108 protein-coding genes and 1 pseudogene (2 of these 109 cut by a window edge) are annotated in these 115,343 nt (G+C 37.5%); 74 read left to right on the top strand and 35 right to left on the bottom strand.

Annotation, left to right across the window (positions count from 1 at the left end):
• The 14 genes and pseudogenes from ACQKII_RS05380 to ACQKII_RS05315 form a co-directional block, all read left to right on the top strand.
• Positions 1-193 carry the end of a DUF4179 domain-containing protein gene (locus ACQKII_RS05380; RefSeq protein ID WP_427457066.1) on the top strand. The gene continues 674 nt to the left of window position 1, outside the view, so only the last 193 of its 867 coding nucleotides appear in the window; its start codon lies beyond the left edge, outside the window; its stop codon occupies positions 191-193.
• A 119-nt stretch (positions 194-312) separates the two neighbouring features.
• Positions 313-1,482, top strand: coding sequence for a chromate efflux transporter (gene chrA, locus ACQKII_RS05375; protein ID WP_427457064.1), 1,170 nt, complete (start codon positions 313-315; stop codon positions 1,480-1,482).
• Between the two features lie 235 nt (positions 1,483-1,717).
• Positions 1,718-2,863: a radical SAM family heme chaperone HemW gene (gene hemW, locus ACQKII_RS05370; RefSeq protein WP_427457062.1), complete on the top strand. Its 1,146-nt coding sequence runs from the start codon at positions 1,718-1,720 to the stop codon at positions 2,861-2,863.
• 89 nt (positions 2,864-2,952) lie between these two features.
• Positions 2,953-3,984: a heat-inducible transcriptional repressor HrcA gene (hrcA, locus tag ACQKII_RS05365; protein WP_427457060.1), complete on the top strand. Its 1,032-nt coding sequence runs from the start codon at positions 2,953-2,955 to the stop codon at positions 3,982-3,984.
• 11 nt (positions 3,985-3,995) lie between these two features.
• The gene (grpE, locus tag ACQKII_RS05360; RefSeq protein WP_427457058.1) at positions 3,996-4,577 is read left to right on the top strand and encodes a nucleotide exchange factor GrpE; all 582 of its coding nucleotides are present in this window, start codon (positions 3,996-3,998) and stop codon (positions 4,575-4,577) included.
• 76 nt (positions 4,578-4,653) lie between these two features.
• Positions 4,654-6,495: a molecular chaperone DnaK gene (gene dnaK, locus ACQKII_RS05355; protein WP_427457056.1), complete on the top strand. Its 1,842-nt coding sequence runs from the start codon at positions 4,654-4,656 to the stop codon at positions 6,493-6,495.
• Between the two features lie 241 nt (positions 6,496-6,736).
• Positions 6,737-7,849, top strand: coding sequence for a molecular chaperone DnaJ (gene dnaJ, locus ACQKII_RS05350; protein ID WP_427457054.1), 1,113 nt, complete (start codon positions 6,737-6,739; stop codon positions 7,847-7,849).
• Positions 7,850-7,870: 21 nt separating this feature from the next.
• Positions 7,871-8,812, top strand: coding sequence for a 50S ribosomal protein L11 methyltransferase (gene prmA / locus ACQKII_RS05345; protein WP_427457052.1), 942 nt, complete (start codon positions 7,871-7,873; stop codon positions 8,810-8,812).
• A 74-nt stretch (positions 8,813-8,886) separates the two neighbouring features.
• Complete coding sequence (locus ACQKII_RS05340) at positions 8,887-9,624, top strand: 16S rRNA (uracil(1498)-N(3))-methyltransferase (RefSeq protein ID WP_427457050.1); 738 nt, start codon at positions 8,887-8,889, stop codon at positions 9,622-9,624.
• A gap of 243 nt (positions 9,625-9,867) precedes the next feature.
• Positions 9,868-10,231 (top strand): annotated as a pseudogene (locus tag ACQKII_RS05335) (DDE-type integrase/transposase/recombinase); the annotation flags it as partial.
• Positions 10,232-10,431: 200 nt separating this feature from the next.
• Positions 10,432-11,223, top strand: a complete 792-nt coding sequence (locus ACQKII_RS05330; RefSeq protein ID WP_427457048.1) for a CsxC family protein — start codon at positions 10,432-10,434, stop codon at positions 11,221-11,223.
• A gap of 933 nt (positions 11,224-12,156) precedes the next feature.
• Complete coding sequence (locus tag ACQKII_RS05325; RefSeq protein WP_427457046.1) at positions 12,157-13,356, top strand: BC_2427 family protein; 1,200 nt, start codon at positions 12,157-12,159, stop codon at positions 13,354-13,356.
• Positions 13,357-13,498: 142 nt separating this feature from the next.
• Entirely contained in the window at positions 13,499-14,293 is a 795-nt protein-coding gene (locus tag ACQKII_RS05320; protein ID WP_427457044.1) for a CsxC family protein, read from the top strand.
• Positions 14,294-14,692: 399 nt separating this feature from the next.
• Positions 14,693-14,836 carry a hypothetical protein gene (locus tag ACQKII_RS05315; protein WP_427457043.1) on the top strand — a complete coding sequence of 48 codons (144 nt, stop codon included), beginning with the start codon at positions 14,693-14,695 and terminating at the stop codon, positions 14,834-14,836.
• Positions 14,837-15,052: 216 nt separating this feature from the next.
• Here the strand turns inward: ACQKII_RS05315 and ACQKII_RS05310 are convergent, their stop codons facing one another.
• Positions 15,053-15,367, bottom strand: coding sequence for a hypothetical protein (locus ACQKII_RS05310; protein ID WP_427457041.1), 315 nt, complete (start codon positions 15,365-15,367; stop codon positions 15,053-15,055).
• Between the two features lie 508 nt (positions 15,368-15,875).
• On the opposite strand from ACQKII_RS05310, the gene ACQKII_RS05305 reads away from it, so the two are divergent.
• From ACQKII_RS05305 to ACQKII_RS05295, 3 genes are all read left to right on the top strand, one after another.
• Entirely contained in the window at positions 15,876-16,976 is a 1,101-nt protein-coding gene (locus ACQKII_RS05305; protein WP_427457039.1) for a tyrosine-type recombinase/integrase, read from the top strand.
• Positions 16,977-16,979: 3 nt separating this feature from the next.
• Positions 16,980-17,906 (top strand): hypothetical protein, encoded by a 927-nt coding sequence (locus ACQKII_RS05300; RefSeq protein WP_427457037.1) that lies wholly within the window; start codon positions 16,980-16,982, stop codon positions 17,904-17,906.
• 559 nt (positions 17,907-18,465) lie between these two features.
• On the top strand, positions 18,466-18,615 hold the full coding sequence (locus ACQKII_RS05295; protein WP_427457459.1) for a zinc ribbon domain-containing protein: 150 nt from the start codon (positions 18,466-18,468) through the stop codon (positions 18,613-18,615).
• 71 nt (positions 18,616-18,686) lie between these two features.
• Here ACQKII_RS05295 and ACQKII_RS05290 read toward each other — a convergent pair whose 3' ends face one another.
• The 3 genes from ACQKII_RS05290 to ACQKII_RS05280 all read right to left on the bottom strand — a co-directional run bounded on the left by ACQKII_RS05290 (position 18,687) and on the right by ACQKII_RS05280 (position 22,711).
• Positions 18,687-20,474, bottom strand: coding sequence for a response regulator (locus ACQKII_RS05290; RefSeq protein WP_427457035.1), 1,788 nt, complete (start codon positions 20,472-20,474; stop codon positions 18,687-18,689).
• A gap of 114 nt (positions 20,475-20,588) precedes the next feature.
• A complete protein-coding gene (locus ACQKII_RS05285; protein ID WP_427457033.1) occupies positions 20,589-21,167 on the bottom strand; it encodes a sensor domain-containing protein in 579 nt (192 codons plus the stop codon).
• A 203-nt stretch (positions 21,168-21,370) separates the two neighbouring features.
• Positions 21,371-22,711, bottom strand: coding sequence for an erythromycin esterase family protein (locus tag ACQKII_RS05280; RefSeq protein WP_427457031.1), 1,341 nt, complete (start codon positions 22,709-22,711; stop codon positions 21,371-21,373).
• A gap of 360 nt (positions 22,712-23,071) precedes the next feature.
• Here ACQKII_RS05280 and ACQKII_RS05275 point away from each other — a divergent pair, with 360 nt between their 5' ends.
• The 3 genes from ACQKII_RS05275 to ACQKII_RS05265 all read left to right on the top strand — a co-directional run bounded on the left by ACQKII_RS05275 (position 23,072) and on the right by ACQKII_RS05265 (position 25,049).
• A complete protein-coding gene (locus ACQKII_RS05275; protein WP_142510004.1) occupies positions 23,072-23,950 on the top strand; it encodes a CPBP family intramembrane glutamic endopeptidase in 879 nt (292 codons plus the stop codon).
• A 743-nt stretch (positions 23,951-24,693) separates the two neighbouring features.
• The gene (locus tag ACQKII_RS05270; RefSeq protein WP_427457029.1) at positions 24,694-24,915 is read left to right on the top strand and encodes a transcriptional regulator; all 222 of its coding nucleotides are present in this window, start codon (positions 24,694-24,696) and stop codon (positions 24,913-24,915) included.
• Positions 24,912-25,049 carry a hypothetical protein gene (locus tag ACQKII_RS05265; RefSeq protein ID WP_427457027.1) on the top strand — a complete coding sequence of 46 codons (138 nt, stop codon included), beginning with the start codon at positions 24,912-24,914 and terminating at the stop codon, positions 25,047-25,049. Before ACQKII_RS05270 ends, ACQKII_RS05265 begins: the two co-directional genes overlap by 4 nt.
• Before the next feature lie 398 nt (positions 25,050-25,447).
• On the opposite strand, the gene ACQKII_RS05260 is transcribed toward ACQKII_RS05265, so the two are convergent.
• Positions 25,448-25,612 (bottom strand): hypothetical protein, encoded by a 165-nt coding sequence (locus ACQKII_RS05260; RefSeq protein ID WP_427457025.1) that lies wholly within the window; start codon positions 25,610-25,612, stop codon positions 25,448-25,450.
• Positions 25,613-26,448: 836 nt separating this feature from the next.
• Positions 26,449-27,066 carry an exosporium glycoprotein BclB-related protein gene (locus ACQKII_RS05255; RefSeq protein ID WP_427457023.1) on the bottom strand — a complete coding sequence of 206 codons (618 nt, stop codon included), beginning with the start codon at positions 27,064-27,066 and terminating at the stop codon, positions 26,449-26,451.
• A 609-nt stretch (positions 27,067-27,675) separates the two neighbouring features.
• Here ACQKII_RS05255 and mtaB point away from each other — a divergent pair.
• The 15 genes from mtaB to recO all read left to right on the top strand — a co-directional run bounded on the left by mtaB (position 27,676) and on the right by recO (position 41,970).
• On the top strand, positions 27,676-29,025 hold the full coding sequence (mtaB, locus tag ACQKII_RS05250) for a tRNA (N(6)-L-threonylcarbamoyladenosine(37)-C(2))-methylthiotransferase MtaB (RefSeq protein ID WP_427457021.1): 1,350 nt from the start codon (positions 27,676-27,678) through the stop codon (positions 29,023-29,025).
• A 192-nt stretch (positions 29,026-29,217) separates the two neighbouring features.
• On the top strand, positions 29,218-29,889 hold the full coding sequence (gene deoC, locus ACQKII_RS05245; protein ID WP_427457019.1) for a deoxyribose-phosphate aldolase: 672 nt from the start codon (positions 29,218-29,220) through the stop codon (positions 29,887-29,889).
• 489 nt (positions 29,890-30,378) lie between these two features.
• Positions 30,379-30,552, top strand: coding sequence for a 30S ribosomal protein S21 (gene rpsU / locus ACQKII_RS05240; RefSeq protein WP_004227078.1), 174 nt, complete (start codon positions 30,379-30,381; stop codon positions 30,550-30,552).
• A gap of 405 nt (positions 30,553-30,957) precedes the next feature.
• On the top strand, positions 30,958-32,295 hold the full coding sequence (locus ACQKII_RS05235; RefSeq protein WP_427457017.1) for an NfeD family protein: 1,338 nt from the start codon (positions 30,958-30,960) through the stop codon (positions 32,293-32,295).
• The gene (floA, locus tag ACQKII_RS05230; protein ID WP_427457015.1) at positions 32,296-33,300 is read left to right on the top strand and encodes a flotillin-like protein FloA; all 1,005 of its coding nucleotides are present in this window, start codon (positions 32,296-32,298) and stop codon (positions 33,298-33,300) included.
• Positions 33,301-33,325: 25 nt separating this feature from the next.
• Positions 33,326-33,832 (top strand): hypothetical protein, encoded by a 507-nt coding sequence (locus tag ACQKII_RS05225; RefSeq protein WP_427457013.1) that lies wholly within the window; start codon positions 33,326-33,328, stop codon positions 33,830-33,832.
• A 54-nt stretch (positions 33,833-33,886) separates the two neighbouring features.
• Complete coding sequence (locus ACQKII_RS05220; RefSeq protein WP_143995388.1) at positions 33,887-34,147, top strand: hypothetical protein; 261 nt, start codon at positions 33,887-33,889, stop codon at positions 34,145-34,147.
• Positions 34,137-35,249, top strand: a complete 1,113-nt coding sequence (locus ACQKII_RS05215) for a sporulation protein YqfD (RefSeq protein ID WP_427457011.1) — start codon at positions 34,137-34,139, stop codon at positions 35,247-35,249. Before ACQKII_RS05220 ends, ACQKII_RS05215 begins: the two co-directional genes overlap by 11 nt.
• A gap of 2 nt (positions 35,250-35,251) precedes the next feature.
• The gene (locus tag ACQKII_RS05210) at positions 35,252-36,208 is read left to right on the top strand and encodes a PhoH family protein (protein ID WP_427457009.1); all 957 of its coding nucleotides are present in this window, start codon (positions 35,252-35,254) and stop codon (positions 36,206-36,208) included.
• Positions 36,209-36,467: 259 nt separating this feature from the next.
• On the top strand, positions 36,468-38,588 hold the full coding sequence (locus ACQKII_RS05205) for an HD family phosphohydrolase (RefSeq protein ID WP_427457007.1): 2,121 nt from the start codon (positions 36,468-36,470) through the stop codon (positions 38,586-38,588).
• Between the two features lie 8 nt (positions 38,589-38,596).
• Positions 38,597-39,070 (top strand): rRNA maturation RNase YbeY, encoded by a 474-nt coding sequence (ybeY, locus tag ACQKII_RS05200; protein ID WP_427457005.1) that lies wholly within the window; start codon positions 38,597-38,599, stop codon positions 39,068-39,070.
• On the top strand, positions 39,071-39,421 hold the full coding sequence (locus ACQKII_RS05195) for a diacylglycerol kinase family protein (RefSeq protein WP_427457003.1): 351 nt from the start codon (positions 39,071-39,073) through the stop codon (positions 39,419-39,421).
• Positions 39,422-39,699: 278 nt separating this feature from the next.
• The gene (locus ACQKII_RS05190; RefSeq protein ID WP_427457001.1) at positions 39,700-40,113 is read left to right on the top strand and encodes a cytidine deaminase; all 414 of its coding nucleotides are present in this window, start codon (positions 39,700-39,702) and stop codon (positions 40,111-40,113) included.
• Positions 40,100-41,017 carry a GTPase Era gene (gene era, locus ACQKII_RS05185; protein WP_427456999.1) on the top strand — a complete coding sequence of 306 codons (918 nt, stop codon included), beginning with the start codon at positions 40,100-40,102 and terminating at the stop codon, positions 41,015-41,017. The genes ACQKII_RS05190 and era overlap by 14 nt, the downstream gene beginning before the upstream one ends.
• 158 nt (positions 41,018-41,175) lie before the next feature.
• Positions 41,176-41,970, top strand: coding sequence for a DNA repair protein RecO (recO, locus tag ACQKII_RS05180; RefSeq protein WP_427456997.1), 795 nt, complete (start codon positions 41,176-41,178; stop codon positions 41,968-41,970).
• Positions 41,971-42,004: 34 nt separating this feature from the next.
• On the opposite strand, the gene ACQKII_RS05175 is transcribed toward recO, so the two are convergent.
• Complete coding sequence (locus ACQKII_RS05175) at positions 42,005-43,432, bottom strand: S-layer homology domain-containing protein (RefSeq protein ID WP_427456995.1); 1,428 nt, start codon at positions 43,430-43,432, stop codon at positions 42,005-42,007.
• A gap of 764 nt (positions 43,433-44,196) precedes the next feature.
• Here ACQKII_RS05175 and ACQKII_RS05170 point away from each other — a divergent pair.
• The gene (locus ACQKII_RS05170; protein WP_427456993.1) at positions 44,197-45,915 is read left to right on the top strand and encodes an HD-GYP domain-containing protein; all 1,719 of its coding nucleotides are present in this window, start codon (positions 44,197-44,199) and stop codon (positions 45,913-45,915) included.
• A gap of 118 nt (positions 45,916-46,033) precedes the next feature.
• Here the strand turns inward: ACQKII_RS05170 and ACQKII_RS05165 are convergent, their stop codons facing one another.
• Positions 46,034-47,419 (bottom strand): glycine--tRNA ligase, encoded by a 1,386-nt coding sequence (locus ACQKII_RS05165; RefSeq protein ID WP_427456991.1) that lies wholly within the window; start codon positions 47,417-47,419, stop codon positions 46,034-46,036.
• Positions 47,420-47,938: 519 nt separating this feature from the next.
• On the opposite strand from ACQKII_RS05165, the gene ACQKII_RS05160 reads away from it, so the two are divergent.
• The 11 genes from ACQKII_RS05160 to ACQKII_RS05110 all read left to right on the top strand — a co-directional run bounded on the left by ACQKII_RS05160 (position 47,939) and on the right by ACQKII_RS05110 (position 57,815).
• Entirely contained in the window at positions 47,939-48,571 is a 633-nt protein-coding gene (locus tag ACQKII_RS05160; RefSeq protein WP_427456989.1) for a helix-turn-helix transcriptional regulator, read from the top strand.
• 16 nt (positions 48,572-48,587) lie between these two features.
• Positions 48,588-49,397, top strand: coding sequence for a pyruvate, water dikinase regulatory protein (locus tag ACQKII_RS05155; protein WP_427456987.1), 810 nt, complete (start codon positions 48,588-48,590; stop codon positions 49,395-49,397).
• Positions 49,398-49,608: 211 nt separating this feature from the next.
• Positions 49,609-51,441: a DNA primase gene (gene dnaG, locus ACQKII_RS05150; protein ID WP_427456985.1), complete on the top strand. Its 1,833-nt coding sequence runs from the start codon at positions 49,609-49,611 to the stop codon at positions 51,439-51,441.
• Positions 51,442-51,473: 32 nt separating this feature from the next.
• Positions 51,474-52,601, top strand: coding sequence for an RNA polymerase sigma factor RpoD (gene rpoD, locus ACQKII_RS05145; protein WP_143995374.1), 1,128 nt, complete (start codon positions 51,474-51,476; stop codon positions 52,599-52,601).
• A 350-nt stretch (positions 52,602-52,951) separates the two neighbouring features.
• Entirely contained in the window at positions 52,952-53,515 is a 564-nt protein-coding gene (locus ACQKII_RS05140) for a hypothetical protein (RefSeq protein WP_427456983.1), read from the top strand.
• Positions 53,516-53,978: 463 nt separating this feature from the next.
• Positions 53,979-54,329 carry a c-type cytochrome gene (locus tag ACQKII_RS05135; RefSeq protein WP_427456981.1) on the top strand — a complete coding sequence of 117 codons (351 nt, stop codon included), beginning with the start codon at positions 53,979-53,981 and terminating at the stop codon, positions 54,327-54,329.
• A 153-nt stretch (positions 54,330-54,482) separates the two neighbouring features.
• Positions 54,483-55,175, top strand: a complete 693-nt coding sequence (locus ACQKII_RS05130; RefSeq protein WP_427456979.1) for a tRNA (adenine(22)-N(1))-methyltransferase — start codon at positions 54,483-54,485, stop codon at positions 55,173-55,175.
• Between the two features lies 1 nt (position 55,176).
• A complete protein-coding gene (locus tag ACQKII_RS05125) occupies positions 55,177-56,298 on the top strand; it encodes a Nif3-like dinuclear metal center hexameric protein (RefSeq protein WP_427456977.1) in 1,122 nt (373 codons plus the stop codon).
• A 14-nt stretch (positions 56,299-56,312) separates the two neighbouring features.
• Complete coding sequence (locus tag ACQKII_RS05120) at positions 56,313-56,537, top strand: hypothetical protein (RefSeq protein WP_427456975.1); 225 nt, start codon at positions 56,313-56,315, stop codon at positions 56,535-56,537.
• Between the two features lie 111 nt (positions 56,538-56,648).
• A complete protein-coding gene (locus tag ACQKII_RS05115; protein ID WP_427456973.1) occupies positions 56,649-56,897 on the top strand; it encodes a DUF2164 domain-containing protein in 249 nt (82 codons plus the stop codon).
• 318 nt (positions 56,898-57,215) lie between these two features.
• Positions 57,216-57,815, top strand: a complete 600-nt coding sequence (locus tag ACQKII_RS05110) for an NADPH-dependent FMN reductase (RefSeq protein ID WP_427456971.1) — start codon at positions 57,216-57,218, stop codon at positions 57,813-57,815.
• Positions 57,816-58,016: 201 nt separating this feature from the next.
• Here ACQKII_RS05110 and ACQKII_RS05105 read toward each other — a convergent pair whose 3' ends face one another.
• The 5 genes from ACQKII_RS05105 to ACQKII_RS05085 form a co-directional block, all read right to left on the bottom strand.
• Positions 58,017-58,196, bottom strand: coding sequence for a hypothetical protein (locus ACQKII_RS05105; protein WP_427456969.1), 180 nt, complete (start codon positions 58,194-58,196; stop codon positions 58,017-58,019).
• Positions 58,197-58,386: 190 nt separating this feature from the next.
• On the bottom strand, positions 58,387-58,584 hold the full coding sequence (locus ACQKII_RS05100) for a YwbE family protein (protein ID WP_427456967.1): 198 nt from the start codon (positions 58,582-58,584) through the stop codon (positions 58,387-58,389).
• Positions 58,585-58,635: 51 nt separating this feature from the next.
• Positions 58,636-59,172 carry a tubby C-terminal domain-like protein gene (locus tag ACQKII_RS05095; RefSeq protein ID WP_427456965.1) on the bottom strand — a complete coding sequence of 179 codons (537 nt, stop codon included), beginning with the start codon at positions 59,170-59,172 and terminating at the stop codon, positions 58,636-58,638.
• A 177-nt stretch (positions 59,173-59,349) separates the two neighbouring features.
• A complete protein-coding gene (locus tag ACQKII_RS05090; protein ID WP_427456963.1) occupies positions 59,350-60,612 on the bottom strand; it encodes a dicarboxylate/amino acid:cation symporter in 1,263 nt (420 codons plus the stop codon).
• Positions 60,613-60,881: 269 nt separating this feature from the next.
• A complete protein-coding gene (locus ACQKII_RS05085) occupies positions 60,882-61,931 on the bottom strand; it encodes a TRAP transporter substrate-binding protein (protein WP_427456961.1) in 1,050 nt (349 codons plus the stop codon).
• Positions 61,932-62,043: 112 nt separating this feature from the next.
• Here ACQKII_RS05085 and ACQKII_RS05080 point away from each other — a divergent pair, with 112 nt between their 5' ends.
• Together ACQKII_RS05080 and ACQKII_RS05075 are read left to right on the top strand one after the other, a co-directional pair.
• Positions 62,044-63,624, top strand: a complete 1,581-nt coding sequence (locus tag ACQKII_RS05080; protein WP_427457457.1) for an ATP-binding protein — start codon at positions 62,044-62,046, stop codon at positions 63,622-63,624.
• Positions 63,625-63,685: 61 nt separating this feature from the next.
• Positions 63,686-64,387 carry a response regulator gene (locus ACQKII_RS05075; RefSeq protein ID WP_427456959.1) on the top strand — a complete coding sequence of 234 codons (702 nt, stop codon included), beginning with the start codon at positions 63,686-63,688 and terminating at the stop codon, positions 64,385-64,387.
• 171 nt (positions 64,388-64,558) lie between these two features.
• Here ACQKII_RS05075 and ACQKII_RS05070 read toward each other — a convergent pair whose 3' ends face one another.
• Positions 64,559-65,527 (bottom strand): 4-hydroxy-3-methylbut-2-enyl diphosphate reductase, encoded by a 969-nt coding sequence (locus ACQKII_RS05070; RefSeq protein ID WP_427456957.1) that lies wholly within the window; start codon positions 65,525-65,527, stop codon positions 64,559-64,561.
• 196 nt (positions 65,528-65,723) lie between these two features.
• Complete coding sequence (gene vrrA, locus ACQKII_RS05065) at positions 65,724-66,296, bottom strand: VrrA/YqfQ family protein (protein WP_427456955.1); 573 nt, start codon at positions 66,294-66,296, stop codon at positions 65,724-65,726.
• Between the two features lie 446 nt (positions 66,297-66,742).
• Between vrrA and ACQKII_RS05060 the strand changes: the two genes are divergently transcribed.
• Positions 66,743-68,431, top strand: a complete 1,689-nt coding sequence (locus ACQKII_RS05060; protein ID WP_427456953.1) for a methyl-accepting chemotaxis protein — start codon at positions 66,743-66,745, stop codon at positions 68,429-68,431.
• Positions 68,432-68,495: 64 nt separating this feature from the next.
• On the opposite strand, the gene ACQKII_RS05055 is transcribed toward ACQKII_RS05060, so the two are convergent.
• Both ACQKII_RS05055 and ACQKII_RS05050 read right to left on the bottom strand, forming a co-directional pair.
• Entirely contained in the window at positions 68,496-69,200 is a 705-nt protein-coding gene (locus ACQKII_RS05055; RefSeq protein ID WP_427456951.1) for a response regulator transcription factor, read from the bottom strand.
• A complete protein-coding gene (locus tag ACQKII_RS05050) occupies positions 69,193-71,898 on the bottom strand; it encodes a DUF4118 domain-containing protein (protein WP_427456949.1) in 2,706 nt (901 codons plus the stop codon). The genes ACQKII_RS05055 and ACQKII_RS05050 overlap by 8 nt, the downstream gene beginning before the upstream one ends.
• A gap of 372 nt (positions 71,899-72,270) precedes the next feature.
• Between ACQKII_RS05050 and kdpA the strand changes: the two genes are divergently transcribed.
• Genes kdpA through kdpC form a run of 3 tightly spaced genes read left to right on the top strand, consistent with a single transcriptional unit; the run spans position 72,271 to position 76,698 of the window.
• Positions 72,271-73,965: a potassium-transporting ATPase subunit KdpA gene (gene kdpA, locus ACQKII_RS05045; RefSeq protein ID WP_427456947.1), complete on the top strand. Its 1,695-nt coding sequence runs from the start codon at positions 72,271-72,273 to the stop codon at positions 73,963-73,965.
• A 15-nt stretch (positions 73,966-73,980) separates the two neighbouring features.
• Positions 73,981-76,044 carry a potassium-transporting ATPase subunit KdpB gene (gene kdpB, locus ACQKII_RS05040; protein ID WP_427456945.1) on the top strand — a complete coding sequence of 688 codons (2,064 nt, stop codon included), beginning with the start codon at positions 73,981-73,983 and terminating at the stop codon, positions 76,042-76,044.
• Between the two features lie 12 nt (positions 76,045-76,056).
• Positions 76,057-76,698 (top strand): potassium-transporting ATPase subunit KdpC, encoded by a 642-nt coding sequence (kdpC, locus tag ACQKII_RS05035; RefSeq protein ID WP_427456943.1) that lies wholly within the window; start codon positions 76,057-76,059, stop codon positions 76,696-76,698.
• Positions 76,699-76,798: 100 nt separating this feature from the next.
• On the opposite strand, the gene ACQKII_RS05030 is transcribed toward kdpC, so the two are convergent.
• Positions 76,799-77,854, bottom strand: coding sequence for a 2,3-butanediol dehydrogenase (locus ACQKII_RS05030; protein WP_427457455.1), 1,056 nt, complete (start codon positions 77,852-77,854; stop codon positions 76,799-76,801).
• Between the two features lie 299 nt (positions 77,855-78,153).
• Between ACQKII_RS05030 and ACQKII_RS05025 the strand changes: the two genes are divergently transcribed.
• Both ACQKII_RS05025 and ACQKII_RS05020 read left to right on the top strand, forming a co-directional pair.
• Positions 78,154-79,455 carry a DEAD/DEAH box helicase gene (locus ACQKII_RS05025; protein ID WP_427456941.1) on the top strand — a complete coding sequence of 434 codons (1,302 nt, stop codon included), beginning with the start codon at positions 78,154-78,156 and terminating at the stop codon, positions 79,453-79,455.
• Positions 79,456-79,467: 12 nt separating this feature from the next.
• Positions 79,468-80,361, top strand: a complete 894-nt coding sequence (locus ACQKII_RS05020) for a deoxyribonuclease IV (protein ID WP_427456939.1) — start codon at positions 79,468-79,470, stop codon at positions 80,359-80,361.
• 78 nt (positions 80,362-80,439) lie between these two features.
• Here ACQKII_RS05020 and ACQKII_RS05015 read toward each other — a convergent pair whose 3' ends face one another.
• Complete coding sequence (locus ACQKII_RS05015) at positions 80,440-80,676, bottom strand: Nif11 family protein (RefSeq protein ID WP_427456937.1); 237 nt, start codon at positions 80,674-80,676, stop codon at positions 80,440-80,442.
• Positions 80,677-80,782: 106 nt separating this feature from the next.
• On the opposite strand from ACQKII_RS05015, the gene ACQKII_RS05010 reads away from it, so the two are divergent.
• Genes ACQKII_RS05010 through ACQKII_RS05000 form a run of 3 tightly spaced genes read left to right on the top strand, consistent with a single transcriptional unit; the run spans position 80,783 to position 82,831 of the window.
• Positions 80,783-81,529 carry a metal ABC transporter ATP-binding protein gene (locus ACQKII_RS05010; protein WP_427456935.1) on the top strand — a complete coding sequence of 249 codons (747 nt, stop codon included), beginning with the start codon at positions 80,783-80,785 and terminating at the stop codon, positions 81,527-81,529.
• A gap of 13 nt (positions 81,530-81,542) precedes the next feature.
• Positions 81,543-82,406 carry a metal ABC transporter permease gene (locus ACQKII_RS05005; RefSeq protein ID WP_427456933.1) on the top strand — a complete coding sequence of 288 codons (864 nt, stop codon included), beginning with the start codon at positions 81,543-81,545 and terminating at the stop codon, positions 82,404-82,406.
• Complete coding sequence (locus ACQKII_RS05000) at positions 82,403-82,831, top strand: Fur family transcriptional regulator (protein ID WP_427456931.1); 429 nt, start codon at positions 82,403-82,405, stop codon at positions 82,829-82,831. Before ACQKII_RS05005 ends, ACQKII_RS05000 begins: the two co-directional genes overlap by 4 nt.
• Before the next feature lie 258 nt (positions 82,832-83,089).
• Here the strand turns inward: ACQKII_RS05000 and ACQKII_RS04995 are convergent, their stop codons facing one another.
• Together ACQKII_RS04995 and serC are read right to left on the bottom strand one after the other, a co-directional pair.
• Positions 83,090-83,458 carry a hypothetical protein gene (locus ACQKII_RS04995; RefSeq protein ID WP_427456929.1) on the bottom strand — a complete coding sequence of 123 codons (369 nt, stop codon included), beginning with the start codon at positions 83,456-83,458 and terminating at the stop codon, positions 83,090-83,092.
• A gap of 440 nt (positions 83,459-83,898) precedes the next feature.
• Positions 83,899-84,987: a 3-phosphoserine/phosphohydroxythreonine transaminase gene (gene serC / locus ACQKII_RS04990; RefSeq protein ID WP_427456927.1), complete on the bottom strand. Its 1,089-nt coding sequence runs from the start codon at positions 84,985-84,987 to the stop codon at positions 83,899-83,901.
• Positions 84,988-85,226: 239 nt separating this feature from the next.
• On the opposite strand from serC, the gene ACQKII_RS04985 reads away from it, so the two are divergent.
• A complete protein-coding gene (locus ACQKII_RS04985; protein ID WP_427456925.1) occupies positions 85,227-85,946 on the top strand; it encodes a YwaF family protein in 720 nt (239 codons plus the stop codon).
• A 544-nt stretch (positions 85,947-86,490) separates the two neighbouring features.
• Positions 86,491-87,027, top strand: a complete 537-nt coding sequence (locus tag ACQKII_RS04980) for an isochorismatase family protein (protein ID WP_427456923.1) — start codon at positions 86,491-86,493, stop codon at positions 87,025-87,027.
• Between the two features lie 37 nt (positions 87,028-87,064).
• On the opposite strand, the gene ACQKII_RS04975 is transcribed toward ACQKII_RS04980, so the two are convergent.
• Entirely contained in the window at positions 87,065-87,577 is a 513-nt protein-coding gene (locus ACQKII_RS04975; protein ID WP_427456921.1) for a PCYCGC motif-containing (lipo)protein, read from the bottom strand.
• 80 nt (positions 87,578-87,657) lie between these two features.
• On the bottom strand, positions 87,658-89,970 hold the full coding sequence (locus ACQKII_RS04970; protein ID WP_427456919.1) for a YhgE/Pip family protein: 2,313 nt from the start codon (positions 89,968-89,970) through the stop codon (positions 87,658-87,660).
• 196 nt (positions 89,971-90,166) lie between these two features.
• On the opposite strand from ACQKII_RS04970, the gene ACQKII_RS04965 reads away from it, so the two are divergent.
• The 6 genes from ACQKII_RS04965 to ACQKII_RS04940 all read left to right on the top strand — a co-directional run bounded on the left by ACQKII_RS04965 (position 90,167) and on the right by ACQKII_RS04940 (position 97,105).
• Positions 90,167-90,643 (top strand): thioredoxin family protein, encoded by a 477-nt coding sequence (locus tag ACQKII_RS04965; RefSeq protein WP_427456917.1) that lies wholly within the window; start codon positions 90,167-90,169, stop codon positions 90,641-90,643.
• 288 nt (positions 90,644-90,931) lie between these two features.
• Positions 90,932-91,633, top strand: coding sequence for an O-linked GlcNAc transferase (locus tag ACQKII_RS04960; RefSeq protein WP_427456915.1), 702 nt, complete (start codon positions 90,932-90,934; stop codon positions 91,631-91,633).
• Positions 91,634-91,902: 269 nt separating this feature from the next.
• On the top strand, positions 91,903-94,080 hold the full coding sequence (locus tag ACQKII_RS04955) for a bifunctional diguanylate cyclase/phosphodiesterase (RefSeq protein WP_427456913.1): 2,178 nt from the start codon (positions 91,903-91,905) through the stop codon (positions 94,078-94,080).
• 330 nt (positions 94,081-94,410) lie between these two features.
• Positions 94,411-95,610 carry an NAD(P)-dependent malic enzyme gene (locus ACQKII_RS04950; RefSeq protein ID WP_427456911.1) on the top strand — a complete coding sequence of 400 codons (1,200 nt, stop codon included), beginning with the start codon at positions 94,411-94,413 and terminating at the stop codon, positions 95,608-95,610.
• Between the two features lie 82 nt (positions 95,611-95,692).
• Positions 95,693-96,250, top strand: a complete 558-nt coding sequence (locus ACQKII_RS04945; protein WP_427456909.1) for a hypothetical protein — start codon at positions 95,693-95,695, stop codon at positions 96,248-96,250.
• A 201-nt stretch (positions 96,251-96,451) separates the two neighbouring features.
• Positions 96,452-97,105: an alpha/beta hydrolase gene (locus ACQKII_RS04940; protein ID WP_427456907.1), complete on the top strand. Its 654-nt coding sequence runs from the start codon at positions 96,452-96,454 to the stop codon at positions 97,103-97,105.
• A gap of 198 nt (positions 97,106-97,303) precedes the next feature.
• On the opposite strand, the gene proC is transcribed toward ACQKII_RS04940, so the two are convergent.
• Complete coding sequence (gene proC, locus ACQKII_RS04935; RefSeq protein ID WP_427456905.1) at positions 97,304-98,104, bottom strand: pyrroline-5-carboxylate reductase; 801 nt, start codon at positions 98,102-98,104, stop codon at positions 97,304-97,306.
• Between the two features lie 308 nt (positions 98,105-98,412).
• Here proC and cyoE point away from each other — a divergent pair, with 308 nt between their 5' ends.
• Positions 98,413-99,363, top strand: a complete 951-nt coding sequence (cyoE, locus tag ACQKII_RS04930) for a heme o synthase (RefSeq protein WP_427456903.1) — start codon at positions 98,413-98,415, stop codon at positions 99,361-99,363.
• Positions 99,364-99,390: 27 nt separating this feature from the next.
• On the opposite strand, the gene ACQKII_RS04925 is transcribed toward cyoE, so the two are convergent.
• The gene (locus tag ACQKII_RS04925) at positions 99,391-100,125 is read right to left on the bottom strand and encodes a metallophosphoesterase (RefSeq protein ID WP_427456901.1); all 735 of its coding nucleotides are present in this window, start codon (positions 100,123-100,125) and stop codon (positions 99,391-99,393) included.
• A gap of 284 nt (positions 100,126-100,409) precedes the next feature.
• Between ACQKII_RS04925 and ACQKII_RS04920 the strand changes: the two genes are divergently transcribed.
• Together ACQKII_RS04920 and ACQKII_RS04915 are read left to right on the top strand one after the other, a co-directional pair.
• Complete coding sequence (locus tag ACQKII_RS04920) at positions 100,410-100,919, top strand: RNA polymerase sigma factor (RefSeq protein WP_427456900.1); 510 nt, start codon at positions 100,410-100,412, stop codon at positions 100,917-100,919.
• Positions 100,912-101,874: a hypothetical protein gene (locus tag ACQKII_RS04915; RefSeq protein ID WP_427456898.1), complete on the top strand. Its 963-nt coding sequence runs from the start codon at positions 100,912-100,914 to the stop codon at positions 101,872-101,874. The genes ACQKII_RS04920 and ACQKII_RS04915 overlap by 8 nt, the downstream gene beginning before the upstream one ends.
• Before the next feature lie 62 nt (positions 101,875-101,936).
• On the opposite strand, the gene ACQKII_RS04910 is transcribed toward ACQKII_RS04915, so the two are convergent.
• From ACQKII_RS04910 to ACQKII_RS04885, 6 genes are all read right to left on the bottom strand, one after another.
• Positions 101,937-102,380, bottom strand: a complete 444-nt coding sequence (locus ACQKII_RS04910) for a helix-turn-helix transcriptional regulator (protein ID WP_427456896.1) — start codon at positions 102,378-102,380, stop codon at positions 101,937-101,939.
• Between the two features lie 180 nt (positions 102,381-102,560).
• Positions 102,561-102,965, bottom strand: a complete 405-nt coding sequence (locus tag ACQKII_RS04905; RefSeq protein WP_427456894.1) for a hypothetical protein — start codon at positions 102,963-102,965, stop codon at positions 102,561-102,563.
• A 145-nt stretch (positions 102,966-103,110) separates the two neighbouring features.
• Positions 103,111-104,442 carry a hemolysin family protein gene (locus ACQKII_RS04900; protein ID WP_427456893.1) on the bottom strand — a complete coding sequence of 444 codons (1,332 nt, stop codon included), beginning with the start codon at positions 104,440-104,442 and terminating at the stop codon, positions 103,111-103,113.
• Positions 104,443-104,474: 32 nt separating this feature from the next.
• Entirely contained in the window at positions 104,475-104,816 is a 342-nt protein-coding gene (locus ACQKII_RS04895; protein WP_427457453.1) for a MerR family transcriptional regulator, read from the bottom strand.
• A 267-nt stretch (positions 104,817-105,083) separates the two neighbouring features.
• Positions 105,084-106,274 (bottom strand): YbfB/YjiJ family MFS transporter, encoded by a 1,191-nt coding sequence (locus ACQKII_RS04890; protein WP_427456891.1) that lies wholly within the window; start codon positions 106,272-106,274, stop codon positions 105,084-105,086.
• A 152-nt stretch (positions 106,275-106,426) separates the two neighbouring features.
• Positions 106,427-106,921: a hypothetical protein gene (locus ACQKII_RS04885; RefSeq protein ID WP_427456889.1), complete on the bottom strand. Its 495-nt coding sequence runs from the start codon at positions 106,919-106,921 to the stop codon at positions 106,427-106,429.
• 196 nt (positions 106,922-107,117) lie between these two features.
• Here ACQKII_RS04885 and ACQKII_RS04880 point away from each other — a divergent pair, with 196 nt between their 5' ends.
• Entirely contained in the window at positions 107,118-107,246 is a 129-nt protein-coding gene (locus tag ACQKII_RS04880; RefSeq protein ID WP_268807922.1) for a hypothetical protein, read from the top strand.
• 229 nt (positions 107,247-107,475) lie between these two features.
• On the opposite strand, the gene ACQKII_RS04875 is transcribed toward ACQKII_RS04880, so the two are convergent.
• From ACQKII_RS04875 to ACQKII_RS04860, 4 genes are all read right to left on the bottom strand, one after another.
• The gene (locus ACQKII_RS04875) at positions 107,476-108,060 is read right to left on the bottom strand and encodes a 5' nucleotidase, NT5C type (RefSeq protein WP_427456887.1); all 585 of its coding nucleotides are present in this window, start codon (positions 108,058-108,060) and stop codon (positions 107,476-107,478) included.
• Positions 108,061-108,072: 12 nt separating this feature from the next.
• Positions 108,073-109,188, bottom strand: coding sequence for a flavodoxin-dependent (E)-4-hydroxy-3-methylbut-2-enyl-diphosphate synthase (ispG, locus tag ACQKII_RS04870; RefSeq protein WP_427456885.1), 1,116 nt, complete (start codon positions 109,186-109,188; stop codon positions 108,073-108,075).
• Positions 109,189-109,284: 96 nt separating this feature from the next.
• Positions 109,285-109,629 carry a hypothetical protein gene (locus tag ACQKII_RS04865; protein WP_427456883.1) on the bottom strand — a complete coding sequence of 115 codons (345 nt, stop codon included), beginning with the start codon at positions 109,627-109,629 and terminating at the stop codon, positions 109,285-109,287.
• A 52-nt stretch (positions 109,630-109,681) separates the two neighbouring features.
• Positions 109,682-110,191 carry a DUF1189 family protein gene (locus ACQKII_RS04860; RefSeq protein ID WP_427456881.1) on the bottom strand — a complete coding sequence of 170 codons (510 nt, stop codon included), beginning with the start codon at positions 110,189-110,191 and terminating at the stop codon, positions 109,682-109,684.
• A gap of 194 nt (positions 110,192-110,385) precedes the next feature.
• Here ACQKII_RS04860 and ACQKII_RS04855 point away from each other — a divergent pair, with 194 nt between their 5' ends.
• The 4 genes from ACQKII_RS04855 to ACQKII_RS04840 all read left to right on the top strand — a co-directional run.
• Positions 110,386-112,017, top strand: a complete 1,632-nt coding sequence (locus tag ACQKII_RS04855) for a Na/Pi cotransporter family protein (protein ID WP_427456879.1) — start codon at positions 110,386-110,388, stop codon at positions 112,015-112,017.
• A 67-nt stretch (positions 112,018-112,084) separates the two neighbouring features.
• A complete protein-coding gene (locus ACQKII_RS04850; protein ID WP_427456877.1) occupies positions 112,085-112,564 on the top strand; it encodes a DUF456 domain-containing protein in 480 nt (159 codons plus the stop codon).
• A gap of 232 nt (positions 112,565-112,796) precedes the next feature.
• Positions 112,797-113,402 (top strand): superoxide dismutase, encoded by a 606-nt coding sequence (locus ACQKII_RS04845; protein ID WP_107950185.1) that lies wholly within the window; start codon positions 112,797-112,799, stop codon positions 113,400-113,402.
• Positions 113,403-113,649: 247 nt separating this feature from the next.
• On the top strand, positions 113,650-115,343 hold the 5' portion of the coding sequence (locus ACQKII_RS04840; RefSeq protein WP_427456875.1) for a peptidoglycan D,D-transpeptidase FtsI family protein. 511 nt of this gene lie beyond the right edge of the window; the window shows 1,694 of its 2,205 coding nt (coding positions 1-1,694); it begins with the start codon at positions 113,650-113,652; its stop codon lies off the right edge, out of view.

Genomic DNA, 115,343 nt, shown 5'->3' with positions numbered 1-115,343 from the left:
TATCGTATTTAAAATTCTAACGGAGTCTGGAAAAACAAGGCGTTTAGATTCTTCTTATACATTAAATGAGGAGCATACAATGTGGGGAATTCGCTTCGATGCGCTGTATTTAAAGGATGAAATGTATGAGTTGATACCTGTTGATGCAGGTGATAGAGAACTTGGCCCAGCAATTCAAGTCGGCGAGAAATGAACTATGAGAATTTTCGTTTAACTGGGGTGTCGTGATCTAGAAAGAAAAAATTTAACAATATCTTAATCTAAAATAATGAATATTCCATGTAATATTACTGTATATGACATGGAAAGTAGTTGAAGAGTTTGCGAAAGATATTGGAGATTTTTCTCGTTTCCTTTAAATTAGGATGTACTTCCTTTGGTGGACCTACAGCACATTTAGGCTATTTTCAAAATGAATATGTTCAAAATCGAAAATGGTTAACTGACAAAGAATTTAGTAATTTAGTTGCGTTGAGCCAATTTCTACCTGGACCTGCATCGAGTCAGCTAGGGATGGGAATAGGTCTACTACGGGGTGGGGTGTTAGGAAGTATTGCTTCTTTTATTGGTTTTACTTTGCCTTCTGTTCTGCTATTAATAGGATTTGCCTATTTTTACGGACACACAAAAATGGAGCTGAACTGGATCCATGGCTTAAAATTAGTGGCTGTTGCAATTGTTGCTCAAGCAATTTGGGAAATGTCAAAAAAGCTAATCCCTAGTATACGACATTTTTTAATCGCCTTATCGGCTCTTATAGTATTGCTTTTATGGATTCATCCATTTGCTCAAATGGTTGTTATTATCGTGGCAACTTTAGCGGGCTTTACATTCTTTAAAGAAAGCACTACAACCAGAGACTCTGAGGGCATCATCCTGCCTATTTCGAAAACAACTGGGATGACTTTATTGTTATTATTTATAATTTTACTCATCGGATTACCTGTAGCCAGTTCACTTTTTCAACTTGAATGGCTCACGATAATAGAAAAATTTTATGTCTCTGGCGCATTAGTTTTTGGTGGGGGTCATGTAGTATTTCCACTACTAGAAACACAGTTTGTTCAAAGTGGCTTACTAAGTGCATCTGACTTTATAACAGGCTATGGGGTTACACAGGCTGTACCTGGGCCGTTATTTACATTTGCCTCTTATATAGGCATGAGTATTGGTGGAATCCCTGGAGCCATTGGTGCCACAATTGCCATTTTTCTTCCGGCATTTTTACTGATAATCGGCGTCCTACCGTTTTGGTTTACAATTAGTCGTACTGCTGGATTGAAAGGTGCAATGGCTGGTGCCAACGCAGCGGTAGTTGGCATTTTAGCGGCTGCTTTTATTTATCCAATCATTACGCAAACAATTCAGGGTGGCTTGGATGTACTTATTGCATTCGTATTTTTAGTGCTCTTGATTCGATGGAAAGTCCAACCGTATTTACTAGTACTATTAGGGTTTGGAGTCGGCATTGTTTTTTATTAAGGTATTTTATAGGGGCATTTTCATTAGACTTCTTTTTACAGAAATCAAAGCCATTATATTTCTAATGGTTTTGATTTTTTTTGCGTACAGTGCAATTCATGAAAATATAATGATGATGTTGTATTTTGAGATGTATCGCTCGTTATTCTAATCTAGATGGATTCATAGCGTTCTTCTTAACGATTGTTTATAATGAGGAAATGGAAAAAGACTCAACAAGAAAGAAGGGATAGTTATGGCACGGGGTGTTTACATTCATATTCCTTTTTGTCATCAAATCTGCAATTATTGCGATTTCAATAAATTTTACTTTAAAAATCAACCGGTAGATGAATATATAGAAGCGCTTGGGAAGGAGATGGCCCTTGCGACTAAAAAGCATCCTAGCAGGTTCAAACAAATAGAAACGATTTTTCTAGGAGGTGGGACACCTACTGCATTGTCCCCTGAACAATTGGAGCGACTTCTCGAACTTATTCGCACGTATATTCCGATGCGTAGTGTGACAGAATTTACATCAGAGGCCAATCCCGATGAACTGTCTGAGGCAAAAATGCGCGCACTATTTGATGGTGGTGTTAATCGATTGAGTATGGGGGTGCAGTCATTTGATCAAGATTTGCTAAAGAAAATTGGCCGCACACATAGTAATGTACACGTATATGAAACGATCGCTTTGGCTAGAAAGGTTGGGTTTGAAAATATTAGCATCGATTTAATGTACGGTTTGCCTGGTCAAACGATGGCGCAATGGACGGACTCATTAGAAAAAGCATTTGCGCTCGACTTACCACATTTTTCAGCGTACTCACTTATAGTGGAACCAAAAACGATTTTTTATAACCAGTATGCGAAAGGTAAGCTGAAATTACCGACTGAAGATTTAGAAGCGGATATGTACGATGTGCTTATGCATGAGATGGATGCCCATGGTCTTCAGCAATATGAAATTAGTAATTTCGCGCGTTGTGATTTTGCTTCAACGCATAACAAAATTTATTGGGAAAACGACGAATATGCAGGATTTGGTGCAGGAGCACATGGATATTTGGGTGGTATTCGTTATTCAAATCATGGACCGTTAAAAAAATATATGGATGCATTAGCTGCTGGAGAATTACCGATTACGCATGAGCATGTAGTAACGGAGGCTGAAAAACGGGAAGAGCAAATGTTTTTAGGGTTACGAAAAACGGAAGGCGTTTCTCATAGTATATATGAAGAGAAATTTAAAGATTCTATGCAAATGCATTATGGACATGTCATTGATAAGTTAGTTTTAGAAGATTTATTGCAACATGATAATAACGGTATTCGTCTTACACGAAAAGGCCGTTTTGTAGGAAATGAAGTTTTTCAAGAATTTTTACTAGAAGATTGAGCGATTTCATTGACAGAAAATGTGGGATTTGATAACTTAATAATAGTATTAGCACTCCTCTTAGTCGAGTGCTAACAGAGGTGGTAATCATGCTTACGAATCGGCAATTACAGATATTACAAGTCATCGTAGACGACTTTATTACGTTTGCACAGCCGGTAGGTTCTCGCCAAATCTCAAAAAAACAAGAGATTACATTTAGTCCAGCCACAATTCGCAACGAAATGGCGGATTTAGAGGAATTAGGTTTTTTAGAGAAAACTCACACATCCTCTGGTCGAGTGCCTTCGGAAAAGGGGTATAGATTTTATGTAGATCATTTGTTGAATCCACAAGGTATTAACTCTAAGGATATTCAACAAATTCAATCAATTTTCAAAGACCGTTTAGTAGAAGTAGAGCATATTATCCGAAAATCTGCCAATATTTTATCAGAGCTGACATCGTATACGTCGATACTATTAGGACCTGATGTTCAAAGACATCGAGTGAAACGCTTTTCCATTGTACCACTTTCGAGTGATACAGCAGTAGCGATTATCGTGACGAATAACGGGCATGTTGAAAATCGCATGTTTAATTTACCGCCTAATATTACCGCTTCTGAGCTTGAGAAGATGGTTAACATCTTAAATGAGCGCTTAGTGGGCGTGTCATTAGATGAAATCCAGAAAAAAATCGAGGTTGAAGTATTTGCTGTACTACAGCAACATATACAATCAGCGGATGATTTTATACATTCCCTTGTATCAGCAACGATGCATAATTCGGAAAGTAAAATTTTTTATGGTGGTAAAACAAATATGTTCAACCAACCGGAATTCCACGATTTAAATAAGGTCCGCATGATTCTGGACTTAATGGAGACGAATAGCCAAGTGCAATCGCTCTTCCATCCAAATGAATCAGGTATTCACATACGTATAGGCTCAGAAAATAAGCAGTTAGAGATGGAGAACTGTAGTGTCATTACGACCACTTATACAATTGGTGAAGAACAACAGGGGGCCATCGCGATCATTGGTCCAACACGAATGGATTATAAGCGTGTAGTTGCTTTGCTAGACGTAATTCGCATGGATTTATCACAGGCCTTTACGAAGAATCGTAATGATTATTAAGGAGGATTCAAGTGACTGGAAAAACCGAAAATCAAAATCTTGTACAGGAAGATGTACAAGCTGAAAACGCATCAACAGTAGTAGAAACAGAAGCTCAAGAAGTAGTAGAAGAGCAGGTAGAACTAACGATTGAAGAGCAGTACGAAGCGAAGCTAGCAGAATTGCAAGCAAAGCTAGATGACGAAGAGAATCGTCATATACGTCTGCGTGCAGACTTTGACAATATACGTCGTCGTCAACAACTTGAACGTGAGGCGGCTGAAAAGTACCGTGCACAAAATTTATTAACAGATTTATTGCCGGTATTAGATAATTTTGAACGTGCTTTACAAATTGAAGCTACTTCTGATGAAGCGGCATCAATTGTGAAAGGCATTGAAATGGTGTACCGTTCGCTTATAGAAGCAACTGAAAAAGAAGGCTTACAGGTCATTAATGCAGAGGGTGAGCAGTTTGACCCGAACATCCACCAAGCTGTCATGCAAGAGCAGGATAGTGAAAAAGAGACGGGTGTAGTCGTACGTGAACTTCAAAAAGGTTATATCTTGAAAGATCGTGTATTACGCCCATCAATGGTATCTGTTAACGAATAGTCATAGCACTATTTAGTAAATTAAATTTAGTGAACAAACGCACCAATGCGTTTAAATATTAGGAGGAAATTTTACTATGAGCAAAATTATCGGTATTGACTTAGGAACAACGAACTCTTGTGTATCTGTACTTGAAGGTGGAGAACCAAAAGTAATTCCAAATCCAGAAGGTAACCGTACAACACCATCTGTCGTTGCATTTAAAAACGGTGAACGCCAAGTTGGTGAAGTAGCTAAACGACAATCAGTAACAAACCCTAACACGATTATTTCTATTAAATCTAAAATGGGTACTGCTGAAAAAGTAAAAGTGGAAGATACTGAGTATACACCACAGGAAGTATCTGCAATGATTCTTCAATACTTAAAAGGTTATGCTGAAGATTACTTAGGTGAAAAAGTAACAAAAGCGGTTATTACTGTTCCTGCATACTTTAACGATGCACAACGTCAAGCAACAAAAGACGCTGGTAAAATCGCTGGTCTTGAAGTAGAACGTATTATCAACGAACCAACAGCTGCTGCACTGGCATATGGTTTAGATAAACAAGACCAAGACCAAAAAGTATTAGTATTTGACCTTGGTGGTGGTACATTTGACGTATCGATCCTTGAATTAGGTGATGGCGTATTCGAGGTACTAGCAACTGCTGGAGACAACAAGCTTGGTGGGGATGATTTCGATGACGCAGTTATCGAGTACCTAGTAGCTGAATTCAAAAAAGATAACGGTATTGACCTTTCTAAAGATAAAATGGCAATGCAACGTCTGAAAGATGCAGCTGAAAAAGCGAAAAAAGATTTATCAGGCGTAACTTCAACACAAATTTCATTACCATTCATCACAGCTGGTGCTGAAGGTCCACTTCACTTGGAAGTATCTTTAACGCGTGCTAAATTCGATGAAATTACGTTAAGCTTAGTAAACCGTACAGTTGGTCCAGTACGCCAAGCTTTATCTGACGCTGGTCTTTCTGCTTCAGAACTTGACCAAGTAATCCTTGTTGGTGGTTCTACTCGTATTCCTGCAGTACAAGAAGCAGTACGTAAAGAAACTGGTAAAGAGCCTCACCGTGGTGTAAACCCTGATGAAGTAGTAGCAATGGGTGCAGCGGTACAAGGTGGCGTATTAACTGGTGACGTAAAAGACGTAGTACTTCTAGACGTAACACCACTTTCACTTGGTATTGAAACTATGGGCGGCGTGTTCACAAAATTAATCGACCGTAACACAACGATTCCAACGTCTAAATCACAAGTATTCTCAACTGCAGCTGATAATCAACCAGCCGTAGATATTCACGTATTACAAGGTGAGCGCTCAATGGCAGCGGATAACAAAACATTAGGTCGCTTCCAATTAGCGGATATTCCACCAGCACCACGTGGTATTCCACAAATCGAAGTTACATTTGACATTGACAAAAACGGTATCGTTTCTGTTAAAGCGAAAGACCTTGGAACAAATAAAGAACAAACAATTGTCATCCAATCTGATTCAGGTTTATCAGAGGACGAAATTGAACGCATGGTAAAAGATGCTGAAGCAAACGCTGAGGCTGATACAAAACGTAAAGAAGAAGCAGATCTTCGTAATGAAGCAGATCAATTAGTATTCCAAGTGGATAAAACAATCACAGACTTAGGTGAACAAATCACAGAAGACGAGAAAAAATCTGTAGAAGATGCTCGTGATGAATTGAAAAAGGCACTTGAGGCTGGTGAATTAGAAGGCATTAAAACTGCTAAAGAAAAATTAGAAGGCGTATTACAACCATTAGTAATGAAAGTATACGAACAAGCTGCTGCAGCTGCACAAGCTGCTCAAGGTGGCGAAGCAGGTCCAGATGCTGGCGATGATAAAAAAGCTGAAGATATCGTAGATGCTGACTTCGAAGAAGTAAAAGACGATAAATAATTTCAAGTAACATAGTAAAGTGAAGAAGCCAAAGACCGCTTGCGGCTTTGGCTTTTCTCTTTACAAAGTATAAAATTAGTGTCAAGGCATTTAGGCCATTGTTTCAGGTCGCTTCTGGCCCACTAATGCTTGAAGCGTGCGGAGCGGCACGAATTAGCTTTTCATATGATGAAAAAAGAGAGGCAGTTTTTTTAACTGCATGTTACAATAGATTTTATGCAAAAAGAGCGGAGTGTGAATCATGGAGAAACGCGATTACTACGAGGTGCTTGGTTTAACAAAATCGGCTTCTAAAGATGACATTAAAAAAGCATATCGTAAACTATCAAAGCAATACCATCCTGATATTAACAAAGAACCAGGTGCAGATGAAAAATTCAAAGAAATCGCTGAAGCTTATGAAATTCTAAGTGACGAACAAAAGAAAGCGCGCTATGACCAATTTGGTCATGAAGATCCAAATGCAGGCTTTGGTGGCGGTGGTGGCGGCTTTGGCGGCTTCGAGGATATTTTCAGCTCATTCTTTGGCGGCGGCGGCCGTCGTCAAGACCCGAATGCACCACGCAAAGGGGATGACCTGCAATATCGCATGAACATTAAATTTGAGGAAGCAATTTTTGGTAAGGAAACTGATATTGAAATCCCAAAAGATGAAACATGCGACACATGTCATGGTTCTGGCGCTAAACCAGGTACAAAACCTGACACATGTTCAACATGTAATGGAGCAGGGCAAGTAAATCAAGCAGTAGACACACCTTTTGGTCGTATGATGAATCGTCGTGCTTGTTCGACATGTCATGGTACGGGTAAAATCATCAAAGAAAAATGTTCAACTTGTCGTGGAGAAGGAAAAGTCCAACAACGTAAAAAAATCAAAGTTACAATCCCAGCAGGTGTTGATGATGGGCAACAAATTCGTGTTTCAGGGCAAGGTGAACCTGGTATCAACGGTGGTCCAGCGGGCGACTTGTATATTATGTTCCGCGTACAGGGGCACAATGAATTTGAACGTGATGGCGACGATATTTATTACGATTTAAAATTAACATTCCCACAAGCAGCTCTTGGTGATGAAATTGAGGTACCGACTGTACATGGTAAAGTGAAATTACGTATTCCAGCTGGTACACAATCAGGTGCACAATTCCGCCTAAAAGACAAAGGCGTGAAAAATGTACATGGCTACGGCACAGGTAACCAATATGTTACTGTCAAAGTTATCACGCCAGAAAAATTAACAGAAAAACAAAAGCAATTACTACGTGAATTTGCAGAAATTAGTGGCGATATTCCTGAAGAACAAGGAAGCTCACTGTTTGATAAAATCAAGAAAAAATTCCAAGGTGAATAATTAGAGGAGCTGAAGAGCTACGTGAAGTGGTCAGAATTATCCATTCATACAAAAAATGAAGCGGTGGAAGCAATTTCAAATATTTTGCATGAAGCAGGGGCTAGTGGTGTTGTAATTGAAGATTCTGCTGAATATGCGAAGCCACGCGAAGATCAATTTGGTGAAATTTATGCGCTAAATAAGGATGATTTTCCAAAAGATGGTGTGATCGTTAAGGCTTACTTATCGGAGTCTAGTTTTTTAAATGAAACAGTCGAAGAAATTAAAGCGGCTATTACAAATTTAACAAATTTCAATATCGATATTGGTCAAAATGTTGTATCCATTGTTGAAGTGAACGAGGAAGACTGGGCGACAGCGTGGAAGCAATACTATCACCCTGTAAAAATTTCTGAACGCTTTACAATTGTACCAACATGGGAAGACTATACGCCTGTTTCAACAGATGAATTGATTATTGAATTAGACCCTGGGATGGCATTTGGAACAGGCACACATCCCACGACTGTCATGTGTTTACAAGGACTTGAAAAGGTCGTAAAAGAAGGCGATAAGGTAGTCGATATCGGTACAGGTTCTGGCGTTCTTTCAATTGGCGCAGCAATGCTTGGTGCTAAAAGCGTTCATGCGCTTGATTTAGACGAAGTAGCTGTACGTTCAGCAAAAGAAAATGTGGCGTTAAACCATGTAGACGATAAAGTAACTGTCTTCCATGGCAACTTGCTTGATACCGTGAAAGAACCTGCCGATGTCGTAGTAGCCAATATTTTGGCAGAAATTATTATGTCCTTTACAGACGATGCATTCACAATTGTTAAACCAGGTGGAATATATGTCACTTCAGGCATCATTGGCGCTAAACGTGATGATGTGAAAGCAGCGCTCGAAGCTTCTGGCTTTGTGATTGAAGAAGTATTACTAATGGAAGATTGGGTAGCCATTATCGCCCGTCGTCCACAATAAATTGACGGAGGAAGCGCCAAATCGTGAGCCGAGTGCTTGTGGTTGGGCGTTTTCTTTATGAAGGAGGGAATAATATGCAACGTTATTTCATCGAGACGGGTATTGAAGCTGCGCGTATTATTGGAGAAGATGCACGCCATATTGCACGTGTGATGCGTATGAAGGAAGGCGAGGAAATCGTCGTTGTTGCTGAAAATAAGGCGCATATTTGTACAATTACAGCCTTCGAAAGTGATGAAGTGCTTGTTCAACCGACTGACCGTACAATCCCTTCTCCAGAGTTGCCTGTCCATGTAACGGTGGCTTGTGGCTTACCTAAGGGAGATAAGCTTGAACTCATAACACAAAAAGCGACAGAGCTTGGCATGTATGCACTATTACCATTTGAAGCCGAACGTTCCATTGTAAAATGGGACACAAAAAAGGGAGCGAAAAAGCAGGAACGTTTGCAAAAAATTGCGAAAGAAGCTGCGGAACAGTCACATCGTACCCATATACCTGTCATTCACGAACCAATTAGTTTTAAGCAATTAGTCGCAAATGTACACAAATTTGACGCGATTTTTATCGCAGATGAAGAGGATGCGAAGGCTGGAAAACGCACAAGGTTTGCGGAGAAACTAAAAAACGTGTATGATAAGGAGTCGAAATCAATACTGATCATCTTCGGTCCAGAGGGTGGCATTGCACGTAAAGAAGCACAAGTACTGCTCGAAGCAGGCGCACAAACAATGTCTCTTGGACCAAGAATTTTACGAGCAGAAACAGCGCCACTTTATGCACTGTCTGCAATATCTTATGAATTTGAATGAACGAGGTGTTTAGCTTTGTCGAAAGAGGCTTTTCACACTTTTGGCTGTGCGTGAGTAAATGACATGATGATGCGTACAAACTCAATAACGACAAAGCTTGGGCAAAAACCACTTAAAATGAACTGCACCTAAATTGTTAGACACTAACTAACAATTGGGGGTGCAGTTTTTATATGGATAAAATTACACTAGAAGATAAAATAAATGAGATTGATCTTTATTTATTAGGAAAAGAAAGTTATAGTACAACGTCTTATGAAAAAAATGGGTTTGAAATCACTTGTCCGAATGAAAAAATTTTGCTCATACAAAGGAAATGTCGGGAAGATTGCGTCAAATATTTTAAAACGTGATTTCGTGGCGATAAAACCAAACCAAAAGTGGGTAACGGATGTGACCGAATTCCATTTATTTGGAGAGAAATTTTATCTAGCACCGGTACTAGATTTGTTTAATGGAGGAATTAATGCGTATAACCTTGAAAAACGTCCTATCTTCGACTCGTTTCAAAGCTGTTAGAACAAGCCATCACTCACTTATCTAGAACGCATTAAAAGAACATGGCATTACACAAAGTATGTCTCCTAAAGGGAACTGCCTCGATAATATATGGAACACTACAATCACTAAAAGTTACGATAGCCGAGGGACTAGCGGATAATTAAAAACCTATCTCTCAGCTCAAAAATCCCTTTTATTAAAATGAATAAAAGAACTAGTAAAACGTCCATGCATAGATTTGATTGCTTCATATTCTAGTTATATAGAGCGCTCTCTAATACTATAAAATGAAATGAGGGAATTTTTTTGAGTGATCAATTAGATAATCAGTTTCTACCTTGTCCTGTATCATCAATGGAACAAATACCATTAAATAGTGCGAATACTCCAGTAGTCTCTACACCGATTTCGACTCCAATTGTTAAAATTCCGGTTGTACTTTCAGAACCAACACTTCAAATAGTTGTGGAGTCGGATATTACGCTTAGTCCTGCAGCAACTGAAATCAAAAGAGTGAAAAAAAATGTATTCCTGAATCAAGTTAAACTGGTACCAGTTAGATTTACACGTATTGATGGCACTGACTTTTTTAGGGTAACAAGAGCTAAATTATTTGTAGCAGGACATATTCGTAAAAATATAGAATATGCTTCAGCAGAGTGTAATGGGGCACTTCGAGATAGAATTGCCGATGTTCCGTTTTCTGGTTTTGCAGACCTTACTTTCCCACAAGTAGCTGGAGGTCCTACTCCGATCTTAGGAATTTCAGAGTTTGCAGAAGCGAACTTCCTTAATGAACGTACCCAACTGGATGCTCGATTGGATAAGGCTTTCTTCCAAAATCTTGTCAAATACAATGAACAACCATTTGGCGAGTTAGTAGCTGCAAACTTCTTTGAACTTGATTTTTCACCAATTATGACAAGACCTGAAGGTACTTTCAGCACATTGCGTGAAAAAATTGTACTGGAACTTACTGTAAAAGTACTACAAGTGCAACAAATCCGCCTTGCGGCTAGTAGTGTAGTAACACCTGTTCTTTCGGCACTTACTCCTCCAGCTAGTACTGTTATTATGCCACCTACTGATTTTTGTTAATGTCTTTTTTAGAGGACCAAAACAGATAAAAATGGGCATTCCAAGACACTGAAAAAAACAATAATTGTGTAGGCAGTTGAAAGTTCGGTTGAATCGAACTTTCAACTGCCTTTTGCTATATTAAAACGATTGTAAATGCATTAATAGGTGATAACTAAATATTTGTAGACTTTTCGTTATACAGAGTTGAAAACAAAATAATGTATAGATAACGATTGGAATACCACCTATTCATCTGACGGGTATTATTATTTTATTCTCCTTCGTGTCAATTGCGGTCACTTCAGTTTATATAAAGTTAAAGTTGTTAACGTTAATGATAATGTGCCTTCAGAAACGTCTTCAAAAGTTCTCTCCTTTCTCTAATCAATTTTTAAAATTTTCGAGGTAAGTATACAGATCTTTTCTTACGCCATCGTCTCTCAAACACATTGATATCTCAACTGCTACTGTGATTTGGCAAGTGCTCTGTGTCAAAAGTAAAAATAAAGCATAAAATGGATTGTAATTATAAGTGCAACACTTAGAGCAAAATAAAAGTAGCTCATAATGAAGTTGTTTAAAATGTACCTAACAACATTCAAAACAGAGGAAATCATTAAGAGCTATACACATTTATCATATCTTCGAGTAAGTAGAGTAAAGAAAGAGTGTAGCTGTTATCAGACGTTGGAAAAAGAAATGAACATCGCTGTTTTTTTACAGATCTATTTTCATAATGGCAACGTGGCAGCAATAAGAATGGAAACGGGTTACTTAGTGAGTTTTTCCTGAAGAAAACGAATTTTGATCATGCCTCCCAGAAAAACTCATAAAGCCCTAACATAAAAAATAAATCGACCAAGTAAATGTCATGGCTGGAAAAAAGCGCAGAAGTTTTTTCTGATCATATGTTGTACTTAATTTGACAAAACATCATTTGGGAGTGAAATAATGAAAACTCCATGGATTAACTATAAAAAGATGAAGGAAGTACGTTTCAAGCAAATTGATTACAGCGATTGGGTGTATCAAACTAAACTTACAAATAACATAGATCATGCATCGCAACTAGATTCTACTTGTGAAATTTTAAATGCCGAAAAAGAAGATGAAACCAGCCTTGCAGAGAAAGCTGATTTTGTAGCACATCTAGATTCCAATCGTGAACTACTTCCTTTAGAAACTAATGTTGAGGAAGAAATCGTTCATCACCTTGATACGGAAGAGGCAGATGAAACAAATTCTGTGGAGGAACTGGATTTTGCAGCCCAATTAGACTCTGATCTTAAACTTGACAGTCCTTCTGAATCCGATGTTGAGAATAAAATGTTGCGTCTTATTGATACAGAAGACATGGAGAAAAACAATTCTACAGGTGATGTTAATGCTTTTCCTGGGTCAGTATGTGCTATAACCCAAAAAAGCCCATTTTCTACTCACGTAGAAATTGATGATTTTCTCCATGCGCCTATCTGTGGTGAGTTTGTTCAAAATACATTTGAATTTCTTGACTTAAACAATCACCTTACTCCTCAATTAGAAACCAAGCTATTTAATACTACAAAAGATTATCCTGAACAACCTGATTGTCGCTTGGTTCGCTCAAAAATTAATGAAATTATATTTTTAATGAGCACTGATACTTATGATAAAAATAGTCAGATGAACAATCTGTCTAAATCAGTTGTAGTTCCCTTACATAACACACTTTCAATTAAAAAAGGAGAAACAAAAAATCACTCTTACCCTCCCGATGATTTTATGCACATTAGAGTTCCAGTTGTAATAGGGGAATACAAAATTGAAATATGCCTAGAAGAAAATATTGTATTTGAAAAAGGAGGAATTGTGGAAGTTAAAGCTATCTCGAATGAGGTAGTACTAACCAATTGTAGATTCGTACCAAATCAGTTTTCTCAATCATTAGGCAATGGGACGTGTACAGCATTAAAAGGAAATTTATTTATTGAAGGATATATACATCAGAATATTGAGTATAGTGCAATTCACACTGGGAATGCAGTAACTGCACAAAATGAGTCATTAATTCATTCAAATCAATTGTGCCAAAACATCGTTTTAGAATTAATCATTCATATACTACAAGCACAGCAAATTCGAGTCAGTTATAGCCAGGGTTCTAGAGGATAATTGAAACTTATCTCTCAGCTCAAAAATCCCTTTTATTAAAATGAGTAAACGAACTAGTAAAACGTCCATGCATAGATTTAATTGCTACATATCCTAGTTATATAGAGCGCTCTCTAATACTAAAATGAAATGAGGAATTTTTTTGAGTGATCAATTAGGTAATCAGAATCCACCTTGTCCTGTATCATCAGTTGAACAAATACCATTAAATAGTGTGAATACCCCAGTATTCTCTACACCGCTTTCGTCTCCAATTATTAAAATACCGGTTGTACTTTCAGAACCAACACTTCAAATAGTTGTGGAGTCGGATATTACGCTTAGTCCTGCAGCAACTGAAATCAAAAGAGTGAAAAAAAATGTATTCCTGAATCAAGTTAAACTGGTACCAGTTAGATTTACACGTATTGATGGCACTGACTTTTTTAGGGTAACAAGAGCTAAATTATTTGTAGCAGGACATATTCGTAAAAATATAGAATATGCTTCATCAGCATGTAATGGGGCACTTCGAGATAGAATTGCCGATGTTCCGTTTTCTGGTTTTGCAGACCTTACTTTCCCACAAGTAGCTGGAGGTCCTACTCCAATCTTAGGAATTTCAGAGTTTGCCGAAGCGAACTTCCTTAATGAAAATACCCAAATGGATGCTCGATTAGATAAGGCTTTCTTCCAAAATCTTGTCAAATACAATGAACAACCATTTGGTGAGTTAGTAGCTGCAAACTTCTTTGAACTTGATTTTTCACCAATTATGGCAAGACCAGAAGGTACTTTCAGCAAATTGCGTGAAAAAATCGTACTGGAACTTACTGTAAAAGTACTACAAGTGCAACAAATCCGCCTTGCGGCTGGTAGTGTAGTAACGCCTATTCTTTCAGCACTTACTCCACCAGCTAGTACTGCCACTGAACCTACTAACCTTGATCATTTTTAATTTTTAGAGGAGCACAACAAATAACAAGGACTGTGCAATGCGAAAAATGTAAATCGGAACATAAACAGCCTGGAATATTTAAGGGACACTGAAAAAATCCAAAATTTGAGTTGGCAGTTGAAAGTTCGGTTGAATCTAACTTTCAACTGCCTTTTGGCAATAATAACGAAATTAATTTTGAGCTTGGCTTTTTTTCTTTTATATAAATAATTAGTAAAGAATGTTTTTCATTTACATAGTTAGGATTGATGAGAATGAATAATCGCTATGAATGAGAAGGGTCGATGGAAAACGGTTTATTCATCTAAATTTGTTCATAGCAATTGATTCTACATATTTTAGTCTTTACTCAAAGAATTTAATTTAGTAAATAAATAACTTTTAATAGGGGAATAGAAGGTGGCTCATTATATATTGGAGCAGCAAGGGCAAATGACCATTTTTGATTTATTGGAGCAACCAATTAAAAAGCCTGCCACTGACAGTTACTCAATATTATGGTACCTGTTTTCTTATGCATTAAACTATGCCTACCCAAGCTAGGCTCATTATATTTATTTGTGCTATTATAAAACACGTTGATAATTTTTTAGAAGTGTGTAATCTTGAAAGGATGGTATAAATTATGAGTAACGAGCGACCGAAAATCGTGAGTTTCCATACTCTAGGTTGTGGGGTAGTAAACAGAGATATGATTGCGTAGGAATCCAATAATACCAAGGTTTAAAAGGCTTGGTAAATTCACTTAAAATGTCGGTTTTAAGTGATTTTTTCTTTGTAGTGATAGCGTGTTAATGCTGATTGTCCAGTTTTTACGATAAGCCCATGCTCTAATAATTCAGCTAATAATGAGTAAATTTCATCGCGCGAAATGATAGTAGCTTTTTGCAAATCTGCACGCGATGCAGGCCCATTTTCTTTCAGGTAATCCAATACTGCGCCTTCGTAATTTTTGTACTGCATCCGAGTTGGTGCAGTAGATTTACTTTGCAAAAGAGACTTATACGCAAATGTATGTGTGATACCATTTTTAAAAGTGATGGATTGTACACGCTTATCTAAAACTTCTCTCAAACTCAAATATAGTAATTTTTAAAAAAACAAGGCATACTCTGTAAGATTAAGTACAAGTAATTGTACATGAAGTCTTATTCAATAGTGTTTCATTTATAATGTTACACATTTAATAAAAATGCACATTACTAAATTGTAAATTATTTAGTGATGTGCATTTTATTTTGACCATCTTTCCCATCTACATTTATTAAAAGGTTAAACACTGTACAATGACTAAGAAGGAAATTAATATAAGAACGTTCGTTCTTTTGAGGGAGGTTAATTATTGTATTGGTTTTAGTATTGTCCAAAGCATATCGAAAGTAAGTATGAGCTACTTGTATTTAAAGAAAATCACCCCTTTCTACCTTTAACAGATTACTACCATGACTGTTTAGGAAGAATAGACAAAAGTTCTGCCATATCCTATTTGAATTGTCTACTTCCATTTTTTAAATGGTTAGAGAAAGAAAGCAACTATCAAGGAAAGAAAGTACAATGGAATGATTCAGAAGAACAAATACGTGTGGTGGTTGAAGATTATTTGATGCATGAAATGAAGTGTAAGATTCGTGATAAAGACACGTTTCGCTTTATAAATTTAACTAGTAAAAGTCCTAATACAATAAGTCGATTTTTATCAGCATTAAAATCATTTTATAAGGCTATGATTCGTTTAAAACAGTATCCGTATAGTAATCCATTCATAGATGGTCAAACTCTCTTACACAGCTATAAAGATGAGCTAAAGGGTGTACGAGAGGATAAGCCAAGAATGCCTTCCATTGCAGGTACAGAAGAAACTATTCCTCATCGAAGATTAACAGATTCCTATTTTAAAATTATCAATGAAGAATGGCAACCACAGATTATTGATGATATAGATCTACCTTATCAAGTATATCAAGCTGGTAAAATAGCAAGTTGGTCACTTCGTGAAATGGTAATAGCCCGTATGTTATTTGAAACAGGTGCAAGAGCATCAGAGATTATTGAGCTAACAGTTGGAGATTATCGCAAACGTAAAAATCATCAAGAATTTATTACCTTCAATAAAGGAAGTCATGGGAGAAAAGTCAAGTTTATACGTGTTAGCAAAGATACGGTGAAAAGATTGTTTCACTACACAGATACTGAAAGAAAATTCTTTGACGAACACCATTTAAATTTCGAACAATTACCTGATGATGCCCCTATCTTTTTATCAGCAAATGGAACATCTCTTACTTATCACGCTTGGTACTACCACTGGAATCGAGCAATGAAGAGTAATGAACTAAGTTTTAATCCACACAAAGCAAGGCATTGGTTCGTGACTTCTCGATTACGAGAGATTTATAACATTGCAAAAAATGAAACAGAAATTCATCAACGAAAAAATGAGCTGATTAAATATATGAAATGGAAAAATCCAGAGACGATGAATGTTTATGAGCATCATTTTGATGAAACGAAACATCGAGAAGCACATGAGAAAATGTTAGAGCAAATGAACCAAAACGAAAAGGATTATATTAAGCAACAGCAATCTTCGAAGAAATCAAAACAAAAGTTGAGAGTCATTGAATCATCAACTATCGAAGAATTTGATGAAGATTTAAAAGAATTATTGGAAGGGATGGAATAAAACTTGACCGAAACAAAGCAGCTTAGTCCTGAAACGGAATTTTATACAAAATGGCTAGGTATAATGGATACAAAATTAATGTGTTTGCAAAATAATCGAAATGAATATTTGATTGACAAAATTGATGAACGAATAATTAAATATTTAAGTAACAATTGTTTAGAGAAGGATTGGAAAAACCAACTATTGCTTATTGCACTTGTTAATATAGCTCGAAACATAGATGCTATGACAAATTTGAAAAGTGTTAAAAAATTGAATGTTAGATTTAAGGATATTTTCGAGGGGTATAATATTGATATATTTTCAAGGTTTAATCCAGGTATACATTTGTATGGATATTTAAAAGGTGAAATTTGCTTTAACGCATCAAATCGGATGAAAAGTGAATTATTAAGTACATATAGAGCGGATTTATATTATCCCCAAAAGTGGATTGAGAATAATTTAACTTTGGATGAACAGTTGTATTATAAACAATTTTTGCTTCCTCCTATTTCATTTGATTCAAGAGACTTTCCCTTTACCAAATTAGCAATTCAAGAAGCACAAGATATTAGAAAAAATGAAACTGATGCCATAGTTCCCCATCTTCCAACAATACGGGCCGAAGCGAATTTACGATGGAATCAAATGAAAAGACTAAGAGATGCATTTCAGCAACAAATAAAGATTGTAGAAGCCGATTCAATATCATTGCCTATTGAATTTTCTTATGCAGAACCCAAACGGATTGGAGAAGTATTTTATTTTCGCTTATGGGATAAACCTTCCTTTGTACTGAACCATCAAAAGGAGTTTTCAGAGACTGTTATAAAGCGAGCAAAACAATGCGTAGTGAAATTATTTTTAAAAATTAGTTTCCACTACTTGTTACGAATAGCCAAAGATATTAACGCTCGGTCTAAAGACCTCACTACGCCTCGATAACTTTAAGGGGTCACTACCCTCGAAAATCGGGAGGTGGTTCTTATTATTTAACAAAACAAGATGTATAGTTAACTGTGAGCTTACTCCTGAAATAAATAACTACAGAGAAATGAAATTTTCATTTAGGGGGCTTCAGAACCTTAACTTGATGGCGATGGGGTACCGCCACATCGCTATCTGGCCAAGCTTATGCAAAGTCAATTTTAGACAAGATTATTTCTTTTTTCTAAGGGGCAAGTGTAGTTGATTGAAAGATTTGCATACGAAATAAACCCTAGCGGGTTTCACTTTTTTGAATTGTTTTCCTTTAAAAGTAAGCGTCAAATAGTAGGTGGGGAATATTTGACGCTTACTTTTATATTACCAAAAAGCATCTCTTGTATAAGGATAGTCAAAAGTTTAAATATCATCTCATAAAAATGTTTAGTTACAATTTTAATAAGAAAACATATTCAAAACACCTATTTTTTTACATATCAAATAACGTTTTTCCATTGTTTTTTAAATATATGTTAATATTTTTTTCATTTAATTTACTGTTCAAACTAGCAATGACCTCATAAATTGTATCAATAATATTAGAGTTTTCTTTTTCAAATGGTATTGCCCTTCTTGTCATACACATCATGATAGAGATATTAACGCAAGTATCAATCTAAAGAATGAAGCGATCAGGCTTCTAACCGCAAGGACTGTGGAGCTAGCCTAATAAATTAGAGTTCGATAGAACTCTTTACTTAGGAATCCCCCACTTCTAAACGAAGTGAAAGTGGGGGTAGTTCAATCAATAATTCCAATTTCTAGAGCCTTGTGAACAGCTTCTTCCTTGTTACGCACTCCTAACTTTGAGTAAGCTGTTGAAGCATAGTTCCTGACCGTACCATTCGATAAATATAGCCTTGAAGCTATCGTATTGTATCGAAGTCCTTTTGCTACTAGCTGCAATATTTCTATCTCCCTAGCTGTTAGCTCATAAGCGGTTGCTTTTGATTGTGGTGTCTCTTTTTGCTCATCAAACTTCTCAAATATTTTGTGAGACATCCCCTGATCAATCAGTGTCCCACCTTTGTGAATAAGTCGGATCGTATTAGCTAGCTCCAACGTTTCAATAGATTTGAGTAAAAAACCATCCGCACCGTTGCGAAGCGATTCTAACGCCTGTTCGGTATCTTGAAACGTTGTAAAAATCAATACGCGGATATGTGGCCATTGTTGCTTAATCTTTTTGGTTGCTTCGATTCCATCCATGTGCTGCATATCTAAATCCATAAGTATAACGTGGGGTTGAAGGCGCCCACACAAATCGATGGCTTGATTGCCATCCTCAGCCAAACCGACTACATTTAAATCTTCATATCTATCGAGTAGTGTCCTCAAACTTTCTCGAACAAATGGCTGGTCGTCTACAATTAACAAACGAATAAGTCCATCTTTTATTTCAATTTGTCGCGGTATGGTACATGTAACAAGCATTCCTTCCTCTGGCTTTGTATATACAGACAATTGCCCCTGCAAATTCATTGCCCGTTCTTTCATCGCATTCATACCGAAGCCTTCCTGCCATTCTACATTTCCTTTTCCGTTATCTTGAACTTCTAACCTCGTATATTGTTGTTCAAACTGCAATGAAACTATAATTTCAGTCCCCTGACCATGACGTACTGCATTTGTAAGAGATTCTTGTAAGCAACGAATGAATGCGATCTTCGCTTGCTGAGACAGTTGATATTCCTCTCCGAATGTCCTAAAACTTACATTTACCTGAGCGTGCTCCTGAAATTCGGCTCCAAGATTTTGTAGAGATTGAATCAAGGAAGACGATTGACACGGAGAATCCATTTGATGTAGGTAACCTCTCACGTCCTCGATGCTTTTACGTCCCATTTCAAGCAAAGAATCTAGCCTCTGTATACCCATTTCAGTAGCAAGTTCGGTACGCAACGTTTCCATCCCCATAATAATAGAAGTATAAGCGTGACCAACTGTATCATGAAGCTCACTCGACAGTCTGTTCCGTTCTTCTGCCAGTGTAATGCGTTCAATCTGAGACATATATTGCTCAAGTACCGCGTTTTGTTTACGAATCGCTTCATTTTGCTTATGATTGACGATTAATAAATGGAAAGCGAAGCCCATTACATAAGCGAGTCCATAGTAGGTAACCAAAATCCAATAGCTATTACTTGGCGCAACCGCATAGAGAATTCCAGTTGTTATAAAAACTGTTGTTGGAGCTGTCCAATAATAGGACAAATGCTTACTATTCGCAGCAATTAGAAACACCGATATAAGAAATGTGCTGTAAGCTTCCGGAAATAATGAGGTTAAATATATACATAGTCCACCATATAGCAGTATTTCTGTGAACAAATAATATTTATAATTGAATAGTAAGGCTACCCATGGAATCGAGAAGGCAACAACCTCCCAAAAAATAATAATCCAAAGTGGCAATGTTAAACTAACCGGAAAATCTAATGTGTTTATGACGATAGAGATACTAACAAGTATACGGACTCCTAACATAATCCAATCGTACCAAACCCAATACTTAACCATATCTAACAAGTCATTTACCCCCTAAATAGCCTACCTTTTTACTTCCTATATTATAAATTAATCCTTCATACATTGTTATAATTTTTAATTTTACACTACAATTCTCTCACAGAAGGCAAACTTCTATCGATTTAGTTGCCGAATCATGCTACGTGTATAGCCCCCAATTTTCTTTGTCAAACCATCTACTATTCTACTACTTATGGCGATAAATACTATACCCATAGACATTACAAAGAGTGACTTGGCAAAAGTATCTATCTGTATGAATATAATATTCATTTCGATGTAGCGATACAGTAGTGGTGCGAACAGCAACATAAGTGGCATTATATAAAAAATGGTTGCACAAATGAGACTAAAAATGCCAATCACAAATTTCTGCATTAACCAATAGACAGCAGACCAATTGCGACGATCGGTAAGCACTAATTTCACCTGAGTCCAGTTCGATGTATCTATTGTTATACTTCTATCATAAGAGTCTGTTGAAATATCTGTATAAATTTTCGTCTGTATGCGCTCGAATTGGATAAAAGGTGTAGTAGTCTGTAGTACGCGTATAACTAGTGGAATCCCAATTACCGTAAATGAAAGGGTGAAGCTGAATAGCAGAGCTATTAGATAAAAACAAAAATAAAACAATCCTGTAACGAAAGTTAGCAATAAAAAATAACCATTCTGGATGAATCTTGATTTCATAAAGTTCATCGCTCCTATCTATGTAATAACCGAATTGTACTGCTTTTTTTGTCATTCTCACTAGTGTAAAAGTGTCATATGACATTTCTAAATGATGCTAAAAAGGGGAGAGTAACCTACCTCTGGTTAAAAAAAGATGCTTTTATTAACCTCCACCAAACAATCCCGTTCTTGCAGATGCAAGAACGGATTGTTTTGTACTTTTATTTAATATGAGATGGACTTGTTTTTCGAATATGAAAAATAATATCAAATTGCTCAAGCAATGACTTATCAAAGTATGCCGATTCGTTCGGTACGAGTCGTCCCCCTATACTTAGTAATGGTCTTTTTGCTTTAACCCATTTCTCTGCTGGTCCTTTAAGGTGACGGTTATCCAATAAAAACATTTTATATGGTACTTTTCCGAGGGTATAATTGAAACTATTTACATCTTGTGGAATCAGATCCGTTATAATCTTATCTGCGGTGTCGTTGTATAAGGTGAAATTCCCCTCCGTAGTTGTACTGCCAATTGTGACATAATTATTGTCTAAACGTTCCTTCAAATACTGACCCGCAACATAAGGGTATAATTTCTCATCGATAATTCCTTTAGCTATATGAACATTGTGTCCCCATACCATCGTTTTACCACCCAATGTCTCTTGTGCCCACATTGCATGATCGGCCAAGTATTGCTCATGTAGCTTTAACATACTTGGATAGTCGTTAGGAATTAGCATTGTGGTAAATTTCTCTATTGCACTTGCCGTTGCTTTCGCCCAGATGTACTCGGGTGAAGCTATTTCTGTGTTGGCTTGCTTATTCTCATCTTTTAGTAATCGAGCTACTCTCTCAGCGTTTGCCTTGAACTTTTCTTTTATTTCAGGAGCAAGGTCCATATATTCCTGTGTACTTCCATTAAAAGCCGACAATTCTTTATAATTTTCTTCTACTTCTGCCAGCAAATCTGGTCGATGCAGCCTTACATAATCAATTACTTTATTAAAGCAACCTTGGTCCAACTCCTTTAAGTCGAGCCCAATAAATTGGATCTTTTTTTTATTGGATGAATCAGCATTATAATCTTTCATCCACTCAATCATGGCTATAATTTCATCAGTAGGATATAACAAGTTTAAAAATTCCCTAGGGTTTCCTTTTCCTGTTTGGATATATTCATTTAACTTTAAGCCGTTTCCCCAATCTTCTTCCATTGTGAAATTTGTAAAACCCATCTCAGTAACCAAATATTTCACAAGTCGAAACTTCATAGTGAAAATTTCAGAGCTTCCATGAGTATTCTCTCCTAATCCTACATATTGTGCGCTCCCAATCATCTTCTTAAGTGGTTTTAAATCCTCAAATGATTTTGACGGCTCTATCGTTTTTAATGGGTAAGCCTGTGATTGTATTGATTTAACTATATTTTTTTGGATTGATTGGCCTGAATTTTCGACTGCTACTTTTTCGACTGCTACTGTTTGAGCCTTTCCTACTTCTCCACATCCTGTGACTAATAAAGCTGTACTAACCATTGCAATTATTCTTTTCTTATTCATTTTTTTCCACCTCAATTGAATTATTTGTAAAAGCAAGATTGATTCATGTACTTGCACGAATCAATTGCCTTAATTCAATTGTTATCTATCCCATATCATATTTTCTAGTTACATATTGTCATAAGGTTAATTGACACAGGTCATAGGCTAATCATTACACTTTTGTACTATCGGCTATGACAACTTATAAATAATAATTACATTGATGAGTCGCAAGTAAGACTAGATTATAAATTTGGGAGGGATTTTAAAGATGAATTAATCTGTATGCCAAAATATTTTTATTCTAAGTTGTGTCTGTGGAAATGACAGGAAGTAAATTCGATAAACAAATGAATTAAAGGGGAAGGGCGGATTACAATGATATTACACGCAAAATCGTTCCACAATAAAGATAAAATCCAACGTGCTAAAATAGGACTTCAACTCTTTCTGAGTATTTTAATCATTACTTCTATCATCCTAAATGTAGTAGTAATAATTACGAAAAGTATGCCGCTTATTGTGGTATATATGTTTACCCCAGCATTTTCTTCTGTTTTGACTCGCATAATACTGAAAGAAGGGTTTAAAGATGTATCTTTTAGTCTCGGTAACTTAAAGATATGGAAGGGGATTGGTTTTGCTCTGCTAATCCCTATGATTATTTGTGGAATTACTTATTCTATCGCCTGGTTGAGCGGAATTGCGGGGTTTCAGAATCCCGAAGGTGGTATGTTAGAACCAATCTACAATATACTTGGGCTTCAGTATCTAACGGCCCCATTCAGTTTCATTTATCTAGTAGTATTGAGCGGCATTTTCGGAAGTTTGCTTAGCTTAATCCCAGTTTTGGGAGAAGAAATGGGTTGGCGAGGTTATATGCTCACAAGGCTAGTCGATGCAGAGTTTTCACGGCCCATCCTTATTAGTGGATTGATTTGGGCAACGTGGCATGTTCCAATAGTTATTGCTGGTCTATATGTAGAGGGACCATCTGTCCTTCTTTCAGTACTTGGCATCTATTTTTGTATTGTGCCATTCAGTTATATTACAGCCTATTTACGACTTATCACAGGTAGCATTTGGCCTTCGGTTATCATCCATACTACTTGGAATGCCATTATTCAAGGACCTTTCGCACGTGCAAGTACAGGATATCAAACTGAGATTTGGATTGGAGAATCTGGTTTGATAACCGCTATTATTATCTTAATTACTGCAATAATTACGTCTCGAATGGTAAATTTCACTAAATAGCATACGGATGTGTTTTAAATTCAATTAGTGAAATGTAACAAGGCGAAATAAGATGCTCCTAAAAATATTAGGAAAATATGGTTAACTTATTCATAAAGATCATAATTAGTCACATGTTATATACAAATATAATGGAGGTGCAATTATGAATATTCAAAGACATGAAAGTAATACAAATGAGATTCTTAAAAGGAAACTATGAAATCGCTATTGACTCGTCATCGGGGTATGGTAGCACTCATAGTCAAGAATTTACAATTGAAAAGTAGTTTTCACTAATTCAGCAATCGGGCGTGATTGTTGAAGAAGCGTAGCTGTCCTTATTAAACTAAAGGGGTGCTTTAATTGAATATTCGCATCCCGAAATAACCAAACTTTTTTTATAAAAACCAAACTAGATAAATAAAGAACCAACTGTTTTGATCAAACTTTGTTTCAAAACAGTTGGTTTCTTTCTGTATGAAATCAGCGTTTGCAACTTACTTTTAATCGAACTTTATTAAAAAACTACATCTTATATAAAAAACAGAATTAGTCCTTCAACTAATTCTGCAAAAAGCTATTATAATGTGTAACATTCTATTTGTCATGTTGTTAAATCTTTAACAGTAGAAAATAACTTGACTTTTAATAAAACTCAATGAGCCTTGTTTTTTTATTTTCATTAATTTTCACTTGCTAAAACAAGAACGTTCGTTCTGCTATAATTACAAACGAACGTTCTGATTAAGGGAGTGTAGAGGATGAAAGAGCAACTGATTAAAGCAATGCAATGTAATCAATTTGTAAACATGATGTATGTATCAAAGTCAGGTATTGTAACGAAAAGACGTATCGAAATCATTAAGATTGTTGGAGATTCGTTTCAAGTGTTCTGTTTTACAAGACATGCAAAGCGTACATTTACTATCAATAATGTTTTAGCAGTTGTACCAGTCCTTCATAAAGAGCGTGAAGTTATATGATTAATAGGGAACAGCGTAAGCTTTTACATGAATTTGTGAAATTAGATTTAGCTATACAATCATTGCAACGTGATTATGAAGTCATCGAAAACCTGAAAATGAAAAATGTTTATGCTCCAATATTTGAAAAATAATTAAAGGCAATTAGTGATCATTCCAATGTAAAAGTAATCGTAAATGAATAATCCTTCAAGACGATTCCAATTTATAACTGAAACTGCCAGGCTACATAGAAGTGTTAGCCTGGCAATTTATATAGGTTTACTAGTAGTAAATAAATGCAATATTTATATGGTAGCTCGAAGTATTCAGCGCCTCTAATAGCGTCAATTTATTCGCAGTCAATAACTACCGTTCTAGCAGTAGTACCTGTTATTTCTAGGAAGTATGCACAACAACTTTTTGGATCAAAGTTGATGAAAGTAAGACATAAGAAACTACCTCCACCTGATAGGAAAACGGCTACTAAAGTACCTGACTCTAAGCGTTTTAAGAAGTTACAAGCGTAACCTTTGCAGCGGTGTTTGTCAGATTAATAATCGTCTTTGTGGTTTTTCTTACAACGTTTTTTAACTTCCACGTTAACATCTACTTCTACTTCTACTTCTACATCTACATCTACATCGATAAATACTTTTTCATGTTTGCGACGATGACATTTATCATGTTTCTCTTCGTATCTATTATCTTCCATCATTCAATCTCCCTTTTTGTAATTTTTTTGTAATGCTAGCGCTAAGCCTTACACTTCTAATCTATGAATTTAAATGGAAGGTACTTGGTAATTTGCCCCTGTAAAAGATTAAAAATAATTTATTTCTAGAAATGTTGAAAAATAAATGAATACCTAGATTAAATGAAAGCTAGTGAATAATAATTTTGAAAGGAAAGGATAGATAGACTTTTGCCTGAAGACAATAAAACTCTTTATTCTTTAATCTGAAGATCTCTTTTATAGCGGATGCGAATTACAAGATGGACTGGAGAGATTATATGAGAGGATTAATAAAAAGTGTTGTTATTTTATTTTGCTTAATATTAATCACTGCAGCCTTAATCAAAAATAATCAACATTCTTTCAAACAATCCAATCAAAATGACAGCAATTATGTAGATAAAGTTAGTGAAAAATTACAAACCTCGAGTTTTACAATAAAACAATAGTAGCACTAAGAGCGGCAGGCTATTATCCAGATAGTACGAGCATCATTGGGAAAAGTACCTGGTACGAAATTAAACGGCATTAAAGGTGCTAGTATTTATCATTAAATCGAAAAACTAATAATTTAAAGACAGACAGGAATTAGATACGATGATAAAGGGTTTCGGAGGAATATTTTGAAGAACTCAGAATCTTGACGTTATAAAAAATGGTACATTGAACTGTTGAAGATTGAAATATCAAGAAAAATTAAACGGCCTTAGCCCTATGGAATATAGGGTTAAAGCCGCATAATTCAATTTTTATTATTGCCACTGTCTACTTGACAGGGGGCAGTTCACTTTTGGGATGCAGTTCATGTAGAGTAGCTTTTATATCATATTAATTCCCGCGCTTGCAAAACCTGAAATCGAGAAGTTTGTTTGAGGAGATATTATCGTTGAAGAAATATAAAATACCATTAATAAAAGGTCCCCAACTGATACCGAAACGGGTTCGATTTCTGCTGAACCAAAAGATGTAGGTTGAACAAAATTTGTAACAGGTGGAGCTAAATCAACACGGGCATTTGTAGCAGTGAAGATGTTACTCCCCGCTGGTGCACGATAAATTTGTGCAGTGATAGTAGCAACTTCAATTAAGTTTGGATTTGGAATAGCACTAAATGCCGCAGAAATAGCAGTAATATTGCTATTACGTGGAACCGAGAAGGCTTCACTTAAAGATCCAGTTAAGTTTATTGTATTGTCGTTTAATATAGTCACGCCATTAATAGCAGTGCCGAATCCTATAAGACTAGAGGTAAATCCAAAGTCAGGTCCTCTACTAACTACAGATGTTGTAATCCCCGAAGAAAAAGGAATTATTGAACCTGCGTTGTTGTCAACAGGTGTGTTTATGCAGTTTATATCTATAGCAATAAATGGTCCAAGTGAATCGCATTCTCTAGGTGTAGATAAACAATTACAATTATTTTTATTTATGCACATTATTTTCCCTCCTTTTCATCTTTACGGTATGTAGAAAAATGTAGGAGAGAAGGGTTATTAACTCGATGAATTGTAATTAATTTGGTGGAGTCTTGAACCGTTTTATAACGGGCTTAATGAGCGTGATAGTCGCCCGCAATCTATAGTTCAATGTGCACCAACACTAGAAAATTGGTTGGAATGGGTGGTCTCATTTCACTTCAAATATTTCATTCATGTTTGTTATTCCCAAGTATTCAATGATCCTGGCAACCATGTATTGGTCGCAATATCGTTTCCGATTGCGAGCGTGATTATGGTCGGTGCGTGTTTTTTCTTTATGTTGGGTAATGGTGAAAGAGCATGGTCGATGATTATGAACGCTGGATTAGGTTGTGTGTTAATTCAGATGTCACCATTAATTCTTAGATATTGTGAAAACTGTAGGAGAAGCTATTTAATAAGGAAAAAAACTAGGTTACGCTAAATGAGCGAGAACCTAGTCATTACGAGTATTGATTTTAAAAGGTTTATGTTATCATAAATCACGTATCTATAATAAGTACATCAAAATAATAATTAAAAAACAAGAAACACAGTGTAATGTGCAGTTGAAAGGATGAATTAATTATGAGCAAAGAGCGTACGAAAACCGTAGCTCTGAATACGTTAGGTTGTAAAGTAAATCACTACGAAACAGAGGCAATTTGGCAACTATTTAAAGAAGATGGTTATGAACGAACTGAGTTTGATCGTAAAGCCGACGTTTATGTCATTAATACATGTACGGTAACAAATACGGGTGATAAAAAGTCGCGTCAAGTGATTCGTCGAGCAGTCCGTCAAAATCCTGACGCAGTTATTTGTGTGACAGGTTGCTACGCCCAAACATCTCCGGCGGAAATTATGGCGATTCCTGGTGTTGATATTGTTGTCGGAACACAGGACCGTACAAAAATGCTTGGCTATATTGAGCAATATCGCAACGAACGCCAACCGATTAATGCAGTACGCAACATCATGAAGAATCGTGTGTACGAAGAATTAGACGTGCCTGCTTTTACTGACCGTACTCGCGCATCACTGAAAATCCAAGAAGGTTGTAACAACTTCTGTACTTTTTGTATCATTCCATGGGCACGTGGCTTAATGCGATCTCGTGATCCTCAAGAGGTTCTACATCAAGCACGGCAACTAGTAGATGCTGGTTATCTTGAAATTGTACTAACAGGAATTCATACAGGCGGCTATGGTCAAGATTTAAAAGACTACAATCTAGCACAATTGCTACGTGACTTAGAGGCCAACGTTAAAGGGTTGAAACGTCTACGTATTTCTTCGATTGAAGCAAGTCAGTTAACAGATGAAGTGATTGATGTCTTACGTGAATCAAATATCGTTGTCAATCATCTACACATTCCGATTCAATCAGGCTCGGATACGGTATTGAAACGTATGCGTCGTAAATATACAATGGAATTTTTCGGTGAACGCTTAACAAAGTTACACGAAGCTTTACCAGATTTAGCAGTCACTTCAGACGTTATTGTGGGATTCCCAGGTGAGACAGAGGAAGAATTTATGGAAACGTATAACTTCATTCGTGACCATAAATTCTCTGAACTACACGTTTTCCCATTCTCTCCGCGAACAGGCACTCCAGCAGCACGTATGGAGGACCAAATCGACGAGGACATTAAAAATGAGCGTGTTCACCGCTTAATCGCATTAAACGATCAACTGGCAAAAGAATATGCTTCACGCTTCGAGAATGAAGTGTTAGAAGTGATCCCAGAGGAATATGTGCACGATGGAAGCGACGAAGAAGGTTTATTAACTGGTTATACAGATAATTATTTAAAAGTAGTCTTCGAAGGTCCAGAAAGCCTCATTGGTCAACTAGTGAAGGTGAAAATTACACAAGCGGGCTACCCTCATTCCAAAGGGCAGTTTGTGCGTGTATTGGAAACTGCAAAATAAAAAGACGAAGGATTGCCTATCTTTAAACGATAGGACAATCCTTTTTTTTGATCCAATTGATTGAGTCCTTCTTTCTGTAACATTTAATATATAGATGAGTAACACTAAATAGTAAGAAATTAGACGGCAACGTGAAAAAATGGTATTATCCAAAGAGGTACGTACAACTTAAATTAGAAGGAGCGGTTTACATTGACATTAAATTACGCAAGTATAATTGATCACACGTTATTAAAGGCTGAGGCAACGAAAGAGCAAATCGAAAAACTTTGTGCAGAGGCGAAACAGTTTGGTTTTGCATCTGTTTGTGTAAATCCAACTTGGGTAAGCTACAGTAGTGAACTATTACAAAACTCAAGTGTCTTAGTATGTACAGTGATTGGCTTTCCTTTAGGAGCGAATACACCAGCTGTAAAAGCATTTGAAGCGAAGGATGCGATTGTAAACGGTGCAAAAGAAGTAGACACGGTCATCAATATTGGCGCGTTAAAGGATAAAAACTATGACCTTGTACAAGCAGATATTGCTGCAGTAGTAGAAGCGGCAAAAGGCAGTGCTATCGTTAAAGTTATCATCGAAGCATGTCTTTTAACAGATGATGAAAAAGTAAAAGCATGTGAGCTTGCAGTTGCGGCTGGTGCTGATTACGTAAAAACGTCAACAGGCTTTTCGACAGGTGGAGCAACAGCAGAGGATATTGCATTAATGCGTAAAACAGTTGGTCCAGAGCTAGGTGTAAAGGCTTCAGGTGGTGTTCGTGGCTTGGAAGATATGCAAAGTATGATTGCTGCAGGAGCAACTCGTGTCGGTGCGAGTTCAGGTGTAGCCATTATGAATGGATTAATTGCTGATTCGAATTATTAAGATAATCTTCACATGGAAGAAGGGGTAGTTCATTTTGAACTACCCCTTTTTTATGCAAAGATTGATACAGTCAATAATGGGCACTAAAACGCGGATATCCCCTCAGTAATCTGTAAACTTAATATTATATAATTGTTTATATGCATAAGAAAAAGACCATTATCTATGTATTTTAGAATGCTGGATAATTTAGGTGGTCTTCATGACCCCCTTCGCTTCAGCCGACGGGTAGGCGAAAGAGTTTCTCATCCCTTCTACAATTTGCAGAATTAACCCTCGAAAAATGGTTCCTCCGTTTCAAATACTGAGATTATTTAGCTAAAGCATATGTATTTATTCTTGTCCAAATACTAACTATAAATTCTCGAAAATAATTCGAATTCTTTCTATTGACCATTATTAGACAATACGGTATAATTCTTTAGTACACAACAGTTGGTTATTTGCCTATTTGTGTATTGACGTGTGTTCGGAGGGAGGGAAAGAGAGATGTCAAAAACTGTCGTTCGCAAAAACGAATCGCTTGAAGATGCTCTTCGCCGCTTCAAACGTACTGTATCAAAAAGTGGTACAATTCAAGAAGTTAGAAAGCGCGAGTTCTACGAAAAACCTAGCGTAAAACGTAAAAAGAAATCAGAAGCTGCACGTAAACGTAAGTGGTAATTTAATTTCCCATTAAAAATCCCTACGTTCATAACACGCAATTTTATGGTTCACTGAGCAGACAATGATATACCTGGAATTAATCGTATATATGGTTAATTTCGGGTATTTTACATGTTGCTCTTTTTTGCGGTACATACTGCAGAAGCCGAATGAAGTCACTTTTGATTTCATTCGGCTTTTTATTTATCAACTTCGAGTAGGGTACTAAGTCACTGAATACAAGTCAAGAACGTATAGATATACCACTGTCGAACGTGAGATTCCTCGCCTGAGTTGTTGGCTAATCAAAAGGAAATGAAAAATTCCTGTTTCACTGTATAATAAAATTAATGGATTTGTGAAACTTTTTACAAGGTCAGTCGTATATACAGAAGAGAAGCATGTTAGAAGGGAGGGAAAAAAATGCGAAAAAGGAGGATCCTTAGCTATTTACTTGTCGTATGGATGACTTTTTTGTTAGCGTTTCCATTGACATCCGCTTTTGCGAGTAGCAAGGTATACCACGTGCCAATTCATGATGAAGTAGAACGAGGACTTCACGCATTTTTAGAACGAGCTTTTAAAGAAGCAGAGGAAAATTATGCGGAAGCGATCATACTAGACATACATACGCCTGGTGGATTCGTCAATGCAGCAAGTGACATCGCCATGCTTATGGATGCAACGTCAATTCGCACGATTGCTTACATTAACAAAGATGCGCATTCAGCCGGTGCTTTTTTAGCCTTGCATGCGGATGATATCTATATGGTGCCTAATGGTACGATTGGAGCAGCGGCGGTTATTGACTCGGTAGGGAATGCGGCAGATTTAAAGGCACATAGTGCGTGGCTTGCACAAATGGAAGCTGCAGCAGAAACATCCAATCACAATCGTAATCCTAAATATGCCTTAGCAATGGCGGATTCATCTATTGATTTACCAGAATTTCGAGCGGGTGGCAAAAATTTATTAACATTAACGGCTACAGAGGCGCGAGAAGTCGGTTATTCCGAAGGCACTGTGTCAAATTTTCAAGAGTTACTTGCAGAAACGAAATTAAAGGGTAGTGACATTGTATCAATTGAGCCGACTTTTTCTGAAAAGATTGCTCGTTTTATTACAAACCCAATCATTGTACCTATTTTACTATCGATTGCCAGCTTAGGACTTGTCATGGAGCTATATTCGCCAGGCTTCGGCGTTCCAGGTATAATGGGCTTATCAGCACTAGGGATATTTTTCTTCGGTCATATGGTGGCGGGTTTTGCGGGCTATGAAACTTTACTTGTGTTTATTGCAGGATTAGCGCTTGTCATTGCGGAGTTTTTTGTCCCCGGAGGCATTGTTGGTATTTTAGGTGGTGTACTTATATTACTTAGTTTGTTACTAGCAGGTGCAAACATGATGCAAATGATCGTGGCAATTTTCATTGCGCTCGTGGTAGCAATAATAGGAATGGTGATCCTGATGAAATTTTTCGGAAAAAAAATGCATGTTTTAAACAAATTAGTCCTGATGGATGCGACAACGACGGAAGAAGGTTATGTGTCTAACGTTAATCGCACTGAATTGCTTGGAAGAGTGGGTAAAACAATTACACCGCTTCGTCCTTCAGGTACGATGCAGTTTGGTAATGAACGTATTGATGTAGTATCAGAAGGTGGCTATGTCGATGCGAGTAAGTATGTAGAAGTCATTAAAGTAGAAGGCTCACGCATTGTCGTGAGACCAACAGAAAAAGAGATGGAGGAATTATAAATGGGATTTGATTTAGCTCTAATTGGACCAGTAGTCGGGCTAGTCTTATTATTCATTGTTTTAGCAGTATTCTTTACCTTTGTACCAGTAGCACTGTGGATTTCTGCATTAGCAGCAGGTGTACGTGTTAGTATTTTTACACTAATCGGGATGCGTTTACGTCGCGTAATTCCATCACGAATTGTTAATCCGTTAATTAAAGCACATAAAGCAGGTTTACCTGTTACAATTAATCAACTAGAAAGTCACTATTTAGCAGGTGGTAATGTTGACCGTGTTGTAAATGCGTTAATCGCAGCGCATCGTGCAAATATTGAGTTATCTTTTGAGCGTTGTGCAGCAATTGACTTAGCAGGGCGAGACGTATTAGAAGCAGTACAAATGTCGGTTAACCCGAAAGTTATTGAAACACCATTTATTTCAGGTGTTGCTATGAACGGTATCGAGGTTAAAGCAAAAGCACGTATTACTGTGCGTGCCAATATTGAACGTTTAGTCGGTGGTGCTGGTGAGGAAACAATTGTTGCCCGTGTTGGTGAAGGGATTGTATCGACAATCGGTTCTGCTACACATCATACAGAAGTATTAGAAAATCCAGATATGATTTCACAAACTGTACTTTCAAAAGGCTTAGACTCTGGAACAGCGTTTGAAATCTTATCGATTGATATTGCGGATGTTGATATAGGTAAAAATATTGGTGCCGAATTACAAATTGAGCAAGCACAGGCAGATAAAAATATTGCCCAAGCGAAGGCCGAGGAACGTCGTGCAATGGCCGTAGCAAACGAACAAGAGATGATTGCGCGCGTTCAAGAGATGAAGGCAAAAGTAGTAGAAGCGGAGGCGGAGGTACCACAAGCGATGGCAGAAGCTTTACGCTCAGGTAATCTTGGTATTATGGATTACATGAACTACCGCAATATTCAAGCAGATACAGCTATGCGTGACTCTATTTCTAAGGTGAGCTCGGATAAAACAGAGACAAATGAACCAAACGCATAAAATACGGAAAGGAGCAGTCTAACTAATGGAACAATTAATAATCTTTGCGATCATTGCCATAGTCAGCTCACTTTTCGGTAAATCAAAAAATAACAAACAACAACAGCAAAAACAAATGCCACCCTTTAATAAGGATGAGCAGCCGCAATCTCCTGTCATTATGGAAACAGAAGAGGTAAAGCCACAACGTCCAACACGTCCAACTATTAAAACGCAGAGCTTTGAGGATTTTGCACGTGAGTTTTTAGGGGATAGAAAGGCAGAAAAACCTAGAGTTGAAGCACGTGTTAAACCAGTAGAAGAAAAAGTGACGGAACAAATACCGAGCTATATGGCTCCTCCACTTATTCCGACTGAGCCATCAAGTCGCACGACTAATCGTCCAAGTCTTGGTCGATTGGCGGCTGGGAAAAAAGAAGTAAATGTAGCGACGACAAATAAGGGTTTTCAATTACCAAATTCTAAAAAAGCATTAATGCAGGCTGTGGTGATGGCAGAAGTTTTAGGCTCGCCGAAAGCAAAAAGAAAATAACTAGCATGTCCTCCTTTTTTGACGCATATATTGCCGAAGAAGGAGGCATTTTTTATGAAAAAATTATTTCAATTAACGCCACTACTTGAATTATCACAGTTTGAAACATTAAAAATCATCGGCCCATATAGGTTTTTACATGCAGATGCTACATCTTGTTCGTTTGTCTACGCTGATTATCATATTACTGTGCGTGGAAAATCCGTGGATATAAACGCTATTAAAGAAGAAATGCTTCATCTTTCGATTGATGATTTACAAGAACTACATGTAAAAATGACAAAAGATATGGGTGTGAGCAACAATGTGGAATAATCGACCAATCATCATACGTATAAAGCGCCATGAAAATGTTCATCCTTTTATTCAAACATTGCATGCACAACATGTTCCGTTAAAACGTGTTGTATTTCGTGAGCAAGAAGTCAAATTTGAAACAAATATGCGTTATCTATCAAAAATTCGCCGTACACGTAGCCGTTACCGACTCAAAATGACTGTACATTATGCAGATGAGCTTCAGGTTTTTCGAGCGCAACTTTGGACTATGCTCGGTCTATTTATAATGATCTTAATACCCCTATTATGTGCACAGGTAATTTGGCGGGTCGATATTGAGGCAGCTACTCCTGAAATACAGCAGAAGGTAGAGAAGACATTTAATGATACTTTCAAAATGGAGACGCCTATGTCTAAAAAAGTATTACCATCTGATGCAATCATTCGGCAGGAACTGTTAGAAAAGCATCGAGAGCTAGCGTGGGTGCATATTGAAAAACATGGTGGTCGTGTGATTTTACGACCTCAGGAATCCCCAAAGCAAGCAGAACAGACGAATGAAAAGTTAGCAACACACTTGGTAGCTACGAAAAGTGGTGTGATAACCCACTTTAATATTCAAAATGGTGAACGAAAAATTTCGGTAAATGATACAGCTTATGATGGCGATGTTCTTGTAAGTGGCGTCATCGAAAGTGGAAATGATCATGTCTTTGTCGGTGCAAAAGGAGACGTCTTTGCAGATTATTGGCTTGAATGTACATTCAAAATTCCGACAAAGCTAACGATGGAAACGCTACAACAGAAACAGTGGCGTGTATTAGTAAAGGGCATTCATAAAGAACAGGTTGACTATGTTCAAAAAAAAGAATTACCAAACTGGCTGGATCCATACGTTTCAATTGTTGAAGAGCAACAAACAAAAACGATGGAAGTAGTACTTGATAAGTCAAAAATAGATTCACTACTCATGCCGCTACTCCATGAAAAATTGTTACGATCACTACCTGCGAAAACGGTTATCAAAAAAGAAAACCTTTTACAGGCGAAGTGGGGGAATGGTACAGTTGAAGGGAAAGTTCTATTTTTAGTCAATGAGAACATTGCAAGTCCAATACATGGCTCACAAGGAGAATGATTATGTCTGAACATTTAACTGTATTACAAGTGGATAATCCAAACGAAGCTGTAATGTTACTAGGTATTTCCGATGCTAATATGAAATTAATTGAAGAGGCACTACATGTCCATATAATTACTCGTGGTGAACAAATTCAACTTGCTGGTGAGGAAGACGCTAAAGAACAAGCGACATTTCTTTTACAGGCACTCTTAAAAGTCATTCGTAAAGGCATTAATATTGATCAGCGTGATGTAGCCACAGCAATCGAAATGACACAAAAAGGTACAATTGAATATTTTGCAGAACTCTACGATGAGGAAATTGCTCGCACGACGAAAGGCAAGCCAATTCGTGCGAAAACAATTGGTCAACGAGAATACATACAAGCGATCCGTCACAAAGACGTTGTTTTCGGTATTGGTCCAGCAGGTACCGGTAAAACGTATCTAGCAGTGGTAATGGCTACACAAGCGCTGAAAAATGGCCATGTAAAGCGTATTATTTTAACGCGTCCTGCAGTAGAAGCAGGGGAGTCTCTAGGCTTTCTTCCAGGGGACTTAAAAGAAAAGGTGGATCCTTATTTACGTCCTCTGTATGATGCATTAAATGACATTTATGGCTCTGAGCAAACACAACGACTCATTGAGCGTGGCACAATTGAAATTGCACCTCTAGCCTATATGCGTGGACGGACATTGGACGATGCTTTTGTTATATTAGATGAAGCACAAAATACAACACATCCACAAATGAAGATGTTTTTAACACGTTTAGGCTTCGGCTCAAAAATGGTTATTACAGGAGATAAAACGCAAATTGACTTACCAAAAAATGCAGATTCTGGTTTGATTGTGGCAGAACGTACATTAAAGTATGTCAAGTCTATCCATTTCCAAATTTTAGAACAGGGTGATGTTGTTCGCCATCCAATAGTAGCAAAAATTATTCAAGCCTACGAAGAACAGCAACTTTAGAATAATCGTACTAGCGATTATTCTAAAGTCTGCGCGAAAGCGAAGCGTCAGCGGCACTAAAGTCTGCCCCGAGAAAAGGTACACCAAAGCGACAAATCGTGACAGAGGGCACCTATTTTATATGGGAATATAGTTATATTTTGGTAAAAAATGTGACAGCTATGCAAATTTGTATAGCTGTTTTTTGCTTTCTTATACTTTTTTCGAGAAAAATGTTTTTTGAATTGGTATGATAGTAGATAGATAGAGGAGGTGCCAGATGGAGAAACAACTTCGAAAAATTACCGAGCTTATTGGTTTTCGCTACTTTTTGATTGCTGTTCTCATCTTAACAGGAGCCTTACAGTTTGCATTTATGTATGGCAATGTTAAAGGTGTTACATATGATTTTAAACCATTACAGCTTGCACCAGAAACTGTTCGATCTACTAAAACAATCGAAGATACAGTTAAGACACAACAAGAGCGAGAAAAAGCAGCAAATGCAGTTGCGCCCGTCTATCAGTTTTCAGAGGATGTCGCTAAGCAACGCGCCGCTATTGTGGCGTCTTTATTTGACTATGTCCTTGAAGTAAAGAAGGATGTTGACAGCAGTGAAGAACCTGTTGCAATTGTTGACCAGGTGGCGCAGCTACGAAAAAAAATAGAATCTATTGATATTGAGCAAATGCCTGTAACCTTTACTGATGCCCAGCTAGAAATTTTATTACTGCAAAGTGATACAGATTTAAAGAGAACGAGTACAATGCTATCAAAACTTGTGCAGGACTATTTACAAAAATCAATTCGTGCAGAAAATGTGTTGGCTGCTCAAAATGATTTTGAAATAAAAATTCGTGGACAGCGAGGTTATCCCGATAAAATATTAAGTGCAGTCGTTTTAATCGGGCGTGCGAGTATTATTGAAAATGAAACGATAAATGAGGAGCAAACAAAAGTCATAATCGAGCAGGCAAAAGAATCGATTGAGCCTACTCGTATTTTGCAAGGTCAAATCATTGTTCAGGAAGGCCAAATAATTGATACGGAGGCTTACCGACAACTGGAGCTTCTCGGAATGGTGAGCAATAAAGCGTCTATGAAGCCAATTGCAGGATTGATTATATTAACCTTCCTGCAATTGATATTCATGTTTATATTATTTGAACGATGGGAGGCAGATGAGCAAAAAAAGCGCAATGCACTACTTGTTACCGTGATTGTCTATAGCTTATCTATTCTCTTAATGAAGTTCATTAGCTTAGTCGCAGGTGGTTTTGATGTGACTGTCGCATTTTTATTCCCGACAGCCCTAGCAACGATGCTAGTGCGATTGCTAGCAGATGATCGGGCGGCAATATTAATCACAGTTATGACTGCTGCTTCAGCAGGTGTCATTTTCCAAGAAGGCTATTCATCGGTGATGCAAATGGAGATTACACTGTATATCATCTTCGGTGGCTTTGCGAGCCTATTCTTTATGCGTAGTGTCGAAAAGCGCTCGCATATTTTACAAGCAGTCGGTGTCATTTCACTCGTGAATTTGGCTTTTATAGCTTTTTATTTACTCATGACACAGTCGTCGTATGGATTTTCTGAGCTACTGTTTTACTTTATCGCTGCGATACTATCTGCCCTGCTTTCAGGTGCACTGACAATGGGCTTATTACCATTCTTTGAATCTGCATTTAGCTTATTATCGACGTTGCGTTTAATTGAACTTTCTAATCCGAATCATCCGTTACTGAAAAGATTACTTATGGAAACACCAGGAACATATCATCATAGTGTAATGGTAGCAAATTTGGCCGAAGCTGCTTGTGAAGAAATAGGTGCAGATGGCTTACTTGCGCGTGTAGGATGTTATTATCATGATATCGGAAAAACGAAAAGACCTGCTTTTTTCATTGAAAATCAAATGTCTGGTATCAACCCGCATGATTCAATGCCGCCAGAAACAAGTGCAGAAATTATTATCGCACATACGACGGATGGAGCAGAGATGTTAAAGCGCTACAAGATGCCACAGGAAATTATTGATATTGCGTTGCAACATCATGGGACGAGTCTTTTAAAGTTCTTCCTGTATAAAGCGAAGGAAGAGGGCAAAGTAATTGATGAAGCGAAGTTCCGATATCCAGGTCCGAAGCCACAAACGAAGGAAGCAGCGATTATTAGCGTTGCTGATAGTGTAGAAGCAGCGGTACGTTCGATGAAGGAACCGAATGCAGAAAAAATTCACAAGTTAGTGAAGGCTATTATTGATGATCGTGTACAGGACAATCAGTTTGATGAATGCGATATTTCGCTAAAAGAGTTAAAATGTATAGAGCGAGTGCTTTGTGAAACGTTGAATGGGATTTTTCACTCACGAATTGAATATCCAAAAGCAGATAAGTAGGAGGATCTATGATTTTAACAATTGATTTTACAGATGAAACAAATGAAGTAACTGCGAAACATATGGAACTTGTGGAGAAGCTTTTACAGCATGCAGCAAAAACCGAAAACATTGAACCGGAAACAGAAGTGTCGGTTACATTTGTAACAAATGCAGCTATTCAAGAAATTAATCGCGAATATCGTGGTAAGGACCAACCAACAGATGTTATCTCTTTTGCTTTAGAAGAATTAGGTGAGGGCGAAATGGAAGTGACATTTGAAGGGATGCCTCGAATTTTAGGGGATATTATTATTTCAACGGATCGTACGAAAGAGCAAGCTGAAGAATACGGTCATACATTTGAACGTGAATTAGGCTTTTTGGCTGTGCATGGCTTCTTGCATCTACTTGGCTATGATCATATGGTGCCTGAGGATGAAAAAGTAATGTTCGGGAAACAAGATGAGATCTTACAGTCATACGGCTTAGGACGTGACTAAATGGATGTACGCAAATATTTTCGCTCGTTCGTCTATGCCTTTCAAGGCATCCTATCAGCATGTAAGGAGCAAAATTTTAAATCGCATGTGCTAAGTGCAGGAATTGTCTTGATAGTTGGCTATTTTACTGGTTTATCACGTGTAGAATGGTTCATTGTGTTATTATTAATAGCACTGATGTTTGCTCTTGAAATGATAAATACCGCCATTGAACGAGTGGTGGATTTGGCGTCGCCAGCTATTCACCCGCTTGCTAAGCAAGCAAAGGATCTTGCAGCGGGTGCAGTACTTGTATTTGCTTTATTCAGTGCTATAATCGGTTTACTAATCTTTATACCGAAATGGTTTTAACTTCATTCCTTATGGAGAGAAACACAGGCGAAGCGACAAGACGTCGCTTCGCCTGTGTGACCAACATCGCGTTGGTAATAGCTTCGACAAATGGCATGGATTGTGAGAAAGGCAGAAAAGGATAGCGATAAAGTAGAGCTTGCATACAACTAGTTATCCGTCTTGTCTTGTGCTGGTATCAGTATCCAGACTATTTGGTTTTCTATAGTGGAAGTAGAGCATCAGCTACTATTATGTTGAGGCGAAAATGATTTTTATGTAGAGGAGAATTAGCGTAGATGACAATTGATATGCATGCATTATTAGAGGAGTCAAAGTTAGCGCGAGAAAAGGCGTATGTTCCTTATTCGAAATTTAAAGTAGGGGCGGCTCTTTTAACGAAAAATGGCGATGTCATTCACGGCTGTAATATTGAAAATGCAGGCTATAGTATGACCAATTGTGCAGAGCGTACGGCGTTTTTTAAAGCAGTATCAGAGGGCATATATGAATTTGAAGCAATTGCAATTGTCGCTGATACAGATGGCCCTTGTGCGCCATGCGGGGCTTGCCGTCAAGTGATGATGGAGTTTTGCGGGCCAACGATGCCTGTCTATTTAACAAATTTAAAAGGTGATGTTACGGTAACGTCGGTTGGCGAATTATTACCGTTTGCATTCACAACGGAGGATTTAGAGAATGCTGGAAAATAATACTGGCTATAAGTCAGGCTTTATCTCGATTATTGGTCGACCGAATGTAGGAAAGTCAACATTTTTAAACCGAGTAATAGGTCAAAAAATTGCCATTATGAGTGATAAGCCACAAACAACAAGAAACAAAGTACAAGGTGTACTAACAACAGACGATAGCCAAATGATTTTTATCGATACACCTGGGATTCATAAGCCCAAGCATAAATTAGGCGACTTCATGTTAAAGGTGTCTAAAAACACATTGCGTGAAGTGGATGTAATTATGTTCATGGTGAACGCAGAGCAGAAGCTTGGAAAGGGAGATGAGTTCATTTTAGAATTGCTAGAAGGTAACCCTACTCCGGTATTCCTAATTATCAATAAGATTGATCAGGTTCACCCAGATGCATTAATGGGGATTATCGATAGCTATAAGGAGCGCTATGACTTCGCAGAAATAGTGCCGATTTCAGCACTAAAAGGAAATAATGTTGAAAATCTATTGGCTACACTAACGAAATATTTGCCAGAAGGTCCGCAATATTATCCTGCTGACCAAGTAACAGACCACCCTGAGCGATTCATTATTTCAGAGCTTATTCGAGAGAAAGTGTTACACCTAACTCGTGAGGAAATACCACATTCTATTGCAGTGGTAATCGATAAAATCCGTCGTGATGAAGAAAACGAAGGCAAAATCCGTGTAGCAGCGACAATTATCGTTGAACGTGATTCGCAAAAAGGAATTGTCATCGGTAAACGCGGAGCCTTATTAAAAGAAGTGGGGATACGTGCCCGCAAGGATATCGAAATGCTTCTTGGCTCTAAAGTCTATTTAGAATTATGGGTTAAGGTGCAGAAGGATTGGCGTAATAAATCAACGCATTTACGTGATTTCGGTTTCCGTGATGACGAATATTAACGGCTGTTTTATTCAGTAGTATTCTCTCACAACTTTAGAAGTTGAGAGGAACACTGGATTTAGGTGTAATGGATTAAATAGTGTGAGAAAGGGGCTGTCCAAATGATGTTTTGGAGAGCTCTATTTTCTTGTGAATGCTAAGGAGAGGAGGGACCTGGTTGCTTTATAAATGGGAAGGTATTGTTCTAAAGGCGCGTGCCTATGGGGAGTCCAACAAAATTGTAACGCTATTAACGCGTGAAGCTGGAAAAGTGGCAACTATGGCACGTGGCGCAAAGAAGCCTTCGAGTAGATTAGCTGCTGTGACTCAGCCATTCACATATGGCATGTTTATGGTACAACATCATATAGGTATGGGGACATTGCAACAAGGTGAACATCTGAATTCAATGCGTCATATTCGTGAGGATATTATGGCAACTGCCTACGCAAGTTATATAATGGAACTGGTTGAGCGAGTAGTGGAAGAGGGAAAACCAGAGCCGTTTGCGTTTGAAGTGCTTTTACAAGCATTACAGGCGATTGAGGACGGTTATGATCCAGAAGCAATAACTCTGTTTGTAGAGTGGAAGATGCTACCGTTTACAGGTGTGCAACCCATTTTACATGCCTGTGCTTCATGCGGTGCGGTAGATGGAGAATTCGCCTTTTCCTTTGCACAGGGCGGTTTTTTGTGTCACCGCTGTTATCAGCACGATCCATATATTATCCGTTTAACACCCACACAGCTAAAGCTTATACGAATGTTTTATAGTGTACCAATTGATCAAATTGGAAAAATAGAATTGAAGAAGGAAACAAAGTATTTTATCAAAAAAATTATAACAACGATTTATGAGGAACAAACAGGAATTCGTTTTAAGACAAAGAAATTTATCGAGCAGTTGGAGAGAACACCTGAATTACAACCGAGATCACCGATTACAAATACAGAAATGCCAGAGGAAGACTAACATTCCTCTGGCATTTTTTATCATCTACAATTCATTAAAATTCATCATTAGCATTGATAAAATCGTAATAAGCAGCCCATTTACCAGCGATTTTTAGAAATTCAATATATAAATAAGTCGTTTCGCCATTTTTACCAGTAATATGTAAAATAGCTGTCCCCTCCGCTAGAGGCATAACATTCAGTGTGCTTCCCACGATTGTCGCTTTCACTGGAATCTTGTATGCAGGATCTGAACCATCGTTTAAATCTTCTAATACGACATTGATTGGCTCAAACGATAAATCCTCACTTGTAAATGTTAAATCATTTGAAAGTTCGTAAAGATCGATGCTGCGAACAAAATCATACGTATCCACATCGGCAGCCATTGTTTGTTGTTGTGTACCATTGGTAAACGTCAAAAGATACTGTCCATTTTTAAAGATGGATAATGTTGTCTCATTATTTTTTGTTTCTAAAGCATATAAATCTGAAGATACGGCTTGACCATCAGCAGTTTGAATACTTACTTCCGTTGGTACGAATTTTAAATCACTTTCCTCTAGATTTAAAGGCAGGTTTTCAATATGGTCTGCTTCATTTACTTCTTCCAAAGTTGTTTGTAGTTTTCCATTTACATTTTTCACATGAACTAAGAAAAAGACATCCATAAACTCCTCAGTATCTTCAGTAAAACCAGTAATAACTAATTTACCAGTACCTTCTTTTAAAGGATTAATCGTAATAGACTCTGTCATGTCTTGTTCTTCGTCCCAAGTGAAAATATCTTCTGCCGGTTCGATGCCACCGTAAGAGGCAAAGATGTAATCTTGGTTATAGTTACTTGCAAAAATAGTCGTATTGTTTAGCGTGTTTTCAGCACGAACAACAAAAGTAGCTAATTGCGATCGTTTTACATTATTTTGCGGTCCAAATGTAGTAGGCGTAGTACCTTTTGTGATGTGATTGGCATAAAGCGTTTGAATATAAGGTTCGTATTCGCTTCCTGCTATCACATCAGTAAAAGGTATATTTGTTTTGTCAGAAATAGGTAAATCAAAACCTTTGACAATCATTTTTGACATTTGACCTCGAGTAATATTTTTAGTTGGGTAGAAATATCCATTTGAGCCGCTGATAATGCCGGCATTTGCTAAGGCTGCAATCGCTCCATAGTTTTCATCGCCAGGTTGTATATCCTTAAATTGTGGGTTCGTCACATTGACAGTATCAAGATGTAAAATTCCAGCTAATATTTTCGCCGCTTGTGTACGAGTAATCGAATTTGCTGGTTTGAATGTGCCATCTGGGTAGCCAGAAATAATACCGCGTTGTGCTAAGTTCAGAATAGCTTGACCTTCCTCTGTTGATGCATTTATATCGGAGAATGATGTAGCAGCATATGCTGGGGTAGCTATAACGATAGCGCTCGTTGCTAGAGTTGCAGCTATAGCCATTTGATAAAAACGATGTGTATTCACTTGATTTCCTCCAAAAGTAGATGTAAATTATAGCACTGTCTGCGATAGTAACCCTTCCTATAACAAATCCAAACTTCCGGACGCCTGAAAAAGTATGGCGGTATACCATAAAAATGTTAAATTACTGTTTTTTAACATTAAACATTCACTATAATAATTTATTTATATCAAATTGTTGAAGGTGAGAATAGAGGGAATTTTATCCTTTAAAAAATAAAGTAGGAGCGAAGTTGAGAATTATCGATAAAATATACATTATTATAGGGTTTCCTGAAAGCAAAAGCATGTGAAAAAAATCATTTTTCTCTTAAATTTATTTGTTGGCAAAAAAATATTTTTTATCAATAAATATATATATTAATAATTAAATAATAGGTATATATAATTAATATAAATAGAAATGAAACTTGAGAAAATGGATATTATATAAGTCAAAAGTTATAAATATTAAAAAGGTTAATAATATAATCATAGTATTAACTAATCATTTGAGTCCCATATACTAGTTGAAAAGGTATTTTAACCTATGATATTGTAAGGGGTATAGATAATTATATTTATACTATTCTTGTATAATTTATGCGTATTGTACCAATCGAAAATTAGTTCCAATATTAATAATATATCTGACATGCATATAAAAAATGAAAAAAATGCCTCTATCAACAAAACGTATTAATACTACGTTTATTAGAACAACGCAGTCCTATGGAAAAGGGAGGGAGGTCACATAATGCTGGAAAATTGCGTATGTGGCAAAAAATGTGCTAAGAAAAGTTACATTAAGTATTGACGAAGTGGAAGCGGATGATATTTTAGCTGAAGATATTTTTTCCGAGTATCGCTTATTAGCTAAAAGAGATTTAGTGTTAACCGAACGGATTATTACATTACTCAAGCTTAGAAAAGTAGAAGAATTATCAGTTTATTTACCTTCAAAATCAGTACGAATTGTCCATGATTTAGGTGCACAGCGTACGAGGGAGTATGAGGATATATTTGCACCACTTATAGAGAAAAAGGAAGAGATTGATGAGTATAAAGAAGCGGTAAACAATCTTTTTATGACAACTTTAGAGAATGTTGTTCATGAATTACGTTATGGCCAAATTTTAAAGAGTATACAGGATACTTCATATGTAAGGAGTATTTTTGAACTGATTTTGGAAGAAAAGCATCGCTATGACTTACTTATGCGCTTAAGAGAATGGGATGAGTATTCATTTGTTCATTCGTTTGACGTATTCGTACTAGGTACAATATTTGCACGTCATTTAGGTCTAACAGATATCGAAACACTTGCAAGAGGCTATTTATTCCACGATATTGGAAAGGTATTTATTCCACAGGAAATTTTGAATTTAAAGCGAAAACTATCTGAAGATGAATTTGAAATTGTCAAAATGCATACCACAAAAGGATTTGAGCTACTTGTAGAGAATGGTGAAGAGGATATCGCCTATTTGGCTCGTGACCATCATGAGCGATTTGCCGGTAAAGGTTATCCAAATCATCTTTGTGCAGATGAAATGAGCGAGGGTGTTCAGTTATTACAGATAATCGATGTGTACTCCGCTATGACATCGAAACGTGTGTATCATACAGGGTATGGTGCGACAGATGCGCTAGCTGTTTTATATCGTGATCGTCATCTATATAACGAAAAATTTATGCATAAATTTGTGGAGTGCCTAGGGATTTATCCTGTGAACTCTGTTGTGCTACTTTCCGATTATCGAAGGGCACAAGTAGAACTAGTCTATGATTTATTTCCCACGCTACCAAAAGTAAAACTGTTAGATGAGCAGACGTCTATGAATTTGCCATTGAATTATAGTGTGAAAATCGTAGAGATGTTTGACTATCGTGCTGATAGTTTCGAAGAAATATTTAACTTGTTTGTAGAGCAATTAATTCGCTGTGACGAAAAAAACTTAAGAGTTCATTTTAATAAATTAATCGATCATTTGCATCCAAAAGAAATTGTTTTGAAAATCTTCTTACCTGCCTTCCGAATTTTGAGATTATTGACAAGAGAAATTCAAACCGATATGACGAAATATAGAAATTCTATTAATATCTTAAAGAAATTATTGGAAGAGCAACTAAATGTTTTATACATGGATTATCAGCATGATCAAACGACTGTGTTAGTGGTGGAGACATCACTTCGTGAAAATTTTTTCATTAAATTAGTTCAGAGTATTTTGTATATTGATAAAATAGTGCCATTCTTTATCAATCCAGGAGACGATCAGCGGATTACACAACTTATGGAGCATTGCGAGGTAAATGTAGCCTACTTTATAGAAGATGAGTTAACAATGGAAAAACGAGTGCGTCCAATGCGTGAAGGCACATTTCTTTATTATTCATTAAATGATATTGAAGAGTTGCTTGTTAGTTTAGTAGGGATGAGTATGAAAAGGTTTTCATTTGAGGAAAAAATGCAAGAACGTTTATTTACAAAATTAAAGTCATAAGAAAGAGGGAGTCGCATCAGTGACTCCCTCTCTACTCTATAAATTCAACTATGCCTTAATATGGGCATTTTAGTTATACTTTCGGTGCAAAGTTCGCATCCATCTGTAAGCATCTGAATTAGAATTGAAGATGTTTTTCAATGTATGCCTTAACATCGGCGATTGGCATGCGAACTTGGTCCATAGAATCACGGTGACGTACTGTTACTTGACCGTCTTCTTTTGAATCAAAATCGTATGTGATACAGAATGGTGTACCGATTTCATCTTGACGACGGTAGCGTTTACCAATTGATTGTGATTCGTCATAGTCTACTGGGAATGCTTTGCGAAGCTCCGACCAAACATCAGCAGCTTCATCTGATAATTTTTTTGAAAGCGGTAAAACTGCTGCTTTAAATGGTGCAAGAGCAGGGTGGAAACGTAATACTGTACGCTTATCATCTCCTTCAAGCTCTTCTTCATCATAGGCATCACATAAGAATGCTAATGTTACACGGTCTGCACCTAAAGACGGCTCAATGCAATATGGTACATAGCGTTCATTCGTGACAGGATCGATATACGTGAAATCTTCTCCAGAATGCTCCATATGTTGCTTTAAGTCGAAGTCTGTACGGTCAGCTACTCCCCACAGCTCACCCCAACCAAATGGGAATTTGAATTCGATATCTGTTGTTGCGTTTGAATAGTGGGATAATTCATCGTCCTCATGATCACGAAGACGCATTGAATCTTCTTTCATACCTAAGTTCAGTAACCAGTTTTTACAAAATTCTTTCCAATATGCATGCCACTCCAGGTCTTCACCTGGCTTACAGAAGAATTCAAGCTCCATTTGTTCAAATTCACGTGTACGGAATGTGAAATTACCTGGTGTAATTTCGTTACGGAATGATTTACCGATTTGTGCTATACCAAATGGTGTACGTTTACGCATAGAGCGTTGAACGTTTTTGAAGTTTACGAAAATACCTTGCGCTGTTTCTGGTCGTAGGAAAATTTCGTTTGTAGAAGATTCAGTTACACCTTGGAATGTTTTGAACATTAAATTAAATTGTCGAATATCTGTGAAATCAGCCTTGCCACAATCTGGGCAAACAACGTCGTATTTCACCATTGTCTCTTTCATTTGGTCGAATGTCATTCCGTCTACAATAATTTCATCGCCTTTTGCTAAAGCCGCGTCTTCGATGATTTTATCTGCACGGTGACGCGCTTTACATGCTTTACAGTCAACCATTGGATCATTGAAGTTTCCTACGTGACCAGAAGCAACCCATGCTTTTGGGTTCATGAGGATTGCAGCGTCAATACCTACATTATGTTCTGATTCTTGAACGAATTTTAGCCACCATGCTTTTTTTACATTATTTTTTAATTCAACCCCAAGAGGACCGTAATCCCAAGTGTTTGCTAAGCCTCCGTAGATTTCAGAACCAGGGAAGACAAAGCCTCGATGCTTCGCTAAAGATACAATAGTTTCCATTGATTTGTTAGCCATTAAAATAGCCTCCTTAAATTGTTTTTCATAAAATGAATGAGTAGTTTAATCAGTTCCTCTATGGCAGATTAGTTGTTGTCGCTACGCTTTCGCGTGGATAAACAATGCATTTAGATTTTGAAATGGGTTTTTCAAAGTCTATGACATTCGCCTTAGTTCTAGTTAAACTAAAAATAGCACCCGTCTCCGGGCACAAATAATGCCCAGGGACGAGTGCTAAAACCCGCGGTTCCACCCTGATTGTTTTAAACGTTTTGTTTAAAACCTCTTTTCAAGAAGTTAGCTCAAGGAGTGCCTTTTCTCTGTTACTGTGTAGACTTTCACTATCTTCTACTCGCTTTTAAAATAGAACAGATACTTTTTTTCCTATCATCGCTTGTATAACGCAATATCGCTCGAAAATACATGTAGAGCAAGCGTCTGTGTCAATATTGTAGCATGTAGTTCTTTTCTTCGCAATAACCATTAAAATAGTATATAATAATTGAGCATGAGTATAACACTATTAGATTTGAGGCGGTGAGTCCAATCGAACTCAATAAACGTCAGGAAGACATTTTACAAATTGTAAAAGAAAACGGCCCGATTACAGGCGAACATATTGCAGAACGTCTTAATCTGACAAGAGCGACATTAAGACCAGATTTAGCTATCCTTACGATGGCGGGTTTTTTAGATGCTAGACCACGTGTTGGCTACTTCTATTCAGGTAAAAAAATGTCCGTTACAATGATGGATAGCATCAACAATTTAAAAGTGAAGGATTTTCACTCTGGCCCGGTGGTTGTGCCAGAAACAATGACCGTGTATGATGCGATTTGCTTCATGTTTTCAGAGGATGTTGGGACACTCTTTGTCGTAGATAAGAACGAATTTTTGACAGGAGTACTGTCTCGTAAGGATTTACTGCGTACAAGTATTGGCACGCAGGATTTAAATAAAATTCCTGTACATATCATTATGACGAGAATGCCAAATATTTCGTACTGTGAAAGATCGGATTCGTTAATTGTCGCAGCGAATAAACTAATTGAGCGTGAAGTGGATTCGTTACCGGTAATAGAACCACAAGAGGGTGGCTTAACAATTGTTGGGCGTCTTACAAAGACGACGATTACACGTGCTTTCTTATCACTTGCTCAAAATGTCTAAAATTGAGGGGAACAGCATGAAGAAACTTCGAGTTTTTGTCGTTTCCGATTCAGTCGGTGAAACTGGTGACCAAGTAGCAAAGGCTGTTATTAGTCAATTTCGACCAGGTTTAGAGAAAACTATTATTCGTCGCTTTCCACATATTCAATCTGAAGAACTTGTACGTAAAATTGTCTGCCTAGCAGCGAAACAGAAGGCATTCATTATTTATACACTTGTTCGGCAGGAGATGCGTGCGTTATTACATGAATTATGTGAGAAAGAAAAAGTACATGCCGCGGATATATTGGGAACTGCGCTGAAATCAATGGCAATGTTTATGGAAGAAATCCCACTAGAAACACCAGGGATTGTACATCAGCTTGATGATGATTACTTCAAAAAAATTGAAGCAATTGAATTTGCGGTGAAATATGACGACGGTAGAGACCCGCGTGGTTTATTGCAAGCTGATATTGTGCTAGTTGGGGTATCCCGTACATCGAAAACACCACTTTCGCAATATTTAGCACATAAACGTTATAAAGTGGCGAATGTACCATTAGTCCCAGAAGTGGAGCCACCAGATGAATTATTACAAATAAATCCAAAAAAATGTTTTGGCTTAATTATTTCTCCTGATAAATTAAACTATATTAGAAAAGAGCGATTAATGTCTTTAGGATTAAATGATGATGCCATCTATGCGCAACATACGCGTATATTAGAAGAAATTCAACATTTTGAAAAAATTGTCGCTAAAATTGGTTGTAAAGTTATTGATGTGACTAACAAAGCTGTAGAAGAAACAGCGAATGAAATTATCGAGTATATTACAAACTGTTAATAAGAAACAAAGTTCAGTAAACCACCTCGGTTTGTTAGAGGCGGTTTTTTTGGGTCGTTATTGAAAATAGTATAGATAAAAACTAATTTTTGTTTTATAATAATAAAATTGTGGTAAAAATATTAAAAAAGAGAAAATTCCTATTTTTTTGTCGAGAAATAAAGGAATTTTAAAACGGATAGCGAATTGTGTTCTAGAACGTAACTTAAAGATGGTGATGAAATTGGCAGGGAAGATTCCAGAAGAAGTGATTGAACAGATTCGGACACAATCGGATATTGTGGATGTCATTAGTGAATATATGCAGCTCACAAAGCGTGGGCGTAATTGGTTTGGACTCTGTCCATTTCATGGAGAACAAACACCATCTTTTTCTGTGTCAACAGACAAGCAGATTTTTCATTGCTTTGGTTGCGGGGCAGGCGGTAATGCCATTACTTTTGTCATGGACATTGAGGGGATAACTTTCCCGGACGCAGTCGTGAAACTTGGTGAACGTGCTGGCATACATTTAGATGTTGGTCCAAGTTTACCTGAAGTGACGAAAACGGTCTCTAAAGCAGAAGAGCGCATGAAAGAAGCGCATGCTTTTGCAGCGGATTTTTTCCATCATTTACTGTTGAATACAGAAGACGGTGAAGAACCTTTAAATTATTTGCTAGAAAGAGGATTTACAAGGGAACTTATCGAATCTAATAGCATTGGATGGTCTCTCCCAAGCTTTGATGCATTAACGATATTGCTTGAAAGAAAAGGTTATAACTTACAAGAAATCGCAGACAGTGGTTTAATTATCAAGCGTGAAGGGGAAGAACGCTATTTTGATCGTTTTAGAGGGCGTATTATGTTTCCGATTCGTGATGAGAATGGTAAAATCATTGCTTTCTCAGGACGAATACTTTCATCGACTGGTGAAGAGGCAAAATATTTAAATAGTCCAGAATCACCAATTTTTCATAAGAGTGAAGTGCTTTATAACCTAGACAAGGCACGAACCTCCATTCGAAAAAATCGTCATGTAGTATTGATGGAAGGATTTATGGATGTTTTAGCAGCTAATTCAGTAGGTGTAACGAATGCCGTCGCTACAATGGGCACTTCGCTTACGAATCAGCATATCACAAAGCTAAAGCGCTTAGTAGAGCAAGTTACGATTTGCTATGACGGTGATAACGCTGGATTTGATGCGGCGAAAAGAGCGGCACAGTTACTGCAGACTGAACGCATGAAAGTCGATATTGCGGTGTTACCTGACAAACAAGACCCTGATGAATATATTCGGAGTCTAGGTGGACAAGCCTTTAAAGAACAGATTTTGGAAAATCCGCATGCGTATATTGCTTTCATGATGATGCATGCTAGACGCAATAAGAATTTTCAGTTTGAAAATGATACGCTTCAATATATTCAAGAAGTGCTCGAACAACTGGTAGGTCGGTCCTCACCAGTCGAACGAGATTTGTATATAAGACAGCTATCGAATGAAACAAATATTTCGGAAGAAGCGATTTATGCTCAATTTCGAAAAATAGAGGCAAGTCAGGTACGCTCTGCAAAAGTAGAGATGCCCTCACAGGTGCCTTCGATGCCAGTCACGCAGCAACAAAAGCCTATGGACGCAGCTGAACGTGCCGAACGTTTATTACTGGCTCATATGCTTCATAATATAGATGTAGTGGACAGGGTATTACGTAATGAACAAAGAGAGCCTTTTGTACGAGATGCGTATATGGCTGTTTTTGTTCGGTTAGTAGGATTTTACGAGGAATATGGTCATTCAGATTATCAGCGCTTTGTAGAGATTCTAGATGACCTTGAATTACGAAAAATTGTCATGGAAGCGGCTTTAGTAGAGAGAGACCCTGATTATGCAGAAGCAGAGGTTTCAGATTCTATACGTCAGCTGCGGAAATATCGAATTGAGCAAGAAATTCATCAAAAGATGCATGAGTCAAAGGAAGCGGAGAAGATGCATGAGTATGCGCGTGCACTTGAAATCGCCCAACAGATTATTCATTTAAGAAAATCGTTATCGGCGATTTAACCCGATTCGGTTGTTTAGAAGGAGGAAGGTTTATGGCGGACAAGTCTGAACGTTCAAAAGAGGTAGAAGTAGAAATTACATTAGATGAAGCAAAAAAATTGCTTCAAGAAAAGGCGAAAACAGATGGTGAAATTTCGATGAAAGAAATTTCAGAGAAATTATCACCTTATGAGTTGGAGAATGAAGAGGTCTTTCACTTCGCCGAAGATCTTGAAAAACATAAAGACATTCAAATCATTGGTAAAGAAGAATTTGAAGAAGAAAGTTTAATGAAAGAAGAAGCAAGTGAAGAAACTTTTGACTTAAATGATTTGAGCGTACCACCAGGCGTTAAAATAAATGATCCCGTACGTATGTATTTGAAAGAAATTGGTCGAGTTGATTTACTTTCTGCTGAACAAGAAATTGCTTTAGCAGAACGTATTGAACAAGGTGATGAGGAAGCACGTAAACGTCTAGCAGAAGCAAACTTACGTTTAGTGGTTTCGATTGCGAAACGTTATGTTGGTCGTGGCATGTTATTCCTTGATTTAATCCAAGAAGGGAATATGGGACTAATTAAGGCAGTTGAAAAGTTCGACTATCGTAAAGGTTTTAAATTCTCGACATACGCAACGTGGTGGATTCGTCAAGCAATTACACGTGCAATTGCTGACCAAGCACGAACAATTCGAATTCCTGTGCATATGGTAGAAACAATTAATAAATTAATCCGTGTACAACGTCAATTACTTCAGGACTTAGGTCGTGAACCTTCTCCAGAGGAAATTGGTGAAGAAATGGATTTAACACCGGAAAAAGTACGTGAAATTTTAAAAATTGCGCAAGAACCAGTATCTCTTGAAACACCAATCGGGGAAGAAGACGATTCACACTTAGGTGACTTTATCGAGGATTCAGAAGCGCAATCTCCTTCTGACCATGCAGCATATGAACTGTTAAAAGAACAATTAGAAGATGTTTTAGATACATTAACTGACCGTGAAGAAAATGTACTACGTTTACGTTTTGGTTTAGATGATGGTCGTACTCGCACTCTTGAAGAAGTAGGGAAAGTATTCGGTGTAACACGTGAACGTATTCGTCAAATTGAAGCTAAAGCGCTTCGTAAATTACGCCACCCTTCTCGTAGCAAACGATTAAAAGATTTCTTAGAATAATTTCTAATATAAAGATACCTTCAATGGGAGGTATCTTTTTTTTATCCCGCATTAACGGTCAGTAAGACGCCCATCTCAAGTGGAGAGTTGAGGTAGGAATTCTGCTAAGCAGTTCTTAGTGGAAATAAGCTGAACTAAGTAGTATTGCACAAGAAATATTGTCTAGATGAAGCAAATATACCTGGGAATTTAAATGATATAGTTACTAACGGAATACAGTAGAAATAAAAATACATATTTAGAAGGGGTCAAAAGTTCTCCTTTTTGCGACTTTTTACAGATGTCCTTTTGTAGGTTGTGAGATAAAATTGTAGTACAACCATTATTAAGCAATGTTTGGAGAATACATTATGACAAATCCTCGTAAAAAAATAATCTTAAATGAGATTTTGTTTTGGAAGCAAAATAAACTATTACCAGAGCATTACTGCGATTTTTTAGCAACCCTTTATGCAGAAGGAAAAGACTTACAGGAGCTAGAGTTTGCGAATCATAAACAGGCTGTCTTGCCCTTAGAAAAACGAAAAATGATATTTTTGATAGTTGGTTTATGTATTGCCGTGATTGCACTTTTGTATGTCTATTTTACAGTTCCCTCTTTAACAATGATTTTAACGGTTATTGTGGCTATAGCTGCGATTACGTTATTCACAATAGCGTTCCGAGTTGTGAAGCAAAATAATTTGTTGGCTCCTATACTCCATATTATTGCCGCGATTTTGTTATTTAGTGGTTCAATTCGTATTTATACTACATATTTTACTGGGAATAATCTTGCATTATTTGGTTTGATTGCTGCTAATTGTGGAGTGTGGCTGTGGTCAGGCATAAAAATGAAGCTACTTTATTTCACAGTCTCAGGTGTTCTTGGGTTAATGGCACTAATCGGCTATTATATCATAAACTTAACATAAACCGATTCCTCCTATGGTCAAAAGCTCATAGGAGGTTATTTTATTTTTCTAAAATAGTAGTATAACTTATTTAGTGAAATAGTAATTAGAAAGTTGCATCAAAGTGATTCAAAAGACTGGATATGATACGCCACTAATTTTTGTGTTTCTAAAATTAAGATATTCTGTTAAATGAAATAATGAAAATCATGTTGTTTTTAGGTATATGAAAGCGTCTTAAGTGGAAAGATAGTTTCAAGAAGAAATAACTATTAGCGAGTGGAAAATGTATTTTAGAAGTCCATATATTGGGGATAGCAAGACATATTTTATCCAATTGATACAGAAAAGTCGAATTTGTTACAAACAAAGGAAAACTTAGCGAATAGGGCTTTTCGTTTCATGTTTAATGCAGTACAATATTAGATGTTGACTGATTCTATATTATAATAGAAATAGATTTAAAAATGAGGAGGGGAAACATATGAAAAACAATCCAGTCGTTCCTTACATCTTAATTCTGGCATTTGGTATTGGTCTTATTTTCTTCATGTCTATACAAGGCGCAGATAACAAGAAAGAAATTGCTGCTGAAAATGAGGGCGGTGGCGAAACTACAGAAGCTACTGATGACGGTTCTGCATTAGTACAATCTTGTATCGGTTGTCACGCTAGTGACTTATCTGGTGGTGTTGGTCCAACCCTACACGGCTTAGATGAAGCGCGTATCGTAGATGTATTAACAAACGGTATTGAGGGAACTCCAATGCAACCAGGAATGAAAAACGAAGCGGAAGCAAAAGCAATCGCTGAATACATTTCTACACTAAAATAGTTTGAAAATGGCTGTACTAAAAGCGTCTTCACGCTTTTGGTACAGCCTCTATTATTTTGATGGAGTTGCTCAATATTTGAGACAGCTCCATTTGTTTTTTTGCACGACATCATACATACTAGAATGGACTCTATATAAGGTAGGCGGTAAAAAATGAACGCACAAAAATTATCAAAAAGATTAGAAACAGTGGCCAAATTTGTGCCAACAGGTGCAGTTGTTGCTGATATTGGCAGTGATCATGCCTATTTGCCTTGTTATTTAATTCATAAAGGTATTGCGTCTTACGCAGTAGCAGGTGAGGTAGTCAAAGGTCCGTTTGAATCAGCAGTTGGACAAGTGCAAAAAGAAGACTTAACTGAAAAGATTACAGTGAGACTAGCAGACGGATTAGCTGCTGTGGAAGCGGCTGATCATGTAGATACGATAACAATTGCAGGTATGGGTGGACCTCTGATTGTGTCAATTTTAGAAAAACATCCTAATAGCTTACATGGTGTTACACGTCTTATTCTGCAGCCAAATATTCATGCCAAAGTGATTCGTGAATGGGCGTTAGCAAATAATTGGGCGATCCTTGATGAAGAAATTTTAGAAGAAGATGATAAAATTTATGAAATTCTCGTATTGCAAAGAGGGCCGATGGAGCTATCTGCAGCAGAATTTTTATTTGGTCCAAAATTAATGCTACGTAAATCGCCCGCATTCATAAAAAAATGGATGCGTGAAAAAGAAAATTGGCAGCGTGTTTTACAATCTATTGAAGAAGCTGAGCAAACACCCGAAATTGAAGTAAAACGTGCAGAATTAATAGGCCAATTAAAGTTAGTGGAAGGGGTTTTATGAGATGAAAACAGTAAATGGTCAGGAAATCATCCAATTGTTTGAATCATGGTCACCTAAAAAACTAGCATGCATGGAAAATGATCCAATTGGACTCGCAATTGGCACATTGAATAAACCAGTAAGTAAAGTTTTGGTCACATTGGATGTTAACGAAGCGGTAGCAGATGAAGCCATCGCGCAGGGCTGTGAGCTTATAATCGCGCATCATCCGCCAATATTTAGACGTCTTGCGAATATTCGCACGGATAATCCAGCGGGACAATTATATGAAAAGCTTATCAAGCATGATATTGCAGTCTATGCCGCACATACAAATCTAGATGTGGCAGAGGGCGGTGTCAATGATTTACTTGCTGATGCGCTACAACTTAAAGATCGTTCGATATTAGAAGAAACATATGCAGAGGATGTTTTTAAACTTGCGGTTTTTATCCCCACTGCCAATGCAGATGAACTACGAGAGACGCTAGCACAGGCTGGAGCAGGGCGTCTAGGATTCTATGAGGCATGTAGCTATACGACGACTGGGGAGGGACGTTTTCGTGCGTTAGATGGAGCCGATCCGCATGTGGGATCGATTGGAGAGTTACATGTCGAGAAAGAAGAAAAGGTGGAAGTCGTTTTCCCTGCATCCATCAAAAATCGTCTATTAAAGGCAATGTTAAACATGCATCCCTACGAGGAACCTGCATATGAGGTGATTCGCTTGGACCAACAAACAAATATTATGGGCTTAGGACGTGTTGGTTATTTACCACAGGAAATGACGCTCCATGAATTTGCAGAGTTTGTAAAGCAGCAGCTAGATGTACCAACAGTACGTGTCGTTGGTGATTTACAGTCGAAGATTAACAAGATAGCACTTGTTGGCGGTGACGGCAATAAGTATATTTATACGGCGAAGCGTGCAGGAGCAGATGTGTTTTTAACAGGTGATATGTATTTCCATACTGCACAGGATGCACAAGCCATCGGTCTACAAATCGTGGATCCAGGACATCATGTAGAGAAGGTTATGATTGCAGGGGTAGCGAATAAGATGGCAGCAATGTGTGAAGAAAAAAAGTTCTCAGTGGAATTTGTACAATCTACCATTGATACAGAACCATTTTTATTTGTCTAGGAAGGGGAATTAAAGTGGGAAATGGGCGACCTGCTGGCAATAATGCTGGAAAGTTATGGATTATTATTGGTCTAATGATTGCTGTATTTGGAGGAGGCATGACTTTGGTGACCAATAATATGAATGAAAAGAAAATCGATGCAATGACTCAGCAATGTGAGGATGATGGTCGTAAAGCCATTGTCTCCAAGGAAAAAAATTTTTTATCAACAGGCTATTCATTTGAATGTAAACAATAAAAGAACACAAGACTGAATTATGCGATCGTGGTAATTCAGTTTTTTCGTCATTTTATTGTTCAAGTTTGAAGTGATATGATGTTGGGAAAGTATAGAGAGGAGCGATTCATTTTGTTTATCCGTTTAACAAAGGAACAACAAGAATTAATAATAGCTGATATTCAACGCTTTTTTTATAATCATCGAGACGAGGATATTACAGAATTTGAGGCTGAAAGAGTATTCGATTTTGTGAAGGAATATGTGGCACCGCATATTTATAATGCAGCCATCTCAGACGCAAAATATGTAATGGACAGACAGCTCTCTACGATTGAAGATGAATTAGCTGCATTAGAGCGGCCGATAAAAATAAAATGAACAACTTGGAAGAGACCCAATTGCACAAAGAGTTGTGTCTCTTTTCATTAGAGTAAGTTAAAAAATCTGAAACGGAACAATTGACAAGGATAATCATGGTGTGTTAAATTTATCTCGAATTAAAGATAAAGGAATTCGAAGTAAATACACGAGAAGAAATTTATATTTTTTTCATTTATATCTCGAAATCGAGATATAAATTGTAACAAGCGCTTAATAAATCTTGAGTAAAAATTGAATAAAGGAACGTATTCCTGTGCACCATGGCTTAGAGAGCTGTTTTCCTTAAATTTCATGGAAAATAGGGAGGTTACAAGCTTGAGTTTTTTAAAAAAATTATTCGGTTTCAGTTCAACTTATGAACAAGAAGGAGGAAAAGAAATGTTGAAAATTGGTATTATTTTAGGTAGTACACGTGAAGGTCGTCTAAGTCCACAAGTAGGTCAATGGGTGAAGGAATTAGCAGAAAAACGTCGTGATGCGGAATATGAAATTATTGATATTGCAGAATTTAAATTACCGTTACTAGGTGAGCCAGGGGGAGATGCATCTGGTGCAGCTGCATGGTCTCAAAGGGTCGCTGCATGTGACGGCTTTGTATTCATTGTTCAAGAATATAACCATTCGATATCTGGAGCACTTAAAAATGCATTAGATTATTTACGTGAAGAATGGAATAACAAAGCAGCTGGTATTGTTTCATATGGTTCAGTTGGTGGAGCACGAGCGGCAGAACATTTACGTGGTATCCTTGGCGAGTTACTAGTAGCAGATGTTCGTGTACATCCAGCACTCTCCTTATTTACTGACTTCGAAAACGGTTCAGTGTTTAAGCCAAAAGATGTGCAAGCTGAATCAGTAAACCAAATGTTAGACCAAGTCATTCCATGGTCAACAGCACTAAAAACAATTCGTTAAAAAGATTTGGGCTGTCCAAAAAGTAAAAAATAGTATGCTAGGAGTACTCATGGCAGAAATTACAAAATGCAGTCGGGTATTTCAGACAAATAGATATAAGAAAAACGCTTGGAGAATATCCAAGCGTTTTTGTTTATGAATATCCAAATGCGATTACGTTTACGAAAAACGTCAATAGATTTTGACATTTAAAGATAGGAATTAATGTTTTATTTCTGCAATGACTTGCTGTTGTAAATCTGCATCCATAGAAGAAAGTTTTACATTGTTTGTAAGACGTTCTTTTAATTCTTGATCTGTCATAACGCCACGTTCTTCTAAAATTTCAATCAGTAAATTTAATGTCATCAAGTTTTTAATATCTGCTGCTTTTGAATCCATGAGAATGCCCCCGTTAGTATAAGTATGTGTGTCCACTTAAGTGTACGCCTTTTTTTGAAAAGGAGCGCAGAAAGGTCATAACCAAGCAAATATATTTCGCGTCACGGAATATTTTTGATGATTCTAGCAGGCTAAATTAATCACAAGAAAGTAAAAAAGCTAGTTACCTCGAGAGAGATAACCAGCTATCTTATTTTTGTAGAATGTCACAAACACGACCAATTTGTCCGTCGGTTAAGCGTACTTTAATACCATGTGGATGGTAAGCAGAATTTGTTAGTAAATCCTTTACAATGCCCTTTGTTTTTATGCCTGACCGCTGATCTTTTTTTAGAATAATGTTGACCTCAAGACCAGGGTAAATATCTTTTCGATTTTGTCCGTTCATACTTTACCTCACAACTGTGTAGAATGATTTGAATTATAGCATAAAATGAAGTTAGTTACTTCCCCAAAATAGCGATTGGTAAAGTGAAGCCAGTAATGCCACGAATAATGTATCGTCTGATTGGAAGAGTGTATAGACGATACCTTCCCGTACAATGCCATTTTCTACAAAACATGCACTGGCAATTTTTTCATCATTGCAATATAAATAAGCAGTTGAAGTGAAGTCCTTCTCAAAGCGAAAGACTAGGTCATCCATCGTAAAGGAATAAGAAGATTCCAGTAATTGCACAGTTTTTCGTTGAATCGGTAGAACACTTCCATCAGGCAAAGTTAGCTGGTGACTTACACCTTTGGGAAATAGAGTAGATTGCACTAGAAAAAGTGGTTTCCCCTGAGTAGTGCATGTTTCATAACGTTGTGGTAGTGAATCTTGCGACGCAATGAGGAGTGCGGTATTAAGCACTTTTCCAACAGTTGAACGTTCTACTTTTTGCAGTAGGCAAACTGTTTCGTTGTGCTCATTAACAATCGGTAAATTTGAGCATCTATCAAATGGTTTTGGATATGTAAGTGTAAATATAGCCATGAAAAAACCTCCAATCTACTTACTCTATACGTGTAAGCTAGATTGGAGGTTTCGCATTATGGTCATTTTATTTTTCCAATAGAGGTAATAAAACTTTTAAAGATAGAGTGATAACGCCTATCCCGTAGTAACGGTCTATATGGCAGGGGATGAAGATAACCCCTCTAGATTAAAGTTTTAATTTATCGTTACTTCGCCTGCAAGTGCGCGTTTTTCCTGTTCAGGGTCAAACTCTTTTTCCATTTTAGAAACAACTACTGCAGCCACACCGTTACCGATTAAGTTTGTGACAGCTCGAGCTTCTGACATAAAGCGGTCAACACCGATTAACAAAGCAATCCCTTCAACAGGTATCATTGGGAATGCAGCAAGTGTTGCAGCAAGTGTAATGAATCCTGAACCTGTTACACCGGCAGCTCCTTTAGAAGTTAGCATTAAAATGGCAAGCAATGTAATCTGATGCCAAATATCTAAATCAACACCATACGCTTGTGCGATAAAAATTGCCGCCATGGATAAGTAAATAGATGTACCGTCTAAGTTAAATGAATAGCCAGTTGGTACAACTAGTCCAACAACTTGTTTCGAACAGCCGTAGTTTTCTAATTTACGCATCATCGAAGGTAGCGCAGATTCAGAAGAGGATGTCCCAATAACGATGAAAATTTCATCTTTAATGTATTTAATGAATTTAAAAATACTAAAGCCGAAATAACGTGCGATTAAACCGATGATTAGAGTGATAAATATGAACATAGTAATGTAGACGGATAACATTAAGAAACCTAAATTACCAAGTGATTTTAACCCAAAGTTCCCAATTGTATAACTCATGGCACCGAATGCACCAATTGGTGAAATTTTCATTACCATATTGACAATTTTAAAGAAGATATCTGCAACTTGTTCAAAAAACTTAATCACTGGTTTGGCTGGTTCGCCAATCGCAGCTGCTGCTAATCCGAATAATACAGCCGAGAATAGCACCGGTAATAACTCGCCATTAGCAAGTGCTCCAACAACATTATCAGGAATAATCTGCATGATAAATGCGCCAATACCATGCTCCGCAGCAGCGGCCTGCTCCGTGTATTGTGATACATCTGCACCATTTGCAGCATCTGTATCGAAACCTTTACCAGGTTGGACAATATTAACAACGAGTAAGCCGATTGCGAGTGCAAACGTAGACACAATTTCAAAATAAATAAGTGCCTTCCCACCGATTTTACCAACCTTTTTTAAGTCACCCATACTACCAATCCCAATAACAACGGTTAAGAAAATAATAGGTGCAATTAACATTTTAATTAATTTGATGAAAATATCTGCTAATATTTTCAAGCTAGCGCCGAATTCTGGGAACACAGCACCCACAATAATACCGAGCACGATTGCAATCAGTACTTGTACAGTTAAATTTTTAAAATTAATACGCATTAAACTCTCCCCCTTAAAAAGTCGATGAATATTTTGTGAGCGTTTTCATGTGGCTATCATAGCTGAAATTTTCCGACAATAGTTTTTATGACCGAAAAGTTTCTATTGTTCATTTTGTTCATTTTTTGATGATGGCTATTAAAAATCAATAATGGCAGGGGTTTGAAGCTGTTTTATAGTAGAGGAGTATTTTGATGAACTATTATAATACAAATAATAAAACCCCACTTAAAAGTGAGGTTTTATCATTAATGACCAAAAGTATTGATTTAAGGAGAAACAATCTTTTGAATTTCATTAAGTATATTAGCATTTTCGACATTTGTCCGGTAATAGTCATAGACCGGTGAAAGTTTTTCTTTAAAGCGTTGACGCTCCTGTTCACTCATATCATAAATTTCAAAGCCAGTTTGTTGCTCTAGTTTGTGTAAATCGTTTTCATTCATGAGGATAGCCTGTTCAAATTGCCAATCTGTCGTTTCCACCATGGCTTCCTCAATATCCTTTTGTATTTTTGTCGGCAGTGATTTCCAAAACTTTTCGTTGATTAGAACAGCGTACCCTAAAATGCCATGCTTTGTTAAAGTCATATGTTGTTGCACTTTGTAAAAACCTTTCGAGTAAATATTGGAAGCCGTATTTTCTTGTGCATCAATCGCGTTTGATTCTAAATCAGTAAAGACCTCACTAAAGGAAATTGGGATGGAGGTCGCACCAACTGTCTCGAATTGTCTTTCAAGTGCTTTGCTAGGCATTGTGCGCACACGTAAGCCTTTTAAATCTTCAAAAGTGTGAATAGGATAATCGACTGCGGTTAAATGCTTGAAGCCATTATGCCAAAAACTAAGGCCCTTTACATGATAGGGCTCAAGCTCTTCTAATAATTGGTCGCCGATTGGGCCTGTTAGTACCTTCTGCACTTCATCATCTGTATTGAAAAGATAAGGTAGATCGAGCACTTGCCAATCGGGTACATAAGATGTCATTTTAGAAAAAGTGGGGATAATCATTTCAACTTTTCCGCTTTGTATAGCATTAAACTCATTTTCATCATTAAAAAGCGAGGCGTTTGGATAGACATGTACCTTAACCTCACCACTTGTTTTTTCCTCGACGAGCTCAGCAAATTTACTTGCTGCCAGCCCTTTCGGTGTATTTTCGGCTACGACATGACTTAAGTGAATGGTGATTTGTGTATCCAAGCCCTTTTGTTCATCATCATAGGGGAGAGGTTTTGCAAATAGTAAACCTTGTTGTATGCTTATGGAAATTGTTAACAGTAATGCGGTTGCTATTGTTCCAAGTATAAATTTTTTCATCTATTACACCCAATTGATTCGTATTTTCTTATGTTTTTGTTATTCTAACATATGGAGTAAACTAAAATATAGTAAGAGGGAGGCGATGGGCTTGAAATTTCATAAGTTATCCATGCAGAGAAAAATCATGTCTCTCACTTTTTTTATACTCATTGTTTCTTTTAGTATAGGCGGTACTTTTTTGTTAGGATTTGTGATGAATGAGCAAAAAGACAAGCTTGAAAATCAGGCATTACTCGTGGCAAAAACAGTATCGCAGTTACCAGAATTGAAAACTTATATTTCCCATGATGATTTTGTGATGGCGACACAACATATTAATCCTGTCGTGGAAGAAATTCGGGATATAAATGGTGCTCAGTATATTGTTGTGCTTGATATGCAAAGACGCAAATATTCGCATCCAAGTACGGATGAAATTGGTGGAATCTCACAATCTGGTGATTTAAACGCGGCGTTTTCTGAACATTATTATACATCAATTGCGCATGGAGAACATGGAGAGATGGTACGGGCTTTCGTTCCGATAATGAGCAATGATGGTCACCAAATTGGTGTAGTCGTTGTTGGTTATAGTGTGTTAACTGTCGCAGAGTTACTGCACTCTATCCAAAAAGAACTATTCATTACAATACTATTATCACTTCTATTTAGTGCTTGGGGTGCTCATACCTTAGGGCTTCATATGAAAAAACAGATGTTTGGATTAGAGCCACATGAAATTGCCAAAATGTATGTAGAACGAACCGAAACATTTAACGCTATGCATGAAGGAATTATTGCGATTGATAATGATTTAACAATTACAATTTTCAATGAAAAGGCCTGTGAAATTTTAGGGGTATCTGAGCGACCAGTGACGCTAATTGGTAAGAAAATTTTTGAGGTGCTACCTGATACACGATTGCCTGAAATTTTAGCATTAGATCGTCCTATCTACAATCGTGAGCTATATATTAATGGTCATAGTATTATGAGTAATCGAATACCGATACAGGTAAACGGGCAAACGGTTGGAGCTGTAGCTATGTTTAAGGACCGTACAGAAGTGAAACAGCTCGCAGAGGAATTAACGGGGGTTAGAGCGTTTGTGCAGGCCTTGCGTGTGCAAACCCATGAGCATAAAAATAAATTGCATACCATTGCAGGGCTTTTGCAGCTAGGTCATCATGCACAGGCACTTTCGTACCTAACGCAAGTGAAGGAAGAACATGATGAAATCACCAATTTTCTAAATGAACGTATTAAAAATGAAAATATTTCCGGTCTACTACTTAGTAAAATTTCTTATGCGAAAGAGCAAGGAATTACGCTAGAAATTGATCGGGCGAGCCATCTTTCAATATTTCCAAAAAATCTAGATCATCATGATTTTGTTATTTTATTTGGCAACTTAATAGAAAATGCCTTTGATGCATTAAAAGATATGCCAGCTGGAGAAAAAATCGTTCATGTTTCAGTTGATGAGGAAGACGGTGTGCTTGCGATATTAGTCACAGATAATGGCGTTGGCATAGCAGATGAGGTAAAAGCTCATATTTTTGATAATGGCTTTTCAACAAAGGAAAAGAAGGGCAGAGGTATTGGACTCTATTTGATAAAAGAAATTGTTCACAAAGGACATGGAGATATTGAAGTGAAAAGTGAACCTCATAAAGGAACAAGTTTTTTAATAACGTTTTATCTTCATTAAGCAACAGGTTTTTTTCGTGAAAGTGAAGTGTCAGTGATACAAGTTGAAAGGAGGGCTGACGGTGACGCTTATAAAGGTATTATTAATAGAAGATGATCCCATGGTGCGGGAGGTTAATCGCCAGTTTATTGAAAAGGTCGAGGGATTTGAGGTAATTGGACAAGCCGCAAATGGTGTTACAGGTTTAGAGCAAATTAGTATCCTCCAACCGGATTTAGTATTTATGGATATTTTCATGCCGGAGCAGGATGGGATTACAAGCTTGCATAAAATTCGTGAACTTAAAATGCATGTCGATGTCATTACCGTAACGGCAGCTAATGATATGGAGACGGTGAAGCAGGTATTACATCTCGGTGTCTTTGATTATATTATGAAGCCATTTTCGTTCGAGCGCGTGCAAGGGACCCTTGAGAATTATAAGCGCTTTAAGAAGAGAATGCAGACGGAGCAAGAGTTAACACAAGGGGAGCTCGATCAATTATTCCATTATCATGGTGGTCGTGAAGAGGTCGAGCAGACAAATGTCTTGAAGTACGAAAAAAATTTGCCAAAGGGTTTTAATCGGGCGACCCTTGAAAAAGTGGTGCATTATTTACAAACAGTGGATGGTGCTTCAGCCGAAGAAGTTGCGAGTGGCGTTGGTATTGCACGAGTAACGGCAAGGCGTTATTTAGATTATCTAGAAAAGCAAGAAGAAATAACGATGGATGTGCACTATGGAGGCATCGGCCGACCTATAAATTATTACTTTAGTAAATAAAAAGGAGTTGCCTCATCAGTCGTTAGGTGGGCAACTTTTTTTGCTGCGTGTTAGAGGAAGTTCGCACGATAGAAACAAAGTACTGATTTAATAGAAAAAGCTGTCTAAAAAGTATGCTCGCTTCCTTTTTAGACAGCTTCTTTTAATATTTAGTCATGCACCTAAAGTTAATTAGTCGGGCATAATCTTTTCAACAGGCTTTGGCGTTTTGATTTTTGGTAAGATTTTGTCAAGTGTGACTGTACGATTGATCGTATGCGTTGCTATGTCATTATCATCATATTGGTCAAGGAATGTAATAACCTCTTTTACAATCGGTGTTGGCGTAGATGCCCCAGCAGTAACCGCTACGGTATCAATTCCTTTTAACCATTCGATTTTTAGCTCAGATACGTCTGCGATACGATAAGAAGGTGTTCCAGCAATCTCAACTGACACTTGTGTTAGACGGTTCGAGTTATTTGATTTTGGGTCCCCAACTACAATTAGTAAATCGGCTTGCCCTGCTTGTTTAGCAACTGCCTCTTGACGAACCTGAGTAGCTAAACAAATTTCTTTATGCACTTCAATATGAGGAAATTTCTCTTTTAAACTATCCATTAAATGTGCAACATCCCACTGACTCATTGTTGTTTGGTTCGTTACCAATAATTTATCATTTGTTAAGTTTAATGTGTCAATATCAGTGGATGACTGTACTAAATGGACATGGTCTGGTGCAACACCAATTGCTCCTTCTGGTTCGGGATGGCCCTTCTTACCAATATAAATAATATCGTAGCCTTCAGCTGATTTTTCACGAATTAAATCGTGGGTAACTGTTACGTCAGGACATGTGGCATCAATGGATACTAAGCCTTTACGCTTCGCAATCTCACGAATTTCAGGTGAAACACCGTGCGCTGTGAAAATAACAGTGCCTGTTTCAACTTGTTCAATAATTTCTAAGCGATTGTCGCCGTCTAATGTGATGATACCATCCTCTTCAAAGGCATCAGTGACATGTTTATTGTGTACGATCATCCCTAAAATGTAGATAGGTCTCGGTAATGATTTATCTAGTGCGGCGTTACGTGCGATTACCATCGCATCAACAACGCCGTAGCAATAGCCACGTGGATTAATTTTTAATACTTGCATGGTTGTGACTCCTTTCAAGCTTACGTATCTACATTATAACGGACAGGCAGGGCGAATACAAAGAAACGTTATATCTATCAATTAAGTCTTGATGCAATTGCACCAAGACTATTTATTTGTATCGACTTATCGAACGATATGAAAAAATATTCGCTTATTTCCTTTCTATCGTGCCATATTTTATTACTTTACTAAACTACATAGGTGGCTGAAAAATACGTGGTTTGGAAGGAAGCGGTTCACGTGGTGTAAATGATGATGTAGATGTATTTTGTTGTGAAGAACGCCTACTTCTAGCTGAACTTGCTCTATCGCCTGAAGTAGCTGCCTCGGCTTCTACAGCGCTAGCCCCTGCAACAGCACCGGCAGCTGGGAGACCCTGAAACCCTTTATACAATTTTAAAAGGGATGGGATATTTTTCACCATCGGCATTGCTTGCTGAATATAAGGGGTATACGTTTTGGCAGAGTTGAATAAACTATTCGCTGATTGTAAAAATGAACCTATTTTTGAAGGTTCTTGCACAGGTGGCATTGGCATTTGCCCTCCAAATGACCCTATCCCACCACCAGACATTGGAAAGCCACCTGGAATTCGCGGTTGAATAGGGAAGCCACCCGGAATTCGTGGTTGAGTAGGGAAGCCTCCGGGTGGGAAAAAGGATTGTTGTGGCATCGGTGTAGGTGTAGGCATTTGCATGGGCATTTGCATGGGCATACCCATGCCGCCGGGATACATTTGAAACGGATAAGGTGGTCGAAATACCATGTTGATCTCCTTTCATTCAAGTTTATCATTGATGACATACCTGATTATAGATATGATATGCAGATACTTAGATTAGCGTTCGACAAACCCACTTATACAAAACAATTGATCGGAATGATTACATTTCCTGCGTTTGAAGTGGACTTTTCACTAAAATTAAACTGTTGTAGCGGATGTGCTTATAGAAATTTCTCGAAAAGGATACAAATTTTACCCTTTTTATCATTTTGGAAGTGTGAAGTGTTTGTCAGAAAATGTCCTTATTTAGCGAAAGAGTAGTACAAATGAAGGGGGATTCTAAGAAGATTTGTTGAACTTTTCTAAAAATGGTCCTTTGGAGCGATATTTTATGTTACATTTATGTAAACATGTAAAGTTATTGTTAAGATTGTTTCGTTTAACAAACGATAACATTTAACAATCGCATGCAATTTAGGGGGATTTCTGTGACTATTAAACTTAGAAGTATTTTATCTTTTAGTCTTATCGTATTGTTGGTGTTAATTTTGGGTATTTTTCAACAACAGAATTCAAAATCTCAACTGGAACAAATACAATTGATTAAAGAAAAGACGCTTCAAGCGACATTACTAGCTGATGAGATGAAATTGTCCGTTGTGCAGGTGCAGCAATATTTAACGGATATTAGTGCAACACGTGCTCAAAATAATTTAGACGATGGGTTTGAACAAGCAGAAAGATATAGTCAGATTTTTTACAAAGATCTAGAACAACTGAAAAACATACATCCTCAACATAAAGAAAAATTGGACGATATTCAAGCAACTTTTGATGAGTACTACAGCTCAGGGCAGAAAATGGCAACTAGCTATATCCAAGGTGGTCCAGAGCAAGGAAATCAAATCATGCTCGAATTTGACACAACTTCAATTGAAATTAATGAAAAAGTAGAAATTCTTCAGCAAGAAAGCATATTGGAAACGCAAACTGCATTAGACAGTGTTGAAGAACTAATAGATCATAATAAGAAATGGTTTTTATGGATATTTGGCATTATAGTAGGTATTTGTATAGCTGTAGGCTTTATATTGGTTCGTTCCATCGTGGTACCTGTCAATAGACTTGCTGTTGCTGCTGAAGTTATAGCGAATGGTGATTTAAGTCAAAAAGATGTAGAAGTCAGAACAAAAGATGAAATAAGAGATTTAGCCAATTCATTTAACTTGATGAAGTCCAATTTACATAGACTGATTCATAGTATGACTACAAATGTCGAACATACCACTTTAGCTGCTGAAGAATTAGCGGCGAGCACAGATGAAATTTCGCTGTCATCAAGTGATATTGCTAAACTTGTTGAAAGGATGGCAACAAGTGACAGTCAAGCTGCTGCCACTGGACGTGAAAGCTCGAGTGCGATGGACGAAACAGCACACGGCGTGCAACGCATTGCCGAAGCAACACAGATGCTGCATTCCAATGCGATAGACACACAATCTATTGCAAATGAAGGTGAAAAAACGTTACTCATTACAGAAAATCAAATGACGATTATTCAGCAATCATCGCAAGATACAAGTGAACGCATTAAGAAGTTAAGTGCACAATCAGCTGAAATCGTTTCGATAACAAAAGTTATTACAGACATTACTGAACAAACGAACCTGCTTGCGCTTAATGCTGCTATTGAAGCGGCACGTGCTGGTGAACATGGAAAAGGCTTTGCTGTAGTTGCGGATGAGGTACGTAAACTTGCGGAGGAATCCAAAAAATCTGCCAATCAAATTGTTGATTTAATAGCGCTCATCCAGCAAGATACAATAGAAGTGGAAAAGGCAGTGGGTGTCACGGTACTAAATGTTGACGAGGGTGTCGCGTTCATTCACAATGCCCAAAATGCTTTCGATAAGATTTTGAGCGCGATCGAATCGATGACTTCTCAGATTGAAGACGTTTCCGCTTCTACACAACAAATTTCAGCAAGTTCGGAAGAGGTCGCTGCATCTGTCAATGAAATGTCTTCCTCAGCCAATCATGCTGCACAGCAGTCAGGTTCGATTGCATCGGCAATTGAAGAGCAAGTAGCAACTATTCAGGAAATTAACAATGTCGCAAAGTCATTAAGTGATGAAGCGTTATCGGTGAAAGAAGAAATTATTAAATTTAAAATTTAAACGAAAATAAGAAGTAGCTGGAGAGATGGTTTCTTTTCTCCTGCTACTTTTTTGTGGTGAAGGATTATTCATCTTCACTAATACGGAGCATTCTGTATCCAACGCGCACATGTGTCTGGATATACTTTGGAGTAGATGGATTCTCTTCTATTTTCTTACGTAGAGTTGCCATAAAAACGCGTAGACTGGGAACGTCTGTCGGAAGTACATTTTGCCATATTTCTTTCAATAGAAAATTATGTGTGAGTACTTTGCCAATATGCTTTGATAAAACGACTAAAAGCTTATATTCAATCGGCGTCAAATGCACTTCTTCACCACGCACAAACACTGTATTTGCTAAATAATGAATTTCTAAATTTCCGTTCACAAATACAGATTGCAAACTATCCGAATCATGCTCAATTGCTGTTCTCCGTAATGCTACACGAATACGAGCGAGTAACTCCTCCACACTAAATGGTTTCGTGACATAGTCGTCTGCTCCAGCATCAAGCGCATTGATTTTATCGTATTCTTCACTTCGAGCACTAACGACGATGATAGGTGTTTGTGACCAGCTTCTCACTTTATGAATAAAATCTACGCCATCCATATCTGGTAATCCCAAATCAAGAATAATGACATCGGGTTTCATTGACAGCGCTTTTTGTACGGCACTTGTACCATCTCGCACAATGTCGAATTCATAATGCTGCGTTGTCAATGTCATTTTAATCAAGTTCCCAATTGCCACATCATCTTCCACTACTAAAATTCGTTTATTCATGGATCGTCATTACTCCTTTTTTTAGTGAAAAATTAAAAATAGTCCCCTGTGGTTTATTATCCGAAACCGTTAATTCACTTCCATGTAATTTTAATATGGTTTGGCACAATGCCAAACCTAATCCTAGTCCTCTTCGACTATCACTTCGTTGTACCTTACCTGTTACAAATGGTTCGAACAGTGTTTCTTTTAAAGAATCATCAATACCAGGTCCATTATCTGTGATACTAAAATGCACAGCTTCTCCCTTTTCCTTTGCCAGTAAGGTTATCTCACTATCCGGTGATGTATAGGTCAATGCATTATCAATTATGTTAATGAGCACCTGAATAATAAGACGTCCATCCATCAATGCCAATAATAAATCTGGCTCGACATGGTAAGCTATTTTGTGTGTATTGTTAATAGGAATGACGTGTGAAAGTGCTTCCTGAATAATATCCTCCACAAGCTCTAATTGCATCTCTAAAGCAAATTGCCCATCATCTAACTTTGAAACTGCCAGTAAATTCTCTACCATTTGTACAAGCCATTTCGAATTTTTATAAATATCTTCATATAATCGAATTTTTTCTGTATCTGGAATTTCAGCTGTATTGGTTAACAATATATCTGCATTTCCAGAAATAGTAGTCAGTGGCGTTCGTAAATCATGGGAGATTGCTCGTAAAAGGTTAGCTCTCATTTGCTCTAGTTCAGCTTCTTTTGCCACTTCTGCATTTAATTTTTGTAAATGCCATTTATCAAGAGCAAAAGAAAAATCATTTATTATGGCATGTAGAATATTGCGCTCAAATGCTGGTAATGCGGAATTTTTTGAAAGAGCTATACCAACTATCCCTTTTACACTACCACTAGAAATAATCGGCAAATAATAGGCATTGACCTCCGGGAAAATATCGGTCGTCACGCCAGCTACATGCTGATTACTAATTACCCAATTTACGACACCCAGTTCATTGGTGTTTTCAAAGAGTGTGGCTATATCATTATTTTCATCATTAGATATACTCTCTGTTCGATAAAAAATAGATTTGACAATCAAATTATGCTCTATTTCAAAAAATTGCACGGGTTTTTCAACTAATTTAACGATTTGTGACATGCCCTCTAAAATAATATCATCTAGTGATTTGGCATGCTGCAACTTTCGATTTGTTTCTAGTAATACTTCCATCCGATAAGATTTACGAACTGCAACTGCAGCTTGCTTCTTTATCTTCTTCGTTAAACTACTGGTGATTACGCCTGAAATGAACATAATTAAAAAAGTCATAGGGTAATCGAGATGGTAAGCTTCGAATGAAAAACGCGGCTCTGTAAAAAAGAAATTAAAAAGGAGGACGGCTATCACTGAACTAATGATACTCATCATCCATCCAGATGACCATATCGCAAGAATTAACACACCTAAAATGTAGATGGTGATAATGTTCGACTCACTGACCCCAATCCTGTAGAAAAATAGTCCAATGAGTGATACCAAACTGAATACCACAAACATTTTCAACAAGTCCAACCACTCAAATGTAAGTTGATTTCTTACATTAGGAAAGTAAAATGGCTCATTCTCATGATCAGGTACAATATGAATAGCTAAGTTTGGTACGTAATCATTGATCCGATCACTGATTTTAGCATTGGGTTGCCACCATTTCTTTTTAACAGCAGTTCTTCCAATTACTAATTTTGTCACGCCGCTAATTTGAGCATAGTTAGCAAGGGCTACTGCTACATCGTCTTCCTGGACGATTACGACATGCCCACCTAGCTGTTCAGTCAGTTTGACATGTTGTTGGTAACGTTCGGTATTTGCTTCATTTTGATGTTCATCTTTTTCTTTTTGGACGTAAAGAGCAGTAAATTTACCATGTAAGGCTTGTGCAAGTCTGGCAGCAGTTCGAATAACTTTAGCATTGGTAGGAGAACTGCTAATACCGACAAGGATATGTTCCTCTACCTGTGTACATTGTTTAAAAGAATGGTTATCGATACCTTGTTTGTAATTGATGGTATCTGCTGTTCTTCGAAGTGTAACTTCTCGGAGAGCGACTAAATTTTCTTTACGAAAAAAAGAATCCAGAGCTTTTTTTGCTTGTAGCATGTGATAAATTTTACCTTCTTTAAGGCGTTGTATTAACTCATCTGGTTCAATATCTACAATCTTTATTTGTGCTGCACGATCGATTAAGTAATCCGGTATGCGTTCTCGTACGCTTACCCCTGTAATTTCTTCCACTATATCCTGTAGGCTTTCAATATGTTGAATGTTGATAGTTGTATAGACATGGATGCCATTTGCCAGTAATTCTTCTACGTCCCCATAACGCTTTAAGTGGCGCATAGTCGGAACATTTGTATGTGCTAGCTCATCAATAAGGACAATCTCTGGTTTACGTTTAAGGACCGCATCGATATCTAATTCTTGAAAGATTTTCCCTTTATAATTGATTTTTCTGGTTGGTAGTTGTTCAAGGCCTTCCATTAAGGCGAATGTTTCAGGACGAGGATGTGGCTCCACATAGCCAATTACCACGTCTTTCCCTAATATCTTGGCTTGCTGTGCAGCGTCAAGCATAGCATAAGTTTTGCCAACGCCAGCTGCATAGCCAAGAAATATCTTTAGTCTACCAGCTGTAGGGTCTTCTTCTCGTATCTTCGCTAAAAACGTCTCTGGAGTGGGGCGTACATCTTCCATGATTCTTCACCTCATTTGTATTATAGCGCTATCTTCCATTAAGAAAGTGTAAAGATTTCACCTTAATGTTTTCTTAATATCAAGAGGCCATTTCCTAACGCTACATTAATTTGAAAGTCAGTATGATGAATATATCCAATAGAGGGAAGGGTGAGTTCGATTGATGGACCTATTAATGGTTAGTTTACTGCTTATTAGTTTTGCCAGTCTTTATGCGTTAACGGTTTGGTGCTACACACTAGTCAATGAAAAATAAAGGAGGAATCATCATGTGGATAGTCATGGGAATTACGCTTGTGTTGCTTTTTGGTTATCTGGGGCATGCATTATTACATCCAGAAAACTATTAATAGGCTTTAAGGAGGATAGCGTATGTGGCAAATAGCGATTGTTTTAAGCATTTATGTACCGCTGGTCATACTAGCGGGTCATTATCTTTTCCGAGTAACAATGCAACAAAAAACATGGCTTGATCCGGTATTGGATAAAGTCGATGGTGTCATTTATAAAATATGTGGCATTAAGCAAGTCGATATGACAGGGAAACAATATGTGCTGACGCTCATGTTATCAAATGCCTTTATGGTGTTCGTTGGCTATCTTCTATTACGTCTGCAGTCGACTTTGTTTTTAAATCCAAATGATATTGATAATATGGAAGCCTCACTTTCCTTTAATACAATCATTTCATTTATGACCAATACAAATCTTCAGCATTATAGTGGTGAATCAGGACTTAGTTATTTATCGCAGATGCTTGTGATTATATTTATGATGTTTACGTCTGCAGCTACAGGTTATGCAGCCTGTATGGCATTCTGCCGCCGTTTAGTTGCTAAAACTGATACACTGGGTAATTTTTTTATAGATTTTGTACGTGTCATTACCCGTGTATTATTGCCCATTTCAATGGTAGTTGCAATCATGTTAGTTTCTCAAGGTTCGCCTCAAACCTTAAGTGCGAATAAGACCGTACAAACGATAGAAGGAAAGATGCAAGATATTGCACTTGGGCCTGTGGCATCGCTTGAATCTATTAAGCATGTAGGTACAAATGGTGGTGGTTTTTATGGTGCCAATTCAGCGACGCCTTTTGAAAATCCTACTGTTATTTCTAACATTATAGAAATGCTGTCCATGATGTTGTTACCTGGGGCATGTATTGTCGCATTTAGCTTGATGATTGCTTATCGAAAAAAGAAAACGATATTTGGCAAGCAAGGACTATCTATCTTTGTTGCAATGAGTATGCTGTTCCTCATGGGCTTGGTAACGGTCTATGTAGCTGAGCGCACGGGTAATCCAATCATTAGTGAGCTTGGCCTTTCGCAGGAACTGGGAAGTATGGAAGGGAAAGAAATACGCTTTGGTGTCGCGCAATCTGCGTTATTCACAACGGTTACAACTGCCTTTACAACAGGGTCTGTCAATAATATGCACGACACATTAACGCCAATTGGTGGACTTGTACCGATGTTTAACATGATGTTAAACGTTGTATTCGGGGGCAAGGGAGTCGGACTGATGAACATGATGATGTATGTCATGTTAACGATTTTCATTGCCTGCCTCATGATTGGTCGAACACCTCAGTTTTTAGGAAAGAAAATAGAGGAAAAGGAAATGAAGTTAATAGCACTTTGTATTTTAATTCATCCTGCCATTATTTTGTTATTTTCAGCACTGGCTGTTGCAACTACGGCTGGCGTTGCAGGCATAACGAATCCGGGGGCTCATGGGTTATCTCAGGTTCTATATGAATTTGCTTCTGCTTCGGCGAATAACGGCTCTGGTTTTGAAGGATTATCTGATAATACGACATTTTGGAATGTCACGACAGGTTTAGCCATGTTCTGTGGGCGCTATCTAACGATTATTATTCAACTAGCTATTGCATCACTTTTCGCGAAAAAAGTGTGGTATGGCGATTCAGTAGGAACATTGAAAACCGACAATACGACGTTTACATTCTTACTCGTTGCCATTGTCATAATGATGGGCGCCTTAACATTTTTACCGGCATTGGCACTTGGACCTATTACTGAGCATTTACAAATAATTTCTTGATGAGGAGAGACACTTATGGAAACTGCCAAAAAAAGTTTTATCACGAGTGATATGATGAAAAGCTCAATGATAGAGTCTTTAAAGAAATTTAATCCAGTATACATGATAAAGAATCCTGTTATGTTCGTCGTAGAGATTGGGTTTTTATTTGTTCTATTGTTAACGATTTTCCCTAATCTCCTGGGAAGCGGGGGAGGAGAGCATGGTCGACTTTATAATGCAATCGTCACTATTATTCTCTTCGTTACGATTCTCTTTGCTAATTTTGCAGAGTCTATTGCTGAAGGAAGAGGCAAGGCGCAAGTACAAACGTTGAAAAAGACAAAAACAGTTACACAGGCACGTGTCCTTTTGGCTAACGGCTCAGAAATAATGAAACAGGCTCATGAACTTAAAAAAGGGGATATTGTTTTAGTTCAAGCAGGTGAAGTTATTCCAAATGATGGCGATGTCATTGAAGGAATTGCTACAGTTGATGAATCAGCCATCACTGGTGAATCTGCACCGGTGGTGAAAGAGCGTGGGGGTGATTTTTCTTCTGTTACTGGTGGAACGACCGTAACAAGTGATTGGCTAATGATTGAAATCACTTCACTGCCTGGGGAGTCTTTTTTAGATAAAATGATTGCACTCATAGAAGGTGCAAGTCGTAAAAAAACGCCGAACGAAATTGCCTTGAATACGCTTTTAGTAAGTTTAACGATGATCTTTTTATTAGTGGTCGTTACACTTTATCCAATGACTAATTATTTAAATGTACAGATTTCAATTGCCACGTTGATAGCACTTACAGTCTGTTTAATACCTACAACGATTGGTGGATTGCTGTCTGCGATAGGAATTGCGGGCATGGACCGGGTGACACAGTTCAATGTCATTGCAATGTCGGGAAGAGCGGTGGAAGCTTGTGGCGATGTAGATACATTGATTTTAGATAAAACAGGAACGATAACGTATGGCAATCGCATGGCATCTGAATTTTCACCCGTGAAAGGTGTCGATCGAAGAGAATTGATGCGAGCTGCATGGCTTAGCTCACTAACAGATGATACACCAGAAGGAAAGTCAATCTTATCTCTAGCTTGCGATTTAGGTGTTGATACAAAAGAGGAAGAGAACCTTATTAAATCCAGCGAGCATATTCCATTTACAGCGCAGACTCGGATGAGTGGATTGGATATGACGGATGGCACAATAATTCGTAAAGGTGCTTACGATACGATAAAACAAGAGAGTCTTGCTGCAGGTCATAACATCCCTGCAAATTTGGAACAACTTGTCCATCAAGTATCTTCTGTTGGGGGAACACCGCTTGTTGTAGCGGTAAATAATAAAATTTTAGGCGTTATCTATCTTAAAGACGTTGTAAAGACTGGTTTAAAGGAGCGTTTTGAACAGCTCCGAGCAATGGGCATTAAAACAATCATGTGTACCGGAGATAACTCACTTACGGCCGCAGCTATTGCTAAAGAAGCGGGAGTGGATAGTTTTATCGCAGAAAGTAAGCCGGAAGACAAGATTAAGGTTATTAAGGATGAGCAGGCCCTTGGAAAAGTAGTAGCAATGACAGGGGACGGAACGAATGATGCCCCTGCATTGGCACAGGCGAATGTTGGTCTTGCAATGAATTCAGGGACAAATGCAGCAAAAGAAGCAGCTAATATGGTAGATTTAGATTCTAATCCAACTAAAATAATAGAAGTTGTAGAGATTGGCAAACAATTACTGATGACTAGGGGAGCCTTGACAACTTTTAGTATTGCCAACGATGTAGCTAAATATTTTGCCATTATCCCGGCAATGTTGATGGTAGCAGTACCAGAGATGAAGACGTTAAACATAATGAGTCTCAATTCGCCAACAAGTGCAATCATTTCGGCTTTAATTTTTAATGCGGTGATTATCCCATTATTAATCCCTATTGCAATGAAAGGGGTAAAGTATAAGCCAATGAGTGCATCCAAATTATTACACAAGAACTTACTTATTTATGGACTAGGCGGCATTATTGCTCCTTTTATTGGAATAAAGGCGATTGATCTATTGGTTGGACCACTATTACACATAATGGGTTTTTAGGAGGGCAGTTATATGAATAGATTTTTTGAAAACTCGAAACAAGCACTGTTGGTGACTTTAACGATGTTCGTATTATGTGGTTTATGTTATCCATTTGCAGTGACAGGAATTGCTCAAGGGTTATTGAATCAACAGGCAAATGGTAGTTTAGTGGAAGTCGATGGTAGAGTAGTTGGTTCAGAGAAACTTGGTCAGTCCTTTACGTCACCGGAGTATTTCTGGGGCCGAGAATCTGCTATTAATTACAATGTTTATTCGAAAGAAGATACCATTCCAAATGACCATGGCGAAATAGCTTATAGTGGTGTTAGCTCAGGGACTTTTAACTATGCACCGTCCAACCCTGAACTGAAAAAACGAATTGAGTTGGCTATAACAGCATTTTTACAAGCAAATCCGACTGTCAAACGTGAAGACATTCCTGCTGATTTGATGACTGCTTCTGGTTCAGGTCTTGATCCACATATCAGCGTGAAGGCAGCGGAAATTCAAATAGAGCGTATTGTGCGAGCAAGCGGTCTTTCACGAGAAGAGGTAGGGAAGATTGTGAAGGCTAACACCGAAAGTCGTGATTTTGGTGTGTTTGGAGAGGATAAAGTAAACTTCCTTATGGCAAACTTAGCTATATTTAACAAAATAAAAGAAAATGACTAGTGAACAAATGTAGAACAAGTCCATAAAATAAAGCCGTTAGAGAAAGGACATCATGTCTGCTCTAACGGCTTCTGTATGGATAAGCGAGTTTATTGCTCTGTTACTCTTGTGAATTAACGAGTATTTTTATATGGTTTTTTTCTTTCATTAATGCTTCAAAGCCTTCGGTTACAACTTCATCAAGGCCAATACGTTTTGTCACAAGCTTGTCTGCAGGGAAATAACCTTTTGTCATTAATTCCATTACTGCAGGGAAAATATCACGATAAGCGATAATTCCTTTTACAGTACGCTCTGAAAGAACGAGGTTGTTCGGCTGTATGGAAGCTGCTGATTCCCAAATAGAAACGATGATTGTCTCGCCTTCAAATGTAGTAGCGTCAATGGCTTGTTGTAATACAACTGGCACGCCTGTCACTTCAAATGCAACATCCACGCCTCCATTTGTTAACGCATGCAGTCGAGCTACTGCATCTTCATCTTTTGGATTGATGGCTGCCGTAGCGCCTAATTCCATGGCTTTTGCTGCACGTTCTGGGGAAAGTTCCACTGCATATATTTCAGATGCGCCTGCTGCGCGAAGGGCCTCAATAACAAGTAGACCGATTGGCCCCGTTCCAAAAACGGCTGCTTTGTCCCCTGCTTTAAGTTTACTCTGACGAACTGCGTGTAATGCAACTGCTGCTGGCTCTACCAGCGCACCTTGTTCATATGAAAGACCTTCTGGCATTTTGTGCACCATGTGTTCGTCTACCATTGTGTATTCAGAGAAACCGCCACCACCGCCAGAGAGACCATGGAATCCTAAATGTTTACAAATATTATACTTGCCTTTCTTACAAGCAGCACATGCACCACATGCAAGAATAGGTTCTACCACAACAGGGTCACCTAATTTTACTTTTGTTACACCTTCGCCAAGTTCTACAACTTCACCAGAAAACTCGTGACCCATAACAATTGGCGCTATATCATTACTTACATAGTGAGGTTGTTCGACCGGAATGAATATTGGGCCTGCTGCATACTCATGTAAATCGCTTCCACAAATACCTGTCCAATGTACTTTAATCTTCACTTTTCCAGGTGCAATAGTTGGTTCTTCAATGTTTTCTACTCGGATGTCTCTTGCTTTATACCATCTTGCTGCTTTCATCAAAAATCAACCTCCTCAAGTATCTTACATTTTCTATCATAACATGTGGTAATTCTACAAATCATTAGTTGGTGATAATTGACATAAAATCTACTAAAATTGATCTACATTCTTTTTCATGTACCCAGAGTACTTTTTTAATTGCATAATAGCAGTATTTAAAGTAAGTTTGATAAGGGCTAGCGTTGAAACGGTGATAAATACAAGAGATTAACGATAATCCTTGTGTTTATAGAACGTAAAGATACCTAAATGTACGAATCATGGTACAATAGGTTAGATATTAGGAGGTACGAAATATGTCGAAATATACAGATTATAATTTTCAGCCATTTTTGCAGGACGCAATTGCAAAACTTGGCTTCGCAGAACCAACGCCGATACAAAAGGAAATCATTCCACTGCTACTTAAAGGAAAAAGTGCGATTGGTCAAGCACATACGGGTACAGGAAAAACACATAGTTTCTTAATTCCAATTGTGCAACGTGTCAATGTTGAAAAACAGGAAGTACAAGCTGTCATAACTTCACCAACACGTGAACTGGCACAACAAATTTATGATGCATTAACTCAATTAATTGAAGGAACAGAAATTCAAGCGAAATTATTTATTGGGGGTACGGACAAACAACGCTCCATTGACAAGCTAAAAACGCAGCCACAAATCGTTGTTGGTACACCAGGACGTATTCGTGACCTTGTTTCAGCGCAAGCGTTATTTGTGCATACGGCACCAATTTTAGTAGTAGATGAAGCAGACTTAGCTTTCGACATGGGCTTCATAGAAGATATCGATGGTTTTGCCTCTCAAATGCCTGAGAAGCTTGAAATGTATGTATTCTCAGCAACAATTCCAGAACGTCTGCAACCATTCTTGAAAAAATATATGGAAGCCCCAGTACATGTGCATATGAATGACAAACGCCCAGTAGCTGAAGGTATTGACTTTGTATTAGTACCAATTCGTTCAAAGTCACGTAACAAACGTTTACTAGATGTAATTGAAGGCATAAATCCATTTTTAGCGGTCATATTTACGAATACACGTAAAACAGCTGAGCACGTAGCGGGCTATTTAACGGAAAATGGTATTCGTTGTGGGCAAATTCATGGTGATCTAGCGCCACGTGAACGTAGCCGTATGATGAAGCAAATTCGTGATTTAGAATATCAATATATCGTAGCAACGGACCTTGCTGCTCGAGGAATCGATATTCAAGGCATTTCTCATGTTATTAACTATGAAATTCCGGAAGATCTAGAGTTCTTCATCCACCGTGTTGGTCGTACAGCACGTGCTGGCAATAAAGGAACTGCCATTACCTTATTCGAGCCTTCAGATGAGGATGCTTTAGCTCGTGTCGAAAAAATGGGGATTCCTTTCGTTCAAAAAGACGTAAAAGACGGTGAATGGACAGAGCTAAAAGAACGTCATGCCCGTAAAAATCGTGTGAAACACGAAAACGAAATTGATGCGAAAGCAAAATCGATGGTACGTAAGCCGAAGAAAGTGAAACCAGGCTACAAACGTAATATGAAATGGGAAATGGATAAAATTAAAAAACGTGAACGTCGTATAAAAGCACGCGGCAAAAAATAAGGAGGTATACTGATGCTACTTGGCTCACATGTTTCAATGAGTGGGAAAGATATGCTACTCGGTTCTAGTAAAGAAGCTCTCTCTTATGGAGCTAATACCTTTATGATTTATACAGGTGCTCCACAAAACACACGTCGTAAACCTATCTCTGAACTTAATATTATAAACGGCTTATTACACATGAAAGAGCATGGCATGACAAATATCGTCGTGCATGCTCCCTATATTATTAATATAGCGAATAGTGAAAAACCTGAAACGTTCCGCCTTGGTGTAGATTTCTTGCAATCTGAAATTGAACGTACTGCTGCATTGGAAGCTACACAAATTGTTTTACATCCTGGTGCACATGTTGGCGCAGGGGCAGATGCAGGGATTGCTAAAATTATTGAGGGCTTGAATGAAGTATTATCACAGGATTTCCCCGTGCAAATTGCATTAGAAACAATGGCAGGGAAGGGGACAGAATGTGGTCGCTCTTTTGAAGAATTAGCAAAAATCATTGATGGTGTGACCCATAATGAACGACTTTCAGTATGTTTTGACACCTGTCATACTCATGATGCTGGCTATAATATCGTAGAAGATTTTGATGGTGTGTTAAATGAATTCGATAAAATCATCGGTGTGGATCGCATAAAAGTGCTTCACATTAACGACTCTAAAAATGTTCGTGGTGCCGGTAAAGACCGCCACGAAAATATTGGTTTTGGTCCTATTGGTTTTGATGCATTAAAATATGTAGTACATCACCCACAGTTAATGACCATACCAAAAATTTTAGAAACACCATTTGTCGCATTAAATAGTGATGCGAAAACGAAGTCAGCACCTTATAAGTACGAAATTGAGATGTTGCGTAGTGAAGAATATAAACCCGAACTTATCGACGCGTTACGTGGATAGGTAAAGAAATAGCCCGAATCAGTAGATGTACTGATTCGGGCTTTCTATTGTCTATAATGATCAGCGTGTAAACATACATTACTTTGTAAATAGGGCTATAAGTTGGCGAGAACGCTTTCTTCCCAACACCGCTTCGACTTCTACAAGTATGTCTTTAGGAATACCTAAAAAGAGCCAAGAAAATGAGAATTGCTCTAAATAAGGTCTAAGTTTTTTCACTTCAGAAGTGCTAATATCAAAACCTTCGGCACGTGCAATCGCAACAATTTCCTTATCACTACTTTGTGATAATTGCTGTAAAAATTGAATACTCAAAGCTAACCCTCCTCTTAAGTTTTGTTTACTTTACAAAACCTGAACTTTCATTTATACTTACATTTTGTAAATCGTAATGATTATGAATTAGAAAGAAGCGAATAGCATGAAGAAAACATTAATCGAAATTGAAAACGTGTCATTTCAATATGACTATACACAAGTATTAAAAAATATTTCTTTTCGAGTGGAGGAAGGAGATTTTTTAGCATTACTTGGTCCGAATGGTTCAGGTAAATCAACGTTACTAAAAATTATTTTAGGTTTACTGAAGCCAATGTCTGGTGAAATAAAGTTATTTGGTGTGCCTAGTGCAACATTTAAGCACCGTGAATGGATTGGTTATGTGTCACAAAAATCCAATGCCTTCAACTCTGGATTCCCAGCAACTGTACAAGAGGTTGTTAAAAGTGGATTAACAAAAAAATTAGGGCTTTTTAAACGTCCTGCGCGAGATGCTAAAGATAAAGTGCAAGAAGCATTGAAAGCAGTAGGGATGGAAGGTTTTATGAATCGTAATATTGGCGAATTGTCCGGTGGGCAGCAGCAGCGCGTCTTTATTGCACGTGCTCTAGTGAGTGAGCCTAGTCTACTAATTTTAGATGAGCCTACTGTCGGCATCGATCATGAGAATGTACAGTCATTTTATGATATGCTGGCGAAATTGAATCGGGAACAAGGGATTTCGATGATACTTGTCACACATGATGTTGATACAGTGTCGAATCGTATCAGCCATGTTGCGTGTTTAAATCAAACGATTCATTTCCATGGCTACAAAAATGAATTTGATACGATTTCACAGGATGCGCTCGATGCGTGGTACGGCCATTCCGTGAGAAAGATTCACTAAAGGAGAAGGCGTAATGATAGAAGCAATTTTAAACTATGAATTTTTACAAAATGCCTTTTTCTCAGGGCTTTTAATTGGCATAATTGCACCACTTCTAGGTGTTTTCATCGTAGTTCGCAGATTATCGTTAATTGCGGATGCCTTATCACATGTTACATTGGCTGGCATTGCAGGTAGCTTGTATGTAAGTCAAACTTTTGCCGCGTTTGCAATGCTTAATCCGATCTATTTAGGCATTTTTGCTTCAGTAAGTGGCTCTATATTAATAGAACGCTTACGAAGGTTATACAAGCATTACGAAGAGCTAGCGATTCCGATTATTATGTCAGGTGGGATTGGGATTAGTGCTATATTCATTTCACTTGCAAGTGGATTTAGTACAGATTTAATGAGTTATTTATTTGGTTCGGTGTCAGCTGTATCACGCCAGGATTTATGGGTGGTCGTGGGGATTGCTGTGGTTGTGATTGTCTTTTTATTTTTATTCTTTAAGGAGCTATTTGTGCTGTCATTTGACGAAGAATATGCGAAGGCTAGTGGTTTACCTGCACGGTGGGTACATCTATTGTTTATGATTGTGACAGCGCTCGTTATTGCTGCAAGCATGCGAATTGTGGGTATTTTACTTGTATCTTCACTCATGACGTTACCAGTTGCTGCAGCAATGCGACTGGCAAAGGGTTTTAAGCAAACAATCATCTATGCTATTGTCTTTGGCGAAACAGCTGTATTAATTGGTTTAGTGAGTGCATTTTATTTAGATTTAGCACCTGGTGGTACAATTGTAGTTACTTCGATTTTCATATTATTACTCGTAATCTTAGGTAAGAAAGTAGTATTTAAATTATCTGCAAAACAAGGGGAGGCAGCACTGTGAATATTTCAAGAGCGTGGGGAATTTTAAAAGAAAACGGCTATAAAAAAACAGATAAACGTGAATTAATATTAGATATGTTTGCGGCAACGGATAAATATTTAACCGCTCGTGATTTATTAGATGTGCTGAAAAAAGATTTTCCAGGCATGAGTTTTGATACGATTTATCGCAATCTGGCAACGTTTGTGAAGCTCGGTATCTTAGAAGAAACGGAATTAACTGGCGAACGAAATTTTCGTATGCAATGCGAGTCAGAACATCATCACCATCATTTTATTTGTATGGACTGTGGCAATGTTAAAGAACTTCATCTTTGCCCGATGGAAATGCTTGGAGAAAAACTTCCTAATTATGAAATCGAAAACCATAAATTTGAGATTTACGGAAAATGTCCAAATTGTAAGCACGAAACTCTGTCAAAATAAACTTTGACAGGGTTTTTTATTTGTAATGGAATAATAATCAAAGTTAACTATATCAGCTAGAGTCGAAAGAGCTGTAAAAGAAGGGGCTGTCAAAAAAAGTGAAAATAGTATGATAGGAGTTTGATAATACAGGTAATAACCCGCGTAGACTCCTGTGGGAGAGCAAGCGCACTACCCCAGCAGGAAGCGGATTTTTACCGTATAGGTAACAATTGTTATTGTTTGAGGGGCTTTAGGGGCAATCCCTTTAGAAACTGATTAGGATAATTTACGCAGAGCGTCAATTTTTTTACAGTCAATAATAAGTGGTGAATTTGATGTTCCACACTCTAGGAAATAAGCGCAACAATTTTGCGGATTGAAGCTGATAAAAGTCAAGCCAAGGAAGCTACCACCTCCTGACAAGAAGATATCCACTAAAGTTCCTGCTTCTAATTTTCTAAGTTGGTCACAAATACAGCTTCTACAATTGTTAGCAAATCCGTTTGTGCACTGTTCTTCTTTATGAGAATGACATTTTTCCCCTTTTTCACAGTGACATTTTTCTTCCTTATGACAACATTTACTACTTTTTTCGCATTTGCAACGATCCCAGTTCATATGTGTTCCATATCGTCTATCCTCCATTTTCAAGACCTCCTTTCTCCATAGTGAATGTAAAGCTAGTGCCTTACACTAATAATCTATGATTTTTGACGAAAGGAGATTGGTAATATGTCCGATAAACCACCTGAAAAAGCTATATTTTTCTTGAAAAATTTTATGCTATATGAATCCTCAAGCTGATAAGGATGCTAGAAAACGATAAAATTTTTACTTGTTTCTCGGCCTCTTTATTTCTTTTAAAGTTTCCCTGCGTTCAGCAATTGTATTATGGTACAGAAAACAGCGTGCTAGAGACAGAAATCTCTCATATTTCAAAATGGGAGATAGATGGCGTGATTTTTTTGATTAAAGAGGGATACAAAATCCTACAGGAGATCGTAGGTAAAGGTGTAATGGATAGTTGTATCCACTAAAAAAACGACGAATGATTATCTCAATGAAATCATTCGTCGTTTTTCGTATTATTGATGTTTATTTTGGAATGTAACCATAAAGTCTCGTAGTGCCTCGCAAGCTTCTAAAGGTACAGCGTTATAAGTAGAAGCACGGCAGCCACCTACAGAACGGTGACCGTTTAGTCCAACGAAACCAGCTGCTTTTGCTTCAACTAAGAATTGTTTTTCTAGTTCCTCATCTGCGACACGGAAAGTGATGTTCATCAATGAACGGCTTACTGGCGTTGCATGTCCTGTATAGAAACCATTGCTATTATCAATTGCGTCGTAAATGACTTTTGCTTTTGCTTCATTGTGCTTCGCGATTGCTTCAACGCCGCCTTTAGACTCAACCCATTTCAATACTTCACCTAACATATAAATACCAAATGTTGGAGGTGTATTGTATAAAGAGTTACTGTCAGCATGCGTTGTATATTTTAGCATTGTTGGAATCTCTTTATTTGCTTTTTCAAGTAAATCTTTGCGGATAATGACTACTGTAACACCAGATGGCCCAAGGTTTTTTTGTGCACCTGCATAGATAATACCAAATTTGCTGATATCTACTGGTTTAGAAAGGATGTCACTAGACATATCTGCTACTAATGGGACATTACCAGTATCAGGAAAATCATTCCATTGTGTACCGTAAATTGTGTTGTTTGATGTGATGTGGACATAAGCATCATCTTCATTGAATTGAATGTCAGCTAATGCAGGAATATTGCGGTATTTGTTTTCTTTTGTACTTGCTGCTTCAACAGCTGTACCGAAAAATTTTGCTTCTTTGAACGCTTTTTCAGACCATGAGCCTGATAATACGTAGCTAGCCTTTTTATCAGCTTGTAAGATGTTCATTGGTATCATAGTGAATTGAAGGCTTGCCCCACCTTGTAGGAAAAGTACTTCATAGTTTTCAGGGATAGCATAAAGTTTTTTCAATAGAGCAATTGCTTCATTATGTACATCATCAAAAATTGCACTACGATGGCTCATCTCCATAATAGACATACCTGATTCACGGAAGTTTACTAATTGTTGTTGAGCGTTTTCTAATACTTCTTGTGGTAGTGCAGAAGGGCCTGCGTTAAAATTGTATGCACGTTGTGTCAAAATGGTACACTCCTTGTTTTTGTTTAATAAATGCACTTTATAGGATTATAACTTAATTTTCAAGAGAAAAAACAAAATTCTCAATATTTGAGCATAATAGTGCCAGGCACGCACACAAATCAAACACAAATCGGAACATTTTGAAACGGACTTGCGTTTATTATGTTAAATAAGTGGGGATTTTTGGGTGTAGTGTAAAAAGTATATCCTCTTTTTCAGATTGAAATGGAGTGTTTGTTATGGCAAGAGAAGCAACTCAATCACTAGAAAATGGTTTTCGGCTATTTGATTGGTACCATATAAGCTGGCTGCTATTGACAGCACTTGGGATCTTTGTGATGTTTCAGCTATATCGTAAGGCAAATCAATTGCAGCGTAAAAAAATACGGATTTATTGGGCGTTTACGATTGTGTTCCTTGAGGCTATTAAAAATATTGTTTTGATTTTGGACAATACATTTTGGAACGGGTCTTGGCCATTTCATCTTTGCGGCTTAGGAATTTTTATAGTACTTGCCCATGCGCTTGTTAAAGGACATTATGTTGATATGCTACTGTATTGTTTGACAATGCCTGGCGCATTGATGGCATTGCTTACACCAGAATGGACGAATATCTCAGCATTTAGTTATCTGCATTTTCATAGTTTTTTATTTCATCTTTTGTTATTTGCCTATCCGATGACGATGCTAGTTGCGCAAGAATTACAATTGTCTATCCGTAAAATATGGCAGCCAATCGTATTTTTATGTATAACGGTCCCACCAATTTATGCCTTGAATATTGTTTGGGGAACAAATTTTATGTTTTTAAATCAAGCACCAGTGGGAACGCCATTGATAGTGCTCGAGCAATTCGTTGGAGAGAAACATTATATAATCGGTTTAATTGGTCTTGTCATCTTATTTTGGCTTATTTTATTAGGACCCATCATCCTTTGGAAAAAGCGTCCATATTAATTTGTATAAAAAGTAACGCCATTTAGTCGCTTCGATTGGGATTCATTTGTTCAAAACATGTGAATCTCTTGTATTTGATTTTTAAGAATGAAGGCTATGTCTAACTTTATAGGCATAGCTTTTCTTTTGTTTGTCAGAAAAATCAGAAATTATTAACAGCATGTTTTTCGTTTTAACCAACAGGAACAGGCAAGAAGTTATGAGGGGAAGGCTCTTTTTAAAGTATCTTAGACATCACACACCAGACTGGTAGCATTGAATTTACGGTGGGGAAAGTGAAATAGGCGCAGGTCTTTGGTTTGTTATCTTTGCTTCGACGAGCTCTAATTAGCGTTTTTACAACGATCTATCAACGTTATACGGACTGGTTTGCATGTGGATGGAGCGATCCGCATTGTATTGGCTGTCATCATTGGGGTGACTACATTATCTTGAACCTCTCACGACTGAAGTTACGTGTGTTCTCGTCGAATCAATAAAACTCAACATAGACAAGAAATTTTCGGTATAATTAACGGTGAATATTGAAATAAGGGGTGTTTTCATGTTTACAGTAGAGGATGCTTGTCTTGTTGTGGTCGATGTACAGGGGAAGTTAGCGACAATTGTAGATGACAGTGAAGTAGTGATTCAAAATGTAGCAAAATTAGTACAGGCTATGAACGCATTGGAAGTACCGATTCTATGGCTTGAACAAAATCCAAGTCGTTTAGGTGGCACAGCGTTGGAGATTGCTCAGCACCTACAGGGTCAGCCGCTTGCTAAAATAGCCTTTAGTGCATGTCAAGAGGCTGCTTTTGTCGATGCAATGAAGGGAAGTGGTCGTACACAGTTTATTGTGACAGGTATCGAAACACATATTTGCGTGTATCAAACAGCGAGACAGTTAAAAGAGCAGGGCTTCGAGGTCGAGGTTGTAGTGGATGCCGTATCTTCACGAACGAAGGCAAATAAAGAGATTGGTCTTGAAAAAATGAAGGCACTTGACATCTTGCCTACGAGTACAGAAATGATTTTATACGAACTACTTCAAAGAGCAGATCACGCACATTTCAAAACCGTGTTACAACTGATTAAATAAAGAAAAAAACTCATCAACACGATGAGTTTTTTGTTTTTTAAGCTGGCATTTCCGTAGGTGTTGGTTTGGCATAACCATTTTTATAGGTGTCATCAATCGTTTGACGTATTTCTTTTAGGCTCATGCCATCTTTATGCATTTTTGCTGACTGTAGGGCGATTTCTAAGCAAACCATGCAGCGTGTACCATGATCATCCCACACAATCGTGCCATCTTCGCGTTTTTCTTGAATAAAGCAGTTCAAATTACTTTTATGGCCAGCAGATTCACCGCAACCACAGTAACATGGCATCCATTCGAGGATCTCTGTGGATTGTCCAGCAATTTGGTACACTAAACGAATATTTTCTGATTGACTATCTAAAAAAGATGGTAGGACATCAGCACCAACCGTTTCCTCTTGAATATCTCCGGAAACATGTTCATGTCCGTCATGTGAGGCTTCACTTTGTGACTCGTTTGGATCTTGTTCAATCACTTGTTTTTTTTCTCCACAAGCACTTAAAACGAGTAATGCCATAACAACAAAAATTGATATGAGTTTCTTCAAAAATAGCGCCTCCTATATGTTTACAATGCTTCCATTATAACATCGTTCGCATGTGCATATATAGAAGACAGGGATGAATATCAATGAAATATATCTGATCCACGTGTTTTGTTCATTAAAAGTTCCATTTTTTCACGCAGTAATTTTTTTAAGAAGAAACCAAATAGTATAAAGAATAACCAGAAGCCTAGCAAGAAAGTGAGATCTATCCAAACTTTGGACCAAATGATGCCACCAACTGCCTCTCGCATCATTTCAATTGCATAGGTAAACGGTAAAAATGGATTAATTGATTGAAAAAACGCCGGTAATAATTCAACAGGGTAAGTGCCTCCTGAACCTGCAATTTGCAAGACCAACATGACAATCGCTAACGCTTTTCCAACATTCCCAAATACAGATACAAGCGTGTAAACAACCGTTATAAAGACAAAGCTAATAAAAAGACCAAATAATATAAAGTAATATGGAGCACTAATCGAACCGTCTAACAAGATAATATCGCCAATCGTAATGATAAGTGTTTGGATAAAGGAAATAGTAGCAAATGTTAATAGACGGCCAAAGTATATTTCACGAATACTATATTGTTCAGTCTGATGAATATTCACTGCAAGAAGTGATATCAATAATAAACAACCAACCCAAATAGATAACACTGTATAAAAAGGTGTCATAGCCGTTCCATAATTAGCGATAGGAAACATTCTATGTTCTTCTAGTTTGATGGGTTCTTCAAAGAAATCTCGTTCGGCATTTACATCATTTTTTAGTAATTGCACGATTTCGGATAGATCTGCTTCATTTTCAAGTGTTCTCAGTTTATTGGCAAGTTCGATAATTTTTTTGCTTAACGTAGGAAAATCCGATTGTGCAACAGTAAGCGTGTTATGTGCGGTAGATAGTGTTTTTTGCGCATTGCTTAGTAATTGTGTTGCCTGTGGAATAATCGATTGTACCTTTGTAAGCATTGACGATGCATTTGTTAATGTATTTTTGGCAGTTGTCAAAGTCGTATGAATCTGAGGCTCTAGCTGATTGACGTAGTAACTAAGAAATTCATTTATATGAGTAGCAGCGTTTTGTGCAACCTTTTGCACATCAGCGATGTCTTTTTTTATGGTCTCCTCGTCTACAGAGCCCAATTGCTGTAAATTACCAGATAACGCTGATAGTAAAGATTTTAGCTGATTTAAGGCAGTTAGTGAGCTGAAGGAATAGTCGGTTAAACTAGGGTTAGCCTGCAAATCGCCTTTTAGAGTCTCAAGCTGTTGTATTATTTGCTTATTTGCTATTTGATGAATGGCATCTTCTGAGTCAGTTTGTTGTAGTGATGTAAGAACACTTTGTAAATCTTTTTCAAGCTGTTTTCGTGTCTCAGCATCAGCTTGGGTTAATTTTTGTAATGCCTCGAGGGTTTGAATGCTGCTATTTACTTTCTGTAGAGACAAATTCACTTCGTTCTGAAGGTTCTCTTTTGCTTGTGTTACGCCAGATGTATCTAAATTTGCATGTTCTAGTCTTTCAAAAAGTTGGTTAAATTGATTTGCTAGATTTTGTACGGTTTGTAAATCCTTTTTGACAATAGGAGATAATTTAGTGAACACCGCTTCAGCATCATTAATAAGATCTAATCCTTGCTGAACAGTTGTAAGTCCGTCATTTGTCATTTTTTGAACTTCAGGGATTTGCGTTGTAGCTCGATTCATTAATTTTTCAGCTTGTTGCACATCTTCAGTGGTTTGTGTTAGAAAAGATTCAATATCTGGTAAGTGTTGTTCAATGGTGAAAATATAGTTTTCAAATTTTCTAAAGTCTGGGATATCTTGTTCGATTTCCACGCCAAGAGTATTGAAAATAGAAAAAAGTGTGCCATTGACGGTGGCTATAAATTCACTGGAAACTTGTTGAGTAAGAACACTTGCCCCTTTACTGGTAATTTTAGGCGCAATCGGATTGATTTTTTCATTTACATAATAATCGATATGCGCTTTTGTCGGTTTATCACTAAGTATTGACGTCAGCTTTTCGGAAAAATCGTTAGGGACAATGATGACGGCAAAATAATCACCGTTGTTTAATTCAGCAATTGCCTTTTGCCTGGAAGTAAAGTGCCAGGCGAAATTTTTGTTAGTAGTTAAATTAACGGTTAATTCCTTGCCGACATCTATATCCTGTCCCTTAACAGTGGTGCCGGTGTCTTCATTCACAACTGCAATTTTCATATTTGCTGTATGTGCATAAGGATCCATCGAGGCGTAAATATTAAGCCAGGCATAAAGAGAAGGTAAAAAGAGAAGTCCACCAATAATGACAGCAACCACCCAGTTTGTTAATATATTATGGATATCACGTTTATAAATTTTGAAAACATGATGCAAAGTGTGTTTCATAGCAACAATTCACTCCATATTCATTTTGAGCATTATAGGTAGTAGTTTTCCAAAAAACATCTGAATTATGTTTGAATAGTGGGAAATCTTAAGTTCAAAGACTAATTAGTTTACTAGGATTTCAAAACACTTTATAATCAATTCCGGATACACTAAAACTAGGATGTTTTAGTGTGAAAAAGGAGGAGCTTGTCCATTGAAAAAGCTATTAATTATCGGATCGATTATTGTTGTATTATTTGCAGCGGTGATTGTGCTAACAAATGTGTCTAACAACAACAAACTATCGAGTGGAAATAACCCATACGGTGACAAAAAATTAAAACAAGAAACAATTGACCAATTGGATGATGAAAATTACCAAAACATTATGCTACCTGACGAGCTAGAAGCAAAAATCGAAGCAGGTGAAGATGTGAATGCTTATTTCTTCAGTCCAATTTGTGTACACTGTCAAGCTTTCACACCAAAGTTAATGCCAATTGCTGATGAGCTTGGTGTCGATATTGCGCAAATAAATGTCTATGAGTATGATGTATGGGATAAATACGGTATTGATGCAACGCCAACATTCATCCGTTTCGAAGATGGCAAAGAGGTAAATCGTTTCCAAGGTGCGTTACAAGAGGAAGACTTACGTGCATTCTTAAATACAGAGGTATTAAAAAAATAGCTTTTACAGAGACTGTCTAAAATTTACTTTTGGACAGTCTTTTTTCTATTACATAGATATAGCGGATTAAGATTGTTGATTTACATTGTGGGCGGAAGCCTTCCGCTGACGGGGGCGAGCAGATTTTCCCGCTGCGTCGCCGCTATTTGTTCCAAGCAACTGAAAAATTGTCCATGCCGGCAATGCCAATATTATCTCCAGTCACTTTGTATAAAGCAGTCTATCTAGTATTGTTTTTTGTAGTGTATACTATAGTTACTGATGAGTAGTAGACTGGAGGAAAGATGTATGACAATGGATGATTATTTTTATAATGGAGAGTTGATGAGATGTTATGAAATGGCAAAGCAAGTAGCTGAAGGACCTGACAAGGCATTAGCTGATAAATATATTGCTTTACTTGAGGCGTATGATTTTGCGAAATATCCAAAGCCAACACTTTCAGTAGAAACACAGCATGGTGAACGAGCTGATGAAAGCTATCCTGAATCAGCTGTTGTCGTAGAAATTCGTGCTATAAAGGATGAGGCTGCATTTGCGAAGCGTGTGAAAGAACTAGAGGAAATGGCGAAAACGGGCACAGCGAACGAAAAGGCGCAATCCTTCTTTACTCAGGGCGAGCTATTCCTATTTGCCCATCATTATAATGAAAGTGTGCATTGTTTCAAACAGGCAGTGACGGAGAATCCAAATAAGGGATTATATTGGGGGATAACGGGTCAAACGATGCATCGCTTTGGTTGGATGCCGTTTGATGCACTGGGCTATTTAGAGCAAGCAATTAAACTTGATTCCACCAATGCACGCTGGAAGTGGAATAAGGCACTAGTGCTTATCCAATTAGCAAAAGATTTACAAATGGCTCCTTTTATAGCCAATGCAGCGATTACTTTAGAGGAAGCGCTTGCTGACTGTGAGGATCATCAGCTATCGCTAAGAGATGCTATCCAAAATACCATTAATAATATGGATGGTTACGTATTTTCATAAAAAGTGATGACTGTTCACATGCAAAGAGTTAGCATATTGTATAGTTATAATTTCTAGAAAAAGAGAGGTTTTACTACTCTTTTGAGTTGTCTCAAATGACTTTTGTGACAACTCTTTTTTGTGAAAATATTTTTTATTTATCTCTTTAGAATATTTAATTAATTTATATATAGGTATTTCGTTGTAGTATAATAGTTCCTATACTGATATCTAATAGATTTATTTAATAGTTTTCATAAACTTCGTAAGGATGAAAGGAAGGTGTATCGATGTGGAAATTAAATGAGGATTTTTCGTTATTCAAACAAGGCATACCATACATCATACTATCACTCGCTTTGCTAATGATTATGAGCTTTTGGAGTGAGCAACTTTATGGAATCTTTGGAGAAAACAATTATGTCACGCTCCATTTAATGATGGAAATACTTATTATTGTTGTGACAATGTCAATTGCGATACAGTCGTGGTTGATTTCGCCATATATTTTATCGAATAGAGTTCTCTATATAGGTGCCTTATTTTTAACGATAAGTTTGCTTGAATCGGCACATGCACTCTCCTATAAGGGGATGCCATATTTTATTACGGGGAATACGACGTATGCCGCAACATGGTTTTATATGCTAGCGAGATTGCTATTATCTATAGGCTGCTTTTTCATATTGATTGTTAAGGAAAAACCGATTAGTATGTCTTATCGCTGGTTGATATATAGTTTGCCCTTCATAACGATTATCGGTTGCTTTGTTCTTATTTACGCACCGACACAAATATTGCCCTCCATCTTTATAGAAGGGGATGGTCCAACAATTTTAAAAAATATTTTGCAATATAGCGCAGTTATATTACAAGTAATCATAATGCTCATATTGCTTAAATATTTTAAATATGCCCCCAAAATAACATTCTTACTGTTTGGTAGTTCAATTTATTTAATTTTTGCTGATGTTTTTTTTACCATCTATCGTGATGTTTATGATATTAAAAATTTTATTGGTCACATCTTCCAGCTATGTGCATATTATCTTCTTTTTAGAGCAATGTATTTTTCATCGATTGAAAAGCCATTTCAGCAGTTATTAGATACTCAAGCGAATTTAGAAAGATCACGTGAAAAGATGCACTTTATGGCCTATCATAATGAGGTGACAAATTTACCAAATGAACGTTTTTTGATGGAATCGTTAAAAAGAAATCTACACATATCTAAATCAGAAAAGGCCATTTTGGCCATCGAGATAGAACGTATTGCCACAATTAAAGCATCACTTGGGAGTACATATGCGGACCAACTGATAAACATGGTTGCGCAAAGGCTGAGAGATGTTTTACCAGAGAAGTATTTACTATGTATGTTAAGAGAAGATTATTTTGTTGTTGTAATCGATGAAGTGAATAATGAGCATCATCTTACACAGCTTAGTCAACAGTTACAAGATGCGATGTTGGCGTCATTTCAATTGCAACATTTTTCACTAAACGGTAATTTAAACATTGGGATTGCCTTATTTCCAGCAGACGCCTACAAGGAAGAAGAATTAGTGAGATTTGCATTATATGCCATGCATGAAGCTGGTAAAGTACCTTCACATACTCTATTTTATGAGTCTTCTATGTCTAGTAAAATTACGGAAAAGCTTATATTAGAAAATGATTTGCACTATGCACTAGACAATCATGAACTATTTTTAGAATACCAACCGCAAGTAGACTTGCAAGCGGGTAAAATTATATCTGTTGAGGCACTTATACGTTGGCGGCATCCTAAAAAGGGCTGGATTTCGCCCGGTGACTTTATTCCGATTGCTGAAGAATCAGGATTAATTATCCCCATTGGACAATGGGTGTTAGAGACTGCTTGTAGGCAAGTGAAACAGTGGGAACAAGCAGGGTTACCGTCGATTAAAGTTGCGGTTAATCTTTCATTAGGTCAACTGTTCCAGCAGAATTTGGTTGAAATGATTCAGGACGTCTTAGAACGAACAAGGTTAGAGTCTCGATACCTGCAGCTAGAAATAACGGAAAGTATGACGATCAATATTGACCATATGACAACCGTATTACATCAGCTAAAGGCCCTTGGTGTTACAATAGCGGTAGATGATTTTGGAACAGGTTACTCATCATTATCCTATCTGAAGGATTTCCCAATCGACTGCTTAAAAATTGATCGATCATTTATTCGCAAAATTCAAACCGATTCTACTGATAAAGCATTAGTTGACATGATATTGTCTATGGCGAAACATCTACGATTGAAAGTAGTGGCTGAAGGAATTGAGGAAGTTGAACAGTTATCATACCTAATAGCAAGTCATTGTGAAACTGTCCAAGGTTACTTATTTAGTAAACCTTTACCTCCAGAAGTATTGCAAGAAAATTATGATATACTACAACAAAATGCACGAAATATTTTAAAAAAGCTTAGTGTTTGTCAAGTATAGAAAATGGAAAGCTTTAAAACATCCTTGTTTCTTATTGAGACGAGGGTGTTTTTGTGTGGAACTTATTTAATTATCCTATTTTTGGATAGTAATACAATGTATGCACTTTATTTTATTCTTAATATACTAAATATAACGATAATTATTATTTTTCATGAATGAATAGCTTTTGTAACGTTGACTTTACTTAGATGAAGTAATATAATTTTCAAAATATAACGATTTAAATTAATTGAATAGTTTTATAATAATAATTTTTATGGATAATATTCTATAAAGATAGTGAAGTATATTAACAAGAAATATGGCAAGAGAATAGGAGTTTGGTTAATGGATATTATGCAAAAAGCTGTGGAAATGCATAGACAAGCACAAGGGAAAATGAAAATTGTAGCAAAAGTTCCAGTACAGGATACATATGATTTAAGTTTGGCGTACTCACCAGGAGTAGCACAGCCATGTATAGAAATCGAAAATAATCCACAGGCCGTATACGATTACACAATAAAAGGCAATTTAGTAGGGATTGTTACGGATGGAACAGCGGTTCTCGGTTTAGGCGATATTGGGCCGGAAGCGGCACTGCCTGTAATGGAGGGAAAGGCAATCTTATTAAAGCGCTTTGCAGATGTCGATGCATTTCCAATTTGTCTAGGAACAAAGGATGTCGATGAAATTGTTCGTACAGTCAAAGCGATTGCTCCTACGTTTGGAGGCATTAACCTAGAGGATATTTCGGCACCACGTTGCTTTGAAATCGAGGATCGTCTTCGTCAGGAATGTAATATTCCTGTATTCCACGATGATCAGCATGGGACAGCGATTGTGGTAGGTGCAGGCTTACAAAATGCTATTAAAATCGTTAACAAAAAACCACAAGACATGCAAGTTGTTATTAATGGTGCAGGGGCTGCTGGTATTGCGATTTTACGATTACTACTGCAAATGGGCTATAAAAATGTGATTATGTGCGATACAAAAGGCATTATTTTTGATGGCCGTCTGGAAGGTATGAATAGCATTAAAGAACAAATTGCAAAAATCTCGAATCCTGATAAGCTAAAAGGGTCGTTGGAGGATGCCATTGCAAATAGTGATGTTTTTGTAGGTGTATCAGTTGCTAATCTATTAACAAAAAAGCATATTGATTCTATGAACGAAAACCCTATAGTCTTTGCTTTAGCAAATCCAAATCCTGAAATTACGTATGAAAATGCACGTGCATGGGGTGTTCGTGTAATGGGTACAGGTCGTTCAGATTATCCAAACCAAGTAAACAATATGCTTGCTTTCCCAGGTATTTTCCGTGGCGCACTAGATGTACGAGCAACAGACATTAACGAAGCGATGAAGCTTGCAGCAGTTGAAGCGATTGCCTCTTTAGTGTCAGAAGAAGATTTATGTGAAGAGTTCATTATCCCAAAATCGATGGATGAACGTGTTGCAGGCGTGGTCGCAAAAGCGGTCGGTAGTGCAGCTATTGAATCTGGCGTTTCAATCTTATTCCAACAACCACGATTAAGGGTCTAAACGTTGCCCGTTTATTTATGTTCTACAATCATGGTATGATAGATGCGCAATGATTTGTAGATATAAAGGACGGGTTTTTATAATGGCACAAGAAGTGGCGAATAAATTTATAGAGAATGTATGTAATCATTTGGTTCGAAACATGAATATAGAACAGGTTGAACAGCATTTTAAAGAGACAATTGCGATGCAACGAGAGTCAGTGCAATCACAAACAGCTTTTTGGGATATGTTGATGATGAATATGCTATATTTCACAGAAAATGAGCAGATTTGGGAAAAAGAATTTTTAAAAATGCTTGTAAAAAAACAGTGGTTAAAGCCAACTGTACTTGAAGAAGAGCTACTGATGCACCAAATGCGTATTCGTCAGCAAGTTGCTGAACAATTGGATACAGCAAAGGAATTGTTCCATAAACAGTATGAAACGCAAGGCTTAACAGAAGAAGATATCGTTTATGATTATGCCTATAGTTCAGCAGGGCATTCAATGCGCATGGATTTATTGTCCGTGTTCGTGTCTACACCAGAACAATCGAAGGTGCTTTTTGATGCCGATCCACAGGAAACGATTCGTATTGTCAATGGTTATATTGCTTACCATACAGACAGTCTTATTAATAAAACAAAATTAATGTAATGTTGACGGACTCCCTTCCTTTGTGCAGTGGAGTCTTTTTATTGCAGAGAGTCTTACAAATGCTGAAGTAGGAGTAAGATTTGCGTTTTTATTCATTGAAGAAATATTGATGAGATAAGAAGTAAATAAACCAACATTTGTGCAGGATAATTATTGAATATGGTAAGATAGTAGTAATTTTATTTGAAAGGAATTTTGTCCATGAAATCACCGTTTACATTTAAACATACACAACCGTCCAATATGGATCCACATAAAAAATACCCAGCAATCTTTTTACTGCATGGTATGGGAAGCAATGAGGATGACTTACCACCATTAGTACAAAATTTTAAAGAGCAGTGTCATATTTTCAGTTTACGTGGTCCAATCACCCAGAAGCCAGGCTATGCATTTTTTACGATTCAAGAAATCGGTAAACCAGATCGAGCAATTTTTGATCAGGTGTTAGTGGCTCTGCAACGTTTTATGCTAGAAGCGATCGATGAACATCAAATTGACCCACATAAAGTTTATGTATTAGGCTTTAGCCAGGGTGCAATTTTAGCGCAGTCCTTGGCATTCGTCATGGGTAATCTAATTCGTGGAGTTGTAGCACTAAGTGGATACATGCCAAAATTTGTAACAGAAGAGTATGCTATTCGTCCAATCAATCATCTACAAATATTTATTTCACATGGTGATTATGATTACGTTATCCCATCACAATGGGGCGTTGAAAGCAAGGAAATATTTGAGCAATTCGGTGCACATGTTACGTTCAAGCAGTATCCCGATGGCCATGGTGTCACACCAGAAAATATGCAAGATATAGGTCAGTTTTTAGCACAAGAATTACAAGATAACGTGCATTAAAGACAAAAAAACAGGGTATCTCAAATTATAAAGATTTGAGACACCCTATTTTTAATTTGTAAGAAGGCGTAGTTAGTTATAATAGTTTTGATGTTAGTTTAGTCATGGTGCATTAAGCAAGTAATTTCTTTACTGTATTCGCTTGAGTGCCATAAAATTAAAAGCCGACTTCCTTACATAAGGAAGTCGGTTTTTACATTATTTCGATAGGCTTCTGTCTTTATCCGTTACCGCTGCAACCGCATCATGAATCGTTGTTTCAAAATGATTACTTTGAAGAGAGGATACACCTTGTATCGTCGTACCACCCGGAGAACATACTTGGTCAACAAGTGACCACGGGTGCTCTTGTGATTGTAAAATCATTTTCGCACTGCCGAGTACCGCATTTGCAGCAATTTCGAGTGCCATATTTTTAGGCATACCTTCTCGTACTGCTGCTCGAGCTAATGCATCAATATACATATAGGTGAAAGCTGGGGAGGCACCGCCAATTGTTGTAAATATCGAGAATAAATGTTCCGGTACTTCGATAATTGTACCGACAGTTTCAAATAAGGTTGTAACAAACTGAAGTTGTGTATTTGTTACTTGCTCACTAGAGGTATAACAACTTGTAGAAGCACCGATAAGAGCATTAATATTTGGCATAACACGAATAATAGGTGTGCCTTCAGATAAATATCCTTGTAGGTACGTTAAATTTTTTCCAGCAGCAATGGAAACAATGACTTGCTTTTCTTGTAAATACTTTCTTACTTCAGGTAAAACATCGGGTAACATCTGTGGTTTTACGCCTAAGATGATCACATCACAATTTGACATTAACTCTTCAATAGAATCCGTTACTTGTATACCATAAGAAGTTGCTAATTTTGTAGTTTTTGCTTTCGTACGATTATAGCCGTATATAGAATTGGACTGGAAATCACCGCTATTGCACATTCCTTTAATAATGGCTGTGGCCATATTTCCTAGGCCAATAAATCCGTATTTCACTTGGTAACACTCCTTCGTTTAGATAGAACATACATATCAGTATAGAACAGAATGTTTTTCTTGAATAGCAATATGCAGGAATGAAGGCAATACGGTTCAAATTCATGCCAGTCGGTGGTATCATAGAAGGAGTTGTGAAATGGATAGGCATCTGCCATTTACGAAATCATGTACTTTGTGTGAACTTTGAGACATACCCATTCCAAAAGAGGTAAAATAATAATTTGATATGTTTGATGCAAAATTTGTCGCTTTCTATCGGGGGAGGAAAGCGTGTAGAAATTATTAGAGAAAAGGAATTAAGATGAATGGAACAGAATCTAAAAACGGAGCACAATCCACAATCTGTAGAAACGACTTTAGAGAAGCCTTCGCGCACTACTATTTTAGCGCAGACAGTGAAAACTGGGATTATAAAGTCTAATTTAATTCCTATGTGGGCTGGATTGGCGCTAGGTATGTATAAAAATAAAATGACATTATTGGATAATATACCAGAAATAATTTTTGTAACAATCGGTTCTGCTCTCGTTATCGGGGCAGCTGGGGCATTTAACAATGTGTATGATCGTGATATTGATGCCATTATGCCACGTACGAAAAATCGTCCGACTGTAACTGGTGAAATGGCGGCGAAAACTACTTTGATGTTAGCCGTTGCTATGCTCATTATTGGAGTTGGAATGCTAGCACTTGCTTCACCACTTGCGGCGCTATTCGGATTCTTAGGCGTCTTTTTATATGTAGTTCCTTATACAATGTGGACAAAACGTCGTACAATTTACAATACTGAAATCGGTAGTATATCGGGAGCTGTACCTCCGTTAATCGGTTGGTCCGCTGTATCTTCTGATATTACTCACCCTGCCTTAATCGGTCTATTTTTTGTTATGGTGATTTGGCAGATGCCTCATTTTTATGCCATTGCCATTCGTAAGCGTGCTGATTATGAAGCAGCAAGTGTACCGATGCTACCTGTGATTAAAGGGATGCGTCGCACATACTATCAAACAAACTTTTATTTAATTTTACTGATTTTATCAAGCTTTTTATTCGGTTCGTTGAGTATAGGTATAATGCTTGTAGCTTTATTATTAAGTGTAGCATGGCTTGTGATGAGTATTTACGGGTATCATAGCAATAAGGATCAAGTGAAGTGGGCGACCAAAATGTTTGTCTTCTCTCTAATCCATATGACGATTCTATTTTCAACGGTAATTATTTACTCGTTGGTAGGGGTAATATTTAAATTATATTAAGCGTATTCAAAAGAAAAGGCCAACAAGTTATTCTTCACTTGTTGGCTTTTCCCTTTCCACGGAGGTAATGTGACAACTCGGCCATTCCAACGCATGTAACCGACCACCAAAAACAGCGCCACCGTCAATTCCAATGATATTATTTTTCCCAAAATAGACATTGAAATTGGTAGGATCATGATGGAGCCTATAAGTGGGTGTATGCCCAAAAATCACTACTTTTTCTCCTTTATAGCCTGCATGAAACTCTTCACGAATCCATAATAACTGCAGGGGATCGGTATCTTCTATAGCTACACCAGGCACTACACCGCCATGAACAAAAATAGCGTCCTCTAATTCAATATACGTCTCAAACGTTTCAATCAGCTGTAAATGTTCTTCGAGCTTAGGCAAAGTTTGAATAACACTCGGTAATGTATTGCTGTTAATAGCATCTTCAAAGTCTTCTGCCCGATAACCATAGCTAGCTAGTGTTTTATCTCCTCCGCATAGATCAATCCAATGCTTCCAAGGCTTAGGATGGCCAGAGCGACAGGCTTTTAGCATAATCGCCTCATGATTTCCAAGTAAAACACGTGCACCCTTTGTTTGTAGTTCTCCTACTAAATTTAAAACACCGCTAGAAGTAGGTCCACGGTCTATAAAATCGCCAAGTAAAAATAGCTGATCCTGGTTGGCATCATACTTTATCTTTACTAATAATTCTTCAAAAAGGTCTAATTCTCCGTGTATATCACTAATTGCTAGTATTCGTGTCATAAAACAGCATCCTTTCCAATATAAACGCGGTTACTATTAAGTATAGAGAAATGTTCTACAAAATTCGACTGTTGTACTTTAAGCATGTACTGACGGTTGCTTAAGCTGTCACTTGAAAACTACGAGTAAGGAAGACGTTCAAGTAAGAGTCAAGCTATTATAAGTACTGATCAATGGTCAGTGGAAATCTCTAGCGATAATAGTTTCACTTTATCATATGTCAGGGTGATTCCATTTCTTTATTCGTTCGTCTAGAGAGGTGGTATAGGAAAGGAGGGGATTATTTGCGACAACAATTTCAGCAAGATTATGAGATGCATAGTGATGCAATCTTTAAATACATTTATTATTTAGTGGGCAATAAGGAACTAACAGAGGACTTAACACAGGAAACATTCTATAAAGCTTTTCAACATTTTCATACATATAGACAAGAATCCAACGTTCAAACTTGGCTTCGTAAAATAGCAAGAAACCTAGTATATGACCATTTTAGGCGAAAGAAAATTTTGCAATTTATGCCGTTTTTTCAAAAAGAGCGTGTTCGAGATAAAGCGATGTTACCAGAGGAGTTTTTAATAAAGGGAGAGCATTTTTCAGCACTATTCCAAGCTCTTTTTGGCATTAAGCTTGAATATCGAGAAGCCATTATCTTGCGTTATTTGGAAGAGCTTTCTGTAAAAGAAACAGCGGAGGTTCTTGGATGGAGCGAGGTGAAGGTGAAAAATAATACAGCACGTGGCTTACAGGCACTACGAAAATGGTTAGGAGAGGAGGGGCTTGTGAATGAATGAAGAATTAAAGGATTTGTTACAGCAGATGCAGGATGTAAAACGAACGAATGCAGAAAAAGAAATGACTTGGGGAAAGTTGGATGACCGAATAGGAAGAGAAACCAGACGCAATCACTGGCAATATCGTACGATGTTTACAGCGTTACTTGCAATGTTAGTACTGTTCATGGCATTGCTAATAAATGCTAGTGACTATACGAACAAAAATGCGACACTCCCTTTGTCGAAGGAAATTCGTGCGGTTCATTTTTATGAAACAGATACAGCTAATCAATTTAATGGCAAGGGCTCAAAATTATATTTGGGTGTAGAAAAGCTCACATCAACAGCCTATCAACAGCTTGAAGAACTTTTAGCTTTACAACAAATCACTCAGTTGGGGCTAGATGAGATAAAGGAACTTGAAAGTAGTACTTTTGATTTGATTATTACATTTCAAGATGGGCATCAGCAACGCCTAAAATGGTATCGCTATGCTGCTGAAGGTGAACTATTAATGCAGGATTGGGATAGCAAAGTATTTTATGTGATTCCTGAGGCAATAGCATTGGAATTACGTGAGGAAATTTGGCAGCTCGAGGAAGACTTTTTATTGATTTCATTTAAGGGACCTTTCATAATAATTGGGTCGGCTCTACTAAATGCTTTGTTGACGCTATTGATACGGAAAAAATACAATCTTCCGAAAGAGCTAAATCTATTCCCACAAAAAAAATGGATGGCTGTTGATATTATTTGGGTGGCCCTATTATTCATATGGGCGACATTACAAAAACTTAAATTTGATCAACCGTTATTTATAGGGTGGGTCATACTAGTGGCAATAGTTGTATGTTATTGGCAATTTTGGATTAATCGTAAGCTAACGCCACATCCTGGCTATTTGCTATTACGTTATCTAGCTGTTTCCTATACTTTTGTCATTATTTCTTTCGTGTATTTCTCGCTTTCATAATAAAAGCTTCAAAGCTAAGTGTGAAGCTTCTATTACGGCGTTGTGAATCATTTAACTAAATTTTAAAGCTTTTCCCATACTTGCATGGCGATTTGCTCGTCAAAAGAAGAGAGTAGACGGCAGTTATTCGTATCTAAAATTCTATAGTGATTACTAATAACATTTTGCTGTAAACGATAGCCATTGCGTTCGCTAAGATTTTTCCACCATATGTAGCCGCCCATCGTTTTTTCTTTCGGTTGTAATGTCCCATGATTGGCGATTAAATCAATGACCTCAAGTGGGTCACCACCGAGCTCATGCTGTAAAATGGAGCTTTCACGACACAGGGCACAAACGGCTACGGCTGTTGTCCAGCCAGTCTGAATACGTCCTTTTTCGATTTGTACAAGTGTTTTTTTAGAAAGGCCAAGTAAATCACTCATCTGATCTTGTGTTAAAGTTTTTTCTGTTCGAATTAATTTTAGTTTTTCTGAAACGAGTGTGATTAGTTGTTCACGATGCATCCAAACACCCTTTCTTGCAGGTTGTTAAGCTCCATTATACATGAAAGTTGTATAAGGGGTGTGGTTTTGTCCGATTGAATTTTTCATTTGGTTGGTAGAATACGCACAAATATAAAAGAACTGCTCAATGAGATAACGTACACATTGAGCAGTCCTTATTATGTTTGTAGTGAGAAAAGGCTAATATTCGTATTTTTTTGTGTCAGAGATTACTTTGAAATGAATACCTTTAATTTGAGCGCTTACTTTATGACGAAGTGTATCAATATCTACAAGTTCGTCTTTATCATTTACGCACTCAGCGATTTCCTGTAAAAGTTTTGTGAAAGCCTCTTTGAATAAGGTGCGCATATTATCGAAGTCTAGGCTTCGGAAGCTACCATCAATATCAAATGCCTCTACAGAATTTAACTGCTTTGAAGCACCAGCAAAACGGTCATCGTACACGGTGTAGTTTTCGTCAGTCACAACAATTATATATAATATTTCACCTGTAATGGTTTTTAATTCGATATTTGTTTTGTGTTTTTTAACGTCGGTAATAATGTGAATACCGTTCGAATGATAAAGCTTGAACAATTTCATTGTAATGCCCCCTGATAATAGAATCATATTCATAGTTTCATTATATAGGTAAATGGCTAATAATGGAACATGACAATCGTTTTTGGATAGTAAAGCCCTATTTAAGCTATATTTGATAGAAACTATCAATAAAATATTAACACTATTATTTGATTTCTGTTACGATAGGTGCAGTTTTTCGTAAAGGGCGAACTTCTACATAATGGAGCTGGTGGCCTTGTTGTTCATAGACACTAAATACATATGGAGCAAGCTCAATGTTTTTGGCTATTTTATTTCCATTATTAACGGTTAAAAACCAGCCGCCTAGTGTTTCTACTTCTTCTGCATCAAGTGTCACATGTAATAAATTTTCTACATCTTCTACAAGCATTTTTGCATTTAAAATATAATGATTTTCATTTACTTTTCGAATTTCAGCAATTTCATCACCATCAAATTCATCGCGGATCTCACCGACAATTTCCTCTAAAATATCCTCTACCGTTACGAGTCCCGAAGTACCGCCATATTCATCCATTAAAATAGCCATATGAATACGTTCCTTTTGCATGCGTACGAGTAATTCTTGAATAGGGATCGTTTCAATAACACGAATGACAGGATTAATAAAATCTTCAAGCACTAATGATTCGTCTGTTAACCGTTCAATCAATCCATGCGTGAACAATTCTTTTGCGTTAAGTGAGCCTAAAATATTATCACGATCACCGTCATAAACGGGGTATCGTGTATATTTTTCTGAAGCGATAAAGTGGATAATATTGGTGAAAGTTTCGTTTTTTTCTATTCCAATTATTTCTGTTCGGGGCACCATAATTTCGCGTGCAATTCGCTCGTCAAATTCAAAGATATTATTAACGAATTTTAACTCGTTTTTGTTAATTTCACCGCTTTTAAAGCTTTCAGAAAGCAGTAGACGTAATTCTTCTTCTGTATGTGATAGTTCATGCTCAGAAGCGGGCTTCATGCCAAATAAGCCAACAAGAACACGGGCAGAACCATTTAAGAACCAAATGAATGGATACATTAATTTATAGAAAGCCATAATTGGTTTAGCAAAAAGAAGTGTAATCGTTTCTGCTTTTTGAATCGCAGCTGTTTTGGGCGCTAATTCACCGACAACAACATGTAGGAATGTTGCGATGGCAAAGGCAGAACCAATTGTGAAGATTGTCATGTACTTATCAGAAATACCGACCATCTCAAATAAGGGATGTAGCATAAATTCAAAAGTTTTTTCACCAACCATCCCGATACCAAGTGCTGTAACAGTAATACCAAGCTGACAGGCTGATAAGTACTCGTCCAAGTGATCGACGACATGTTTGGCAGAGATGGCTTTTTGATTGCCCTCCGCAATCAGTTGGTCAAGCCTTGAGGAACGTACCTTTACAATGGCGAATTCAGTGGCTACGAAAAAGCCTGTAAATGCTAATAAAATGGTAAAAATCGATAAGTTAAGTATGGTCTCCAAATAGTCGTTCTGTTAAAACAGAACGTCACCTCCTAATTATTAATGAGTAATAGTAAGGATTGCATAAGTGCAATACTTTCAGGCGAAACGTTTTTTTTGATTGATTGAATATTTTTTTTGTCTTGTTTGTCCATTAGCGCAAGTAGCGAAGTTACATCATGCTCTAAATCTTGCATTTTTAAGCGAAGCGTTTGTACATCAATTTCTTCATATGGTGTGATGTTTAGTTCGTGTTGTATTTCTTCGAGTGAAAGACCCTCCAATTTACGTTGCTCGATATCATGCAGTCGTTCAATCATAGTAGGGGCATAGTAGCGATAATTTGAAGCAGAGCGTTCAGCTTCTAATAAACCAATATTTGTATAGTAATCAATTGTTCTTTTGGTAATGCCGGTTTTTTCTGCAAGTTCACCAATTTTTAATTTCTCTGTCCCAATACAAACACCTCCAAACCATCACGTGATACTTTGATTATAACGTGTTAGTTTAATAGTATTCAATGAATAAGCTCAAATATTTCAAAATTGTAAGATTTATTTCGAAATATATTCGTGATAACAGGCACTGAGAGTAATGGCATTTGGCGTGTAACATAGAAAGTTCGTAATAAAAAACGCTGTGCACATGGCGCAGCGTTTCTTCTATGTTTCGATGGATGTACTATTATTCTGGATTTCCAAACGTACTTGTGTTTTGTAATGGCCGACTAGCATAATAACGAGGGCAGCAAAAACCATAATCCCTGCGAAAAGTAAAGCTGCTTTATAGCTCTCATAATAAGCTGCTAGTTTACCCGCAATTATCGGTCCGATAATTTGTCCAAATGCATAATATGTTGTTAACACAGAAACGACTGCGTTACTTTGGCTCGGGAATGTCTGTCTTGCATAGGATGTGGTCATCGTAACGATACCAACGAAGGTCATCCCAAACAAAAACGCGGAAACAAGTACGCTTGGAACGGTTTGTGAAAAGACTGGTAGAATAATACCAATGACCTGCATCACATATGCTACCGATAATACGGTAACAGGAGAATATTTTGATAACAGCATTATCCAAACAGGGGCAGATGGCACAGCGGCTAAACCAACCACCACCCAACTATATGAAGAATAGGCCGATAATGCAGGGATATTATGAATTATATCCACTAAGAAGGTTCCCGTTATAATATAACCAAGACCCTCTAATCCATAAGAAGCAATCAGCCAAGGCATAAAACCAGCTGTCATCTTTCCTCTAGAGGAAGACACTTTCTTTACACCATCTTGAATGGTTAAATTGCGCCATGTAACAAGTGTGATGCAGAAGAAGGCAAGCGAAAGAATGCCAAGTCCAAGCCATGCGCCTTTCCATGTGTAAGAAATCTCTAAGTAGGGCACAAGTAAGCCCGAAATGGCGATACCAAGCCCAATCCCACTAAATAAATAGCCGGACCATTTTGTTAAAATAACTTGCGCTAGGTAATCCATTATTATGCTGGATGTTAAGACAAAAATAAGTCCGCCTGTCACACCAGCAATAAAGCGTAATAGCATCCATACGAAAAACGCCTCTGTTAAGCCCATCCATATGATCGATAGGATATTCAATATAACACTTATTAATAATAGGTATTTTTTGCGTCTAAACAAAAATCCTGCCCATAATGCCCCCACAAAATAGCCAACAAAATTGCTTGATGCTAAATAACCAGCTGTTTCTAGTGTGAAACCAGCGTCTCTCCGCATAAATGGTAAAATCGGTGTGAACGCGAAACGACTGATACCCATCGCAATGACAAGCAACAGGATTCCCCCCAGTAAAACACCAGCGTGCTTTTTATTCATAGCCAAAACCCCTCTGTGAAAAAATGTAAAGCTATGATTTTAGTATATAGTAGATAAGGGTCTGGAGGTATTTAATTTTAAGATTTACATAAAAACGCATTGTATAATAATAGCTATTCTAAACGATATAATCGCTAGAAAAGCTAAGAAATTCATTTTTGTAAGTATGTATCATATAGATAATGAAGAGCCTCTTCGCCAGTCTTTTGTAAAATCATTTCATTTTTATAGACAAGTTTTAAATCGGTGTGAGCACTATCAATTTTATCACTGTTAATGGCACATGTAATCGTTACTAACCCAGTTTCAGCAAGCTTTTTTTGCATAGTATCGTCCCAGCCTTGCTCAGAAAATAATGGTGGTTGCCAAGTGCCTTGTACTTTTAGCACGTTCTGCTTAGCGTCATAATCCCACCGTATGTCACGTAAAATAGTTTTAAATAAGTCGTTTACAGTAAAAGAGTTTTCGTTGTAGTCAATCGGTATTGCTCTGATAGCGTGAACATCACGACTAACTGCACTAGCTGCTGAGTCAGCTTTTGAAGTAATGCCAGATGCGGCATCTTTAATTTCGGTTAGTCGATCGCCACAGCCTACAAGTAATGTTGAAAGGAATACGACACAAGCTACTTTTGTCATCCGTTTCATAAGTAATCCCTCCAGTATAGCAAGTTATTACTTACTATATTAGCGAAAAGGAAAACATGAAAAAAGGGCATAGGGAGCTGACATTGTGTCGTTTTTGCAACGATATTAGCTGTAACGAATGGTATTGTCGTTCATGGCAGGTAGGGAAGGTCTTAAAACTTCGTAACTTATTTCCAAAGAAAAGGAGTGGTTTGTTATGAAGATTAATGATGAAATTCTTGAAAGGTTAGGAACTTATTTTGTGTATCATGCAATATATGAAAATTATGGTATTACGTTCGAAAGCTTTGTTGATCGTTGGGTTCGAGGGATACTTGAGGTTTAAGTTGTTGAATGGACTTTTGTTTGTAATTAAAAAAAGTCGTGTTCAACAAACGAACACGACTCTTTTATTGATAAGGAAACTATAGATTTTTTACTGTGAATAGCCTGGGATTTAGTTGTCGTCCAGGCTAAAACGCTATATCCTCGAGGATTCATTCTCTTGGGAAAAAGTGGTGGAGCGCTTACTTTTACTTCGGCTTGTAAGCTGTTGTCAGATGTAGACGAGCACTTTAGCGTATTTGTTCCTTAAAATAGTTTGTAATGAATTGATTGGCTTCCTGCCAGTTATAGACACGCACGACATTGTCAGGTACAACAAGACGATTATAGGGTGTGTCGAATAACACGACAGGTATTTTTAACTCCTCTGCGAGCATAACCGCATTATCATGCTTATCTTCAAAGAAAGCCGCAACACCATGCTTTTTCGCCGCTGCCAGCTTATCATGACTACCAATCAGTTCGATATGATCGTATGGAATCGCTTGAGATTTAAACCAATTCAACGTTATATCCGATACATTTTCACCACGCGCAGAAATGTAATACAGTTCATAGTTATTTTGCCAAGCGTTTAAAATGTTTTTTGCATCTTTGGCGGCCTCTGATACTTTATACATATAAGGTTCGTTTTCTTTAAACCATGTATTGAATGCTGCACGATCTACAGGGTGCGGAAATGCAGATAAAAAGTCATATTCGCATACATCATCTAGTGTAATATTGACATTATATTGTTTATTAATATGAGGTATGAGTGTACTAGGACATGTCACTGTACCATCAATATCGATACCAAAACGAGGCTTTTTCATGCTAGGACCTCCTTAGGCGTTCGCTTTTTCTGCTTCTTCAGCCGCACGCTTTTCTACCATTTCAGCAGCTAATTTATCGATTTCTTTTTTCAACTCTTCAACCATTGTTTCTTCAGGTACTTTACGAACTGTTTTGCCTTTCATGAATAGTAAACCTTCTCCACGTGCGCCAGCGATGCCGATATCTGCTTCGCGTGCTTCACCAGGTCCGTTTACCGCACAGCCAAGAACCGCTACTTTTAACGGTACATTAAGTTTTGAAATGTATTCTTCTACTTCATTGGCGATCGAGATGAGGTCAATTTCAATTCGACCACATGTCGGGCAAGAAATAAGTGTAGCCATGTTAGAGGCTAAGCCGAATGATTTTAATAGTTCACGTGCTACTTTTACTTCCTCCACAGGATCTGCAGAAAGGGAGATGCGTAGCGTGTTTCCGATTCCTTTTGATAGGATTGCACCAAGACCAGCAGCAGATTTTACAGTACCTGCAAATAATGTTCCTGATTCAGTAATCCCAAGGTGAAGCGGGTAATCAAAGGCTTTTGCAGCTTTTTCATAAGCCTCGATTGCTAAATTGACGTCTGATGCTTTCATCGACACGATAATATCATGGAAATCTAAGTCTTCCAAAATTTTAATATGGTGAAGTGCAGACTCAACCATGCCGTCTGCTGTTGGGTAACCGTATTTTTCCAAGATATGACGCTCTAGCGAACCAGCGTTTACGCCAATACGAATTGGAATACCCTTCGCTTTTGCTGCGTTGACAACTGCTTCTACTTTTTCTTTACGGCCAATATTACCTGGGTTAATACGAACTTTATCGATACCATTTTCAATCGCTTTTAATGCTAATTTATAGTCAAAGTGAATATCAGCTACCAATGGGATATTGATTCGTTTTTTGATTTCTGCAATCGCATCTGCTGCACGTTCATCTGGTACTGCGACACGAACGATTTGACAGCCTGCTTCTTCAAGACGAAGGATTTCTGCAACTGTTGCCTCGACATCATGTGTTTTTGTTGTACACATACTTTGAATGAATAATTCATTACTACCACCTATTGTTAAATTACCGACACGTACAGGACGTGTTTTTGAACGGTGACAAATTTCACTCATTAACTTTCTCTCCTTTTCGGGCCACTACTTTCAGCCGTCACTGTCATTTATTTTAGCAGTGTAAGAAAATAAGGACAAGGAAGAAACGTTAACTTTTCATTTTCCGCATTTGTTTTCGAATGCAAATGACAGAGGAAGCTTAATGTTTTCGCCAGGAATAAGTGCCTGCAACTGTAAATGTGGGTTTAATTCGTAAAAGAGCTGTAGTCGTTCTGGAAAGGTCATGGGTACTTTTGCAGGATGTAGGGCAAATAAGCTATGGATTGTATCTCCTTGAATAGTTTGTACATTGATATAATTTGGCTCACATTGTTCTTCACAAAGTGCGTTTGCAGTATCTTTTGGATAGAATGCAGCGAGAGGTAATGTCCCTTCTGTCAAATCTATTTTTACAACAAAGGCGATAATTACAATAATGGCTGTTAAAATTAATGCGCGCAAAAAATCCCCTCCTTTTCTACACTATATTGAGAAGAGAGGGGAATCATGCACATTATTTTGCAATTGGTTGTTTTGGATATTTTGTAAAAGCTATAATTAATAGAGTAATGGTTAAAAGTAGCGATAGTATTGAGATAATCGTATTGCTAATAGGTAAGTATTCTGAAAGTGTACTTAAGATAGTCGCCCAAGTAATAGCGAACGTTGTTGTACGCCATATATGACGATACTCACCACGGCGTTTCATGATCTTCAATATAAAAAGCCCTGCTAAGGCGTAGATGGCAATTTGTGCAAAAATAAGCATGGTTGTAAAAACAAAAAGCATGATGAGCGTTGCCGGGTATAAAAGCCATTTAATATCGTCTATGTATTCCGTCAAGCCGCTAATATTAAAGGTATCGATAGAAACGCCAGCGGTAAAACGGCCGAATGAGAAAATAGTAATAAAACTAACTAGTAAAAAGGTGTATTGAATAACCTTTCCGATAGGTAGTAGACGATAGGCAGCTAGTTTTTTAGGGTGAATCAGACTGTCGATAAATAGTTGTGAGTGTTTCATAAAATATCTCCTCCAATCGATATTCTAACATGTTCAACTGTGACAAGATATGAATTGAATTCGATTACCTGTGAAGCTAATGCTAAAATGTTAACATTGTGTAAAGAAGTTAAAGGTTTTCTTTACTTTTTGTACGATTTCATTTAATGATTAGGAATAGAGTAGTAGAGACGTAGGAATTGGAGCGAATACAATTGACAATAGATTGGCAAAGCATACTATTTCAATTTTTAGGCGGTTTAGGGGTCTTTTTATTTTCCATCAAATTAATGGGAGAAGGGCTACAAAAATCCGCAGATGACCGACTGCGCGAATGGTTGAATCGATTTACGACAAATCCGTTAATGGGTGTATTAGTAGGAATAATCGTGACAGTTTGTATTCAGTCTAGCTCTGCAACGACAGTCATTACCGTTGGACTAGTGAGTGCAGGCTTTTTAACATTACGTCAAGCAATTGGCGTCATAATGGGAGCCAATATTGGTACGACATTCACGGCATTTATTATCGGCATTGATATGGGTATTTATTTTTATCCGCTACTCGCGATTGGCGCAACATTTTTATTTTTCTTTAAAAGAGCGATTTATCATCATGTAGGTCAAGTTTTGTTTGGCTTTGGCGGTCTATTTTTAGGGCTTGAGCTAATGAGTGCAAGTATGCAGATGCTTCATCAGCTAGCTGACTTTGCTTCATTAACGGTACTTCTAAGTAACCAGCCTATTTTAGGCGTTTTTCTTGGTACAATTTTTACGTTGCTTGTTCAAAGCTCCACAGCAACTGTCGGCGTACTACAAGGCTTATATGCAGAGCACTTAATTGGTTTGGAGAGTGCGTTACCGATCTTATTTGGCGAAAATATTGGCACGACGATTACAGCAGTATTAGCTTCGCTCGGCGCTTCCATCTATGCAAAACGAGCAGCGGCGGCACACGTGCTATTTAACGTCATCGGTACGGTAATTTTCATGTTGTTTTTCACACCTTTTATGCACTATGTACAATGGATCAGCGAGCTGTTCCATTTAGAGGCACGTATGCAAATAGCTGTGGCACATGGCTCGTTTAATATCTTTAATATGTTGATTCAACTACCCTTTATTGGCGGTTTGGCAGTCCTAGTAACAAAAATACTGCCAGGGCATGACGGAAATATTGATGTTACGACGAAGCATCTTGACCCTACGTTTATTGATTCTTCGCCCGCTATTGCACTTGGGCAGGCGAAAGAAGAGGTTTTACGAATGGGTGACCATGCATTACGTGGTTTGGAAGAAACTTTTTTATATATGAAAACGGGTGAAGCTGAGCATATCCCCACAGTCCTACAATTGGAAGTAGCGCTCAATCATTTAGATAAGGAAATTACCAACTATCTCGTGATGGTGTCTAAGCAACCTCTTTCTCGTGCAGATTCGGTACGTCATCATACACTGCTAACGAATGTACGAGATCTTGAACGTATCGGTGATCATTTCGAAAATATTTTAGAACTTTTACAGTATAAGGATCATCATGAGGTAAATTTGAGCAAATCAGCGCGACAGGATTTAATTGGAATGTTTAGTCTTGCGATTGAAGCGGTACGTAAAAGCATTGAAGCACTGGATACAGCAAGTCTTAGTTTAGCACAGGAAGTAACTGAACTAGAGAGTCTAATCGATGATATGGAGGATAAACTAAGACAAAAGCATCTTGCGCGCTTAAATGCTAATGAATGTAGCGGTGCAGCGGGCATCGTCTACACGGATATCGTCAGCAACTTAGAGCGTATTGGCGATCATGCCGTTAACATTGCAGATTCTATTTTGGGTATTCGTCATTAAAATTGTGGAACTTTTTATAGTGCCCTACGTATAAAAAGGCAATGTGGGGCAAAAGGAGAGAGGTTTTATGGAAGTTGTTGGCTGGATATTAGTAATTGCCTGCTTTATCGTATCATTTGTTGGGCTCGTGTACCCGATTATACCTGGTGTGATTTTTCTAGTCGGAGGCTTTTTACTATATGGCGTATTTTTTTCATTTTCTGATTTAAGCTGGTGGTTCTGGGTAATTGAAATATTATTTGTTGTATTATTATTCGGCGCTGATACAGTAGCAAATGCATTCGGTATAAAAAAATTCGGTGGCTCGAATGCGGGTATGTGGGGCAGTACAATAGGCTTGTTAATTGGCCCATTCGTCATTCCTTTCGCTGGGATACTAATCGGTCCATTTTTAGGTGCGGTTATTGCAGAGCTGGCAGTGGAGCGACGTACTGTGAGCGAAGCCGTAAAAAGTGGAATTGGTTCACTGATTGGTTTTTTAACATCAACCGTAGCAAAAGGGGTAATTCAAGTCGTTATGATTGTTGTTTTTTTTATCGCAATTTAACGTTGACAACGGCAGTAATTGCGGAAGATTTAAACGTCGAGTGCATATATGTGCATCAAATTTAGGGATGTTTAACAAAATAAAGGAGCGGGTATGATAGTAATCGAATTGGTTTTTCAGTCAAAAGGCTGAAATCTTGGATTTGAGGTATTTTTCATTGAATGGTTTGACCAATTTTGATAATCTAAGGATGTACTAATATTATTTCTTTATTTTAGGGAGGAACTTAACAATGGCTTACGAATTACCACAATTAACTTACGCTTATGACGCATTAGAACCACATATTGATGCAAAAACAATGGAAATTCACCATTCTAAACACCACAATACTTATGTAACAAATTTAAACGCAGCAGTTGAAGGTACTGAATTTGCAGAAAAAGATATTAACGAATTAATCGCTAACATCGATGCACTTCCAGCTGACAAACAAACAGCTGTACGTAACAATGGTGGCGGACATGCTAACCATACATTATTCTGGGAATTAATCGCTCCAGGCGGTTCAAATACACCAGTTGGTGAAGTAGCAAAAGCAATCGATGCTAAATTCGGTTCTTTCGATGCTTTCAAAGAGGAATTTGCAAAAGCTGCAACAACTCGCTTCGGTTCAGGTTGGGCTTGGTTAATCGTTGATGGTGATTCAGTAGCAGTAACATCTACTCCAAACCAAGACTCTCCAGTAATGGAAGGTAAAACACCAGTTCTAGGATTAGACGTTTGGGAGCATGCTTACTACTTAAACTACCAAAACCGTCGTCCAGACTATATCGGTGCTTTCTGGAACGTAGTAAACTGGGATGTAGTAGAAGCTAAATTCCAAGCTGCAAAATAATAGTATTTAATACAGCGCTATGCTAAAGGTGAGAATAAATCACCTTGGCATAGCTTTTTTGATTTTACCGAGTACTTTTTTTGATTTATCGCCCGAATTGGCTAATTTACAAGTGTAAGAAACTTTTCTTATGAAAGGTCGTCAAATAAATGATGCTTTACTCAAGGGTATGCTTTTCTGACGGTACTTCGGATGGTATACTTAGTATCGTGTATTTAGACAGTAATTAGAGGAGGAGGGAATACATATGCGCAAAGCACCTGGGAAAAATCGTGCTGCGAGTGTTAAAGCTAAACATCATTCCAATTTAACATTTCGAATGAATGTCCTTTTCTTTGCTATATTTATCATATTTTCAATGTTAATTTTTAGGCTTGGTTATATGCAAATTGTAAAAGGGGAAGAGTATGTACGACTTTTAGAGAGTAAAGAGGAAGTTCCTGTTAATACAAGTGTGCCAAGGGGCCGTATGTATGATCGTTACGGGCGTATTTTAGTCGATAATCAGCCAGAAAATGCGATTACGTATACGAAAATGCAGACGACAAAAACGGATGAAATACTGGAAATTGCGGAGAAGTTGGCGCAATTGATTGAACAGCCAACGAAACGTGTCACATTACGGGATAAGAAGGATTTTTGGATTCTTAAAAATCACGATGCTGCCTATGAGAAGATAACAGACAAAGAAGAAGCAAAAATTAAAACGCAAGAAAACATTACGACAAGTCAAATCAATGCTGAGATTGATAGTGTTGTGCGTGAGCGTATTACAGACGAAGAATTAGCACAACTTACAGAGGCTGATTTAGAAGTGTTGGCGATTTACCGAGAAATGGCATCCGGCTACAATTTATCGCCGCAAATCATTAAGAGTGAAAATGTATCGGCTGATGAATTTGCGCGTGTCTCCGAACGTCTAACAGAATTACCAGGGGTCAATACGACAACGGACTGGAAGCGTGTCAAATTATCATCGCTTTCTATTTTAGGACGTACAACGCTACCAACAAAAGGGATTCCTAAAGAAAAGCTGAACTATTATTTAGCGCGCGATTACTCACGCAATGACCGTGTTGGGGAAAGTTATATTGAAGCCCAGTACGAAGAGCTTTTACAAGGACAAAAAACAGTTGTCAAAAATATTACCAATAAAAAAGGGCAAGTTGTCGATACGATTACTACGTACGAGGGCGAGCCAGGTAAGGATTTAGTGTTAACACTTGATAGCGAATTACAGGCAGAGACGGAGAAAATTGTAGAGGATGAGCTGCTGAAATTAAAGGCAAAATCTGGATCATATCTATTAGATCGTGCCTTTTTAGTGATGATGGATCCTAAAACAGGGGATATTTTATCGATGGTCGGTAAGAAAATTGAGAAGGATCCTGAAACAGGTAAAAACATCATCGTAGATTATGCATATGGTTCATTCACAACAGCCTATGAGGCAGGATCAGTAGTAAAAGCAGCTACAATGTTAACAGGTTATAATCAAGGAGTCATTACGCCAAGTACTGTATTCGGAGACGAACCCATTCATTTACTGGGCACGCCAAAAAAGAGCTCGATTTTTAACCGTGATAGCTATATATCTATGGATGGTTTGACAGCTCTTGAGCGTTCTTCTAACGTATATATGTTTAAAACTGCCCTGCTTATTAATGGAACACCTTATAGTTATATGATGCCGCTACGTTTAAGAGATGATACGTTTTCAAAAATGCGTAATTCTTACTCGCAATTTGGCTTAGGGGTAAAAACAGGGATTGATTTACCGAATGAATTTAGTGGCGTGCAGGGGCCATCAGGTCCAACGATGGGTGGTAAAACACTCGACTTAGCAATTGGGCAGTATGATACTTATACACCAATGCAATTAGCACAATATATTTCTACAGTGGCAAACGGTGGTTATCGTATTCAACCACATGTGGTAAA

Origin of the sequence: Lysinibacillus sp. NPDC048646, from assembly GCF_050272295.1 — a bacterium.
Lineage (GTDB): Bacteria > Bacillota > Bacilli > Bacillales_A > Planococcaceae > Lysinibacillus.
The sequence above is the reverse complement of the archived record's forward strand: the minus strand, read 5'-3'. Positions and strand labels throughout refer to the sequence as shown.

Excerpts from the sequence above, each read along its gene's own strand:
- ACQKII_RS05235 (WP_427457017.1), top strand. The coding sequence starts at position 30,958 with ATGCGAAAAAGGAGGATCCTTAGCTATTTACTTGTCGTATGGATGACT.
- ACQKII_RS05280 (WP_427457031.1), bottom strand. The coding sequence starts at position 22,711 with ATGAATAAGAAAAGAATAATTGCAATGGTTAGTACAGCTTTATTAGTC.
- vrrA (WP_427456955.1), bottom strand. The coding sequence starts at position 66,296 with ATGGTATTTCGACCACCTTATCCGTTTCAAATGTATCCCGGCGGCATG.
- ACQKII_RS05105 (WP_427456969.1), bottom strand. The coding sequence starts at position 58,196 with ATGGATTCAAAAGCAGCAGATATTAAAAACTTGATGACATTAAATTTA.
- ACQKII_RS05260 (WP_427457025.1), bottom strand. The coding sequence starts at position 25,612 with ATGATGGAAGATAATAGATACGAAGAGAAACATGATAAATGTCATCGT.
- ACQKII_RS05340 (WP_427457050.1), top strand. The coding sequence starts at position 8,887 with ATGCAACGTTATTTCATCGAGACGGGTATTGAAGCTGCGCGTATTATT.
- kdpB (WP_427456945.1), top strand. The coding sequence starts at position 73,981 with ATGGAAACTGCCAAAAAAAGTTTTATCACGAGTGATATGATGAAAAGC.
- rpsU (WP_004227078.1), top strand. The coding sequence starts at position 30,379 with ATGTCAAAAACTGTCGTTCGCAAAAACGAATCGCTTGAAGATGCTCTT.
- ACQKII_RS05005 (WP_427456933.1), top strand. The coding sequence starts at position 81,543 with ATGATAGAAGCAATTTTAAACTATGAATTTTTACAAAATGCCTTTTTC.
- ACQKII_RS05020 (WP_427456939.1), top strand. The coding sequence starts at position 79,468 with ATGCTACTTGGCTCACATGTTTCAATGAGTGGGAAAGATATGCTACTC.
- ACQKII_RS05275 (WP_142510004.1), top strand. The coding sequence starts at position 23,072 with ATGATATTACACGCAAAATCGTTCCACAATAAAGATAAAATCCAACGT.
- ACQKII_RS04950 (WP_427456911.1), top strand. The coding sequence starts at position 94,411 with ATGGATATTATGCAAAAAGCTGTGGAAATGCATAGACAAGCACAAGGG.
- dnaK (WP_427457056.1), top strand. The coding sequence starts at position 4,654 with ATGAGCAAAATTATCGGTATTGACTTAGGAACAACGAACTCTTGTGTA.
- ispG (WP_427456885.1), bottom strand. The coding sequence starts at position 109,188 with ATGAGTGAAATTTGTCACCGTTCAAAAACACGTCCTGTACGTGTCGGT.
- ACQKII_RS05285 (WP_427457033.1), bottom strand. The coding sequence starts at position 21,167 with ATGAAATCAAGATTCATCCAGAATGGTTATTTTTTATTGCTAACTTTC.
- ACQKII_RS04925 (WP_427456901.1), bottom strand. The coding sequence starts at position 100,125 with ATGACACGAATACTAGCAATTAGTGATATACACGGAGAATTAGACCTT.
- ACQKII_RS05190 (WP_427457001.1), top strand. The coding sequence starts at position 39,700 with ATGACAATTGATATGCATGCATTATTAGAGGAGTCAAAGTTAGCGCGA.
- ACQKII_RS04860 (WP_427456881.1), bottom strand. The coding sequence starts at position 110,191 with ATGAAACACTCACAACTATTTATCGACAGTCTGATTCACCCTAAAAAA.
- kdpA (WP_427456947.1), top strand. The coding sequence starts at position 72,271 with ATGTGGCAAATAGCGATTGTTTTAAGCATTTATGTACCGCTGGTCATA.
- ACQKII_RS04915 (WP_427456898.1), top strand. The coding sequence starts at position 100,912 with ATGAATGAAGAATTAAAGGATTTGTTACAGCAGATGCAGGATGTAAAA.
- ACQKII_RS05070 (WP_427456957.1), bottom strand. The coding sequence starts at position 65,527 with ATGCAAGTATTAAAAATTAATCCACGTGGCTATTGCTACGGCGTTGTT.
- ACQKII_RS05080 (WP_427457457.1), top strand. The coding sequence starts at position 62,044 with ATGCAGAGAAAAATCATGTCTCTCACTTTTTTTATACTCATTGTTTCT.
- ACQKII_RS04910 (WP_427456896.1), bottom strand. The coding sequence starts at position 102,380 with ATGCATCGTGAACAACTAATCACACTCGTTTCAGAAAAACTAAAATTA.
- ACQKII_RS05325 (WP_427457046.1), top strand. The coding sequence starts at position 12,157 with ATGAAAACTCCATGGATTAACTATAAAAAGATGAAGGAAGTACGTTTC.
- floA (WP_427457015.1), top strand. The coding sequence starts at position 32,296 with ATGGGATTTGATTTAGCTCTAATTGGACCAGTAGTCGGGCTAGTCTTA.
- ACQKII_RS05100 (WP_427456967.1), bottom strand. The coding sequence starts at position 58,584 with ATGAACGGACAAAATCGAAAAGATATTTACCCTGGTCTTGAGGTCAAC.
- ACQKII_RS05055 (WP_427456951.1), bottom strand. The coding sequence starts at position 69,200 with ATGAATAAACGAATTTTAGTAGTGGAAGATGATGTGGCAATTGGGAAC.
- ACQKII_RS04845 (WP_107950185.1), top strand. The coding sequence starts at position 112,797 with ATGGCTTACGAATTACCACAATTAACTTACGCTTATGACGCATTAGAA.
- ACQKII_RS04955 (WP_427456913.1), top strand. The coding sequence starts at position 91,903 with ATGTGGAAATTAAATGAGGATTTTTCGTTATTCAAACAAGGCATACCA.
- ACQKII_RS05085 (WP_427456961.1), bottom strand. The coding sequence starts at position 61,931 with ATGAAAAAATTTATACTTGGAACAATAGCAACCGCATTACTGTTAACA.
- ACQKII_RS05195 (WP_427457003.1), top strand. The coding sequence starts at position 39,071 with ATGGATGTACGCAAATATTTTCGCTCGTTCGTCTATGCCTTTCAAGGC.
- ACQKII_RS05130 (WP_427456979.1), top strand. The coding sequence starts at position 54,483 with ATGAACGCACAAAAATTATCAAAAAGATTAGAAACAGTGGCCAAATTT.
- ACQKII_RS05165 (WP_427456991.1), bottom strand. The coding sequence starts at position 47,419 with ATGGCTAACAAATCAATGGAAACTATTGTATCTTTAGCGAAGCATCGA.
- ACQKII_RS04980 (WP_427456923.1), top strand. The coding sequence starts at position 86,491 with ATGTTTACAGTAGAGGATGCTTGTCTTGTTGTGGTCGATGTACAGGGG.
- ACQKII_RS04985 (WP_427456925.1), top strand. The coding sequence starts at position 85,227 with ATGGCAAGAGAAGCAACTCAATCACTAGAAAATGGTTTTCGGCTATTT.
- ACQKII_RS05270 (WP_427457029.1), top strand. The coding sequence starts at position 24,694 with ATGAAAGAGCAACTGATTAAAGCAATGCAATGTAATCAATTTGTAAAC.
- mtaB (WP_427457021.1), top strand. The coding sequence starts at position 27,676 with ATGAGCAAAGAGCGTACGAAAACCGTAGCTCTGAATACGTTAGGTTGT.
- kdpC (WP_427456943.1), top strand. The coding sequence starts at position 76,057 with ATGAATAGATTTTTTGAAAACTCGAAACAAGCACTGTTGGTGACTTTA.
- ACQKII_RS04850 (WP_427456877.1), top strand. The coding sequence starts at position 112,085 with ATGGAAGTTGTTGGCTGGATATTAGTAATTGCCTGCTTTATCGTATCA.
- ACQKII_RS04905 (WP_427456894.1), bottom strand. The coding sequence starts at position 102,965 with ATGAAATTGTTCAAGCTTTATCATTCGAACGGTATTCACATTATTACC.
- ACQKII_RS05255 (WP_427457023.1), bottom strand. The coding sequence starts at position 27,066 with ATGTGCATAAATAAAAATAATTGTAATTGTTTATCTACACCTAGAGAA.
- ACQKII_RS04885 (WP_427456889.1), bottom strand. The coding sequence starts at position 106,921 with ATGAAACGGATGACAAAAGTAGCTTGTGTCGTATTCCTTTCAACATTA.
- ACQKII_RS04940 (WP_427456907.1), top strand. The coding sequence starts at position 96,452 with ATGAAATCACCGTTTACATTTAAACATACACAACCGTCCAATATGGAT.
- ACQKII_RS05095 (WP_427456965.1), bottom strand. The coding sequence starts at position 59,172 with ATGGCTATATTTACACTTACATATCCAAAACCATTTGATAGATGCTCA.
- ACQKII_RS04890 (WP_427456891.1), bottom strand. The coding sequence starts at position 106,274 with ATGAATAAAAAGCACGCTGGTGTTTTACTGGGGGGAATCCTGTTGCTT.
- ACQKII_RS05265 (WP_427457027.1), top strand. The coding sequence starts at position 24,912 with ATGATTAATAGGGAACAGCGTAAGCTTTTACATGAATTTGTGAAATTA.
- ACQKII_RS04945 (WP_427456909.1), top strand. The coding sequence starts at position 95,693 with ATGGCACAAGAAGTGGCGAATAAATTTATAGAGAATGTATGTAATCAT.
- dnaJ (WP_427457054.1), top strand. The coding sequence starts at position 6,737 with ATGGAGAAACGCGATTACTACGAGGTGCTTGGTTTAACAAAATCGGCT.
- ACQKII_RS04995 (WP_427456929.1), bottom strand. The coding sequence starts at position 83,458 with ATGGAGGATAGACGATATGGAACACATATGAACTGGGATCGTTGCAAA.
- ACQKII_RS05155 (WP_427456987.1), top strand. The coding sequence starts at position 48,588 with ATGAAGAAACTTCGAGTTTTTGTCGTTTCCGATTCAGTCGGTGAAACT.
- ACQKII_RS04970 (WP_427456919.1), bottom strand. The coding sequence starts at position 89,970 with ATGAAACACACTTTGCATCATGTTTTCAAAATTTATAAACGTGATATC.
- ACQKII_RS05125 (WP_427456977.1), top strand. The coding sequence starts at position 55,177 with ATGAAAACAGTAAATGGTCAGGAAATCATCCAATTGTTTGAATCATGG.
- ACQKII_RS05010 (WP_427456935.1), top strand. The coding sequence starts at position 80,783 with ATGAAGAAAACATTAATCGAAATTGAAAACGTGTCATTTCAATATGAC.
- ACQKII_RS05030 (WP_427457455.1), bottom strand. The coding sequence starts at position 77,854 with ATGAAAGCAGCAAGATGGTATAAAGCAAGAGACATCCGAGTAGAAAAC.
- ACQKII_RS04880 (WP_268807922.1), top strand. The coding sequence starts at position 107,118 with ATGAAGATTAATGATGAAATTCTTGAAAGGTTAGGAACTTATTTTGTG.
- ACQKII_RS05225 (WP_427457013.1), top strand. The coding sequence starts at position 33,326 with ATGGAACAATTAATAATCTTTGCGATCATTGCCATAGTCAGCTCACTT.
- ACQKII_RS04875 (WP_427456887.1), bottom strand. The coding sequence starts at position 108,060 with ATGAAAAAGCCTCGTTTTGGTATCGATATTGATGGTACAGTGACATGT.
- ACQKII_RS05215 (WP_427457011.1), top strand. The coding sequence starts at position 34,137 with ATGTGGAATAATCGACCAATCATCATACGTATAAAGCGCCATGAAAAT.
- cyoE (WP_427456903.1), top strand. The coding sequence starts at position 98,413 with ATGGAACAGAATCTAAAAACGGAGCACAATCCACAATCTGTAGAAACG.
- ACQKII_RS05210 (WP_427457009.1), top strand. The coding sequence starts at position 35,252 with ATGTCTGAACATTTAACTGTATTACAAGTGGATAATCCAAACGAAGCT.
- rpoD (WP_143995374.1), top strand. The coding sequence starts at position 51,474 with ATGGCGGACAAGTCTGAACGTTCAAAAGAGGTAGAAGTAGAAATTACA.
- era (WP_427456999.1), top strand. The coding sequence starts at position 40,100 with ATGCTGGAAAATAATACTGGCTATAAGTCAGGCTTTATCTCGATTATT.
- ACQKII_RS05205 (WP_427457007.1), top strand. The coding sequence starts at position 36,468 with ATGGAGAAACAACTTCGAAAAATTACCGAGCTTATTGGTTTTCGCTAC.
- ybeY (WP_427457005.1), top strand. The coding sequence starts at position 38,597 with ATGATTTTAACAATTGATTTTACAGATGAAACAAATGAAGTAACTGCG.
- dnaG (WP_427456985.1), top strand. The coding sequence starts at position 49,609 with ATGGTGATGAAATTGGCAGGGAAGATTCCAGAAGAAGTGATTGAACAG.
- ACQKII_RS05050 (WP_427456949.1), bottom strand. The coding sequence starts at position 71,898 with ATGGAAGATGTACGCCCCACTCCAGAGACGTTTTTAGCGAAGATACGA.
- ACQKII_RS05025 (WP_427456941.1), top strand. The coding sequence starts at position 78,154 with ATGTCGAAATATACAGATTATAATTTTCAGCCATTTTTGCAGGACGCA.
- hrcA (WP_427457060.1), top strand. The coding sequence starts at position 2,953 with ATGCTTACGAATCGGCAATTACAGATATTACAAGTCATCGTAGACGAC.
- ACQKII_RS05140 (WP_427456983.1), top strand. The coding sequence starts at position 52,952 with ATGACAAATCCTCGTAAAAAAATAATCTTAAATGAGATTTTGTTTTGG.
- ACQKII_RS05220 (WP_143995388.1), top strand. The coding sequence starts at position 33,887 with ATGAAAAAATTATTTCAATTAACGCCACTACTTGAATTATCACAGTTT.
- ACQKII_RS04960 (WP_427456915.1), top strand. The coding sequence starts at position 90,932 with ATGACAATGGATGATTATTTTTATAATGGAGAGTTGATGAGATGTTAT.
- ACQKII_RS05135 (WP_427456981.1), top strand. The coding sequence starts at position 53,979 with ATGAAAAACAATCCAGTCGTTCCTTACATCTTAATTCTGGCATTTGGT.
- hemW (WP_427457062.1), top strand. The coding sequence starts at position 1,718 with ATGGCACGGGGTGTTTACATTCATATTCCTTTTTGTCATCAAATCTGC.
- ACQKII_RS05090 (WP_427456963.1), bottom strand. The coding sequence starts at position 60,612 with ATGCGTATTAATTTTAAAAATTTAACTGTACAAGTACTGATTGCAATC.